This window comes from Xanthobacter agilis (assembly GCF_021730435.1).
Classification (GTDB): Bacteria; Pseudomonadota; Alphaproteobacteria; order Rhizobiales; family Xanthobacteraceae; genus Xanthobacter; species Xanthobacter agilis.
In genome coordinates this window covers 57,672-139,916 of record NZ_JABWGX010000012.1, presented here as the reverse complement: position 1 = coordinate 139,916, position 82,245 = coordinate 57,672, and the positions used below count along the sequence as shown (strand labels likewise).

72 protein-coding genes and 1 tRNA gene (1 of these 73 cut by a window edge) are annotated in these 82,245 nt (G+C 68.0%); 26 read left to right on the top strand and 47 right to left on the bottom strand.

Annotated elements, in window-relative coordinates:
* Positions 1–400 precede the first annotated feature (400 nt).
* From HUW53_RS10860 to HUW53_RS10830, 7 genes are all read right to left on the bottom strand, one after another.
* Positions 401–868 (bottom strand): arsenate-mycothiol transferase ArsC, encoded by a 468-nt coding sequence (locus HUW53_RS10860; RefSeq protein ID WP_370877835.1) that lies wholly within the window; start codon positions 866–868, stop codon positions 401–403.
* A 10-nt stretch (positions 869–878) separates the two neighbouring features.
* Entirely contained in the window at positions 879–1,361 is a 483-nt protein-coding gene (locus HUW53_RS10855; protein WP_237345776.1) for a UPF0262 family protein, read from the bottom strand.
* Between the two features lie 4 nt (positions 1,362–1,365).
* Positions 1,366–2,670, bottom strand: coding sequence for a histidinol dehydrogenase (gene hisD / locus HUW53_RS10850; RefSeq protein ID WP_237345775.1), 1,305 nt, complete (start codon positions 2,668–2,670; stop codon positions 1,366–1,368).
* 104 nt (positions 2,671–2,774) lie between these two features.
* Complete coding sequence (locus HUW53_RS10845) at positions 2,775–3,236, bottom strand: DUF2948 family protein (RefSeq protein WP_237345774.1); 462 nt, start codon at positions 3,234–3,236, stop codon at positions 2,775–2,777.
* A gap of 233 nt (positions 3,237–3,469) precedes the next feature.
* Positions 3,470–5,053, bottom strand: coding sequence for a putative bifunctional diguanylate cyclase/phosphodiesterase (locus HUW53_RS10840; protein WP_237345773.1), 1,584 nt, complete (start codon positions 5,051–5,053; stop codon positions 3,470–3,472).
* Between the two features lie 148 nt (positions 5,054–5,201).
* The gene (gene murA / locus HUW53_RS10835; RefSeq protein ID WP_237345772.1) at positions 5,202–6,491 is read right to left on the bottom strand and encodes a UDP-N-acetylglucosamine 1-carboxyvinyltransferase; all 1,290 of its coding nucleotides are present in this window, start codon (positions 6,489–6,491) and stop codon (positions 5,202–5,204) included.
* Positions 6,492–6,559: 68 nt separating this feature from the next.
* Positions 6,560–6,772 carry a hypothetical protein gene (locus tag HUW53_RS10830; protein WP_237345771.1) on the bottom strand — a complete coding sequence of 71 codons (213 nt, stop codon included), beginning with the start codon at positions 6,770–6,772 and terminating at the stop codon, positions 6,560–6,562.
* A 172-nt stretch (positions 6,773–6,944) separates the two neighbouring features.
* Here HUW53_RS10830 and HUW53_RS10825 point away from each other — a divergent pair, with 172 nt between their 5' ends.
* The 4 genes from HUW53_RS10825 to HUW53_RS10810 all read left to right on the top strand — a co-directional run bounded on the left by HUW53_RS10825 (position 6,945) and on the right by HUW53_RS10810 (position 9,903).
* On the top strand, positions 6,945–7,970 hold the full coding sequence (locus tag HUW53_RS10825; RefSeq protein WP_237345770.1) for a flagellar motor protein MotA: 1,026 nt from the start codon (positions 6,945–6,947) through the stop codon (positions 7,968–7,970).
* A 3-nt stretch (positions 7,971–7,973) separates the two neighbouring features.
* Complete coding sequence (locus HUW53_RS10820; protein WP_237345769.1) at positions 7,974–8,993, top strand: peptidoglycan -binding protein; 1,020 nt, start codon at positions 7,974–7,976, stop codon at positions 8,991–8,993.
* Between the two features lie 114 nt (positions 8,994–9,107).
* A complete protein-coding gene (locus tag HUW53_RS22075) occupies positions 9,108–9,452 on the top strand; it encodes a DUF2798 domain-containing protein (RefSeq protein WP_370877832.1) in 345 nt (114 codons plus the stop codon).
* A 175-nt stretch (positions 9,453–9,627) separates the two neighbouring features.
* Positions 9,628–9,903 carry a DUF2798 domain-containing protein gene (locus HUW53_RS10810; protein WP_237345768.1) on the top strand — a complete coding sequence of 92 codons (276 nt, stop codon included), beginning with the start codon at positions 9,628–9,630 and terminating at the stop codon, positions 9,901–9,903.
* A gap of 62 nt (positions 9,904–9,965) precedes the next feature.
* Here HUW53_RS10810 and rpoD read toward each other — a convergent pair whose 3' ends face one another.
* On the bottom strand, positions 9,966–11,966 hold the full coding sequence (gene rpoD, locus HUW53_RS10805; RefSeq protein WP_237345767.1) for an RNA polymerase sigma factor RpoD: 2,001 nt from the start codon (positions 11,964–11,966) through the stop codon (positions 9,966–9,968).
* A 297-nt stretch (positions 11,967–12,263) separates the two neighbouring features.
* Positions 12,264–14,261 (bottom strand): DNA primase, encoded by a 1,998-nt coding sequence (gene dnaG, locus HUW53_RS10800; protein ID WP_237345766.1) that lies wholly within the window; start codon positions 14,259–14,261, stop codon positions 12,264–12,266.
* 295 nt (positions 14,262–14,556) lie between these two features.
* On the opposite strand from dnaG, the gene HUW53_RS10795 reads away from it, so the two are divergent.
* Entirely contained in the window at positions 14,557–15,975 is a 1,419-nt protein-coding gene (locus HUW53_RS10795; RefSeq protein WP_237345765.1) for an alanine/glycine:cation symporter family protein, read from the top strand.
* 62 nt (positions 15,976–16,037) lie between these two features.
* Here the strand turns inward: HUW53_RS10795 and HUW53_RS10790 are convergent, their stop codons facing one another.
* Entirely contained in the window at positions 16,038–16,499 is a 462-nt protein-coding gene (locus HUW53_RS10790; RefSeq protein WP_237345764.1) for a GatB/YqeY domain-containing protein, read from the bottom strand.
* Between the two features lie 358 nt (positions 16,500–16,857).
* On the opposite strand from HUW53_RS10790, the gene carA reads away from it, so the two are divergent.
* Together carA and HUW53_RS10780 are read left to right on the top strand one after the other, a co-directional pair.
* Entirely contained in the window at positions 16,858–18,096 is a 1,239-nt protein-coding gene (carA, locus tag HUW53_RS10785; protein WP_237345763.1) for a glutamine-hydrolyzing carbamoyl-phosphate synthase small subunit, read from the top strand.
* A 341-nt stretch (positions 18,097–18,437) separates the two neighbouring features.
* Positions 18,438–18,908: a CBS domain-containing protein gene (locus HUW53_RS10780; RefSeq protein WP_237345762.1), complete on the top strand. Its 471-nt coding sequence runs from the start codon at positions 18,438–18,440 to the stop codon at positions 18,906–18,908.
* A gap of 33 nt (positions 18,909–18,941) precedes the next feature.
* Here the strand turns inward: HUW53_RS10780 and pgi are convergent, their stop codons facing one another.
* The 15 genes from pgi to ypfJ all read right to left on the bottom strand — a co-directional run bounded on the left by pgi (position 18,942) and on the right by ypfJ (position 34,593).
* The gene (gene pgi / locus HUW53_RS10775; RefSeq protein WP_237345761.1) at positions 18,942–20,570 is read right to left on the bottom strand and encodes a glucose-6-phosphate isomerase; all 1,629 of its coding nucleotides are present in this window, start codon (positions 20,568–20,570) and stop codon (positions 18,942–18,944) included.
* Between the two features lie 735 nt (positions 20,571–21,305).
* Positions 21,306–21,536, bottom strand: coding sequence for a 30S ribosomal protein S21 (gene rpsU / locus HUW53_RS10770; protein WP_237345760.1), 231 nt, complete (start codon positions 21,534–21,536; stop codon positions 21,306–21,308).
* Between the two features lie 208 nt (positions 21,537–21,744).
* Positions 21,745–22,119 carry a hypothetical protein gene (locus tag HUW53_RS10765; protein WP_237345759.1) on the bottom strand — a complete coding sequence of 125 codons (375 nt, stop codon included), beginning with the start codon at positions 22,117–22,119 and terminating at the stop codon, positions 21,745–21,747.
* Positions 22,120–22,196: 77 nt separating this feature from the next.
* Entirely contained in the window at positions 22,197–23,306 is a 1,110-nt protein-coding gene (locus HUW53_RS10760) for a 5-(carboxyamino)imidazole ribonucleotide synthase (protein WP_237345758.1), read from the bottom strand.
* A 4-nt stretch (positions 23,307–23,310) separates the two neighbouring features.
* Positions 23,311–23,793, bottom strand: a complete 483-nt coding sequence (gene purE, locus HUW53_RS10755; RefSeq protein ID WP_237345757.1) for a 5-(carboxyamino)imidazole ribonucleotide mutase — start codon at positions 23,791–23,793, stop codon at positions 23,311–23,313.
* A 124-nt stretch (positions 23,794–23,917) separates the two neighbouring features.
* A complete protein-coding gene (locus tag HUW53_RS10750; protein ID WP_237345782.1) occupies positions 23,918–24,865 on the bottom strand; it encodes a GGDEF domain-containing response regulator in 948 nt (315 codons plus the stop codon).
* A gap of 208 nt (positions 24,866–25,073) precedes the next feature.
* Positions 25,074–25,991: a lipid A biosynthesis lauroyl acyltransferase gene (locus tag HUW53_RS10745; protein WP_237345756.1), complete on the bottom strand. Its 918-nt coding sequence runs from the start codon at positions 25,989–25,991 to the stop codon at positions 25,074–25,076.
* A 149-nt stretch (positions 25,992–26,140) separates the two neighbouring features.
* A complete protein-coding gene (locus tag HUW53_RS10740) occupies positions 26,141–27,163 on the bottom strand; it encodes a zinc-binding dehydrogenase (protein WP_237345755.1) in 1,023 nt (340 codons plus the stop codon).
* A gap of 22 nt (positions 27,164–27,185) precedes the next feature.
* Positions 27,186–27,959, bottom strand: coding sequence for an SDR family oxidoreductase (locus tag HUW53_RS10735; protein ID WP_237345754.1), 774 nt, complete (start codon positions 27,957–27,959; stop codon positions 27,186–27,188).
* A 154-nt stretch (positions 27,960–28,113) separates the two neighbouring features.
* Positions 28,114–29,397: a beta-ketoacyl-ACP synthase gene (locus HUW53_RS10730; RefSeq protein WP_237345753.1), complete on the bottom strand. Its 1,284-nt coding sequence runs from the start codon at positions 29,395–29,397 to the stop codon at positions 28,114–28,116.
* 283 nt (positions 29,398–29,680) lie between these two features.
* Positions 29,681–30,868 carry a beta-ketoacyl-ACP synthase gene (locus tag HUW53_RS10725; RefSeq protein WP_237345752.1) on the bottom strand — a complete coding sequence of 396 codons (1,188 nt, stop codon included), beginning with the start codon at positions 30,866–30,868 and terminating at the stop codon, positions 29,681–29,683.
* A complete protein-coding gene (locus HUW53_RS10720; protein ID WP_237345751.1) occupies positions 30,861–31,334 on the bottom strand; it encodes a 3-hydroxyacyl-ACP dehydratase FabZ family protein in 474 nt (157 codons plus the stop codon). Before HUW53_RS10720 ends, HUW53_RS10725 begins: the two co-directional genes overlap by 8 nt.
* Positions 31,335–31,349: 15 nt before the next feature.
* Complete coding sequence (locus HUW53_RS10715) at positions 31,350–31,631, bottom strand: acyl carrier protein (protein ID WP_237345750.1); 282 nt, start codon at positions 31,629–31,631, stop codon at positions 31,350–31,352.
* 304 nt (positions 31,632–31,935) lie between these two features.
* Complete coding sequence (locus HUW53_RS10710; RefSeq protein ID WP_237345749.1) at positions 31,936–33,561, bottom strand: acyl-CoA dehydrogenase family protein; 1,626 nt, start codon at positions 33,559–33,561, stop codon at positions 31,936–31,938.
* 126 nt (positions 33,562–33,687) lie between these two features.
* Complete coding sequence (ypfJ, locus tag HUW53_RS10705; protein ID WP_237345748.1) at positions 33,688–34,593, bottom strand: KPN_02809 family neutral zinc metallopeptidase; 906 nt, start codon at positions 34,591–34,593, stop codon at positions 33,688–33,690.
* Between the two features lie 368 nt (positions 34,594–34,961).
* On the opposite strand from ypfJ, the gene HUW53_RS10700 reads away from it, so the two are divergent.
* Positions 34,962–35,555: a ribonuclease HII gene (locus tag HUW53_RS10700; RefSeq protein ID WP_370877834.1), complete on the top strand. Its 594-nt coding sequence runs from the start codon at positions 34,962–34,964 to the stop codon at positions 35,553–35,555.
* Positions 35,556–35,642: 87 nt separating this feature from the next.
* Complete coding sequence (locus HUW53_RS10695; RefSeq protein WP_237345746.1) at positions 35,643–36,407, top strand: aldolase/citrate lyase family protein; 765 nt, start codon at positions 35,643–35,645, stop codon at positions 36,405–36,407.
* Between the two features lie 17 nt (positions 36,408–36,424).
* Here the strand turns inward: HUW53_RS10695 and HUW53_RS10690 are convergent, their stop codons facing one another.
* The 3 genes from HUW53_RS10690 to HUW53_RS10680 all read right to left on the bottom strand — a co-directional run bounded on the left by HUW53_RS10690 (position 36,425) and on the right by HUW53_RS10680 (position 41,441).
* Positions 36,425–38,023: an AMP-binding protein gene (locus HUW53_RS10690; protein WP_237345745.1), complete on the bottom strand. Its 1,599-nt coding sequence runs from the start codon at positions 38,021–38,023 to the stop codon at positions 36,425–36,427.
* A gap of 120 nt (positions 38,024–38,143) precedes the next feature.
* Complete coding sequence (locus HUW53_RS10685; protein WP_307500524.1) at positions 38,144–38,689, bottom strand: CAP domain-containing protein; 546 nt, start codon at positions 38,687–38,689, stop codon at positions 38,144–38,146.
* A gap of 130 nt (positions 38,690–38,819) precedes the next feature.
* Complete coding sequence (locus HUW53_RS10680) at positions 38,820–41,441, bottom strand: DUF3772 domain-containing protein (protein ID WP_237345744.1); 2,622 nt, start codon at positions 41,439–41,441, stop codon at positions 38,820–38,822.
* A 262-nt stretch (positions 41,442–41,703) separates the two neighbouring features.
* Here HUW53_RS10680 and dapE point away from each other — a divergent pair, with 262 nt between their 5' ends.
* Positions 41,704–42,888 carry a succinyl-diaminopimelate desuccinylase gene (dapE, locus tag HUW53_RS10675; RefSeq protein WP_237345743.1) on the top strand — a complete coding sequence of 395 codons (1,185 nt, stop codon included), beginning with the start codon at positions 41,704–41,706 and terminating at the stop codon, positions 42,886–42,888.
* A 21-nt stretch (positions 42,889–42,909) separates the two neighbouring features.
* Positions 42,910–43,671 carry an alpha/beta hydrolase gene (locus tag HUW53_RS10670; protein ID WP_237345742.1) on the top strand — a complete coding sequence of 254 codons (762 nt, stop codon included), beginning with the start codon at positions 42,910–42,912 and terminating at the stop codon, positions 43,669–43,671.
* A 48-nt stretch (positions 43,672–43,719) separates the two neighbouring features.
* Here HUW53_RS10670 and HUW53_RS10665 read toward each other — a convergent pair whose 3' ends face one another.
* From HUW53_RS10665 to HUW53_RS10655, 3 genes are all read right to left on the bottom strand, one after another.
* A complete protein-coding gene (locus tag HUW53_RS10665) occupies positions 43,720–44,256 on the bottom strand; it encodes a queuosine precursor transporter (RefSeq protein ID WP_237345741.1) in 537 nt (178 codons plus the stop codon).
* Between the two features lie 62 nt (positions 44,257–44,318).
* A complete protein-coding gene (gene rpmB / locus HUW53_RS10660; protein WP_237345740.1) occupies positions 44,319–44,624 on the bottom strand; it encodes a 50S ribosomal protein L28 in 306 nt (101 codons plus the stop codon).
* Positions 44,625–45,003: 379 nt separating this feature from the next.
* Positions 45,004–47,442 carry a transglycosylase domain-containing protein gene (locus tag HUW53_RS10655; RefSeq protein ID WP_237345739.1) on the bottom strand — a complete coding sequence of 813 codons (2,439 nt, stop codon included), beginning with the start codon at positions 47,440–47,442 and terminating at the stop codon, positions 45,004–45,006.
* A gap of 375 nt (positions 47,443–47,817) precedes the next feature.
* On the opposite strand from HUW53_RS10655, the gene HUW53_RS10650 reads away from it, so the two are divergent.
* The 5 genes from HUW53_RS10650 (at position 47,818) to HUW53_RS10630 (ending at position 54,471) form a co-directional block, all read left to right on the top strand.
* Positions 47,818–48,978 carry a c-type cytochrome gene (locus HUW53_RS10650; RefSeq protein WP_237345738.1) on the top strand — a complete coding sequence of 387 codons (1,161 nt, stop codon included), beginning with the start codon at positions 47,818–47,820 and terminating at the stop codon, positions 48,976–48,978.
* A gap of 230 nt (positions 48,979–49,208) precedes the next feature.
* Complete coding sequence (locus HUW53_RS10645) at positions 49,209–52,016, top strand: [protein-PII] uridylyltransferase (RefSeq protein ID WP_237345737.1); 2,808 nt, start codon at positions 49,209–49,211, stop codon at positions 52,014–52,016.
* Positions 52,017–52,309: 293 nt separating this feature from the next.
* Complete coding sequence (gene mnmA / locus HUW53_RS10640) at positions 52,310–53,479, top strand: tRNA 2-thiouridine(34) synthase MnmA (RefSeq protein WP_237345736.1); 1,170 nt, start codon at positions 52,310–52,312, stop codon at positions 53,477–53,479.
* A gap of 181 nt (positions 53,480–53,660) precedes the next feature.
* Positions 53,661–54,308, top strand: coding sequence for a class I SAM-dependent methyltransferase (locus tag HUW53_RS10635; protein WP_237345735.1), 648 nt, complete (start codon positions 53,661–53,663; stop codon positions 54,306–54,308).
* A gap of 86 nt (positions 54,309–54,394) precedes the next feature.
* A tRNA-Met gene (locus HUW53_RS10630) sits at positions 54,395–54,471 on the top strand.
* Positions 54,472–55,356: 885 nt separating this feature from the next.
* Here the strand turns inward: HUW53_RS10630 and yihA are convergent.
* The 3 genes from yihA to HUW53_RS10615 all read right to left on the bottom strand — a co-directional run bounded on the left by yihA (position 55,357) and on the right by HUW53_RS10615 (position 58,737).
* A complete protein-coding gene (yihA, locus tag HUW53_RS10625) occupies positions 55,357–56,019 on the bottom strand; it encodes a ribosome biogenesis GTP-binding protein YihA/YsxC (RefSeq protein WP_237345734.1) in 663 nt (220 codons plus the stop codon).
* A gap of 150 nt (positions 56,020–56,169) precedes the next feature.
* Positions 56,170–57,357, bottom strand: coding sequence for a methyl-accepting chemotaxis protein (locus HUW53_RS10620; RefSeq protein ID WP_237345733.1), 1,188 nt, complete (start codon positions 57,355–57,357; stop codon positions 56,170–56,172).
* A gap of 465 nt (positions 57,358–57,822) precedes the next feature.
* Positions 57,823–58,737 (bottom strand): LysR family transcriptional regulator, encoded by a 915-nt coding sequence (locus HUW53_RS10615; RefSeq protein ID WP_237345732.1) that lies wholly within the window; start codon positions 58,735–58,737, stop codon positions 57,823–57,825.
* Between the two features lie 149 nt (positions 58,738–58,886).
* On the opposite strand from HUW53_RS10615, the gene HUW53_RS10610 reads away from it, so the two are divergent.
* The 3 genes from HUW53_RS10610 to mmsB all read left to right on the top strand — a co-directional run bounded on the left by HUW53_RS10610 (position 58,887) and on the right by mmsB (position 62,758).
* On the top strand, positions 58,887–60,383 hold the full coding sequence (locus HUW53_RS10610; protein WP_237345731.1) for a CoA-acylating methylmalonate-semialdehyde dehydrogenase: 1,497 nt from the start codon (positions 58,887–58,889) through the stop codon (positions 60,381–60,383).
* Between the two features lie 255 nt (positions 60,384–60,638).
* Positions 60,639–61,790, top strand: coding sequence for an acyl-CoA dehydrogenase family protein (locus HUW53_RS10605; RefSeq protein WP_237345730.1), 1,152 nt, complete (start codon positions 60,639–60,641; stop codon positions 61,788–61,790).
* A 71-nt stretch (positions 61,791–61,861) separates the two neighbouring features.
* Positions 61,862–62,758, top strand: coding sequence for a 3-hydroxyisobutyrate dehydrogenase (gene mmsB / locus HUW53_RS10600; RefSeq protein WP_237345729.1), 897 nt, complete (start codon positions 61,862–61,864; stop codon positions 62,756–62,758).
* Between the two features lie 121 nt (positions 62,759–62,879).
* Here mmsB and HUW53_RS10595 read toward each other — a convergent pair whose 3' ends face one another.
* From HUW53_RS10595 to HUW53_RS10565, 6 genes are all read right to left on the bottom strand, one after another.
* A complete protein-coding gene (locus tag HUW53_RS10595; RefSeq protein ID WP_237345728.1) occupies positions 62,880–63,329 on the bottom strand; it encodes a DUF805 domain-containing protein in 450 nt (149 codons plus the stop codon).
* A 137-nt stretch (positions 63,330–63,466) separates the two neighbouring features.
* The gene (locus HUW53_RS10590) at positions 63,467–63,631 is read right to left on the bottom strand and encodes a hypothetical protein (RefSeq protein WP_237345727.1); all 165 of its coding nucleotides are present in this window, start codon (positions 63,629–63,631) and stop codon (positions 63,467–63,469) included.
* A gap of 196 nt (positions 63,632–63,827) precedes the next feature.
* Complete coding sequence (locus tag HUW53_RS10585; protein WP_237345726.1) at positions 63,828–64,157, bottom strand: hypothetical protein; 330 nt, start codon at positions 64,155–64,157, stop codon at positions 63,828–63,830.
* A gap of 761 nt (positions 64,158–64,918) precedes the next feature.
* Entirely contained in the window at positions 64,919–65,110 is a 192-nt protein-coding gene (locus tag HUW53_RS10580; RefSeq protein ID WP_237345725.1) for a hypothetical protein, read from the bottom strand.
* A 437-nt stretch (positions 65,111–65,547) separates the two neighbouring features.
* Positions 65,548–66,219 (bottom strand): cold-shock protein, encoded by a 672-nt coding sequence (locus HUW53_RS21820; RefSeq protein WP_272904193.1) that lies wholly within the window; start codon positions 66,217–66,219, stop codon positions 65,548–65,550.
* A 609-nt stretch (positions 66,220–66,828) separates the two neighbouring features.
* On the bottom strand, positions 66,829–66,978 hold the full coding sequence (locus tag HUW53_RS10565; protein ID WP_237345724.1) for a hypothetical protein: 150 nt from the start codon (positions 66,976–66,978) through the stop codon (positions 66,829–66,831).
* Between the two features lie 12 nt (positions 66,979–66,990).
* Between HUW53_RS10565 and HUW53_RS10560 the strand changes: the two genes are divergently transcribed.
* A complete protein-coding gene (locus tag HUW53_RS10560) occupies positions 66,991–67,575 on the top strand; it encodes a nitroreductase family protein (RefSeq protein WP_237345723.1) in 585 nt (194 codons plus the stop codon).
* Positions 67,576–67,623: 48 nt separating this feature from the next.
* Here the strand turns inward: HUW53_RS10560 and HUW53_RS10555 are convergent, their stop codons facing one another.
* Positions 67,624–67,869, bottom strand: a complete 246-nt coding sequence (locus HUW53_RS10555; protein ID WP_237345722.1) for a hypothetical protein — start codon at positions 67,867–67,869, stop codon at positions 67,624–67,626.
* 180 nt (positions 67,870–68,049) lie between these two features.
* On the opposite strand from HUW53_RS10555, the gene HUW53_RS10550 reads away from it, so the two are divergent.
* The gene (locus HUW53_RS10550) at positions 68,050–69,660 is read left to right on the top strand and encodes a gamma-glutamyltransferase family protein (protein ID WP_237345721.1); all 1,611 of its coding nucleotides are present in this window, start codon (positions 68,050–68,052) and stop codon (positions 69,658–69,660) included.
* 235 nt (positions 69,661–69,895) lie between these two features.
* Here the strand turns inward: HUW53_RS10550 and HUW53_RS10545 are convergent, their stop codons facing one another.
* Together HUW53_RS10545 and HUW53_RS10540 are read right to left on the bottom strand one after the other, a co-directional pair.
* Positions 69,896–70,078, bottom strand: coding sequence for a hypothetical protein (locus tag HUW53_RS10545; RefSeq protein WP_237345720.1), 183 nt, complete (start codon positions 70,076–70,078; stop codon positions 69,896–69,898).
* Positions 70,079–70,223: 145 nt separating this feature from the next.
* Positions 70,224–70,811, bottom strand: coding sequence for a CarD family transcriptional regulator (locus HUW53_RS10540; protein ID WP_237345719.1), 588 nt, complete (start codon positions 70,809–70,811; stop codon positions 70,224–70,226).
* A 553-nt stretch (positions 70,812–71,364) separates the two neighbouring features.
* Here HUW53_RS10540 and ahcY point away from each other — a divergent pair.
* Positions 71,365–72,762 (top strand): adenosylhomocysteinase, encoded by a 1,398-nt coding sequence (gene ahcY / locus HUW53_RS10535; RefSeq protein ID WP_237345718.1) that lies wholly within the window; start codon positions 71,365–71,367, stop codon positions 72,760–72,762.
* Between the two features lie 69 nt (positions 72,763–72,831).
* On the opposite strand, the gene rimM is transcribed toward ahcY, so the two are convergent.
* On the bottom strand, positions 72,832–73,383 hold the full coding sequence (gene rimM, locus HUW53_RS10530) for a ribosome maturation factor RimM (RefSeq protein ID WP_237345717.1): 552 nt from the start codon (positions 73,381–73,383) through the stop codon (positions 72,832–72,834).
* Positions 73,384–73,563: 180 nt separating this feature from the next.
* Here rimM and HUW53_RS10525 point away from each other — a divergent pair, with 180 nt between their 5' ends.
* Together HUW53_RS10525 and HUW53_RS10520 are read left to right on the top strand one after the other, a co-directional pair.
* Positions 73,564–75,015, top strand: a complete 1,452-nt coding sequence (locus tag HUW53_RS10525) for an FAD-binding oxidoreductase (RefSeq protein ID WP_237345716.1) — start codon at positions 73,564–73,566, stop codon at positions 75,013–75,015.
* A 742-nt stretch (positions 75,016–75,757) separates the two neighbouring features.
* Positions 75,758–76,048 carry an acyltransferase gene (locus tag HUW53_RS10520; protein ID WP_237345715.1) on the top strand — a complete coding sequence of 97 codons (291 nt, stop codon included), beginning with the start codon at positions 75,758–75,760 and terminating at the stop codon, positions 76,046–76,048.
* A gap of 39 nt (positions 76,049–76,087) precedes the next feature.
* On the opposite strand, the gene HUW53_RS10515 is transcribed toward HUW53_RS10520, so the two are convergent.
* The 3 genes from HUW53_RS10515 to HUW53_RS10505 are packed head-to-tail and all read right to left on the bottom strand — an operon-like array spanning position 76,088 to position 79,708.
* The gene (locus tag HUW53_RS10515; RefSeq protein WP_237345714.1) at positions 76,088–78,145 is read right to left on the bottom strand and encodes a SpoIIE family protein phosphatase; all 2,058 of its coding nucleotides are present in this window, start codon (positions 78,143–78,145) and stop codon (positions 76,088–76,090) included.
* Positions 78,145–78,972, bottom strand: coding sequence for a hypothetical protein (locus tag HUW53_RS10510; protein WP_237345713.1), 828 nt, complete (start codon positions 78,970–78,972; stop codon positions 78,145–78,147). Before HUW53_RS10510 ends, HUW53_RS10515 begins: the two co-directional genes overlap by 1 nt.
* On the bottom strand, positions 78,962–79,708 hold the full coding sequence (locus HUW53_RS10505) for a hypothetical protein (protein WP_237345712.1): 747 nt from the start codon (positions 79,706–79,708) through the stop codon (positions 78,962–78,964). The genes HUW53_RS10510 and HUW53_RS10505 overlap by 11 nt, the downstream gene beginning before the upstream one ends.
* Positions 79,709–79,872: 164 nt before the next feature.
* Here HUW53_RS10505 and HUW53_RS10500 point away from each other — a divergent pair, with 164 nt between their 5' ends.
* Both HUW53_RS10500 and HUW53_RS10495 read left to right on the top strand, forming a co-directional pair.
* The gene (locus HUW53_RS10500) at positions 79,873–80,550 is read left to right on the top strand and encodes a hypothetical protein (RefSeq protein WP_237345711.1); all 678 of its coding nucleotides are present in this window, start codon (positions 79,873–79,875) and stop codon (positions 80,548–80,550) included.
* Positions 80,547–82,245 carry the 5' portion of an MFS transporter gene (locus HUW53_RS10495; protein WP_237345710.1) on the top strand. Its footprint extends 287 nt past the window's final position, so 1,699 of the gene's 1,986 nt are visible here — the first part of the coding sequence; it begins with the start codon at positions 80,547–80,549; its stop codon lies beyond the right edge, outside the window. The genes HUW53_RS10500 and HUW53_RS10495 overlap by 4 nt, the downstream gene beginning before the upstream one ends.

The window sequence follows — 82,245 nt, the reverse complement described above, 5'->3', positions numbered from 1 at the left end:
ACTCCGGTTCACCGAAAATGCTCTAGCTCCTTATTTTATCGCAATTTCAGACGCAAAACCGCTGCACGCTTTTGCTGAAATTGCTCTAGGCGGCACCCGGTGGCCGGGAATCGTCGCCTCGGCGATGACATGTCATCGCCATGTTAGCCGGCGAGGGCCTTTCGGTCTCCCGCCTCCCATCGCTCCCGTCTTTCGGGCAAGGCACCTTGGGCGAGGGTCTTCGGGCGCAGGCGTCTTCGGGTGCAAGCGTCTTCGGGTGCAAGCGTCTTTGGGTGCGGGCGTCTTCGTGTCGGAGGGCGGTCGCGGGGCCGGTTCGCGCATGGCCCGCGACAGACGCCGGAAAACCACCAGAAATGGCCCGATTTCGCGGCCGGGTCGGTGCCGGCGGCCGCCGGCACACTCAAGTATGCCGAAAGCGCGCGCGGATCCGCTGTTCCAGCTCGTCGCGGACCGCCCGGTAGGCATCAAGGCGCTGCTCGCGGCTGCCGCTTTCGCGGGTGGGGTCAGTGGTGGGCCAATATTCCACGTCGAGCGCGTTGGTGCGGGTCAGCTCCAGGGCGCGATGATGGGCGCCGGGCGACAGGGAGATCGCGAGATCGAACCCGAGACCTTCGTATTCCTCAAGTTCTTCCAGGCTCTTGGGGCGGTGCTTGTGCACGTCGAGCCCGATCTCGTCCATCACCGCGGTGACGAACGGGTCCGGCTCCCCGGCGATGACGCCGGCGGAGCCCACATAGATCGATTTGCCGTAGAGATGGCGCAGCAGAGCCGCCGCCATCACTGAGCGCACCACGTTCTGTCCGCAGATGAACAGAACCGACTGCGGCCGCGCCGACCGCGAACGGGCACCGCCGGGGTCCGCCACCATGGGCATCCGCTCAGCCCTTCCAGTGCAGCGCGCAAATGAGGGTGAACAGGCGGCGGGCGGTGTCGAAATCCACGTCGATCTTGCCCTTCAGCCGCTCCTGGAGCAGCTCGGACCCCTCGTTGTGAGTGCCGCGACGCCCCATGTCGATAGCTTCGATCTGGCTTGGGGAGGCGGTGCGGATGGCCGCGTAATAGCTCTCGCAGATCAGGAAATAGTCTTTCACCACCTTGCGGAAGGGGGTGAGGGAGAGGTGGTGCTGCACCACCTGTTCGTCGCTCTCACGCTTGATGTCGAACACCAGGCGGTTGTCCATGAGCGAGATGTGGAGCTTGTAGGGCCCCGCGCCGGGATCGCCGCAGGGATGAAAGCTGTTGTCCTCGATCAGGTCCCAGATGGCGGTCGCGCGCTCGTGATCGATCTCCGGGCCGGCATGGCCGATGGACGAATCGTCGAGCGTGACGGCGCAGAGGCGGGAGGGGGATTTCTCGCTCATGCCGTCACTGTCCTCCCCCGGCGTTGGTGCGGATGGACACCGACCGCCCGTGGGCCTGCAGCCGCTCCACCTCGGCCAGCCGCACCGCGGCGGTGCCCACCTTCCCGAGCGCATCGGCGTCGAGCTTCAGGATGGAGGTGCGCTTCATGAAGTCGAGCACGGACAGGCCCGAGGAGAAACGCGCCGAGCGGGCGGTGGGCAGCACATGGTTGGTGCCGCCCACATAATCGCCGATGGCTTCCGGCGTGTAGGCGCCGATGAAGATGGCGCCCGCATGGCGGATGCGGGCGGCCAGCCGGTCCGCGTTCTGGGCCTGGATCTCCAGGTGCTCGGGGGCGACGCGGTCCACCAGGGCCGGCGCCTCGTCGAGGTCGCGCACCTTGATGACGGCCCCGTGGTCGCGCCAGGAGGCGCGGGCGATCTCCGCGCGGGGCAGGGTGTCCAGCATGCTGTCCACCGCCGCCACCACGCGCGCGGCGAGGTCGTCGGAATCGGTGACCAGGATCGACTGGGCGGCGGTGTCGTGCTCGGCCTGGGCCAGCAGGTCGGCGGCGATCCAATCGGCATTGGCGGTGGCGTCGGCGAGGATCAGCACCTCGGACGGGCCGGCCACCATGTCGATACCCACCTGCCCGAACACCTGCCGCTTGGCCTGCGCCACATAAGCGTTGCCGGGGCCGACGATCTTGTCCACCGCCGGGATGGTGGCGGTGCCATAGGCCAGCGCCGCCACCGCCTGGGCGCCGCCCACCCGATAGACCTCGTTGACCCCGGCGAGCCGCGCCGCCGCCAGCACCAGCGGGGCGATCTGGCCGTCGGGGGCCGGCACCACCATGACGATGCGCGGCACGCCCGCCACCTGGGCCGGCACCGCGTTCATCAGCACCGAGGAGGGATAGGCGGCGGTGCCGCCGGGCACATAGAGGCCCACCGCGTCCACGCTGGTCCAGCGATGGCCCAGGGTGACGCCGGCGGCATCGGTATAGGTCTCGTCGGTGGGGCGCTGGCGGGCGTGGTGCGCCTCGATGCGGGCCTTGGCGAATTCCAGCGCCGCGCGGGTCTCGGCGGGGATCGAGGCGAGCGCGGCATCGAGTTCGGCGTCGGTGACCTTGATGCCGAGGGCGGCAAGGTCCACCCGGTCGAAGGTGCGCGACAGGTCGATCAGGGCCTCATCGCCGCGGGCCCGCACGTCGGCGATGATGGCGGACACCTGGTCCTGCACATCCACGGACGTTTCACGCTTGGAGCCGAGGAAGGTGGCGAAGCGGGCGGGAAAATCGGAGTGTTCGGTGTCGAGACGGATAGGCATGGGGCTTTGCTAGATCAGGACGGCGGCCGAGGGAAGCCCCGCCGTGGGGGCTGCGCGGTCACGGCGCGCCCGCCGGGTGCGCGGCGGCCTTGGGTGAAGGGGTCTCAGGCGGCGTCGGAGCCGGCGGTTCCGCCCGTGCCCGGCTCGTGGCGCGGGGCGTGGGCGCAGCCCCAGGCCGGGCCGAGATCCTTCAGGCCGGCCTCGATGCACTCCACCTCAAGCCGCACTTCCCCGCCGCCGGAAAAGGTGAGCAGCACATAGCCCGAGGGCAGGTCGGTGGGAATGAAGGTGACCGCCAGGAGGTTGAGCACGCCGTTGCGCTGCGCCATGTCGATGCCGCGGCACTTGGCATCGCGCACCCGCTCGAAATGCAGGCCGGACCGGCGGCGCACCGTTTCGTTCGCGATCGCCCGCGCATCCCAGTCGAATCGGTTGAGCAGCAGGGCGAAGCGCTGGACGCGCGGCAGGAAGCCCATGTCCTCCACCTTGACCAGCGCGTCCTGGAGGTGGGCGGAAACGACGGCGAGATCTTCCTCGTCGAGGGCGAGCAGCTTCAGATCGGTCATGGCGGGCGCCTTCCTGGCTTGGCCTTCCCTGGTGCCGGCGGTGTTGTCGTCTGGGCTCTGTACGCTGTGAGCCGGCGACACTGGACATAGAGAGCGTGACGCCCGGTTTCAATGTCGCCGGCGCGCATGGCAAGGATGTCGCCGCCGGCGGCGCGGACGCAGGGGACGACGGCGGGGGATGATGGCGAGGGGACGATGGCGAGGGGGCCGACGCCCGCGTCCGGTCGCCGCGCTCAGGCCCGGCAGAAGGGCGCGCCGCTGGCCGCGTCCTGCGCCACCTGCCGGGCCGCCGCGGCGGGCATGGGGCGCGCGAACAGGTAGCCCTGGCCGAGGGTGCAGCCGTGGCCGCGCAGCCATTCGGCTTCCGCCTGGCTTTCCACCCCCTCCGCCACCGTGGTGAGGCCGAGGGCCGCGGCAAGGCTCAGCATCGACGACACGATCTTGCGGCAATCGGCGTCGTCGGTCAGGCGCCGGGTGAAGGACTGGTCGATCTTGATCTTGTCGATGGGCAGTTCCTGAAGGTGGCGCAGGCTGGAAAAGCCGGTGCCGAAATCGTCCAGCGACATGCGCACGCCCGCTTCGCGCAGCGCCGACATGGTGCGCCGGGCGGTGTCGAAATCCTGGAGCAGGGCGGTTTCGGTGATTTCCAGCTCGATCCGGCTCGCGGCCACGCCCATGCGCGCGAGCAGGGACAGGAGGGTGTCCGTCAGGTCCGGGTCGAGCAATTGCGGCGGGGACAGATTGACCGCGACCGAGAGGTCGGCGGGCCAATCGCGGGAATCGGCGCAGACCCGCTCCAGCATGGCCGTGAGCAGGCGGCCCACCAGGCCCGCATCCTCGACGATAGGGATGAAGGCCGGCGCCCCGAGCAGGCCGCGGGTGGGGTGGTGCCAGCGGGCCAGCGCCTCGAAGCCGCGCGGGCGCAGGGTCTGGAGGTCCACCAGGGGCTGATAGAGGGCGACGATCTCGCCGCGTTCCAGCCCCTCGCGCAGCTCGACCTCGGTGTCCAGCCGCTCGCGGCGATGGGCATCGAGGGTGCTGTCGTACAGGGCGTAGCGGTCCTTGCCGGCGCTTTTCGCCTGGGTGAGCGCGGTTTCGGCCCGTCGCAGCAGATCGGCTTCGCAATCGCCGTCGCGCGGGTATTTGGCGATGCCGATGGAGGCCGAGACCTGGACCCGCCGGTTTGGCGCAGCGATTTCCTCGTGCGCCACCTTCAGGATGCGTTCGGCCAACCGAAACAGTTCGTCGGTGCTTTCGTCGACCAGCGGGGACAGGGCGACGAACTCGTCGGCGCCGAGCCGGGCCAACGTTTCCTCTTGCCGGAGCATGGCGCGGATACGCTTGGCGAGCGTCGTGAGGACGGCGTCGCCCGCGGCATGCCCGTGGACGTCGTTCACCTGCTGGAACGCATCCACGTCGATGACGAGGACGGCAAGGCGCGTTCCGCTCGCGCGCGCTCGGGCCAGGGCGCGCGCGAAATCCTCCTGGAACAGGGCGCGGTTGGAGATGCCGGTCAGCCCGTCATAGCGGGACGCCTCCCGCGCCAGGGCCTCCGCCTGGTCGCGCTGGGTGATCGCCATCCGGAGCTGCCATTCGTGCACCACCAGCACCGCGATCGCGGCGAGCGCCGCCGCAACGATCAGGGCGAAGAGGTCGTTCAGATGCCAGTCGGCATGGCTCAACGAGATCCGATAGACATATTCCAATGCGTCAAGGTACTTTAATACGGCAAAAACGAAGAGCGCACCAACGGCGATGATGAGGTAGAGCTTCCAATATCTCCCCCCGGCTTCAGGTGGGGCGCCGCGCGACGACATGTTTCGACTTCGCCCCTGACGTTCTTGCCTGTTACCGTCGAGCCGGAATCATACCATTTCGCCCAGGTTTGGACAGGCGAGGGGCCGGTGAAGCCGGCGTCCAGGGGCGGGGCTTTCGGCGTTGCGGCGCGGAGCCGCCCCGCCGGGGTCAGCCGCTGATGCGCTCGATCTCGGCGCCGCAGCGCGAGAGCTTGGCTTCCAGCTTCTCGAAGCCTCGGTCCAGGTGGTAGACGCGCTGCACCAGGGTTTCGCCCTCGGCGGCGAGGCCGGCGATGACGAGGGAGACGGAGGCGCGCAGGTCGGTGGCCATCACCGGCGCGCCGGTGAGGCGCTCCACGCCATCGATGGTGGCGGTGTCGCCGTCGAGCTGAATCCGGGCTCCGAGCCGCGCCAGCTCCTGCACATGCATGAAGCGGTTCTCGAAGATGGTCTCGGTGATGCGCGAGCGGCCCTTGGCCTTGGTCATCAGCGCCATGAGCTGGGCCTGCAGATCGGTGGGGAAGCCGGGATAGGGGGCGGTGCTCACCTCGATCGGCAGGATGCCGCTCCCGTTGCGGCGCACGCGGATGCCCTCGTTGGTGGCATCGATCTCGGCGCCGGCCGCGCGCAGGATGTCGAGGGCGCTTTCCAGCAGGTCCGGCCGGGCGCCGGCGAGCATCACGTCGCCCCCCGCCATGGCGGTGGCCATGGCATAGGTGCCGGTCTCGATGCGGTCGGGCAGCACCGCGTGGCGGGCGCCGGTGAGGCGCGGCACGCCCTCGACGCGGATGGTGGAGGTGCCGGCCCCGAAGATGCGGGCGCCCATCTTGATGAGGCAGTCGGCGAGGTCGGTCACTTCCGGCTCGCGGGCGGCGTTCTCGATCACGGTCTCGCCATCGGCCAGGGTCGCGGCCATGAGGGCGGTATGGGTGGCGCCCACCGACACCTTGGGGAACACGATGCGGGCGCCCTTCAGCCCCTTGGGGGCGCGGGCGCGCACATAGCCGCCGTCGATGTCGAGCTCGGCGCCCAGCGCCTTCAGGGCGTCCAGGTGGAAGTCCACCGGCCGGGTGCCGATGGCGCAGCCGCCGGGAAGGGACACCTTCGCCTCGCCCATGCGGGCCAGCAGCGGACCCAGCACCCAGAACGACGCCCGCATCCGTGACACGAGGTCGTAGGGGGCGGTGGTGTCGACGATCATGCGGGCGTCGATTTCCAGGGTCTGGCCGGCGTCGGGGTCATCGCCGTTGCGCTTGCCGTTGGTGGTGATGTCCACCCCGTGATTGCCCAGGATGCGCTGCAACAGCGCCACGTCGGCGAGGCGCGGCACGTTTTCCAGGATCAGCTTCTCTTCGCTGAGAAGGCTCGCGATCATCAGCGGAAGGGCTGCGTTCTTGGCGCCGGAGATGGGAATGGTGCCCTGAAGCGCGTTGCCGCCGACGATGCGAATCTTGTCCATGCTGGTCCTGTCTCCGGGGCCGTCCGGCTCGCGCCCGGCCCGCCCGCGACGCTTTCAAACCACGAGATCTAGCGCGCCTTCCCGTCCGGCACAATCGGGCTCTCGCCTGGCCCGCCAGAGATACCACCCTCGCGTGCAACGCCGGTGGCGTCGCGCACCGCGCCGTGGTCCGCGTCAGCGTCCGCCGCATCCCGGCGGGCGCGGCTCTGGGCCTTGCGCCGCGCCAGATTCGCCTTGAGGGCGGCGGCGAGGCGCGAGGTCTTGTCCTGAGGCTGAGACATGGGAAACGAGGTAGCGCTCCCGCGCGCCGGATGCAAGACTGGGACGCGCGGCGGCCGGTTCGAGCGGTTCCAGACTGCCGCCGGCGGTGCACGGCGTCGTGTTCTTTTCAGCCGGCTGTGCCATAGTCCCCGCCCGAACAGACATGCAGGACCAAGCCGACCGGGAGCCAGCATGACGCGCGCCGTCGATCCTTACCTGAAACTCTCGTCGCCGCGCATCTTCCTGGTGCGCATCGTGGTGTTCCTGGCCCTGTGCGCCGCCCTGGCGGCGGTGCTGCACCGGCAGATCTTCGCCGCCTTCCTCAACAATCCGGGGTTGAACGGGGTCATTTTCGGGGTGCTGGCGGTGGGCATCATCCTGGCCATCCGGCAGGTGGCGCGGCTGTTTCCCGAAGTCGAATGGGTCAATTCCTTCCGCCTCGCCGATCCGGGCCTTGCGGTGTCGCGCACGCCGACCCTGCTCGCGCCCATGGCCGCGCTGCTCGGCGACCGTATCGGCCGCATGGCCATCTCCCAGGCCACCATGCGCTCGATCCTCGATTCCATCGGCACCCGGCTCGACGAGAGCCGGGACATGGCGCGCTATCTCACCGGGCTGCTGGTGTTCCTGGGCCTGCTCGGCACCTTCTGGGGCCTTCTGGAGACGGTGTCTTCCATCGGCCAGGTCATCAGCGCGCTCCAGGTGGGGCCAGATTCCGGCTCGGTGTTCGAGGATATGAAGAGCGGGCTCGCCGCGCCGCTGGGCGGCATGGGCATCGCCTTTTCGTCGTCGCTGTTCGGCCTTGCCGGCTCGCTGGTGCTGGGCTTTCTCGACCTTCAGGCCGGGCAGGCGCAGAACCGCTTTTACACCGACCTCGAGGACTGGCTGTCCACCACCGTGCGCGACCTCGATCGCCTGCCGGGGGAGGGGAGCACCGCCGTCGGCGGCCTCCTGGCGCTGCCGGCCCCGCGGACCGAGGCGGAGGCCCTCATCGCCGCCATGACCCGGCTGGAGAAGACCATGTCGGAGGCGGGATCCCAGCGCGTGATCGCGGCCATGTCGCACCTCGCCGAGAGCCTGCAAGGGCTGGTGACGCATCTGCGCTCGGAGCAGGCGCTCATCAAGCAGCTCGTCGACACCCAGGGCCGCCAGCAGGAGGACCTGCGCCATCTGGTGGAGCGGTTGGAGCGGACCGCCGCCAGCCCCGAGCGGAGGTGAGCCATGGCCCTCGGCCGACGCGGGCGTGATCGCCAAATCGATTACTGGCCGGGCTTTGTCGATGCGCTCTCGACCCTGCTCCTGGTGTTCATCTTCCTTTTGTCCGTGTTCATGCTCACCCAATTTTTCCTGACCCAGGAGATGACGGGCAAGGACAATGTGCTGCAGCGCCTGCAGGCGCAGATCCGCCAGCTCACCGAGCTGTTGTCCCTGGAGCGGGCGAGCGGGCAGGGGGCCGAGACCGAGCTTGCGGCCGTGCGCGCCTCGCTGGAGGCGAGCGAGGCCGAGCGCGACCGCCTGCGCGGTCAGATCGCCGCCACCCCCGCCGCGCCCGATGCCGGCCGCGAGCAGGCCCTCGCCCGTGATCTCGATGCGCAAAAGGACGTGGCCGCCCGCGCCCTCTCCCAGATCGAGCTGCTGAACCAGCAGCTCGCCGCCCTGCGCCGCCAGATGGCGGCCCTGGAGGAGGCGCTGAACGCCTCCGAGCAAAAGGACAAGGAAAGCCAGTCCAGGATCGCTGATCTCGGTCGCAGGCTCAACGTGGCGCTGGCCCAGCGGGTGCAGGAACTGACCCGCTTCCGCTCCGAGTTTTTCGGGCGGCTCAGCCGGATCCTGGGCGATCGGCCGGACATCCGGGTGGTGGGCGACCGCTTCGTGTTCCAATCGGAAGTGTTCTTCGATCCCGGCTCGGCGAGCTTGAAGCCGGAGGCCTTGGCGGAGCTGGACAAGCTCGCCTCCGCCATCCTGGATCTGGAGAAGGAGATTCCGCCCGATCTCAACTGGGCGCTGCGCATCGACGGCCACACCGACAACCGGCCCATCGCCACCGCTCAATTCCCCTCTAACTGGGAGCTTTCGGCGGCGCGCGCCATCGCCGTGGTGCAATATCTCATAGCCAAGGGCGTGAGCCCGAACCACCTGATCGCCGCCGGCTTCGGCGAGTTCCAGCCCCTCGACCCCGGCGCCACCGACGAAGCCCACGCCCGCAACCGCCGTATCGAGCTGAAGCTGACGGAGCGGTAGGGGGCCGCAATGCGCCTGAGGCGCCCGGCGCCTTGACCGCGCCCTGTCACGGTGCCTTATGGCGGTATCGCCATAAGTGCCGGACGTCCCATGCCGCGATGGAAAAGCTTGCGATTGCGGAAGCTGCCCGCCCGCTTCGAGCGCTATGTGATGCCGCTGGTGCTGTCCGGCGTCATGACCTGCGTGGTGAGCCTGACCGATACGCTGCACAGCCTCGGCTTCAGCCCGAATTTCATCCGGACCTGGCCCGGCGTGTGGTTGCTCTCCTGGGCGGTGGCCTTCCCCACGGTGCTTCTCGCCTTGCCGCTCATCCGCCGCGCGGTCGCGCTGGTGGTGGAGGTGGAGGAGGCGGTGAAGGACGAGGTGGAAAATCTTGCGGCCGATGTGGTGGCGGACATGGCAGTCGAGGGAGCGCCAGCGGAGGGGGCGGGGGAAGTGGAAGGGCGCGCGCATCGGTAGTGGTGGCTCGCCCCCTTGACGGACGCTCCGTGTCCGTGGCGTATGACGACGCGCCCGGCTTCTGGCCGGCGCCGTAAGCGTCCGACGTCAGGCAACGCATCCAACCCGGTCCGGTGGCCGGCCGGATGCGATTGGCGTTCCGGACCCGACCGGACCATCCAGATGGGATGGCCCTATGCCCTCCAATTCCTCTTCTTCGATTCGTGCGCGTGGGCGCAAATTGCCGGCGCGTTATGCCGGCTTCATCATGCCGCTGGTGCTCTCGGTGCTGATGACGCTGGTGGTTTCCGCCATCGCCACCGCCCGCAGTCTCGGCTTCAGCGGCGATTTCCTCGCCACATGGCCCGCCGCCTGGGGACTCTCCTGGCTGGTGGCTTTTCCCACGCTGCTCCTGGTGCTGCCGCTGGTGCGGCGCATCGTGGCGCTGATGGTGGAGGCCCCCGGCCGGTGAGGCAAAGAAAAGGCGGCCGCAAGGCCGCCTTTGTCCGTCGTGCCGCCTCGCCTGCGGAAGGCTCAATTGTCCAGGAACGAGCGCAGCTTGCGCGAGCGGCTGGGGTGCTTGAGCTTGCGCAGGGCCTTGGCCTCGATCTGGCGGATGCGCTCGCGGGTCACCGAGAATTGCTGGCCCACTTCTTCCAGCGTGTGATCGGTGTTCATGCCGATGCCGAAACGCATGCGCAGCACGCGTTCCTCGCGCGGGGTGAGGGAGGCGAGAACCCGCGTCGTGGTCTCACGCAGGTTGGACTGGATCGCCGCGTCGATGGGCAGGATGGCGTTCTTGTCCTCGATGAAGTCCCCAAGGTGCGAATCTTCCTCGTCGCCGATGGGCGTTTCGAGGGAGATGGGTTCCTTGGCGATCTTCAGCACCTTGCGCACTTTTTCCAGCGGCATGCCGAGCTTCTCGGCCAGCTCCTCCGGGGTCGGCTCGCGGCCGATCTCGTGCAGCATCTGGCGCGAGGTGCGCACGATCTTGTTGATCGTCTCGATCATGTGCACCGGAATGCGGATGGTGCGGGCCTGGTCCGCGATGGAGCGGGTGATGGCCTGCCGGATCCACCAGGTGGCATAGGTGGAGAATTTGTAGCCGCGCCGGTACTCGAACTTGTCCACCGCCTTCATGAGCCCGATGTTGCCCTCCTGGATCAGGTCCAGGAACTGAAGGCCGCGGTTCGTGTACTTTTTGGCGATGGAGATGACGAGGCGAAGATTGGCCTCCACCATCTCCTTCTTGGCCTGGCGGGCTTCCTTCTCGCCCTTCTGCACCATCTGCACGATCTTGCGGAACTCGGCGATTTCGAGCCCCGTTTCGGTCGCCAGGGCGTGGATGTCGCCCCGCAGGTCCTTGATGCCGTCCTTCTCGTGGGCGACAAAGCCCTTCCAGCCCCGCGACCCGAGCTTGGAGACGCGCAGCACCCACTTCGGGTCGAGCTCCGAGCCCACATAGTTCTTCAGGAAGTCGTCGCGGGTGACGCCATAGCTTTCGGCGAGGCGCAGCAGCCGGCCTTCCAGCGACACGAGGCGCTTGTTGATCTCGTAAAGGTGCTCCACCAAAGCGTCGATGCGGGCCTGGTTGAGCGACAGGCTCTTCACGTCGAGAACGAGGTCTTCCTTGAGCTTCTTGGCCTTGCGCTCCTGCGCCGGCGACAGGCTCTCGTTCTTGAGCTTCGATTCGACGTTCTGGTCCTGCAGGCGCCGCAGCTTCACATAGGAACCGGCGATCCGGTCGAAGGTTTCCAGCACCTTCGGCTTGATCTCCGCCTCCATGGCCGCCAGCGACATGGAATTTTCCATGTCGTCGTCGTCGCCCTCGGGAATCGGGGGCTCGCTCAGAAGACCGTCCTCGCCCGCCTCGGGCGCAAGGGCGGCTTCCTCGCCCAGCGCCGCCGGCGGGTTCTTGCCCTCGGGGCCGGCATAGGTGGCCTCGAGGTCGATGATGTCGCGCAGGAGGACCTTGCCCTCCACCAGCTCGTCACGCCAGATGATGATCGCCTGGAAGGTGAGGGGGCTCTCGCACAGGCCGGCGATCATGGCCTCGCGGCCCGCCTCGATCCGCTTGGCGATGGCGATCTCGCCCTCGCGGGAGAGCAGCTCCACCGAGCCCATCTCGCGCAGGTACATGCGGACCGGATCGTCGGTGCGCTCGGCCGGCTCCGACTTGGCTTCGGACCGGGCCAGGGCGCGGGGAGCCGGCTCGGCGATTTCGCCGCCCTCGGCCTCCTCCGGCTCCTCGGGGCTTTCGGCCTCCTCGCTGCTCTCTTCGGCCTCGGCCTCCTCGGCCTCGATCACGTTGATGCCCATGTCGTTGAGCATGGCGAGGGTGTCCTCGATCTGCTCGGACGTGACCTCCTCGGAAGGCATCACCTCGTTGAGCTGCTCGTAGGTCACATAGCCCCGGCGCTTGGCGTTCTTGATCATCTTCCGGACGGCCGCGTCCGAGAGGTCGAGCAACGGCCCGTCGGGGGCGTCGGTCTCCTTCTCGGGCGCTTCGGTCGTCTCGGCAGATTGCTTCGCCATGGACATCTCCTGATGATCTCGCCGATCTTCAACGGCGAAACGGCGACGCAGCCTTCCGGCCCCGCCGCCTGTCGTATTCGGCTCCGGTCGCGCCCGTTCTGGACGCGTCCCCGTTAAGTCCGCCTGAACGGCGGTCCAATTGCGTCGCGCCGGACCCCGCATCGCCGGATCCGCCGGTGCGCGATCCCCTCTTGGGCGACCCTTGTTCGCGCCGTCGCCAGCGGTTCGGTCCCTGGGGACCGGCGGTGATCGTCATGGCGTTTTCCGCCTTTGCCGCGCGCCACATGTCGCCTTGCCCTAAACCTGCCGGACCGCCCTGCGGCCAGACAGCGCACCGAAGCCTTCCACCAGCGCCTCCATCCCCTCGATCGTCGAGAGGCGCTCGCGGACATCGCGCAGCCAGGCAAAATTTGCCTCGTTCGGGTCTTCCCCAAGGGACCTTTCAGCTTCCTTCAATTCCCTAGATAGCGCGTAAGCCTTGCGATGCAAGGCCGTCCGCTGCTGCCACCAGAGTCTTGCATCCTCTTTTGCGGTATTTGGATATGCGGGCCAGTCCATTTGCGGGTTGGCGAGGCCCTTGACCCTGCGGGAGAGGTCGTCGAGGTCCGTTGCCCCGAACTGTTGGGCGAGGGTATCCGCGGGCCCGTTTTCCGCGAGGGTCCCCTCCAGATGGGCGGCGACGAGGGCGTGTCGCAGCCGGTCCGCTTCCGGATTGGCGAACGGCAGCTCAGCCACATCTTCCGCCGCTTCGTCCAGCAGGAAGGGGTGGTTGATGAGGCAGAACAAGAGCAGGGCTTCGTTGCGTGGCAGCGCGGCCAGCGGCCCGCGCACCAGCGCGGTGCGGGCGATCTCCCCGCCCACCGAGCCGAAGCCGGTCTCCCGCCCCCGTGCGAAGCCCCGGTTGCCGTCGCGCCCACCGCGCTTACCGGAGCGCTCACCGCCGCCGGTCCCGCCGTGCCAGCCTCCGCCTTGCCAGCCGGATCCCGCGCCTTGCCAGCTTCCCCGGTTGCCGTCGCGCCCGCCGGCGGGGGCAAGCAGGGCGCGCAGGCGCTCGTTCATGTCCTGCCGGTAGTGCTTGCGCACGGTTTCGTCGGCGATGGCGCCCACCACATCGTTGAGGCGCGCCTCCAGGGCGGCCCGGCGCTCGGGGGTATCGATGGCGGCGGCCTCGCTCTCGCGCGCCCACAGCTCGGCGGCCAGGGGCCGGGCCCGCGCCAGCACCTCGGCCATGGCCTCCCGGCCGGAGCGGCGGATGAGGTCGTCCGGATCCTGGCCCTCGGGGAGGGTGGCGAAGGAGAGGCTGCGGCCCGCCTTGAGGTGGGGCAAAGCGATGTCGATGGCGCGGCGGGCGGCCCGCTGGCCCGCCTTGTCGCCATCGAACAGCAGCAACGGCTCGTCGGACATGCGCCAGAGAAGCTGGAGCTGGTCCTCGGTCAGTGCCGTGCCGAGCGGGGCGACGGTGGCGCCGAAACCCGCCTCCACCATGGCGATCACATCCACATAGCCTTCCACCGCGATCACTTGCGCGCCCTTGTGGGCATTCGCGCGGGCGTCGAAGCCGTTGTAGAGCAGGCTGCCCTTGTGGAAGAGGGCGGTTTCCGGGGAATTCAGATATTTGGCGGGAACATCCTTCTCCAGCGCCCGGCCGCCGAAGGCCACCACCCGGCCCTTGAGATCGGTGATGGGAAACATCACCCGGTCGCGGAAGCGATCGTAGGGGACCGGGATGTCCTCCCCCGAGATCAGCAGGCCGGTCTCGATCAGGGCCTCCACCGGCACGCCTTGCTTGCCCAGCGCCTCCTTCAGGTGGAAGCGCTCGCCGGCCGCGTAGCCCAGGTGGAAGCGCTGCTGGGTGGCGGGCCCGAGCTCGCGGTCCGCCAGATAGCCGCGGGCCTTGGCGCCGAGCCGCGATTGCAGGGTCTCCTCGAAATGGCGCGCCGCCAGCGCCATCACCTCATAGAGGGAGCGGCGGCGCTCTTCCTTGGCGGCGGCCTCGGGTGTGACCTCCGGCAGCGGCAGGCCGGCCATGGAGGCCAGCCGCTCCACCGCCTCGCCGAACGGCAGGCCTTCGGTCTCCATCAGGAAATCGAACACATCGCCATGCTTGCCGGACGAGAAGCAGTGATAGAAGCCCTTATGATCGTTCACGAAAAAGGATGGCGTCTTTTCCGCGTTGAAAGGCGAGAGGCCGGCGAACTCGCGCCCCTGCTTCTTCAGCTTGACGCGCCGGCCCACCACTTCCGACACTGGAAGGCGGGCGCGGATCTCGTCGAGGAACGCGGGGGGGAAACGCATTCGCGAATCAGTTCATCCGAAGGAATGATGGCGGGGGCTCCGGCCATCGTACCTTGACAGGAGCGCACACCACTTGGGCGTTCTGATGATTGGGCCGGCAGTCGCGGGGGGCGGGAGAACTGCGCCCGCAATCCTCGTTATCCACAAGGCTCCCCTGGAGGCGGATAATGCTTCCGGATCGGAAGCCGCCGCGAGCTTTGCCGTGGACCGCGATGGATGGCGGCGATAGCCTCGAGCCTGCAACCTGGGGCGAGCCGATGGATAAGGTTCGGGCGCGGGGCGGGGGCGCGGCGGCATGGACACCATTATCGATTTTCTGAACACCATTTTCTGGGGCTATGTGCTGATCTACGGCCTGCTGGCGGTGGGCATCTATTTCACGTTCAGGCTCAAGCTCATTCAGGTCATTCACTTTCCCGAGATGTTGCGTTCGTTGTTCCGGGCGAACGACACGGACAAGTCCGGCATCACTCCGTTCCAGGCCCTGTGCACCTCTCTGGCCTCGCGGGTGGGCACCGGCAACATCGCCGGGGTGGCGGTGGCGCTCTATCTCGGCGGGTCCGGCTCCATCTTCTGGATGTGGGTGGTGGCCACGCTGGGCATGGCGACCGCGTTCGCGGAAAGCACGCTGGCCCAGCTCTACAAGGTGAAGGACGACGAGGGGCGCTATCGCGGTGGCCCCGCTTTCTACATTTCCAAGGGGCTGAAGGCGCCGTGGGCGGGCGCGGTGTTCTCGGTCTGCCTGATCCTGTCGTTCGGCCTGGTGTTCAACGCGGTGCAGGCCAATTCCATCGCCGATGCCATGGAGGGGGCGTTCGGCCTGCCCAAGCTCGGCACCGGCGTGGTGGTGGCCGCGTGCGCCGGCGTCATCATCTTCGGCGGCATCGCCACCATCGCCCGCACGGCCGAACTGGTCGTGCCGTTCATGGCGGGCGCCTATGTGCTGTTCGCCCTCTACGCCGTGGTGACCAACATCACCGAGGTGCCGGCCATGCTCTACCACATCGTCGCCAGCGCGTTCGGCCTGGATGCGGCGGCCGGCGGGGTCGCCGGTTCGGTCATGCTGGCCATGATGAACGGGGTGAAGCGCGGCCTGTTTTCCAACGAGGCCGGCATGGGCAGCGCCCCCAATATCGCCGCTGTCGCCACCCCCGACCCGCACCATCCGGTCAGCCAGGGCTTCGTCCAGTCGCTGGGCGTGTTCGTGGACACCATTGTCATCTGCACCGCCACGGCCCTGGTGATTCTGCTGGCCGACGTGCTGGTGCCCGGCAACGGCGTCACTGGCACCCAGCTCACCCAGGCGGCGATGGAGGTGCATATCGGCTCGGCGGGGCGCTATTTCGTGGCGATCGCCATCTTCTTCTTCGCCTTCACCTCCATCATCGGCAATTATTCCTATGCCGAGAATGCCCTGGTGTTCCTGGGTCACGGCCATGTGGCCGGCATCGCGGTGCTGCGTGTCGCCTTGCTGGCCATGGTGATCTGGGGGGCGATGGAGAGTGTCGGCACCGTGTTCAACACGGCGGACGCGGCCATGGGGCTGATGGCCTCCATTAATCTCATCGCCATCGTGCTGCTGTCGGGGCTCGTGGTGCGGCTCACGCGCGACTATCTCGACCAGCGTCGCGCCGGCAAGGAGCCGGTGTTCCTGGCGAGCGCGATGCCGGACCTGAAGGACAGCATCGACACGGAGATCTGGAGCCGCCGCTGAGCCGTGGCGCGGGGGTGGGCGATGCTGGGCTTCCCCACCCTCCGGTCTGTGCGGCGCCGGCGTCAGCCGGCGACGGTCAGGGCGTCCTTCACCCATTGGGACGCCTTGCCGAAGTCGATGGCGCCGGCATGGCGTTCCTTCAACACGGCCATGGTGCGCCCCATGTCCTTGATGCCCTTGGCCTCGATCTCGCCGATGACGGCGGCGATGGCGGCGCGGGTGTCGGCCTCGCACAATTGCTGGGGCAGGAAGGCCTGGATGTAGCCGATCTCGTCGCGCTCCTGGGCGGCGAGCTCGGGGCGGCCCCCTTCATCATAGATCTTGGCGCTTTCCTCGCGCTGCTTCACCATCTTGGCGAGCAGGGCGCGCAGTTCGTCGTCGGTGAGCGGGTCCTTGCCATGGCCGCGCTGCTCGATGTCGCGGTCCTTCAGGGCGGCGTTGACGAGGCGGAGGGTGGACAGGCGGGGCTTGTCCTGAGCCTTCATCGCCTCTTTGAGGGCGGCATTGATATCGTCACGAAGCACGGGTCGATGTCCTTGAAGCTGAGCTGGCGAGGGGTCGGAGAAGTTTGCGGCGCCGGTCCGGATGGGCCTTGGGCGGGATGGCACCGCCCGCGTCTCGCCGTCGCGGTTCACCCGAAAGTGTTCACGCGAAACTGGTCTCGCGAAATTGCACACGCCTGGGCTCGAAGGGTCCAGCGTCGGTTCGCGCGTGCCGGGAAAAAGGTCGGCTGCGCTGGGCTCTTTCCCGATCCTCCCGGTTCGGGAGGGGAGAAGGACAGCCTGGCGGCCGGGCCGGACCTCGATCACCGAGCGACGGCGCACACGTTTTTCGCGCGCGGACGCTGGAAACGCGGCGCGTGACGCTCTATCTAGGCGATCCATGACGAACGAACAAGACCAGACCCCCACCGAACCGACATTCATCGGTTCCGGGCGCTCTCCTGCGGCCGACGGCTGGAGCGAGCCCGTCCCCACCGCCGTTCTCGTCCTCGCCGACGGTACGGTGCTCGAAGGATTCGGCATCGGCGCCGAAACCACACTGGCCGGCGAGGTGTGCTTCAACACCGCCATGACCGGCTACGAGGAAATCCTCACCGATCCGTCCTATTCGGGGCAGATCATCACCTTCACCTTTCCGCACATCGGTAATGTCGGCACCAACGAAGAGGACATCGAGACGGTGTCCATGGCGGCCGCGTCGGGAGTGCGGGGGGTGGTGCTGCGCACCGCCATCACCGCGCCGTCCAATTATCGCGCCACGCGCGGGCTGGACGCCTGGCTGAAGGCGCGCGGCATTCCCGGCATCTCCGGCATCGACACCCGCGCCCTGACCGCGCTGATCCGCGAAGCCGGCATGCCCAACGCCGTCATCGCCCATTCCGCCACCGGGACCTTCGACATTCCAGCGCTTCAGGCGCAGGCCCGGGCCTGGCCAGGGCTGGTGGGGATGGATCTTGTGCCCTCCGTCACCTCCGCTCAACGCTTCGAGTGGGACGAGACCCCCTGGGCGTGGGCCGAAGGCTACGGCCGCCAGGACGCGCCGCGCCACCATGTGGTGGCGGTGGACTACGGGGTGAAGCGCAACATCCTGCGGCTGCTGGCGGCGGCGGGCTGCGAGGTGACGGTGGTGCCGGCCACCACCTCGGCCGCCGACATCCTGGCGCTGAAGCCGGACGGTGTGTTCCTCTCCAACGGCCCCGGTGATCCGGCCGCGACCGGCGCCTACGCGGTGCCGGTGATCCGTGACGTGATCGCGGCGGGCGTGCCCACCTTCGGCATCTGCCTCGGCCATCAGATGATCGGCCTCGCGGTCGGCGCCAAGACGCTGAAGATGCACCAGGGCCACCACGGGGCGAACCATCCCGTGAAGGATCTCACCACCGGCAAGGTGGAGATCACGTCGATGAACCATGGCTTCGCCGTGGACCGGGAGAGCCTGCCCTCGAACGCGCTGGAGACCCATGTCTCCCTGTTCGACGGCTCCAATGCCGGCATCGCCTTGTCGGACCGGCCGGTGTTCTCGGTGCAGTACCATCCCGAGGCGAGCCCCGGACCACAGGACAGCCACTATCTGTTCGACCGCTTCGTCTCGCTGATCGAGAAGAACAAGGCGGCTTGAGCCGCCAAGCGCCCCTGCGCGCAGCCTCGGGCTGTGTGCAGGGGCCGCCATCTGGCGCCCCCCGACCTCACCTCCCGACCGGCACACGCCGGCGCGCGTAGCGTGCGGGCTGGGCATTCCTTCTCCGGCAATGCGCATCCGTTCGACCGGCGACCTGCGGTCGGTGCTGCCGCTTTCCATGCCCTTGCGGTATCCAGGGCACGGATTTCGCCGCGCTGAGCCAAAATGTCGCAGTTTTCGTTGACAGGATCATTTGTCGCACCCCAGCATGGGCCGCGCTGAAGGGCTCTGGTGCCGCGGTTGCGCCAGGGCGCATCGCTGACCGGCGAGGAGGGACCGTCATGATCACCGTGGACGATATCCTGCGCGAGAAGCGCGACACCCGAATCATTGCCGCCCGCCTCACCGACACCGTGGCCAAGGCCACCTTGCTCATGAAACGGGAAAACGTCTCCTCGGTCCTGGTGATGGACACCGGCGACACGGAGCACGGCACCGTCATGGGCCTCTTTTCGGAGCGCGACGTCACCCGTGCCGTGCTGGAGCATGGCGCCGCCACGCCGGGCATGGTGCTGGCCTCGTTCCTGGAGCGGGAGGTGATCTGCTGCGCGCCCTCCGATTCCATCGTCACCGTCTTGCGGCTCATGAACGAAAATCAGGTCCGGCATCTGCCGGTGATGGAAGATTTCAGCCTGATCGGCGTCATCAGCGCCACTGATCTTCTGCGCCATTTCCTGCAAGAGGCCGAGTTGCGCGGTGCGGCGGATGGCGTTCTGCGCAGCTCCACGCCGGAACTCACGGTCGTGAGCTGAAAGCCGCTTGGACGCGCCGTCTCCGCCCAGCGCTTACGCGGGGCGGGGCGCCAGATGGGCCAGCAGGCCACGGGTGGAGCCCGACGCGTCGGCCGGAACCGCCTCGCCCTGCACCGCGGGCAGAAAGGCCGTGGCCAGTTCCTTGCCGAGCTCGACGCCCCACTGGTCGAAGGCGTTGATGTTCCACACGGCGGCTTCCACGAACACGCGGTGCTCATAGAGGGCGATGAGGCGGCCGAGGGTGTAGGGGTCGAGCCGCCGATACGCCAGGGTCACCGAGGGCCGGTCGCCGGGGAACACGCGGTGCGGCGCCAAAGCGGCGACCTCCGCCTCGGGCAGTCCCTTGGCGCGGAGCTGCGCGGCCGCCTCCTCCAGCGTGCGGCCGCGCATGAGCGCTTCCGACTGGGCAAGGCAGCTGGCCACCAGCAGATCGTGATGGGCCTTCAGTTCCGGCTCGTGGCCCTCGGCGGCAATGAGAAATTCCACCGGCACGATCTCCGTGCCCTGGTGCAGCAATTGGAAGAAGGCGTGCTGGGCATTGGTGCCGGGCTCGCCCCACACGATGGGGCCGGTGGGCTGGGCCACCGGCAGGCCGTCGCGGGTGACGCCTTTGCCGTTGCTCTCCATGTCAAGCTGCTGGAGATAGGCCGGCAGGCGCGCCAAGCGCTGGTCGTAGGGCACCACCGCGCGGCTCGAGTAGTCGCACACGTCGCGGTGCCACAGGCCGATCAGCGCGAGCAGCACCGGCAGATTTTCGGAGAAGGGCGCGGTGCGAAAGTGCAGGTCCATGGCCTCGGCGCCGGCGAGAAGCTCGCGGAAACGCGCCGGTCCGATCGCCAGCATCACCGACAGGCCGATGGCGGACCACAGGGAATAGCGCCCGCCCACCCAGTCCCAAAATCCGAAGGCGCGCTCGGGCGTGATGCCGAACTCGCGGATTTTGTCGCGCGCCGTGGACACGGCCGCGAAATGGGCGCTCACCGCGTCCTCGCCCAGGGCGCGGGTGATCCAGGCTCGCGCGGTGTGGGCGTTGCACATGGTCTCGACCGTGGTGAAGGTCTTGGAGGCCACGATGACGAGGGTGGTCGCCGGATCGAGCGGCTTCAGCGTGTCGGAAATGTGAGCGCTGTCCACATTCGAGACGAAGTGGCAGCGCGGTCCGTCGTGATAGGGGGCGAGGGCGAGGGTGGCCATGGCCGGGCCGAGGTCGGACCCGCCGATGCCGATATTCACCACATCGGTGATGGCGCGTCCGGTGGCCCCCGTCAGATGGCCAGTTCGGATCGCGGTTGCGAAATCACTGAGCTGGGCGAGGGTGGTGCGGATCTCCGCCTTCACGTCCACCCCGTCGAGCATGAGCGGGGTGGCGCTGCGGTCGCGCAAGGCGACGTGCAGCACCGCGCGATTCTCGGTGACGTTGATGCGGTCGCCGGCAAACATGGCGTCGCGCAGCGTGCCGACCCCCGCCGCCTCCGCCACCCGCAGCAGCAGCGCCAGGGAATCAGCGCACAGCTCGGTCTTGGAGAAGTCGAGCAGGAGGTCGTCCTGCGCGCGGGAGAAGGCCGCAAAGCGATGCGGATCGGCGTTCAGGTCACGCAGCGAGCGGCGGCTGGCCGCGCGGACGGTGGAAAGCAGGTGCCAGAGAGGTTGCGTCGCGGTCATGGGCGAAGCGGTCCTTCGATCGTCCGGCGGCAGGGCGAACCCGTGCGTCTTGCCGGGGGACGATCTCACGGGAGTTGACGTACCGAAGGCATTGGTGCTCCCGGACGTTGGCCGCAGTACGTCGCTCATGTGCCGTGACTGCCCGATCATAGGCGATTACGTGATGGAGTGATGACCAAGTGGGGCAAGCCCGTCCCCCGTCGCGCCCACCAGGTGCCCGGCCCTCGCGGGCGGGACGCGCGGCCGGCGCTCCGGCTTCCGCTCCCCTATAGCACGCGGCGCCGCCCTTGCACCCCGGACGCCGGCGGCAAAATAAATTGCCTTGGGTTGAGTTTCCGCGTGCGCGAATGCCGCCGCGGCGGTGAGCGATGCTGAGGGCCCGCGCGGCAGACGGCGTGATGGATGGCGCGCCTGCCGGGGCGCAAGTCATGCCGGGAGCGGGTGGCGCCGAGGGCGAGCGCCGAGGGCTGGCGGAACTTCGGCTTTCGGTAGCAGGGTCCGCGACCCATGTGCGTTCTGCGTCTGGAGTGAGCGGGCGCCGCCCTTGGAAGCCCAGGCCGCACCGGCGCGGCGGATGCCGCCACGCTGGGATCGCTCCCAATGCACTTTGTGCGCCGGAGCGCCGTCAAACGCATCCGCTTTGACAGACACGTTCGAGTTTAGAACGTCGGAAGACTTGGGGCGAAGGCGCGAGACCGTCCTGTTGATGAAACAGGACGAGGCTCCGCGAAACCCTCAGCGGGTGGGGCGCGGCTTGGAGGGCAGCAGGCCTTCACGCTGGGCGCGCTTTCGGGCCAGCTTGCGGGCGCGGCGGATGGCCTCGGCCTGCTCGCGGGCGCGCTTCTCGGACGGCTTCTCGTAATGACCACGCAGCTTCATCTCGCGGAAGATCCCTTCGCGCTGCATCTTCTTCTTGAGCGCCTTCAGGGCCTGATCGACATTGTTGTCGCGGACGAGAACTTGCACGTGTTGCCTCTTCGAGCTGTTGCGCCGATCCGGTGCGAAAATGGTCTGAGACTCCGAACCCTGGGGCAATGCACCGTCCGGCGCCCTTGCAGCATGTCCGAAGGAAGCGCTCTCTTATCAGAGGTGAACGCGGTTGTCCACTCGCGCGCGACGGGCAGGGCGGCCCCGCGAAGCATTGCGCCGGCTGAGAATTTGCGCTTGGTCTCGGCTATGGCGCGCCGACGCCTGCCCGCCGAGGGGCCTGTTCGTCCGGGCCAAAGTCGGTGGTGGTGCCGGCGGCATTCTCGTCCAGAAACCGGATGACCTGCGGTCGCGGCAGGTCGCCCCCACGGAAGCGATATTGCGGCACCGGCAGCAAGGTCACCGGTACCGCGGGGTGGGGGCGGCGATGGCGCTGCGCCGCGCGACAGAGCAGGTCGACCTCGTCCCGCAGCGCCAGATCCTGGAATAGCGGGTCGGCGGCCTTGAGGCCTTGAACGAAACGCAGATCGATGTCGATCAGGCGCCAGCCGCAGAAGCGCCCGGATCGCGCCATCTGGAGCGCCTTCTGCCGGAGATTGGGCAAAGCTTCGCCGATGGCCATCCGGGGGTCCCCCGCTGCCGAAACGAATCACATGTTCTGATTCGCCAATGGTTGTATCACACCGCGACTCGGGGGTGTCAGCAGCTTTTGCTGGAACCGCGGGGACAGGCGGCGCCATCGGGCCAGATACGGTTCACATGGCCCATCTTGCGGCCGGCCCGCGCCTCCGCCTTGCCGTAGAGATGCAGATGGGCACCGGGCTCGGCGAGGATCTCGTGCCAATCGGCGACATCGTCGCCGATCAGGTTGGTCATCTCCACCTGGCCGATGCGTCCGGTCTCGCCCAGGGGCCAGCCGGCGACCGCGCGCACATGCTGCTCGAACTGGGAGGTGACGGAACCGTCCTGGGTCCAATGGCCGGAATTGTGCACACGAGGGGCGATCTCGTTCACGATCACCCGCTCGTCCGCCCCGTGACCGACCACGAACAGCTCGACCGCGAACACGCCCACATAGTCGAGCGCGCCGGCAATGGCGCAGGCGAAGGAGCGGGCCTGCCGCGCGGTGGCGGCGCCGACCTCGGCCGGGACCGTGGACGTGTGCAGGATGTGGTTGCGGTGAACGTTCTGCGTCACTTCATAGGCGGCGAAGGCATCATCGGCGCGGCGGGCGGCGATGATGGACACTTCGCGATCGAACGGCACGAACCCTTCCAGAATGGCGCTCTGGCGGCCGATGGCCTCCCAGGCGGCGGCCAGGTCATCGCCGGGCCGCACGGTGGCCTGTCCCTTGCCGTCATAGCCGAACCGGCGGGTTTTCAGCACCGCGGGCAGGCCGATGGCGGCTACGGCCCGGTGCAGCCCGTCCAGGTCGTCCACCGCCGCGAATGGCGCCGTTTCGATGCCGAGGCCGTTGATGAAGGTCTTTTCCTGAAGCCGGTCCTGGGTGATCGCCAGGGCGCGGGCGCCGGGCCGCAGCGGCACCCGCTGGGCCAGGAACTCGGCGGTGTCGAGGGGCACGTTCTCGAATTCGTAGGTCACGACCTGCACCTGGGCGGCGAAGCGCGCCAGGGCCTCCCAGTCGTCATAAGTGGCGCAGACATGGGCGTCGCTCACCTGGAAGGCGGGGCTTGCCGCCTCCGGGCAGAAGATGACGCTCTTGAGGCCGAGCTGGGCGGCCGCGAGCGCGGTCATGCGACCAAGCTGCCCTCCGCCGAGGATGCCGATGGTGTTTCCGGGCTGAAGCATGGGGTCAGACGGGACGCTCCGTCACGGCCGCGGTGCGCGCGGCGCGCCATTCGGCAAGGCGCCGGTCGAGGCCATCGTCGCTCAGGGCCAGCACGGCGGCGGCGAGCAGCGCCGCATTGGTCGCGCCGGCCTTGCCGATGGCCAGGGTCCCGACCGGCACCCCGGCCGGCATCTGGACGATGGAATAAAGACTATCGACGCCCGACATGGCCTTTGATTCCACCGGCACGCCGAAAACCGGCAAAGGGGTGAGCGCCGCCACCATGCCCGGCAGATGGGCCGCGCCGCCGGCACCGGCGATGATGACCTTGTACCCGGCCGCCTTTGCGCCCTTGGCGAAGTCGAACATGCGCTCCGGCGTGCGATGGGCGGAGACGATCAAGGCGTCATGAGGGATGTCGAGCGCCGCGAGCGTATCCACCGCGTGACGCATGGTCTCCCAATCGGACTGGCTGCCCATGATGACGGCCACCGGCCGCGAACCCATTTCGATCATCCTCAACAAAAGCAAAGGGCGCGTTTATCGGATCGGCGCAGCGTCGGCAAGGGCCCTGCGCCGCGGCTTGGCGATTCGCGGGCGCGGGCGACGCCGCGACGGACGCGCGCCGCCCTCAGCTCGGGTCAGGAAGGGCAAGGGAGATATGGCCGCCATCGAGGGGCGAGGGGTGAGACGCGGGGGCAGAAATGGACGCCACCACGGTGCGGTTGCGCCCGGCGGTCTTGGCCGCGTAGAGGGCGACGTCGGCGTGCTTGAGGAACAGGTCCACGGTTTCCCCGGTATGATAGTGCGCGACCCCAAGGGAAATGGTGGCGCTTACGGTGCCCCCCGACGGGATCGGGACCTGGAGGTCCGCGACCGCGTGGCGCAAGCGCTCGGCCGTTTCCCAGGCTTCGGCGATGGAGGCGCCGGGCAGCAGGATGACGAATTCCTCACCGCCGAGCCGCGCGGCGTGGCCGGGCTCGCGCCGCATCACGGCCGCGACCGCCTTCAGCACGCAGTCGCCAGCGTCATGCCCCTTGGTGTCGTTGATTTTCTTGAAGTGGTCGATGTCGAACATCACGATCGCAATCGGGCCGGCGTGGCCGTGGTTGCGGCACACCGCCTGCGCCCGCTCGAAGAAGGCGCGGCGGTTCAAAAGCTCGGTGAGGGGATCCACCGTGGCGAGGCGAATCAGCTCGCGGCGGGCCTGGTTCATCCGTTCGGCGGCGCGCAGGCGCGCATAGAGCTCGGCCGGCACCGGAGGCTTCGCCACAAAGTCGTCCGCCCCGGAATCAAGCGCTTCGACCAACTGCTGGCCATCCACGTTGGACGACATGGCGATCACATACAGCGGGTGCCCTTCATTCGAGACGAGGCGCGCTTCCCAGCACAATTCGAGGCCGGACACATGGGGCAGCTCGAAGCTGGTCATCAGCACGTCGATCGGGCGCCCCGCGCGCAGATAGTCGAGGGCCGCCGCGCCATCGGAGAATGGAATCACATCATGTCCGGCAAACTGAAGCATCTGGCTGATGAGCTTCAGGGAAACGCGACTGGAGTCCACCAGAACGATTTGCATCACCGCCGCCGTCTCTTTGTCGCCGGAGTCGCCGGACCGGTCGGCGCGAGACCCTCAGTCCGGCCGGTTCGATCCCCGATCCGCAAATCGATGTCACCGCATTCCCGATACCGATGGCGTTTTCCCTATGTTGCGGTGAAAGCCTTATGCGTCAAGGGTGTTCGTGTTCCCAACACCGCATGCCTGCACAGCGTGCCCGGCTCGGAGGTCAGCGCCACCGGCGGTGCAGCCAGAGCCATTGCTCTGGGTATTCGCGCACCCAGCCCTCGATGATGAATGTGACCGCCTGCATGGCGCCCACCACATCGATCTTGCCGTCCACGTCGCGCGGCAATTCCACTTCCTCGGTGATCTCCACCCTAAAGCGCGCATTCGGCAGGCGGATGACACGCATGCCATGCACCGGACAGTCGAATTGCCGGGCCAATCGGGCAAGGGTCGGATTGGTGGCGCAACGACGGCCGAAAAATACCACTTCGGGGCCGCCGGTCCAATATTGGTCGATCAGCATCCCCAGGTGCTGGCCGTCCGCCAGCATGCGCGCCATGAGGCGCCCGGCGTCGCGTCCGGCGCGGATGAGGCCGGGCATGGTTCCCGCGCGCATCTCCTCGATCAGCGCGGCGGCCTTCTTGTTGTTGGGTGCGCGGTAGAGCACCCCGCCCGGCACGCCGAATTGGGCGCCGGCGATGGCGCACAATTCCCAGTCGCCGGTGTGGGCCGTGAAGAACAGGGCGGGCCGGCCGTCATCGCGCAGGCGCGCGAAGATGTCCGCGCCCTTCACCTCGATACGGCCCGCGCCGGGATGGGCGGGATCGTAGTCCCACAGGCGGTCCTGTTGGGCGAAATCGGCCGTGAGGCGGCCCATGTTGCCCCAGACCCCGCGCACGATGCGTTCGATCTCGGCCGGGCTCTTCTCGGGGAAGGCCGCCTTCAGATTGCGCCGGGCGGTGTTGCTCACCGGGAAGAAGGGACCAAGCAGCCGCGCCCAGAACGCCATGCCCCCCGAGGACAGCCACAGCGGCCACAGCCTGAGCCACCAGATGGAGAAGCGCACATAGCCGCCCACGATCGCTTCCGCCACCGGCGCCAGGAAGGCGCGCAGATGGGTCGTGATGCGGCGGAGCATCTTCTTCGGCTTCTTCTTCGGCTTCGGCACGGCGGATCGGGGCTCGGAGGGTCGGGGGGCGGAGGGGTGGAAGGGCAAGCGGCCGGGCGGCGAACGGCGGAGCCGATGGGCATGGTCCGCGCCCGGCGCCGCCGGTGTGCCCCGCGAGGTCAGAACTTCACGACGATCTTGCCGAACACGCGCCGGCTCTCCAGGCGCTCCAGCCCCTCGTTGAAATTCTCCAGCGGCACCACGGTGTCGATCACCGGCTTGACGCCGCGCCCCATCTTCTCCAGGCCCTCGGATACGTTGCGGATGGTGGCGCCGAACGAGCCGAAAATCTTGTACTGGCGCTGGAACAACTGCATCAAATTCATCTGCACGCTCACACCCGAGGTGGAGCCGCAGGTGACGAGCCGCGCCCCCGGCTTCATGGAGAGCAGGGAGGCGTTCCAGGTGTCGGCGCCCACATGCTCGAACACCACGTCCACGCCCACCTTCTTGGTGATCTTGCGCACCTCGTGCTCGAAGCGATCCTTGCGGTAGTTGATGACGTGGTCGGCGCCCAGCGCCTTGGCCTTCTCGGCCTTCTCGTCGTCGCCCACGGTGGTGATGACCATGGCGCCCACATCCTTGGCCAGACGGATGGCGGCCGAGCCGATGCCCGAGCCGCCCGCGTGCACCAGCACGGTTTCGCCGCTCTCCAGCTTGGCATTGTCGAACAGCATGTGCTCGACGGTGGAGAAGGTGATGCCGGCGCAGGCCGCCTCCTCGAAGGCGATGCCGTCGGGTGCGGGGATCACCAGCCGCTCGGGCATGTTGATGATGTCGCGGGCGAAGCCGTCGATGTGGAAGCCGAGCACGCCGCCCACGTTCTCGCACAGGTTGTCGCGTCCCGCGAGACAGTTCTTGCAGTGGCCGCAGGTCATGGCGCCGTACATGGCGACCGTCTGGCCCACCTTCAGCCCGCGCACGTCGGCACCCAGGGCCACGATCTCGCCCGCCGCCTCGGCGCCCACCACCAGCGGCATCTTGCGCTTGGCGAAGGCCATGCCGCGCCAGCCCCACACGTCGATATGGTTGAGCGCCAGCGCCTTCACGCGGATCTGCACCTCGCCGGCGCCGGGCGCCTCGGGCTCGGGCAGGGTGACGAGTTCGAGCTTGCGGTCGGAGACGAGTTGGAGGCCACGCATTCTTGTTCTCTTATGTTTCAGGTCAGCGGTGGGCGGGCAGGGATGCGGTCAACCCGCCATCCACCGGCAGGACCGCGCCGGTCATATAGCCCGCGCCAGGGGAGAAGAGGAAGGCCACCACCTGCGCCACGTCATCGGGCGTCGCGAACCGGCCGGCGGGAATCTGCGCCTCCATCTTCGCGCGATAGTCCGCGTACTTCTCCAGCATGGCGGTATCGATGAAGCCGGGCGCGACATAATTCACCGTCACCCCGCGCCGGGCGGTCTCGATGGCGAGCCCACGCACATGGGCCAGCAGCGCGGCCTTGGAGGCGGCATAGGCGATGTTGCCGGGATTGGCCTGGAGCGCGGCCACCGAGCCGATGGCGACGATCCGCCCCTCCCGCGCCCGCGTCATCGGCCGCACCAAGGCCCGCGACAGGCGCGCGAAGGCGAAATGGTTCACCTGCATGACCGCTTCCGCCTTGTCCTGGTCCATCATCGCGGCGAGCGTGTCGTAGGAGGCCCCCGCATTGTGGCAGAAGCCATACCAAGTCTGGCCGGCCTCCAGCGCCTGGGCGAGGGTGTCCACCGCCGCGCGGTCCGAGAGGTCGAGGGCGTAGGCGGATAGCTGCGCCTCCGGGTGCGCGGCGCGGATCTCGGCCATCAGGGCTTCCGCTTCCGCCACCGCCGAGCGGTAGGTGAAAGTCACGGGATGGCCCGCCTCCACCAGCCGGCGCACGATGGCGGCTCCGAGCCCCCGGCCGCCGCCGGTGACGAGGATGGGCTTGGACGAAGCATGGGGCGAAGCCGTCATGGCGCGGGATCCTGCGCAGGGTGCAAATGGAAGCGGAAGTGGAGGCAGAGGTCATAGCCATCCGCCGGCCGGGGATCCACGGCCCGCCCGGTGCGTACCGTCGCAGGCCGACGCCGTGGCACGATCCCGATCGGATCGAGGCCGCGCCGCCGGCTCAGGCCGGCTCGCCGGCCAGCACCAGACACACGTTCTGGCCGCCGAACCCGAACGAATTGGAGATCACGCGCCGCACCGTCGCGTCGCGAGCCACATTGGGCACCACGTCCAGGGGAATGGCGGGGTCCGGGATATTGTAGTTGATGGTGGGCGGAATGCGGCCATTGGCGATGGTGAGCAGCGACACCGCCGCCTCGATCGCCCCAGCCGCCGTCAGGGTGTGGCCGATCATGGATTTGTTGGAGGAGATGGGGGTCCTGGCCAGCTTCTCCTCGCCGAACACGCCCTTCATCCCCACATATTCCATGCGGTCGTTCTCGGGGGTCGAGGTGCCGTGGGCGTTGATGTAGTCCACGTCGTCCGGCGTGATGCCCGCGTCGGCGAAGGCGTTGCGCATGCAGCCGATGATGGGGCGGCCATCCGGATTGGAGCGGGTGCGGTGGAAATTGTCCGCCATCTCGCCGCAGCCTTCCAGCACGCCCAGGATCTTGGCGCCGCGCGCCACCGCGTGGGCATAGCTTTCCAGCACCAAGGCCGCAGCGCCCTCGGCCATCACAAAGCCGTCGCGATTCTTGGCGAACGGGCGGGCGGCCTCTGCCGGCTTGTCATTGGCTGTGGTCAGGGCCGACAGCAGCGAGAAGCGGATGAGCGCTTCCGGATGCACCGAGCCGTCCGTGCCGAGCGAGAGCGCCACTTCGGTGTCGCCGCGGCGGATGGCCTCGACGCCGAGCTGGATGGCGGTGGCGCCGGAAGCGCAGGCGGTGGAGAGCGAGATGGGCTGCCCTCGCGTGCCAAAACGGTCGGCGAGCCGGTCGGCCACCGAGCCGAACAGGAAGCGCTCGTGCCAGGGGCGGAACTTGCCCGAATCGGCCGCCGCCAGCAGGTCATGATAGACGATGGGGTAATGACCCACCGCATCGGCGATCTGCCGACGCTCCGGCCATTCCAGCTCCACCGGCGGCACGGCCGCGAACAGGGGGCCGGGGAAATCGCCGGGCGTGCCGATGGAAGCCTCCGCGATGGCCTCCTCCGCCGCCAGGGTGGCGAGCTTCTCCGACAGGTCGGGCGCGGGAACGCGGCCCTCGAACAGGAAGTCCACCGTGCCGGCGATGGTGGTGCGCATGCCCGCGATGGGGAAGCGGGTGATGGTGTGGATGCCCGATTCGCCCGCCGTCAGGCGCCGCCAGTTGTCGTCCTTGCCCTGGCCGAGCGAGGTGACGATGCCGATGCCGGTGACGACGACGATGGGTCGTCCGAACTTGTCCAAATGCGCCTGCGTCATGTCGCGGCTCCCCCAATTCGAGGTGCGCCCGCCCCGAGGCGCCCGTGGATGGCGTGTTCGGCCCGGCGCGACCCGCATATCCGGCACGCGGCCGGCGGCCGATGTCGCCGGAAAATACGCCGAAGCCGCGCACAAGGTAAATGCACGGCCAATGAAGCTTCGCCCGCCGTGGAGCCGCATCTCCACCGGGGCGTTGAAACGCGAAAGCGCCCGGTGGGCGAGCGAAGGGCCTCGACCGGACCGGGCGTGTTTGGCGTGATGGCCCGGCCGGGGCCGGGCGTGCTCAGATCTTTTCCACCACGCCGGCGCCCTCGCCGCGCCAGTGGCCCACCGAGGTGACCACCACGCGAGAGACCCCCGCGCCCGCCGTCTCCAGCGGATCACCCGCCAGGGCCGGATAAAGCGCCCCCTTCGACACGCACAGCGCGCCGAGGGCGAGCCCGGCGATGAACTGGGCCTCGAAGCCGTGGCCCAGGCGGTTCGACACCGCGCGCACCGGTCGTCCGGTGGCGGCGAGGGCCTCCGCCTCGGGGGTCGTGGCATCCCGTGCGCCGGTGGCGCAGGAGATGATGGCGTTCGCCCCGTCGGCGCCGACGGTCGCGAGCAGCGCGCGCACCTTGTCGCCCAGCGCCCCTTCCACCTGGCGCCGCGCCCGTTCCGACCAGACGCCGGACAGCTTGGCGATGGGGGTCGCGCCGCGTGCCTTGGCGTGCTCGGGCGATTCGAGCACCAGGAAGGCGCCCATGGAGCCGGCGGCGATGCCGGGCTCGGGCTTGGAGAAGACCGGGCGGAATTCGCCCTTCAGGCAGAAATCGTCCAGGTCATTGAGGAGCAGCGTGTCTTCGCGCTCGGCATTGTAGGCGCCGCCCACGAGGCCGATCTCGCTCTGGTTCGAGGCGATGCGGGCATGGGCGATGCGCACCGCCTCCACCCCCGCGCTTTCCTCGCCCATGAAGGTGCGGGACGAGCCCGTGACCCCGTGCACGATGGAGATGTTGCCGGCCAGCAGGTTGGAGAGCTGCGCCAGCGACAGCGTGGGCCGCAGGTCCGACAGCAGGCGCTCGTTGAGCATGCGGCCGGGATCGTTGGAGGTGGACAGATCGTTGAGGATCGCGGCATCCACGGCGAAATCGCGTTCGCCGCCGCCGGCCGCCACGATCATGTCGGTCTTGGACAGGATTTCGGTGTTCTTGGCGATGCCAGCCGCTTCGAGCGCGAGGCCGGCCGCATAGGTGCCGATGCGCTGCCAGGGCTCCATCTGCCGCTGATCGCCCTTCTTGGGGATCTGCGAATCGAAGCTCACCTTGACCAGGGGATGCACCACGTAGGGCGCGAAGGTCGTCGCGTCGGTGATGGGAGCCTGACCGTTGGTCAGAGCTTCCCAATGGGCCTCAAGGCCCTCACCCAGGGAGGACACGAGGCCGATGCCCGTGATCCAGACCTCACGCCGTGCGGCGCGTGTATCAGGCATCGACAAATTCCGTCAGGGGAAAGGACACGTGCTCGGCCACCTTCATAACTACCGCCTTCATCTTGCCTTCCGGCCACGGCAGCACGCGGAAGGTGAGTTCGGCGGAGCAGATCAGCTTGCCGTCGATCGAACCCTGGGTGCGGGCCACGACAAATCCGGAACCCTCATGCAGGATCTCGGAATACAAATCGAGATTCTGGCCTGGAACCACGAAGGTGCGCAGCTTGCCCTCCTTCACGGTGGCGAGGAAGGGCATCTTCTCGAAGCGGTTGCGCGCCAGGATGAGCCATCCGGTGGATTGCGCCATCGCCTCGATGAGGAGCACGCCGGGCATGATGGGATGGCCCGGGAAATGCCCCTCGAAGATGGAGCTCTCCTGCGGCACCAGACCCTGGCAGTGGATTTTATTGAGCGAGGGGTCGATGGAGACGACCCGGTCGATCATCTTGAAGACTTCAGGACGCATCAGCTCCGTCCGGTCTCACGCGGCTTTGGCAGCGACCAACTCGTCGATGCGCGCGCACAGATTCTTGAGCACGAAATACTGCTCGGTCGTGGCCTTGCCGTCGTTCACTTCCTGGGTCCACTGCTCGAGCGGCAGCTTGATGCCGAACGCCTTGTCGATGGCGAAGGCGATATCGAGGAAGTCGAGGCTGTCGATCCCCAGATCGTCGATGGAGTGGCTGTCCGGCGTGATGGTGTCCCGCGGGATATCGCACGTTTCCGCGATGATGTTGGCCACCGTGTCGAACGTGGAAGACATGGACTGACGCCTCTCGTGTGCTGGCCGTTCCCCGCCGCACCCGCCGGGTGCGGGCGGCGTGCCGCAGACGGCCACGGCCGAAGTGCGGCCGGACGGCCTTAGGATAGTTGACGGCCCCTATAGCGAACGCGGGCGGAGGTTTCAATGGTCCCGCCCCGCAGGAGCCCGGGGACATGCCCATCGGACCCTACGTCACCTGATCCCAGCCGCATCGGGATGTCATCGCACGCCGCCACGGCGGCGGCAAGGGCATCTCCGCACGAGCCGGATGGGGGACGGCGCGCGGTGGGCATCCGCGCACACGTCAGGCGGCAAGGGCCCGCGAAATCAGCAGGTCCCGCACGTTGTAGACGTCGTTGGTGCCGTAGAGGCCGCGGGGCTGGGCGAGACGGGTGGCGGCGAAGGCTTCGGCAATGGCCGGCGGCGCGGTCCTGGCAAGTGCTGCTGTCGCCGCGAGGGTGGCGAGGGCCTGCGCCGCGCGCCGCGCATGGGTCTCGGGCCGGGTGTCTGCGCCGATGAGTCGGCTGAGCTCGTCGGCGGCCGCCACGACACCGGGCAGGCCGGCTGCGTCGGCCTTCAGATCGGCGATGAGGGTGTGCACCGCGTCGGGCTCATGGCCTGCGCCGCGCAGCAGGTCGAGGGCGACCACGTTGCCCGAGCCCTCCCAGATGGCGTTGACCGGCGCTTCCCGGTAGAGGCGCGGCATGATGCCCTCTTCCACATAGCCGTTGCCACCCAGGGCCTCCATGGCCTCGAAGATGAAGGCGGGGGCGGCCTTGCATAAGGCGAACTTGACCGCCGGGGTGAGCAGTCGGGCGTGCGCGGCCTCCTTGCCGAGGGGGCCGGCCTCCTCGAAGCGTGACGCAAGGCGCAGGGCGAGCGCGGTGGAGGCCTCCACCTCCAGCGCCAGATCGGCCAGCACCAGGGCCATGGCCGGTTGGTCCACGAGCCTCTTCTGGAAGGCCCGGCGGTGGCGGGTGTGGTGCAGCGCCAGGGTGAGGGCCATGCGCATCAGGCCGGCGGAGGAGACCGCGCAGTCGAGCCGCGTCAACTGGACCATCTGCAGGATGGTGCGCACGCCGCGCCCTTCCTCGCCCACGCGCCAGGCGAAGGCGCTTTCGAACTCCACCTCGGACGAGGCGTTGGAGCGGTTGCCGAGCTTGGGCTTCAGCCGGATCAGTTTCAGCCCGTTCAGCGTCCCCTCCGGCCGGAACCGCGGCATCAGGAAACAGGTGAGCCCGGCCGGCGCCTGGGCCAGCACCAGGAAGGCATCGCTCATGGGCGCGGAGAAGAACCATTTATGGCCGGCGATCTCGTATTCATCCGCTTGGATGCGGACGGCGCGGGTGGCATTGGCGCGCACGTCGCTGCCGCCCTGCTTCTCGGTCATGCCCATGCCGATGGTGACGCCGGCCTTTTCCCAGAACGGCAGGAAGCGCCCGTCGTACTGGCGCGAGCGGATGCGCGGCAGGAAGGTGCGCAGCAATTGGGGGTTCGCCGCCAGCGCCGCGGGCGCGGCGTGGGTCATGGTCAAGGGGCACACATGGCCCGCCTCGACCTGGGCGACGAGGTAGAGAAGCGCCGCGCGGCGACCGTGCTGGGGGCGATGCGTCACGTCCCATCCGGAGCAGTGGAGCCCGCCAGCGGCGCTCGCCGCCATCAGCGTGTGATAGGCGGGATGGAACTCCACCATGTCGCAGCGCCGGCCCTGCGGGTCGTGGCTGTGCAGCACCGGCGGGTTCTCATTGGCCAGGCGCCCCAACGCCAACCGGTCGATGCTGCCCCATTCGGCGCCGCTTGCGCAGACCGCCTCGGCATGGCCGGCCGCCGCATGGCTTTCCATCAGCGCCGTGTCGAGGGTGGCGAGGTTCACGTCGCCGAATGGCGGAGGTTGATTATACACCTCATCGGCGATCCGCGGCTGGTCCATGGCGTTTTCCCTGGCGCGTTCCTCGGCGCGCGGCTTCTTCAACCAGAGCGCGGAGGCAGCATGGGCGGGGCCGTATCCAGGTGCAATGGTTATTATTGTATTCTTCTAATTGTATCCGGGCGCGTCTCAGATCGGCCCCTGGAGCGTATTGCACTGCTGCATGGAGCCGCTCTTGAGCCCCCGTGTGAACCAGCCCACGCGCTGGCGCGAGGTGCCGTGGGTGAAGCTGTCGGGCACCGCATAGCCCTGGGACCGCTTCTGCAGGGTGTCGTCGCCGATGGAACTGGCGGCGTTGAGCGCCTCCTGCACGTCGCCTTCCTCCAGGATCCGGTAGCGGGCGTTGGCATGGTAAGCCCACACCCCGGCGAGGCAGTCGGCCATCAGCTCCACCCGGACCGACAGGGCGTTGGCCTCCGCCCGCGAGCTGGCCCGCGCCTGGGCCTGCTGCACCTTCGGCAGGATGCCGATGAGGTTCTGCACATGGTGGCCCACCTCATGGGCGATCACATAGGCGGCCGCGAAATCCCCGGGCGCGTTGAAGCGCTGCTTCATCTCCTGGAAGAAGGTGAGGTCAAGATACACCTTCTGGTCGAGCGGACAATAGAACGGCCCCATGGCCGATTGCGCCCCGCCGCAGGCGGAGCGGGTGGCGCCGGAGAACAGCACCAGCTTGGGGTCCTGATAGGTCTTGCCGTCGGTGCGGAAAATGTCGGTCCACACGTCCTCGGTCTGGGCCAGCACGGCGGCGGCGAAGCGGCCGAGCTGGTCCCTCGGCGCGCCCTGGCTGGCGCTCTGCGGCCCGCCCTGCCGCTGCGGGGCATATTGCTGCTGCGGGCCGCCGCCGGTGCCGTTGATGGCTTCGAGCCCGCCGATGAGCACCGCCGGGTTGATGCCCAGGGCCCAGCCGATCAGGCCGACGATGATGAGGGTGCCGATCCCGAGCCCGCCGCGTCCGCCAGGCATCTGGAAGCCGCCGCCGGCGCCGCGCCGGTCCTCCACATTGTCGCTGGAACGATAGTCCTCCCAACGCATCGGCCTGCCTCCTGCGCCTTGTTCCGGATCGCCCCCGGGTGCGGGCGCTGTCATCCGCCGCTCCCGGGCGTGGACGGGCATCCGCGTCGCATCGACCATTCGGCGTCTCGCCTGATGGTGTGTCGCTGCGGGGGAGCCGCTCTCCTGCCGGGCGTCTCGTCGCCATCTGTGTTACACCGCGCGCCGCGCGCCCACCACCCTGCGGCGCGGCGGCGCGGCGGCGCGGCGGCGTGGCGCGGACGCTGGGCGCGGAGGAGACAGGCATGGCCAGGGGGCGGCAGACCGCCGGATCGGCGGACGTAAATGGGCTGCGGGCCGCTGCAGCAGACGGCTTCGGGGCCCTCGATTTCAGCCGCGAGCGGGCGCTCATGGCGCGCGGCATCCTCCCGGTGGCCGGCGCGGACGAGGTGGGGCGCGGCCCGCTGGCCGGGCCGGTGGTGGCCGCCGCGGTGGTGCTCGATCCGGCCCATGTGCCCGCCGGCCTCAATGATTCGAAGAAGCTCACGGCCAAGCGGCGCGAGGCGCTCTATGCCGAGATCTGCGCCACCGCCGAGGTGGCGGTGAGCCTCGCCCCGCCCGCGCGCATCGATCGCGACAACATCCGCCAGGCGACCTTGTGGGCGCTGGCTCAGGCGGTGGCGGGCCTGCCCCGGCCGCCCGCCATGCTGCTGGTGGACGGCAACGACCCGCCCGAGGCGGCGTGCGCGGTGGAGGCCATCGTCGGCGGCGATGGTCTGGTCGCCTCCATCGCCGCCGCCTCCATCGTCGCCAAGGTGGTGCGCGACCGGCTGATGGTGCAGCTCGGCGCCGCCTTCCCGGTCTATGGCTTCGAGCGGCACATGGGCTATGGCACGGCGCTCCATGCGGCCGCCCTGCGCGCCCACGGCCCGTGCCGGCACCACCGGCAATCGTTCGCCCCGGTGCGCGCGCAGCAGATGAAGCTGTTCGGATCGCGGGACTGACCGGCCTGCGCCGCCGGAGCGATGGTGTTATGAGGAGACGGCGCGGAGCCGGCCGCGCCGGACCCGTGAACCCGGATGGAGACGCCCATGCGCCGTCCCGAAAACCCCTTCAAGCGCGCGCTGCATGCGGGGCGCCAGCAGATCGGCCTGTGGTGCTCCATTCCGAGCGCCCTGACCGCCGAGGCGGTAGCAGCCTCCGGCTTCGACTGGCTGTTGATCGACGGTGAGCATGCGCCCAGCGACGTGCCCGACATGATGGCCCAGCTCCAGGCCATGGCGCGCGGCACCGCCCATCCGGTGGTACGGGTGCCGTGGAACGATCCCGTCATCATCAAGCGCGTGCTCGACGTGGGCGCCGACACCATCCTCGTGCCCATGGTGCAGAGCGCCGAGGAAGCACGGGCGGCGGTGGCGGCCACGCGCTACCCGCCCCATGGCATCCGCGGTTTTGCCAGCAATGTGCGGGCCACCGCCTTTGGCCGCATGAGCGACTATTTCACCCGGCACGAGGAGGAAATGTGCGTGCTGGTGCAGGTGGAGACGGTGGAGGCCTTGGAGAAGGTGGAAGAAATCGCCGCCGTGGACGGGGTGGACGGGGTCTTCATCGGCCCCGGCGACCTGTCCGCCTCCATGGGCCTGCTGAACCAGACCCGACATCCCGACGTGGTGGCGGCGGTGGAGGACGGCATGCGCCGCATCCTTGCCGCCGGCAACCGGCCCGGCATCCTCGCCAACGACCCCGTGCTCGCGCGCCGCTACATGGCGGCGGGGGCGGTGTTCACGGCGGTGGGCATCGACGTGATGCTGCTGGTGCGCGCGGCCGATGACCTTGCCCGGCAGTTCCGGGAATAGGCGCGGGGCGGCCCCGTTCAGCCTCTCAGGGCGCGGCGGATGACCTTGCCGGTGGTGGTGAGGGGCAGCTCGTCCGCGAACACGATCTCGCGCGGATATTCATAGGCCGCGAGCCGGGTGCGTACGAAATCCTGGATGTCGGCGACGAGGGCGTCCGAGGGGCTGTGGCCCGGCGCCAGCACCAGCACCGCCTTGACGATCTCGGTGCGCAGCGGATCGGGCTTGCCCACCGCCGCCGCCAGCGCCACCGCCGGATGCCGCAGCAGCACGTCCTCGATCTCCGCCGGGCCGATGCGGTAGCCGGCGGAGGTGATGATGTCGTCGTCGCGGCCCAGGAAGTGGAAATAACCGTCCGCGTCCCGGCGGGCGAGGTCGCCGGTGAGGAACCAGCCGTCGCGCACTTTTTCCGCCGTGGCCTCCGGCCGGTTCCAATAGGACAGGAACATCACCGGATCGCCGGTGCGCACGGCGATTTGCCCCATCTCGCCGATCGCGGCGGGGGTGCCGGCCTCGGTCAGCACGCAGACCTCGTGGCCGGGGATGGCCCTGCCGGTGGCGCCCGCGCGCGACACTCCGAGCGCCGCATTGGAGCCGATCACATAATTGCACTCGGTCTGCCCGTAGAACTCGTTCACCTGTACCCCCAGCGCCTCCCGGCTCCAGGCGAAGGTTTCCGCCCCCAGCGCCTCGCCGGCCGAGCCCACCGTGCGCAGATCGAAGCCGTGGCGTGCTTTGGGGGTGGGCACGGCGCGCATCATCTTGAGCGCGGTGGGGGGAATGAAGGCGTTGCGCACCCCGGCCCGCGCCATGAGGGCGAAGGCGGCCTCCGGATCGAACCTGCCACGCGGCTGCACCACCACCGGCACCCCGAGCGCCAGCGCGGGCAATACCGTATTGAGCAGGCCCCCGGCCCAGGCCCAGTCGGACGGAGTCCACATGCGGTCCCCGGCGTGGGGCAGGAAATCGTGGGTGAAGCGCACGCCGCTGACATGGGGCTTCAGCACCCGGTGGCCGTGCAGGGCGCCCTTGGGCTGGCCGGTGGTGCCCGAGGTGTAGATCATCAGTGCCGGCGTGTCGGGACCGGTGGCAAGGCCGGTGGGGCGGTCGGCGCCCCGGGCAACGAGGTCGGTGAAGGCGAAGGCGCGGTCGCGCGCGCCGTCCACGTTCACCACCAGGTCGAGGGCTTCCGGGCGGTGCGCCACCTTGGCGAGGCCGGCGTCGTCGGTGATGAGGGCCCGCGCGCCGGAATCCTCCAACCGGTAGGCGATCGCCTCCACCCCGAACGCCCCCGCGAGCGGCACCGCGACGGCGCCGAGCTTGTAGACGGCGAAATGGCTGGCCAGCACTTCCACCGACTGGGGCAGCAGGATGGCCACCCGGTCACCCGCCGTCACCCCCTTGGCGGCCAGCGCATGGGCAAGCCGGTTGGAGAGCGCGGACAGCGCCCCATAGGAAAAGGGCGCAAAACCGTCGCCGACGGGCAGGAAGAGGGCGGGGCGGCCCGGTTCCCGTGCCGCCCATTGGTCGCAGGCGTGGGCGGCCATGTTGTAGCTGCCGGGCAGCGCCCAGCGAAAGGCGCGGATCAGTTCGTCGTAATCGTGAATATCCGGCAGCATCCGTCGCAATCCATGCCTTGCCCGTCGAAACGGGCGGGCACGCTAGCGGCTTGCCGGCACAAGGTCCACGATTGGTTTGCCGCGACGCAAAATGCCCTGCCGCGTTGCCGCAACGGCGCTTTAATCGGGCTGGGCGAGCACCAGGGCCCAATAGACCTTGTATTTGGAATTGGGGGCATTGGCCGTGGCGATGCCCATGCGGGTCACGCCCGGCGTCAGCATGTTCTTGTTGTGCGGGGGAGAATCGCGCCAGCCGGAGAAGGCTTCCGCAAGCGTGTGGTAGCCCGCCCCCACATTCTCGACCGCCTGCTTGGCGTCATAGCCCGACGCCTTCATGCGCTGCACGAAGGAGCGTCCACCCACCTCGTGGGAGAGCGTGTCGGCGCGCGCCATGGCGTTGGCCTGGCCCTGGGCGACCTGGCTGAGCACCGGGTCGATGGTCACCGGAGAGAGGCCGCGGGCGGTGCGGTAATCGGAGATCATGGAGGCGGCGGCTTCCGCATCCACCGGTTTCCCGGTCTTGGCGAGGTTGGTGTAGAAGGCCGGCTGCTCGGTGATGGTATCGGTGGTGCCGCAACCCGCGAGCATCAAGGCGACGGCGAGGCCGATTCCGGCGCGGCGGCAGCTCCCGCGAAACGGCGACGGAGCGGAGTTGAGGGCGCGCATGGCGGCTCCTGGTGACACGGCGAATGGCAGCACGGACGCGACGCCCCATGTCGCGGGGCGCCGGACCGGCCCGGGTGCTTGTGCGCTCGGGCCGGTATAGGGGGCGTTAATCCCCTTGGGAGAGCCGGCCTCAGGCGCCGTCGGGCAGGGCGCCGCCGGCGGATGGCTGCTGCGGTACCAGGGCGGTCGGCGCGCGGCCCAGGGAGGCCCAGGGCTGGGACACCAGCCCGATCTCGGCCGCGCGGAACTTCGCCAGGATCTGGAAGTGCAGGTCGCTCTTCACCGTCAGCGAATAATCCACATTCGCCACCACGCACCGGAGCTCGAACACCATGCCGGAGTCCAGGAACTTGGTGAGGAACACCCGCGGCGGCGGCGACTGCAGCACCTGGGGATGGGTGCAGGCACAGGACACCAGGATATCGCGCACCTGCTCCGCGTCCGCGTCATAGGCGACGTTGAGCGTGATGATGATGCGCCCGGTGGTGTTGGCGTGGGTCCAGTTCTTCACCATGCCGGTGATGAGGTCGGTGTTCGGCACGATCACCGAGGCCCGGTCGAAGGTCTCGATCTCGGTGGAGCGCACCGAGATCCGCCGCACATAGCCTTCCTCGCCCTTCACATTGATGGTGTCGCCCACCCGGATCGGCCGCTCCGCCAGGAGGATCAGTCCCGACACGAAGTTGGACACGATGGCCTGGAGGCCGAAGCCGATACCGACCGAGAGCGCGCCGGCCACCAGGGCGATGTTCTCCAGATTGAGCCCCAGCTCGCTCATGGACCCCATGATGGCGATGATGACGCCCACATAGCCCACGATGGTGGAGATGGACGATTGCAGCGACGGCTCCAGTCCCGTGCGCGGCAGCAGGGAGGCGGAGATCCAGCCTTGCAGGCCGCGCGCGATGACGATGCCCACCAGAAGATAGATCGCCGCGTAGAGCACGCTCGACAGTGAGATGGTGATGCTGCCCACATGGATGCCGAAGGACAGCCGCTCCATCGTATCCATGAGATCGGTGGACGAGGCGCCCCAGCTTCCCACGATGAGGAAGGCGGCGACCATGAACAGCAGCAGCTTCAGCAGCCCGGCGACGATGACGCCGATCAACTCCAGGTTGGCGGGCTTGAGGCCGAGCGTCTTGGAGAGGTGCCGCGCGCGGGGCGTGTCGGCGGCGAGCCCGGTGCTGAAGAATGCGTCGATCAGGCCGTAGAGCACGTAGAGGATGCCCAGGATGGCGCTCGCCACCACCACGCGGCTCGCCACGAAGGCGGCAAAGCTCACATAGCCGGTGACGAGGGCGCCGATGACCAGCGCCACCACCAGCCACACCAGGAACCGCACCCAGAGGCGTCCCTCGATGGGATGAGCCTGGGCGCGGCCCGTCTCCGCAGCTTGGGGGGCGTTCTGGGCGGCAGCCTCCTCGTCTTCCTCGGAGCTCGCGAGATGGAGCAGGAAGCGGGCGATGAAGGCGGCGATCAGCAGCGCCATGATGGCGCTCGTCACGACGGTGAGGCCCACCGGCACGAACAGCACCCGGTGCAGCGCATTGAGCACGGCCGCCACCACCAGGGCCCACACCGCCCAGGAGAAATAGCGGAAGGTGATCACGGCGGCGCGGTCGGAGATGGGCGGCATGCGCCGCCAGGGTTCGCCGGGGGCCAGCATGGCCCGCGCCGCGCCGGTGCCGATGGCCTTGATGATGATCGCGATGGCGATGCCGTGAACAAGATCGTCCGCCCGTGGCGGGATGATCTCGAACGCATCGATGATGCTGACGCACAGGACGGTGGCGACAGGCGCCACGGTGGCTTCGAGCACCAATACCTTGAGCGCTTCGCGGGCGGAGCGCAGCCGGGTGAAGGTTTCCCCACCGGGTGGCCGTGGGGTGCGCAGGCGCGCGCGCAGCCAGCGCCCCACGAACACCACCAGCGCAACCACCAGGAAGGTGCCTACCAGGATGCCGGTGAGGGCCAGCGGCTCATGGCGGCGGGCGGCATAGGTGCTCCAGTCGCTGATGAGCAGCTGGGTGGAATGCACCTCGGAGCCGGTGGCGGCGATGGCGGCCGCCCACAGGCCGGGGTCCAGGATGGAATCGCTGCGCTCGAAGAGCTGGCTCGTGAACAGGGCGCGCCGCCGCGCGCTGATGCGGTCGGTGGCCTGGGCGCCGCGGTCGGCGAGGGTGCGGATGGGCCCCAGCACGGCATCGAGGTCGCCGGTGGTCTTCTGCAGCCGATCGCGGTCGGCGGTCACGCCAGGATCTTCGGGCGGCGCGCCCTCGCCCGGCTTGGGTGGGATGGACTTCAGCCGCACCCGCGCGTCGGCGAGGCGGGGGCCGATATCGTCCGCCAGTTGCTGAAGATCGCGCCGGATGGGGTCGAGGCGCCCGCGCAGGTCGTCGAGATCGCTGGCGCGCAGGCCCTCCACCGACAATCCCGCCTCCAGGGCGTCGAGGGCCGCGCGATTGGCTTCGATCTTCTCGCGCGCGGCGGTGACCAGCGGGTCGGGCGGCAATGCCTTTGGCGGTGGGGGCGGCGCGGCCGGCGCTGCGGCTTCCGCCGCTTTGCCGGCCTCGGGCTGCGCGTCCGGCTTCTGGCCTTCCGGCTTTTTCGCCTCGGTGCCCGTGGCAGTGGGCTGCACGGCAGTCTGGGCGGCGGCGGGCGAGGGCTGCCCCCCGGCGTCGAAGTCCATTCCGAGCATGCCCGCCCACAGCACAAGGGCGGCGACCAGCAGCTTTTTCGGCAAACGCATTCCTCACCTCCGGCAGCGCGTTCCTGTCGCGAGAACGCGGCAGACTCAAGGCGGCGGCCGGCGCCACGCCGCAATTGGCCGGGTTTCGGCGGACCGCGCGGTGTGCCGGGCGCGGGATGCGGGAGATCGTCCCTCACCCAACCCGCGTTTCCGGCCTCCGTGGGGCCGCGCGATGAAATCGCTGGCATCACCGCGGCTGTTCCCGCTAATTCGGGAGCCGCCGGAGGATCTCGCTGTCCTCGTCCCTGAGAAGGTGTCCTTGATGACCTCGACCGATCCCGTCAAGCCCGTTGCGACGTCCGCCGAGGCGCTGGACCCGGTGGCGCTCGCCACCGCGCTCATCCGCGCCCCTTCGGTGACCCCGCAGGCACAGGCGGCCCTCGACATCGTGGCCGATCTTTTGGCGGATGCGGGCTATCGGGTGGAACGGCTCACATTCGACACCGGCGGCGTGCCGGTGGTCAATCTCTATGCGCGCATCGGCACCGATGGTCCCAACCTGTGCTTCGCCGGCCATGTGGACGTGGTGCCCGTGGGCGACGCCGCCCGCTGGAGCCATGGGCCCTTCTCGGGCGAGATCGCGGGCGGTCGCCTGTTCGGCCGTGGCGCGGTGGACATGAAGGGCGCGGTGGCCGCCTTCCTCGCCGCCGCCTTGCGCCACGGGCAGCCCCGGAAGGGTTCGCTCTCCTTCCTCATCACCGGTGACGAGGAGGGGCCGGCCCTCGACGGCACGGTGAAGGTGGTGGAATGGTTGAAGGCCAAGGGCGAGACCCTCGACCATTGCGTGCTCGGCGAGCCCACCAATCCGGCGGTGCTGGGGGAGGTCTTCAAGATCGGTCGGCGCGGCAGCCTTTCCGGCGTGGTCCGCGTGCAGGGGGTGCAGGGGCATGTGGCCTATCCCCACCTCGCCGACAATCCGGTGCCGCGGCTCGTGCGCCTGCTGTCGGGCCTGATCGCCGCGCCGCTCGACGCGGGGTCCGCATTCTTCCCGCCGTCGAATCTCGAACTGGTGTCGGTGGACGTGGGCAATACCGCCTTCAATGTCATTCCGGCGGAGGCCACGGGGCGTTTCAATGTGCGCTTCAACGACCACTTCTCCCTCGCCAGCCTGAAGGCGGACATCCGCCGTCGGCTGGATGCGGCCGGCGAACCCTATGACCTCACCTTTCCGCCCGGCGCGAGCGAGAGCTTCATCACCGCGCCGGGGCCGTTCGTGGACTTGGTCGCCGGGGCGGTGGAGGCGGTGACCGGGCGGCGGCCGGAGGCCTCCACCTCCGGTGGCACCTCCGACGCGCGTTTCATCAAGGACCTGTGCCCGGTGGTGGAGTTCGGCCTCGTCGGCCAGACCATGCACAAGGTGGACGAGGCGACCTCGGTGCGCGACCTTCAGGATCTTTCGACCATCTATGGCGAGATCATCACGCGCTATTTCGCGCATTTTTCCTGACCGATCGGGAGAGCGGATGCCATGAGCGCCACCGAAACCGCCTATCGCCTCGACGTGGAGGGCCGCGGCATCGCGGTGCGCGCGCTGGCGGGCGGCACGCCCGGCATATTCTGGCTGGGCGGCTTCAAGTCGGACATGACGGGCACCAAGGCGGAGCGCCTTGCCGTGCTCGCCGCCGCGCGCGGCAACGCGTTCGTGCGCTTCGATTATTCCGGCCATGGCGCCTCCGGCGGCGCGTTTGAGGAGGGCACCATCTCCCGCTGGCTCGAAGAGGCGCTGGCGGTGTTCGCGCAGGCGACCGAGGGGGAGCAGGTGGTGGTCGGCTCGTCCATGGGCGGATGGCTCGCCCTGTTGCTGGCGCGGACGCTGGCGGCGCGGGGCGAGACGCGGCTGAAGGCCCTGGTGCTGGTCGCGCCGGCACCGGATTTCACCGAGGCGCTGATGTGGGCGCGCTTCCCGGCGGAGGTGCAGAGCGAGATCACCGTCACCGGGCGTTTCCTGAAGCCGACGCCCTATGGCGACGCGCCCTATGTGATTACCCGCGCCCTTATCGAGGACGGGCGCGCGCATCTCATCCTGGGGGCGCCGTTCACGGTCGGGTGCCCGGTGCGGATCCTGCAAGGCGCGCAGGACGAGGACGTGCCGTGGGCGCACGCCATGCGCCTCGTGACCTGCCTGGCGGAGGATGACGTAGTGTTCTCGCTGGTCAAGGACGGCGATCACCGCCTGTCCCGGCCCGAGGACCTGGAGCGGCTGGCGCAGGTGGTGTCGGAATTCCTGTGAGCCCGGTTCCGGGAGAGGCGGCGGGCGCCGGTGGCGCCCGCGTGACGCTCAGGCCTCCGCGGGGGAGGTGGTCGTGTCGTCGGTCGGCGGGGTCCAGGCGGACATGCGGCCGATGAGATAGCGATAGGGCGCGAGGAACAGAGCCACCATGGCCATTTTCACCAGATAGTCCGCCACCGCCCAATTGGTCCACGGCAGATCGGTGCCGGAGAAGGCGAGGGTGAAGAACACCCAGGTGTCGAGGGCCGATGAGAGGCCTCCCGACAGCGCCGGCGGCATCCACCAGGCCTTCTGGCGCAGCGCGCTGAACACCGTGGCGTCCAGCAGCTGCGCGACGATGAAGGCGGTGCCCGAGGCGAGCGCGATGCGCGGCGACGCCAGGAGCGCCGACAGGGCCAGCGCCAGGCCGAACCCCACATAGATCACCTGCCGGGTGCGCACGAGCCCCAGCCGCCGGTTGGTGAGGTCGTTCACCAGGAAGGTGAACGGATAGGTGAAGGCGCCGTAGGTGAGGTAGTCCTCAAGGCCAAAGGGCGTGAACGGGATCTGCACCAGGATGTTGGCCGCAAGAACCGCCGCGCACATGGCAAAAACCGCGAGCGTGAACGCCCGCGGTTCGGACCACTCAAGACGTGGAGATGGACGCATCAGGCGGCGGGAGCCGCTTCCGGAGCGTTCATGGCCTTCACGACGAGGCGCTTCAGCTCAAGCGCGCGGGGCGACAGCTCTTCATCGTGCGCCTTCTTGAGGAAGGCGTCGAGGCCGCCGCGATGATCCACGCTCTTCAGCGCATTGGCCGAGATGCGCAGGCGCACGGAGCGGTTGAGAATCTCGCTCTGGAGCGTCACGTTGCACAGGTTCGGCAGGAACCGGCGCTTGGTCTTGCGGTTCGAATGGCTCACAAGGTGGCCGGTCAGCACCGCCTTACCGGTCAGATCACACCGCCGGGACATGGCAAAAGTCCTTCTTCGTCTTATCTGGGCGCAGGGAACGCCAGATGGGGCGGCTTGCCTCTGATTATCAGAGTGGCACCCCACGGCACTCACCCGCCGGATCGGGAAGCGGCTCGTATAAGGGGGCGGCGGCCCGCCGTCAAGGTCGGCGCCCGTAAACGGCGGGCGCGGGGTGCGGAGTTCCGGCCGAATGCCTCTGAACATGCGCCCTTGCGGGCCGATCCGGCGGGACCGGCTCCGTGCGCGGCGGGGTGCGGCCGCGGGCGCCACGAAGCGGGTGGCGGGGGAATCGCCCAGGTTGAGCGCCGCTCGGGCGACTCGGATGGCGCGCCATGTGCTCCACCGGGCGCTTCCGCTCCCGCCGCCGGCTGGCGTGGCCTCAGCGCCGGCCCTGGCCGAGGAAGGTCTCGGCGAACCAGCGCTCCAGGGTCATGGGCGGCTCGCCGCCCTGGGGCTCGCCCACGGAGCTTGGGGGCAGGCCGGGTTGGCCCGCCATCGCCGGCGGGCGGTCGTCGGGCAGGTTCTCGGGCGCGAGGGTGCCGCCCGGAGCGCCATAGCCGAAGCCGCCGAAGCCGGCGGTCCGGGTGCCGCCGGGCAGCTCGGCCACGGGAACGCCCTGGTGCGCCACCTTCATGTAGCGGCTCCAGATCTCTACCGGCAGGTTGGCGCCGGAGGCCTTCTTCGTGGGTGAGGAATCGTCGTTGCCGAGCCACACGGCGGTGACGAACCGGGCCGTGTAGCCCACGAACCAGGCGTCGCGGTAATCCTGCGAGGTGCCGGTCTTGCCGGCCGCCTCCCAGCCGGGCAGGTCGGCCCGCCGGGCGGTGCCGATCACCAGCGTCTGGGTCAGCATCTGGTTCATCTCGGCCGCATAGGCGGGGTCCATGACGCGACCGGGGCCGGAGCCGGCGCGCTGGAACAGCACCTTGCCATCGGCATCCTTCACCGTGTCGATGACATAGGGGATGATGCCGATGCCGCCATTGGCGAACGGCACATAGGCGCTGGCGAGCTCCAGCACCGACACTTCCGAGGTGCCGAGCGCGATGGAGGGGTTGGGATCGAGCGGGGAGGCGATGCCGAGCCGGTGGGCGGTCGCCACCACCGCCTTCGGCCCCATCTCCAGGGCGAGGCGCACCGACACCGTGTTCAGCGACAGGGCCAGGGCGGTGGTGAGCGTCACCGGGCCGCGATATTCGTGGCTGGCGTTCTCCGGCTTCCAGCCCTTGAGCTGGATCGGGGCGTCCTCGCGCACAGTGTCCGGGGTCAGGCCGGCTTCCAGGGCGGTGAGATAGACGAACGGCTTGAAGGCCGAACCGGGCTGCCGGCGCGCCGTCACCGCCCGATTGTACTGGCTTTCCTGATAGGAGCGCCCACCCACCAGCGCCTTCACCGCGCCGTCCGTGTCCAGCGAGACCACGGCGCCCTGTCCCACGCCGTATTTGGCGCCGGACTTGGCGAGGGTCTCCTCCAGCGCCTTCTCCGCCGTCTGCTGGAGATTGGGATCGATGGTGGTGCGCACGGTGACGTCGCCGGACAATTCGCCGACGTAGGAATCAAGCTGCTCCATCACCCAATCGGCCACATAGCCCATGGAATCGGGGGTCTTGGCGCGAGCCACCTGGGCCGGCTTGGCTTGCGCCCCGGCAGCCAGCTCGGGCGAGATCATGCCTTGCTGCCGCATGGCGGCGAGCACCAGGGCGGCGCGGGCCTGGGCGCCCTTCAGGTTGCGCGTGGGGGCAAGGCGCGAGGGCGAGTTCACAAGGCCCGCCAGCATGGCCGCCTCCGCCAGCGTCACCTGCCGCGCGGATTTGCCGAAATAGCGCTGGGCCGCCGCCTCCACCCCATAGGCGCCGGACCCGAAATAGACCCGGTTGAGGTACAGGTCGAGAATCTGGTCCTTGGTGAACTTGGTCTCCAGCCACAGCGCCAGCACCAGTTCCTGGATCTTGCGGGAGGCGGTGCGCTCCTGGGTCAGGAACAGGTTCTTGGCGAGCTGCTGGGTCAGCGTCGAGCCGCCCTGCCGCAGGCGCCGCGAGGTGAGGTTGGTCACCAGCGCCCGCAGCAGGCCTTCCGGGTCAAGCCCGAAATGGCTGTAGAAGCGCTGGTCCTCGATGGCGACGAAGGCCTTGGGCAGGTAGGCCGGCAGTTCCGCGATGGGGACCGCGACGCCCCCCATGTCGCCGCGCACCGCCAGCGTCTTGCCGTCGGCGGCAAGGATGGTGACCGTGGGCGGGCGCTTGGGGATCATCAGCGTCTGCATGGGCGGCAGCTTGGACGCCTCATAGGCGATGACGCCGATGATGGCGATCACGCCCCACACCGCGAGGATGAAGCCCCATTTCACGAGGGTCCAGACGAACGAGCGCCGCCGCCGGCCGGATCGGCCGCGCTCGGGGGCCGGCTTTTCTGGCTTGGTCCTGCCGCGCCTCTTGTCCTGCCCGCTCAGCTCGCGATCTCCTGTGCCACGGCGCGCCTCAGGTTCCGGCGCCAAGATGTGGGGCGCGCCGCCTCGCGCGGCGGCTCTCGGGGGCGGTGCCCCCGGTCCCGTGTCGTCCACTTCGCCCGCTGGAGGAGCGTTCCGGGCGGCGTCGCCGCCGCTGACCTTGGCGCCGGCGCGACCGGTGCTCAGCGGCGGCACGCGGTCGAAGCGGTCCACCGGCGGCGGGTCGTTTCGGACCGACCGCGCCTTGCCCCGTGGCGCCTTGGGCGCGGCGAGGGGGCGGTCTTCGGGCGAGAGGCGGATCTCGAAGCCCGTGTCCGCGCGTTCCATAGCCGGCTCGCGCGGCCCGCCCTCGCTGTACCCTCGCGTCGCCATCGGCCGTCCTGTCGCTCCGCCGTGTTCTACCTGTCCCCTTCCAGCACTCAATTGGGGCGAAAACGGCAGTTGCGCGGTCTCCCCTCGCATCTTTCCGTATCGCCCGCTCGGGGCGAAGTCTGCCGGGGCGGGGGTGAAGGGGCGGTTAAGCGGCGCATCGGGCTTTCCGCTCGCGCTCCCGCCCTTCCTTAAGGTTCACTTAAGGTTCGCCATTCAAAGGTCCGAAGGCATTTTTTGCCCGCGTTCGCGGTGTGGGGCGGGCAAAAGCTGTCGAGATTTCATGTCAGTATAACATTTGTATGGTCTTGTATTTTCGGCGTGGCGAAGGCTGTTTTTGGCATCTTCCAAGATCGAAAAAGCAAACCGGAGGGACAAGTGGACTATCCTCTTATCGGCGGCTATGTGGCGACGTTCTTGGTTGCCATCGGTTATTTTGCCTATAACGACAGCGCGCGACAGGTTCCCGCGACCGTGCCCCAGAAACAGGCCGCCGCCGCGTCGGCCGCGACCGCCATGTCGGTCCGGACTGTGGCGGCGGCGCCCGCCGGGGTCGCCAAGGATGGTGCCAAGGAGCCCGCCAAGGACGTAGCGAAGGCGCCGACCGGTGCCGCGCAGCCGGCGGAGGCGGGGGGCTGGACCGTTCCCGATGTGGATGGGCTGCCCGACAATGCCTTCGGCCGCATGGTGCGCAGGGGGCGCGAGCTGACCCAACGGACCTTCGCCCATCTGGGACCGGAGGTTGAGGATCCGGCGATGCGCTTCGCGGGCAACAACCTGGCCTGCCAGAGCTGCCATCTTGACGCGGGCACCAAGGAGTTCGGCTTGCCGTTCGTCGGCGTCTTTGGCGACTTTCCCCAATATCGCGGGCGTGAGGGGCGGGTGGCCACCATCGAGGACCGGGTCAACGGCTGCATGACGCGCAGCATGGACGGCAAGCCGCTGCCGTGGGATTCAGAGCCCATGGTGGCGTTCGTCACCTACATCAAATTCCTGTCCTCGAACCGGCCGGTGGGCAAGCCGACGCCGGGTCGCGGCACCCCCAAGATGGCCGAGCTGTCGCGGCCGGCGAGCCCCGAGAAGGGGGCGATCGTGTTCCAGGAACACTGTGCCTCCTGCCACGGCCCGGAGGGGCGCGGCAAGCGGGTCGGGGTCGCGGGCGACGGCAAGGGCTATGAATTCCCGCCCCTGGGCGGCACCGACACGTTCAACAACGGCGCCGGCATGGCGCGGCTCATCACCGCCGCCAGCTTCGTGCGGGCCAACATGCCGTTCGGAACCAGCCACGATGCGCCGGTCCTGACCGTGGAAGAGGCCTGGGACGTGACCGCCTATGTGGAATCCCTGGATCGGCCGCAGCGCGAAGGGATCGAGACGGATTATCCGAACCGGACCGAAAAGCCGGTCGATGCCGCCTATGGTCCCTTCCCCGACACGCTGCCGGCCGCGCAGCACAAATACGGCCCGTTCCAGCCGATCCGCGACGAGATCAAGAAGCTGAAGAACAAGGCCGCGGACGCGGCCAAGACGGCGCATTGACGGCAGGTCGTGGCCTCGGTCGCGGGGGCGTGGCGCGCCCCCGCCGACGCGACGACCACCGGTCCTGAGCCGCCCCTGCCGGCTCCTGGACCCGTGGGGCGCCATCTTGGCGGGGTTCTGGGGGGCGGAGAAAGGTCGGCGCGCGGGCTTGCGCGCCGACCCTCGCCGGGGCGCGATCTTTGCGCTATTCATAAGGTCTTGCTTCCCCATGCCAGATCCAGATCGATTAAATGCCCGTCATCCGCACCCCCAAAGCCCATCGCACCATTGGTGAACCGTTCGAGGGGCAAAGGCTCCGGACCGAGGTTCGAGAGATCGCCAAGGCGCATCAGGGCAAGGATCTGGAGCTGCGCAACGCGGTCGTGGCCTATCTCAAGGGCGCCATGCAGCAGGCGCGGGCCGAGGCCGAGCGCCTGCTGAAGGAGGACGGCTGCGGGCGCTGCTGCGCCATGCGCCTGTCCGCGTTCCAGGATGCCATGATCGCCAGCGCCTACGAGGTGGCGACCACCATCCTCTATCCGGCGGACAATCCCTCCCGCTCCGAGCGCATGGCCATCTCGGCGGTGGGCGGCTACGGCCGTGGCATGCTGGCGCCGGGCTCCGACACCGACATCCTGTTCGTGCTGCCCTACAAGCAGACCGCCTGGGGCGAGAGCGTGGCCGAGGCCATTCTCTATATCCTGTGGGATCTGGGCCTGAAGGTGGGACACGCCACCCGCTCGGTGGACGAATGCCTGCGCCAGGCGCGGGCCGATTTCACCATCCGCACCTCGATCTTGGAAGCGCGCTTCCTGGCCGGCGACAAGGCGCTGTTCCACGACCTGGAAGTGCGCTTCGACAAGGAAGTGGTGGAGGGCACCGCCGCCGAGTTCGTGGCCGCCAAGATGGCCGAGCGCGAGGAGCGGCTGCGCCGCGCCGGCCAGTCGCGCTACCTAGTGGAGCCCAATGTCAAGGACAGCAAGGGCGGGCTGCGCGACCTGCACACCCTGTTCTGGATCGCCAAATACGTCTACCGGGTGCAGACCACCAGCCAGCTTGTGGCCAAGGACGTCTTCACCCGCGAGGAGGCGCGCCTGTTCACCCGCTGCGAGGATTTCCTGTGGTCGGTGCGCTGCCACCTCCACTTCCTCACCGGCCGGGCCGAGGACCGCCTGTCGTTCGACGTGCAGCGGGAGATGGCCCAGCGCCTGGGCTACACGGAGCATCCCGGCCAGAAGGACGTGGAACGCTTCATGAAGCATTACTTCCTAGTGGCGAAGGACGTGGGCGACCTCACCGCGATCCTGTCCGCCGCCCTGGAGGAGCACCAGGCCAAGCCGGTGCCCGGCCTGCGGGGCATGGTGGAGCGGCTGCGTCCCGGCCACCACCGCAAGGCGCCGCTGAAGGACAGCCCGGATTTCATCCTCGACCACGACCGCCTCAACGTGGCCGACGCCGAGGCGTTCAAGCGCGACCCGGTCAATCTCATCCGCATCTTCCATGTGGCGGACAAGCGGAATCTGGCGCTGCACCCCGATGCCATGCGGTTGATGGCGCGCTCGCTCCCCCTCATCGACGCCAAGCTGCGCGACAGTCTCGAAGCCAACCGCCTGTTCCTGGAGGTGCTCGCCTCCAGGAACGCGCCGGAGACCGTGCTGCGGCGCATGAACGAGGCGGGCGTGCTGGGCCGCTTCCTTCCCGAGTTCGGGAAGATCGTGGCCATGATGCAGTTCAACATGTACCACCATTATACGGTGGACGAGCATCTGCTGCGCTGCATCGGCATTCTTTCGGAGATCGAGCACAAGAGCAATCCGGAGAACGGGCTCGCCAACGAGCTGATGGCCAGCGTCAAGAATCGCAACATGGTCTATGTGGCGATGCTGCTGCACGACATCGCCAAGGGCCGGCCCGAGGATCATTCCACCGCCGGTGCCCGCATCGCCCGCCGCCTGTGCCCGCGGCTCGGCATGACGCCGGTGGAGACCGAGACCGTGGCCTGGCTGGTGGAACAGCATCTGGTGATGTCCACCGTCGCCCAGTCGCGCGACCTATCGGACCGCAAGACCATCGAGAATTTCGCGGCCGTGGTGCAGAGCCTGGAGCGGTTGAAGCTGCTCACCATCATCACCACCGCCGATATCCGCGCGGTGGGGCCGGGCACCTGGAACAGCTGGAAGGCGCAATTGCTGCGCACCCTCTATTACGAGACCGAGCCGGTGCTCACCGGCGGCTTCTCGGAGGTGGACCGGGGCAAGCGCGTCATCGCCGCCCAGGGCCAATTGCGCCACGCCCTCACCGATTGGCCGGCGGAGAAGGTGGAGACCTACCTTGCCCGCCACTATCCTTCCTATTGGCTGCGCCTGGATCTTGAGGCCAAGCTGCGCCACGCCCGCTTCATCGACGCCACCGAGGCGGCCGGCGAGAGCATCGCCACCCAGATCACCATGGAGCCGGGCCGGGGCGTGACCGCGCTCACCGTGCTGGCGCCGGACCATCCCAAGCTTCTGTCCATCATCGCCGGGGCGTGCGCGGCGGCGGGCGCCAACATTATGGACGCCCATATTTCCACCACCACCGACGGACTTGCCCTCGACACCATCGCCATCCGCCGCGCCTTCGAGCGCGACGACGACGAGGAGCGCCGCGCCGGCCGTGTCCGCGAGGCGGTGGAGCAGGCCTTGAAGGGCGAGGTGCGCCTGCCGGAGGTGATGGCCCGGAAGCTGCCCAAGGGCCGCCGCACCTTCTCGCTGGAGCCCGAGGTGACGGTGAACAATTCGTGGTCCAACCGCCACACGGTGGTGGAGGTCTCGGGCCTCGACCGGCCCGGCCTCCTGTTCGCACTCACCAACACCTTGTCGCGGCTCAACCTCAACATCGCATCCGCCCATGTGGCCACCTTCGGCGAGCGGGCGGTGGACGTGTTCTATGTGACCGATCTCATGGGCGCGAAGATCACGGGCGCGGCCCGCCAGTCCGCGATCCGGCGGGCCTTGGTGGCCGTGTTCGAGGGTGCCATGGACGATGAGGACGCGCCGCGCCGCGCCGCGCGGGCCTGAGGCGCGGGCGCCCGCAGATCACGAAGCATGACCGACCTGCGCGGAAGTTCACGCCGCGCAGGTCCCGATCCGCGCGTAGTTGTGTCCTGTATCTATCTGGCGTGAAATGACTTTCATCGGTCCTGCGCGGCGTGCTGGGCCGCCTGGCCGCGCCGCGAGAGCGGCGATGGCCACTTTTTCGCCTTGCTCCGGTGGCCAGAAAGGTGCGAGCAAGTTGCAATCTGGCTGGAGGCCCCTGCGGGAGGCCTCGTATTCCGTGGCCCCTCGCTCCCGTGCGGCACCAAGACCTGAGCATGAGCACCGATCCGACCCTTCTCGACAGCGCCGGCGATCCGGCCGCCACCCGCGTGGTGGTGGCCATGTCGGGTGGCGTCGATTCGTCGGTGGTGGCGGCGCTGCTGGCGCGGGCGGGGTACGACGTGATCGGGGTCACGCTCCAGCTCTACGATCACGGGGAGGCGGCCCACCGCCGCGGCGCCTGCTGCGCCGGCCAGGACATCTATGACGCGAGCGAGGTCGCCCGCACCCTCGGCATCCCGCATTATGTGCTCGACTATGAAAGTCGGTTCCGCGAAGAGGTGATCGACCGATTCGCGGCGAGCTACGCCTCGGGCGTCACGCCCATTCCGTGCGTCGATTGCAACCGCACGGTCAAGTTCCGCGATCTCCTCGCCACCGCCGAGGAACTGGGCGCGCAGGTGCTCGCCACCGGCCATTATGTGTCGAGCCGTGGCCTGCCGGACGGGCGCCGCGCCCTCTTCCGGGCGGCGGAGGAGGCACGGGACCAGAGTTATTTCCTCTATGCGACGACGGCGGCGCAGCTTCAGCGCCTGCGCTTTCCCCTGGGTGACATGAGGAAGGGCGACGTGCGCGCGCTGGCTGCACAGTTCGGCCTGCCGGTGGCGGACAAGCCGGACAGTCAGGACATTTGCTTCGTGCCCGGTGGCAATTATGCCGAGGTGGTGGCGCGACTGCGCCCGGAGGCGGCGCAGCCGGGCGACATCGTGCATCTCGACGGGCGCTTGCTCGGCCGCCATCGCGGGGTGATGCATTACACCATCGGCCAGCGCAAGGGGCTCGGCATCGCCAGCCCCGAGCCGCTCTATGTGGTGGGCATCGACGCCGCGCGGGGCGAGGTGAGGGTCGGACCGCGGGAGGCCCTGATGGTGCGCACCGTGACCATGGGCGACGTGAACTGGCTGGGCGAGGGGGCGTTCGCGGAGGCCTGCGCCAAGGGGATCGAGGTGCAGGCGAAGGTGCGTTCCACCCGCCCGCCGGCGCCGGGCTATCTCGGGCTTGAGGACGGGGCGCCGGTGGTGCATCTCGCCGCGGGCGAAGAAGGCGTTGCGCCCGGACAGGCTTGCGTGCTCTACGATAGCGCCGGTTCCGTTGCGCGCCTGCTGGGCGGTGGCACCATCGTCAGGGCGGAGCGCGCCGCGCGCCCCATGGCGCAAGTGGCGTAGACGCCGGCCTGACGCGCTGAGGCGGGTCCCCGTCCGCGGGGGGCGCGGTGCGCGCGGCCGGAAGGCAAGAGACAGGGCCGCCCGGGCGTCTTTGGATGCCGCGGGGCGCGGCCCCGAGGGATGGATCGGCCGGGCAGGGCGTTGGTGGTCCCCGCAGGGACGAGGCTGGGAGAAGGCGAGGATGGCGGTTCAATACGATCTCGAGGGTCAGAAGCGCGCCTATGCCAAATGGGCACCCATCTACGACAAGGTTTATGTGAAGCTGCTGGCGGATGCGCAGCGCAAGGCGGCCACCACCGCCGCCGCCTGCGGGCCAGACATTCTGGAAGTGGGCGTCGGCACCGGACTGGTGCTGCCCTATTATCCGAGGAATGTGCGGGTGACGGGCATCGACCTGTCTTTCGACATGCTGCGGAAAGCGGTGGAAAAGAAGGTGGGACGTGGGCTGAAGCAGGTGGGCCTGCTGGCGGCCATGGACGCCTGCAACCTCGGCTTTGCCGACGAAACCTTCGATGCGGTCACGGTGCCGTTCGTCATCACCTTGGTGCCGGACCCGGAAGGCGCGCTCGACGAGATGTACCGGGTCCTGAAGCCCGGCGGCGAGATCGTGGTGGCCTCCAAGCTCGGCGCCGACGAGGGGCCGGTGATGCACATCGAGCAGGCGCTGGCGCCGCTGGTGAAGAAGGTGGGCTGGAGCATCGCCTTCAAGGCGTCGCGTCTGCGGAACTGGGCGGCGCGCTATCCCGACATGGAGGTGGTGGAGATTTCACCGGTGTTCCCGGTGGGCTTCTTCAAGCTGGTGCGCATCAAGAAGAAGAGGAAGGTGTAAGAGTCGGTTCCCTTCCTTGACAGGGGCGAACGCTCGCCCCTATAAGCCCGCTTCTAGCCGATGCGCAGCGTCGCGTCGGCGGGTGTGGCAGCGTAGCTCAGTTGGTGAGAGCGCCGGATTCATAACCCGGAGGTCGGCGGTTCAAATCCGCCCGCTGCTACCATTAAAATCAAGGACTTGGCGCCTGAAGCCAAATCGCCCGAAAATCGCAAGTCGCCCCAAAATCGTAGCCACCCAAGAAGCGCAAGTCGCCGGCGCCACTACGGTAGAGCTGGCGCCGAATAAGCCTTTCCATCCGCGCCCCAGGGGTTCCGACATCCGCAGGGGGGCCTCCCTTCGCTGGCTCAGTCGCGGGTCGATGGCGCGTTTATGGTTTGTTCCGAACGGCCCTTGCAATTTGCGTCTTGAGGGTGTCCCGCGGCGAGCAGCGATTTCGGTCCCGGCCTTGATCGTTTTCGAGGAGAACGCGGGGCAAGGTACCTCTCATGTCACCATCATGTCGGACGACCACACGGCGCTGTCGTGGAGGCCGGTGACGGCGGTGTTCGTAGGATGCGTCCGAGGGCCATGGCGGATGCCACCGGGACGTCGATTCGGTCCCCCGCCTTCACTGTCTCGAACGCGTCTCTGAAGGCGGTGCCGGCGCCCGCCCGGTTCGTCGCCGCGTGGAGATCGCCGGCCTCCGCATCCGACCACGCCGTTGAGCCTCTCGGCAAAGCTGGGATTGTAGGAGGGCTTGAACTGCCGTCCGGGATGCGGGGCGCGGCCATGGCGCCTCCAGTCTGTCGCGCCGAGAGGGGATGTGATCGCGCCGCGCATGCGCCAGACAAGCCCAGCTCCCCGCCCAGCGGGCTCCTCAGTCTCAGTCAATCCACGACAGCATTTTCGGATTGCAAAATCGCTTCACGCTCTTGCTGAAGCAGATCTCGCGCGGCGATAGGGCTTTGAGCGCGCCCCTTTTGTCAGAGGTTGGCGCCCACCCTTGAGCATTCGCATCTTCTTGCTTAACGACGCTCAAAAGAACTTTCTTGGAATAAACAAGATGGATCTAGAGCCGCTCCGACACCAGACGCGCGATCGCCGCGCGCAGCTCGGGAAAACCCTCGCCCGTATTGCTTGAGGTCGGAAATATTTCCGGATAAGCGGCCGCCCGCCTGCGAATCTTCTCCTGCGCCTCGGCCAGGACTTGAGGCTGTGCGGTGGGTTTCACCTGATCGATCTTGGTCAGCACGATGGCGTAGGACACTGCGGCCTTGTCGAGGAGATCCAGAATCTCTTCGTCCACCGGCTTGATGCCGTGGCGGGCATCGATGAGCACGAATACGCGCCCGAGGTTCACCCGCCCGCGCAGATACGCGCGGATAGTGCGCGTCCAGGCCTCCACCTTGTCTTTCGGCGCCTTGGCGAAACCATAGCCCGGCATATCCACCAGGGTCAGTTCCGGCTGCGCGCGAAAGAAGATGAGTTCTTGCGTCCGGCCGGGGGTCACCGACGTCCGCGCCAGCGCCTTTCGGCCGGTCAAGGCGTTGACGAGGGACGACTTGCCCACATTGGAACGCCCGGCCAAAGCCACCTCAACGCCCTGCATGGGCGGAAGCACCTCGATGGTGGGCGCCGCGGAAATGAACTGCCAGTCGGCGGCAAACATCAGCCGGCCCGTTTCGAGGAACGGGTCGGCATCGGGGGCAGTGTCGGGAGCGCGTTCGGTCATGATGCCTTATCCTAGAGCGCGCGCTCCGGCGCAAGGCATCCCGCTCAGACACGCGACATCGTCCCATTGCGGCCGGCCGCCATTTTGGGCCCAGCCCCGCTGCCGTCCCGCTCCCAACCGGGACCGGGACGGCATGCCCGCGCGCGGGTTTTAAGCGGCCTTCAGCTCGGCGATGAAGCTGCGCAGCTTGTTCTGGAGCGTGTTCGATTCGGTGCCGATGGTGGTGGACGAGGACAGCAGGCTTTGCGCCACCGTCTCGGTTTCCACCGCCGCCCGGGAGACGTGGGAAATGTTCTCCGTCACCACATGGGTACCGTCCGACACCTGGCTGATGGAGCGCACGATCTCGCGGGTGGCGCTGCCCTGCTCCTCCACCGCCGAGGCGATGGACGTGATCGCATCATTGACGCTGCCGATGGTTTTTAGAATGCCCTCGATGGCGGATGCCGCGCGATTGGTGGAATTCTGGATGGCGGCAACCTTGGTTGAAATCTCCGAGGTGGCCGACGCCGTCTGCGACGCCAGCTGCTTCACCTCGCTGGCGACCACCGCGAAACCCTTGCCGCTGTCGCCAGCGCGCGCGGCCTCGATGGTCGCGTTGAGGGCCAGAAGGTTGGTCTGGCCGGCAAGGCCGGAGATCAGGTCGACCACATTGCCGATACCGGCCGCAACCGCGCTCAGTTCGGCCATGATGCCGGCGGTCGCCTTGGCTTCGCCGACGGATCCCTTCGACAACTCGGCCGAAAGGTCGATCTGGCGGCCGATTTCATCCACCGATGCCCCCAACTCCTCCGAAGACGAGGCGACCGCCGAGATGTTCGCCGCGGCCTGCTCCACCGTGGTGACCACGACGGAGGTTTCATCGGAGGTCTTCCTCGCGGACCCGGCCAATTGCCGTGCCGCCGCCTGCAATTCCTGCGAGGTGCTTTGGAAGGTGCCGATCAGGCTGGAGACTTCCGCCTCGAACCGGGCGGTCAATTCCTCGACCCGCGCCACCCGCGCGTTGGCGGCCTGCTCCGCGAGGACGCTGTCATGGATGTCCACGAGGGATCCGCAGGCGCGAACCGCCTTGCCGGACGCATCATGAACCACGCCCCCCGTCGCCCGAAACCAACGGTAGCTGCCGTCTTTCATCTTCAGGCGGTAAGTAATATTGTAGATCGACTTCCCGCTGGTCTTCTTCAACGCTTTCGCGAATGCGGCAAACGTTCGGTCGGAATCTTCCGGATGCAGCTTTCCGGCCCATGAGCCGACCACATTCGGAAAATCGTGTTCGGCACTATAGCCGAGCAGGCGACGGAATTCATTGGTCCACGTCCATTTGCTCTGCGGATGCATGGCGTCCTCATTGATGAGGACAGCATCCCAGAGTCCAACTCCACAGTAATTGCCGAGAACCGAGATCAGTTCATCACTCTTTTTTCTTTGCCCCAACATGGTGCAGTTTCCCCCGTGCACAATCCATCGCAGCAGTCATCGTCCTGAAGGGACGAAGATCCTGGCCCTGTGTCGTTTCATGGGGGCGCGGCTTCCCCCGGACATGCGCGACGGCGCCCCCATCGGCAGGCAGTATATTCAGCTTCCATTTGAACGCGAGACGGATTTTCCGAAAATGCGTCGCTCCGCGGGCCGGTGCACCGGCGCGGTGTGTGAGCGAACGCATCCGGCCCGGTCGAAGGCCGTGTCGATGGCATAAGGTGCTGGACTACGGACGCGAATCGACCCCCAGCATCTGCCGGCGCGGCGCCAGCATGACGACGGGGTCGCTCTGTCCCCTGCGGCCTACGGCAGCTTTTCACAACACTAACTGTTCAGAAATACGCCGCGCCCCTTCTGGACTTCTTCGGCGATGAAATCGGCGGCCACGCGAATGCGAGCCAGGTCGCGCATGTCGGTGTGGGTGATGAGCCAGAACGTGCGGGTGATGCTTACTTCGTCCTTCAGCACCGGCACCAGCGCATCCTCGCCCTCGCCGCCGAAGAGGGCGCCCATGAAGCAGGGCAGCACGCATACGCCGGCGCCGCCCCGCGCCGCCGTGAGCTGGGCCACGAGGCTGGAGCTTTTCACCCGCACCCGCAGGTCCTTGGCCACCAGCGGCGCATAGTCGAGCTCCGGCGCATAGATCAGCTCGTCCACATAGCCGATGAAGGCATGGCGCTCCAGCGCCGCCCGGCTCTCGATGGCGCCGTGACGGGCGAGATAGCCCCGCGAGGCGTAAAGGTGCAGCCGGTAGTCGGTGAGCTTGCGGGCGTGCAGCCGCCCCTCCTTGGGCCGGCTTAGGGAGATGGCGAGGTCCGCCTCGCGCTTCGACAGGGAAAACAGCCGGGGCATGGCGAGCAATTGGATGTCGAGGTCGGGGTGGGTCTCGGCCAGTACCGCGATGCGCGGCGCCAGGAAGAAGGTGCCGAATCCGTCGGGCGCGCCGATGCGCACCGTGCCGGCGACGCCAAGATCGGCCCCGCCGATGGTGCCCTGGGCCGTCAGCGCGAGGCTTTCCATGCCTTCCGCCGCACTCATCAGCCGCTCACCCGCGGCGGTGAGGCCATAGCCATGGGGCCGACGGTCGAACAGCTTGGCGCCCAACGTCGCTTCCAGCGCCGCGATGCGCCGGCTCACCGTGGAATGCTCGACGCCAAGGCGCGCCGCCGCCACAGTAAGCCGCCCGGTCCGCGCCACCGCGAGGAAGAAGCGCAGGTCCGACCATTCGAAGTCCGCCATCCGCCTTTCCTTCTCGTTTATTTTCGCACATGGAGCGTGCGAAGATTGCCCTTTATGTGCACAAAAGGATAGGGCATCGTGCCCGCAACAAGGTCGCCGCAGCGGCCGCAAAAGTTCTGGAAACGCATCGACCGGGAAGGACACGCATCATGCGCGAGATCGGCCATTTTATCGGCGGCAAACATGTGGCCGGCACCTCGGGCCGCAAGGCCGACGTGTTCCAGCCCATGACGGGCGAGGTGATCGCTTCCGTCGCCCTGGCCAGCACGGCCGAGATGCGGGCCGCGGTGGAGAATGCCAAGGCCGCGCAGCCGGCCTGGGCCGCCACCAATCCCCAGCGCCGCGCCCGCGTGCTCATGAAGTTCCTGGAGCTGGTGCAGCGCGATTATGACGCCCTGGCCGAGCTGCTCGCCCGCGAGCATGGCAAGACCATTCCCGACGCCCGCGGCGACATCCAGCGCGGCCTGGAGGTGATCGAGTTCTCCTGCGGCATTCCCCACCTCATGAAGGGCGAATACACCGACGGCGCCGGCCCCGGCATCGACCTTTATTCCATGCGCCAGGCGCTTGGCGTGGTGGCGGGCATCACGCCGTTCAACTTCCCGGCCATGATCCCCATGTGGAAGTTCGGCCCCGCCATCGCCTGCGGCAACGCCTTCATCCTGAAGCCGTCGGAGCGTGATCCCGGCGTGCCCATGCACCTCGCCGAGCTGATGCTGGAGGCGGGCCTGCCGGCCGGCATCCTCAATGTGGTGAACGGTGACAAGGAGGCGGTGGACGCCATTCTGGACGATCCCGACATCCAGGCCATCGGCTTCGTGGGCTCGTCCGCCATCGCCCAGTACATTTATGCCCGCGGCACGGCCAACGGTAAGCGGGTGCAGGGCTTCGGCGGCGCCAAGAACCACATGATCATCATGCCCGACGCCGACCTCGACCAGGTGGTGGACGCCCTGGTGGGCGCCGGCTACGGCTCGGCGGGCGAACGCTGCATGGCGATTTCGGTGGCGGTTCCGGTGGGGGAAGCCACCGCCGACCGCCTCATTGAAAAGCTGGTGCCCCGCGTCGAGAGCCTGAAGATCGGCCCCTCCACCGACCCCTCCGCCGATCTCGGCCCGCTGGTGACCCGCGAGGCGGTGGCGCGGGTGAAGGGATATGTGGACACCGGCGTGGAGGAAGGCGCGAAACTGCTGGTGGACGGGCGCGACTTCACGCTCCAGGGCTATGAGAACGGCTTCTACATGGGCGGCTGCCTGTTCGATCATGTCACGCCCGACATGCGCATCTACAAGGAAGAGATCTTCGGGCCCGTCCTCTGCGTCGTGCGCGCGCCGGACTATAAGGAGGCCCTGCGCCTGCCCACCGAGCACGAATATGGCAACGGCGTCGCCATCTATACCCGCGACGGCGATGCGGCCCGCGATTTCGCGGCCAAGGTGAACGTGGGCATGGTCGGCATCAATGTGCCGATCCCAGTGCCGCTCGCCTACTACACCTTCGGCGGCTGGAAGCGCTCAGGCTTCGGCGACCTCAACCAGCACGGGCCGGATTCCATCCGTTTCTATACCAAGACCAAGACCGTCACCTCCCGCTGGCCTTCAGGGATTAAGGACGGCGCGGACTTCGTCATCCCGACCATGGGCTGAGGCCAGCCCCGTCCCCGACCGCGCCGTGCCGCCGCCCGAGGCCGCACGGCGCCCCTTTTCCGAACCGGGCCGGCCATGCTGATCTGCTGCCAATGCGATGGCCGGCTGATCCAGGACCCGCACGGGAGCCTTCGGCCCCCTCGCCCCCTTATAGCATTTCCGGTGAACTCCACTTCACCGGAAATGCTCTAAGTCTTTGTTTTGTAGCAATTCCAGGCGCAAAACCGCTACACACTTTTGCTGGAATTGCTCTAGATGAGTGGCGCGCCAGACATGTTCACCCTCTCCGACGACCAGATCGCCATCCGCGACATGGCCCGCGATTTCGCCACGGCGGAGATCGCCCCCAACGCCGTGGCCTGGGACGAGGCCAAGCATTTTCCGGTGGAGACCCTGCGCGCGGCCGCCGCCCTCGGCATGGGCGGCATCTATGTGCGCGAGGATGTGGGCGGCTCCGGCCTCTCGCGGCTCGATGCGGCCTTGATCTTCGAGGCGCTCGCCACCGGCTGCCCCGGCACCGCCGCCTATCTCTCCATCCACAACATGGCGACCTGGATGATCGACCGCTTCGGCAGCGACGACCAGCGCGCCCGATGGGTGCCGCAGCTCGCCACCATGGCTTGCCTTGCCTCCTACGGCCTCACCGAGCCGGGTGCCGGCTCGGATGCGGCGGCGCTCAAGACCCGTGCCGTGCGCGACGGCGACCATTACATCGTGGACGGGCAGAAGCAGTTCATTTCCGGCGCCGGCGCCTCCGACATTCATGTGGTGATGGTGCGCACCGGCGGTGGCGGGCCGAAGGGCATTTCCACCCTCGTCATCCCCGCCGATACCCCCGGTCTCTCTTTCGGCGCCAACGAGAAGAAGATGGGCTGGAACGTGCAGCCCACGCGCGCCGTCATCTTTGAAGGGGTCAGGGTGCCGGTGGCCAACCGCCTGGGCGCGGAGGGCGAAGGCTTCAAGATCGCCATGGCCGGGCTCGACGGCGGCCGGCTCAATATCGGCGCCTGCTCGCTCGGCGGCGCCCAGGCCGCCCTTGATAAGGCACTCGCCTACATGCGCGAGCGCAAGGCGTTCGGACAGCGGCTCGACGCCTTCCAGGCGCTGCAATTCCGCCTCGCCGACATGGCGACCGAACTGGAGGTGGCGCGCACCTTCCTGTGGCGGGCCGCCGCGGCCCTCGACGCCAAGGCTCCCGATGCCACGAAGCTTTGCGCCATGGCGAAGCGGGTCGCCACCGACACCGGCTTCACCGTCGCCAACGACGCGCTCCAGCTCCACGGCGGCTACGGCTACCTCGCCGATTACGGCATTGAAAAGATCGTGCGCGACCTGCGTGTGCACCAGATCCTGGAAGGTACCAACGAGATCATGCGCCTCATCGTCGCCCGCACCCTGATCGGGTGAACGGCGGGCGCCGGCGCCACAACCGGCGCGCCGAGCGCAGGCGAAGACAAAACCACACGGGGAGGAACCACATGGCCAGCATTGCATTCATCGGCCTCGGCAACATGGGCGGGCCCATGGCCGCGAACCTCGTCAAGGCCGGGCACACCATCACCGGCTTCGACCTGTCGCCGGCCGCCGTCGCGGCGGCGCAAGCGCGCGGCGTGAACGTCGCCGAAAGCGCTACGGCGGCCGTCGCCGCGGCCGAGGTGGTGGTCACCATGCTGCCCTCCGGCAAGCATGTGGTCGGTGCCGCCACCGGCGCCGAGGGCCTGTTCGCGGCGGCGAGGCCCGGCACGCTGTTCATCGATTCGTCGACCATCGACGTCGCCTCCGCCCGCGCCTTCCATGAGGCCGCGAAAGCCGCCGGCCATGCCAGCGTCGATGCCCCCGTGTCGGGCGGCGTCGGTGGGGCGGAGGCGGCCACCCTCACCTTCATGGTGGGCGGAACCGACGGCGCCTTTGCCGCGGCGCGGCCCTATCTGGAGGCCATGGGCCGCAAGATCGTCCATTGCGGCGGCGCGGGCGCGGGGCAGGCGGCGAAGATCTGCAACAATATGATCCTCGGCATCTCCATGATCGCGGTGTCGGAAGCCTTCGTGCTGGGCGAGAAGCTCGGCCTCTCCCATGAAGCGCTGTACGAGGTGGCGTCCACCTCCTCCGGCCAATGCTGGTCGCTCACCACCTATTGCCCGGTGCCGGGGCCGGTGCCCACCAGCCCCGCCAATCGCGGCTACCAGCCCGGCTTCGCCGCCGCCTTGATGCTGAAGGATCTGCGCCTGTCGCAGGACGCCGCCGACACGGCCGGCGCCGCCACCGCGCTGGGTGCGGCCGCGACCGCGCTCTACACCGCCTTCGCGGAAGCCGGGAACGACGGCAAGGATTTTTCCGGCATCGTGGAATGGATCCGCGATCGCGACGACACCTGAGACCAAAAATCTCCAGCCCACTCCGCGCTTGACCGAGGCCGGGGGTATCGGACCACGCACAAGACAAAGGGCCGGATGACACCCTGTCATCCGGCCCCTTTGCGTACACACACCCATCGCCTCAGGCCGCTGGCGGATAGGGGTAGGGCGAGGGGCCATAGGCGTTGTCGCGGGGGTCGGAGGGCTGCACGAACCAGAACAGCAGCACCAGGAAGCCGATGACCGGCAGGAACAAGATGAGCACCCACCAGCCGCTGTGCCCCACATCGTGCAGCCGCCGCACGGTCACCGCGAGCGTGGGCAGGAACAAGGCGAGCGACACGAGGTGCGGCAGAATGCCGACGCTGTGCACCCCCCACATCATGCCCCAGCCCTGTCCCATGGGCCCGTCATTCTCGGTCATGACCTCGGTCATCATCTGCCCCATGAACAGGGCGCTCAGGATGGCGATGACCAGGGGCACCAGCAGCAGGAACAGCTCGAACCACCAGAACTCGCTGCGCGAGGCTCGGCCCTGAAACACCGCATATTTCGACAGGCAGGTTTTGACCGCCGTCCCGAAATCCATCATCGCTCCATCCCCCATCTCTGCCGTGAAGGTAAAGAGTCCTGAGGTCCGCGGAAAGGGCGATTCGCCATCTCCCTCGCGCACCCGCCTCAGGCCGGGGGGGGGAAGGGGGAGGCCCCGCGCGTCTTCCGGGTTCCCGCCTAGCTCTCCCCCGGCAGTTCGAGCCACTGGGCGATGGGCTTCGGCAGAAGCGAACGATTCTCCCGGTCGAAGGCGACGAGAGCGGCCTTCGTGATGATCGTTACATTGTCGGGACATGGGTCGCCATAGTTCCCGCGCGCCGCGAAGAGAAACACCGTGTCCACCTGATCGTCGTCGGCATAGTCGGCGGCCGGCAGGATGCGCCAACCACGCGGCTTGACCTGGACGTCGGCGGTGCGCCCGTCGGCATTGACCAGCGTGCATTCATATCGCGGGGTGCTGTGGGCATGGCTGCTCAGAACTCCGCGCCATCCGTGCCCTGCAGGTCGAGCGTGGCCAGATCCTTACGTTCGTGAGAGATCAAGGCCGATATGATACATGGTGGGGCAGGTCGTTCCGCAGGCACTCCACGCTTAGTCTTGAACACCCTTTCAGTATAGGTCTCGACGGAGGGGGCGCAATCTTGCGGCTCGCGCGCCGCGCGGCGCCAAAGCTCGCCTTCACGGCGCCCGGCACCTCCATGTCCGCCATTGGAGCCTCGGTGTCACCGCCGATGATATGAGCCGGTACCAAATGGAACATGTCCTGAAACATGTCCTGCAACTCGATCCAGCGGTCCGCGTTGGCGTCTCCGAGCCCAGATGACGTCCCCGCCTGTACGTCCTTCATGATGAGATGAACGGCGCTCATGCGCCTCCCGGCATCCTCCTGATGGCGCGCGAGGTAATGGTCCACGGGCTCATTTACGATTTCAGGCAGATGGGTGCTGCGCCATCCGGGGCCGAGCACCTCATAGTGGAGGCGCCGTGCCACAACTTCCCGTGGGTCGAGATCTTCGGGGCGGTGGTGAAGGCGCCGTACGGTCCAAGGGTGCTCCACCGGGGGGGGGGGCCGTGCTTCGGAAAGCTCGAGCGCGTTGCGCTACGATGCGAGAAGATCCGACGTAGCTTCGCCGCAATCGCAGCGCTCGCCTGCAACGTCATTCGCGTCAAATCCGTTCACGCCGCCCCTGGATAGTTCAAGCGCGGTGGCTTCCGGTTCGCATGACGGAAATGCAAAAGCGCCGAGCGGATGGCGTGAGGCCGCGCGAACGGAATACGCCGAAGGGCCTCGTTGGGCGGGCGTCATGGGATGCTTAGGAGGCTCAAGCGCCCGTGGTGGAGGGCGCGCGAACCGGCTGCGCGTGAAGCACATCCGGTGGCGGAGGTCGGCCTTACGCCGTTGCCGCGCGTCATGTCGCTGTCCGCGCCGGGTGCCGTTGCGCTGGCCAAAGGTATCCCGCAGGGTCGCGGGTGGCCCACTTACCCGGCAAGGTGGTTGGGAGAAAGGCGACCTCAACGGGCACGCGCGCTTGAAGCCAAAGGACGCCGCCACGTTCCGTGTCGCGCAGCCGCTTCGCGAGGCAGGGGCTCCACATTCTTGCAGTGGGAGCTCCTGCCGCGTGAAGGGGCTCAATGGTGCTCGTGTTCTTCCTGGATGAGGGCTTCCGCGGCCGCGATCGCGCCTTCGAGCTCGGAGATCTTTCGCAGCATCCCGTCCGAGGGCAGAGTCTGGCCCTTGGCGGCGGTCAGTAGAAGCTCGCGCTGGGCGGCCTTGAGACGTTCGAGGAGGCTCGCAAGATCGGCCTCTGTCGGTTGCGCCATTTTCTTCTGGTACTCCAAAGAGCTGTGCGACAGGGCGAGATTTTATGCCTGCCACCGGTTGGGCTTAGCCGCGATATCGAGGCCGCCCTGAAAGCCTGTCGGATCCGCGCCTGCTGGTGTTCATATATGACTGTGCTGACACGCTGTGGCTCCGCCGCCGTGCTCATTCTTGCGGCCCTGACGCAAAGAATGGCCCTGGAGCCCAAAAGAGGCCCTGGCGACACAGTCGTCGGTCGTACCGATGTCGACCCGCTCCTCAGCCGTGCCGTCGGGAAAGGCTGGGGTTGCAATGCGTTGCGCCGCTCGTCATACGCTGCACATTTCGTCCACGACGAGATGCGATCCGGCATAAAACGGATGGAGCAAGCAACCAACGTCCTTTAACACGCCTGCGCGCACCATCGCTACCGATGGCGCGCGCAAAGCTGTGTTTCAGATCAGTCGGCCAGTTCGATGCCGCGGGCTTCCGGGCCCTTCGGACCCTGGCCCACCTGCACCACCACCCGCTGGCCTTCGGCCAGATCGGTGAGGCCGGAGCGGGAGATGACCGTGACATGGACGAACACGTCCTTGCCGCCGCCTTCCACCGCGATGAAGCCAAACCCCTTGTCGGGGTTATACCACTTCACGGTGCCCACGCGCTCCTCGGTGGGGCCGGTGGCGGCACGGGGGCCACCGCCACCCATGCGCGGACCCGCGCTCGGGCCGGCACCGGGGCCGGCACCGAAGCTGCGCCGGGGCGGCGCCGCTTCAGCGGTCGAGGTGTCGACTTCGAGCACCTCGGTCACCTGGCGGCCCTTCTGGCCCTGGCCCACGCGGACGGACAGCTTGGAGCCGGGAGGCACGCTTTCCTGGCCCGCCGCCTCAAGGGCACGGGCATGCAGGAACACGTCGCCCGATCCGTCGGACAGCTCCACGAAGCCAAACCCCTTTTCCGGGTTGAACCACTTCACGGTGGCGTCGATGGGCGGGCCGGACGGAGCGGGGGCGCTGAAGCTGCTCGGCGATGAAAACGGACGGTCCCCTCCGAAGCCGCGATCACGCGGCGGCGCAAAGTCGTCGTCAAAGCCACGGCGGCGCGGCTCTCGGAAGTCTCGGTTACGGCTCATGTGTATTTCCGTTGAGGTCAGTCGCCAATTTGGGCTTAGGGCCATCCACCACTGCTGAATTAAAACGCGTCTATTGTGCAGATTAACTTGCACGTCTTGGGCGATTTGACCTCCGCCTTCGCACGACGCTCAACCCAGCCACCCGCTTCTTGCCTCGTAGCCTAATGGACAAGGCCGGAAATTCGCACCCAAACAACTCTGTTGTGGACGTTCCTGCCGGCCAGTCGGGAGACTAACACACATTTGGTTCCATTTGGTACATGAATGTTGAAGTCCTGCACGGCTGATTGCAACTGCGCTGTGGCTCTTCCACGACCCATGGTTTTTGCGCCGGCAACGGACGTTTGTGCCCTCCATGGTCCCCCGACGGCGGGACCATGGAGGGTTCGGCCGTGACGCCGCATCCGAAAGGAGAAGCGCTGCAACGATAAGCGTTTAGTTTGCCGGAGCCGGATCGGCGTCCGGGCGCGCGCGCGGTTCTGTGCGCTCCACCTGTGGTGGAAGCAGGCGCGGCGAGGATCCGAATGGGGGGCGAAGGAGGGCGCGGGGCGCAGCGGTGACCGGCGTGGCGAGCGCCTAAATCCAGGCGGCGGGGCCGGCGCGGGGCCGTCAGTTCGTCGTCTTCACGAAAAGTTGATAGCGATCGGCAGCGGCTTCCGGCGAGATGTCTTGGCCGCGCGGCGCGCCCAGAATGGATGAGGCTTCGTTATGATCGAGGGGCAACAACCCCATGTTCACGGTGCCGGGAAGGCGCGCCATGACGGCACGCCCTTGCCCACCCGCCTGCAGCCGGAAGCGCTGGGATTGCTGGAGCACCGGCGTTCGCTGCCGCTGCGCGCGCTGGTGGAGCCCGGTCCGGACGCCGCGACGCTCGACCGCCTGCTGGCTATCGCCGCGCGGGTGCCCGATCACGGCAGGCTCGTGCCGTGGCGTTTCATCGTGCTGGAGGGGCCGGCGCGCGGCGTGGCGGGCGATCGGCTCGATGCGCTTTATGCCCGCCGGATGCCGGATCTGCCGGGGGAAAAGGCGCACATGTGGCGCGATTACCTGCTGCGCGCGCCGGTGACCGTGGTTCTGGTGAGTCGGCCCGACCCGGCGGCGAAGATCCCGGTGTTCAACCAGACTCTATCGGCGGGGGCAGTGGGCATGAATCTGATGCTGGCGGCCGAGGCGCTGGGCTTTTCCGCGCTGTGGCTGTTGAAATGGCCCGGCCGGGATTCGGAGGCTGCCGCCTTGATCGGCGTAGGCGAAGGGGAGGCCGTGGCCGGCTTTTTCCACATCGGTCGGCCGGCGGAGCGCGTTACGGATCGTCCGCGGCCCGCGCTTGACCAGATCGTCACGCGATTCGCCCCTTGATGCGATGGCGGCCGCTGCTGGCCGCCATGGTCGAGCCGGCGCTGAGACTCAGTGCCGGAGCGGCTCCGCCCGCGAGGCCATGCGGAGATAGGCGAAGGAGGCGTAGATGCCGACAAGGCTGAACAGGGCCATCAGACCGTATTCGCCCATGTCGCCCAGATTGAGCAGGCCGGCGAGCGCCCAGCCGGCGGCCACCGCGGTGGCGATGGCCTGGGTGGCGATGAGGACGGCGGCGCTCGCCACCGTCAGCACGTTGCTCCAGTTCACCGTGCCGGGAACCGCTGGCCGTGTCATCCGTCCTCTCCTCATCACCCCCGAAGCATCTGGGGCATCGCGTTCCGCGTCCAAATAGCGAAGACGTGTTCCCTTCGCCTGAAAACGCTCTATTTGGGGACGGACCTTGGCCCGCCCGCCGGGCAGGGTCAAGAGTGCCGTCGCCTTTGCGCGTGTCTGCCCCTGTCCGGAGTTGTCGCCATGCTGCCCGCCAGCGCCCATGAAAGTGTCCATGCCCGCCGCGGCATCGTCGCAGCGCCCCACGCCTTGGCGGTGGAGGCCGGTCAGCAGGTTTTGGCCGAAGGCGGCAATGCCATCGAGGCCGCCGTGGCGGCGGCGGCGACCGTCGCGGTGGTGTATCCGCACATGAACCATCTGGGCGGCGACGGCTTCTGGCTGGTGCGCGAGCCCTCCGGACGGGTCCGCTACCTGGAGGCGTGCGGCTTCGCGGGCCGCGATGCCTCCATTGCCCATTACCGCGATCTTGGGTGGGAAGAGGCCATTCCCGCGCGCGGTCCGCTGGCGGCGCTGACGGTGCCGGGGGCCGTGGGCGGCTGGCATCTGGCCCTGGATGCGGCGCGCGCCCATGGGGGGCGGATGGACCTGCCGCGCCTGCTGGAAGCGGCCATTCGTTATGCCCGCCAGGGAAGCGCCGTGACGGGCTCTCAGGCGCGTCTCACCGCCGAGAAGGCCGGCGAGCTGAAGGATGTGCCGGGCTTCGCGCAGGTCTTCCTGCCGGGCGGACGGCCGCCGTTGGAAGGGGCGTTACTGCGCCAAGAGCGTCTCGCGGATACCCTGGAGCATCTCGCCCGCGCCGGGCTCGATGATTTCTATCGCGGCGACGTGGGGCGCGAGATGGCGGCGGACCTGGAGCGCATCGGGAGTCCGGTGCGGCGGGCGGATCTCGTCGCCTTCACCGCGCGCGAGCGGGCGCCGTTGAAGGTGAGCCTGCCCCAGGGCGCGGTCTTCAATGCGCCGCCCCCCACTCAGGGCCTGGCCTCCCTGATGATTCTCGGCCTGTTCGCCCGTCTCAAATGCGAGGCGGCGGAGAGTTTCAGCCACATCCATGGCCTGGTGGAAGCCACTAAGCAGGCGTTCCTGGTGCGTGACAAGGTGGTGTGTGATCCCGAGCGGGTCACGACGGACCTTGAGCGGTTGCTGTCGGCCGGGGACCTTGATGCCCGCGCGGGTCGGATCAATCCCACCCGCGCGCTGCCCTGGCCGCAGCCGGCCCAGGCCGGGGACACCATCTGGCTGGGGGCGGCGGATGCCTCGGGGCTGGTGGTGTCCTACATCCAGTCCATTTTCTTCGAGTTTGGGTCCGGTTGCGTGCTGCCGTCCACGGGCGTGCTGATGCAGAACCGGGGATGCAGTTTCTCCCTCGATCCGAAGGCGCTCAATGCTCTCGCGCCGGGCCGGCGGCCGTTCCACACCCTCAATCCGGCCTTGGCGGTGCTGAGGGATGGGCGGGTGATGGGCTACGGCACCATGGGCGGGGAGGGCCAGCCCCAGACCCAGGCCGCGGTGTTCACGCGTCATGCGCTGTTCGGGGTTCCGCTCGGCGAGGCGATCGCCCGGCCGCGGTGGCTGCTGGGGCGCACCTGGGGGGCGACGGAAACGCGGCTGCGCCTCGAATCCCGGTTTGAAGAAGGCCTGGTGGAGCGTTTGGCGGGGGCGGGCCACGACCTGTGCGTGCTGCCCGAGGCGTATTCCGACACCATGGGCCATGCGGGGGCGGTGGTTCTGCACCCCCGTGGCGGGGTCGAGGGGGCCCATGATCCGCGTGCGGACGGCGGCGCGGCTGGGGTGTGAGCGCAATGCCGGTTGCGTTCGCCCCTTAATCCCTTCGCCCCTTAATCCTTCGGCCCCTGCCGCGCAGGCCACGGGCAACCCGCGCGGCATTGGGCGCCGTTTCTCGCTAGAGTTTCGAGAGGCGGGGCCAGACGAAAAGCCGCTATGCCGTATGTTTCCGGTGCCGCGTGGCCGGGTTGCGGGAGCGCGGGCGATGCGCCGGGCTGGGCCCGGCGCATCACCTCGTGGTGAGGGCTCAGCGCTGACCGTGGCGCGCGTCGTCCTTCGCGGGCGGAGTGTGCTGGCCCTCCTGCTGTGGCTGTCCGCCCTTCTGGCCGGGCATCTGGGCCTGCTGCTGCTGCCGCGAGGCGCCGGGCTTCGGCGCCTTCTGGTCGGGGGTGGCCGGCGCGGGACGCTGTTCCTGATCGCGCATGGTCATGGTCGGTTCTCCACCTTGCAGCCCCACACTCAAACGTTCCACCGCGGCGGCGGTTCCCGGAGCGCTGCCCGGTCACGCGGGCGAAAAGCAAAAGGCCCGGCGATGCCGGGCCTTGCAGATCGGGGTGGAAAGTGCCGGGAAGCGTTCAGGCGGCTTCTTCCGCGTCCAGCTCGGTGTCCAGCTCGGCTTCCTCGGCGGCCTTGGCGACGCCCCGGCGCGGACCCTTCAGCAGGTTCTGCTCGATGAGCTTCACCGACTCGGTCTCGGTGATGTTCTGCACCGCGGACAGCTCGCGGGCCATCCGGTCGAGGGCGGCCTCATAGAGCTGGCGCTCGGAATAGGATTGCTCGGGCTGGGTCTCGGAACGGTAGAGATCGCGGACCACCTCGGAAATGGCGACGAGATCCCCGGAATTGATCTTGGCTTCGTATTCCTGGGCGCGACGGCTCCACATGGTGCGCTTGATGCGGGCGCGGCCCTGGAGGGTCTCGAGCGACTTCTCGACGATGCAGGTCTCGGAGAGCTTGCGCATGCCGACGGCTGCGATCTTGGGTACGGGGACCCGCAGCGTCATCTTGTCTTTTTCGAAGGAGATAACGAACAATTCGAGCTTGAAACCGGCGACTTCCTGTTCCTCAATGGCCATGATCTGGCCGACGCCATGCGACGGGTAGACAATGTGCTCACCCGTCTTGAAGCCGAGACGGGTCTGCGCGTTCTTCTTGGTCGACATGCTCTTGACCACTCCCGATCCGGCCCGGAGGCCGAATCTGTTGGCGCGCGGTACGGCCCGGTCCGGTCACCGGGGCGTGGCGCACCTTGCGCTGTGGACATGGGTCGCGGCCGGACGCCCGACGACCCGCTCTGCCAGCCGAAGGCCATATCAAGCTGCCGCGTCACGCCATTTACTGGCTGACACGCTCATCTCACCTCGGTTCTCCAGAGGCTCTGTGATCCCGAAAGCCTGTGTGCCGAAAGGGGATGTCCCGAGACTGCGCGAAGGTATACGCGGCTGCAGCATTGGTGGAAGCAATCGACTGTAAAGTGCCTTATATCACAATTTTTGTAAGAATCAAAGCACGCCTGTCGCCATTCCGACCAGCCTGCGTTGTGCGGTGCTGCGTAAGAGAGGGGTCGCCGCCCTGGGATGTCAGTGATATAAACATTTCTTTATATCTTGATTGCTGCCGTTGCCTCTCCGTGCTAATGCCCGCCTGCCGAGCCTGATGCCGCGCCCTGTGCGGCGCGCCCCGTTCGGTGCGGCCGATTTCTCGCGGAGTTTAGTCATGAGCAACGATTACGTGGTGAAAGACATCAACCTTGCCGACTGGGGCCGCAAGGAACTGGACATCGCCGAAATCGAGATGCCAGGCCTCATGGCCACCCGCGCCGAATACGGTCCCTCGCAGCCCCTGAAGGGCGCGCGGATCGCCGGCTCGCTGCACATGACCATCCAGACCGGCGTCCTCATCGAGACGCTGAAGGCGCTGGGCGCGGATGTCCGTTGGGCGTCGTGCAATATCTATTCCACCCAGGACCATGCCGCCGCCGCCATTGCCGCCGCCGGCACCCCGGTGTTTGCCGTCAAGGGCGAGACCCTGGAAGAGTACTGGGAATACACCCACCGCATCTTCGAGTGGGGCGACGGCGGCACCCCCAACATGATCCTGGACGACGGCGGCGACGCTACCCTGCTCGTCCACCTCGGCAAGCGCGCGGAGGGGGGCGATACGGCCTTCCTCGACGGCGCCACCAATGAGGAAGAGGAAGTGCTGTTCGCGGCCATCAAGCGCCGCCTGAAGCACAAGCACGGCTGGTACACCCAGCTTGCCACCAACATCCGCGGCGTGACTGAAGAGACCACCACGGGCGTGCATCGTCTTTACGAGATGCAGAAGAAGGGCACCTTGCTGTGGCCCGCCATCAACGTGAACGACAGCGTCACCAAGTCCAAGTTCGACAATCTCTACGGCTGCCGTGAATCCCTGGTGGACGGCATTCGCCGCGGCACTGACGTGATGATGGCCGGCAAGGTGGCCATGGTTGCCGGCTTCGGCGACGTGGGCAAGGGCTCGGCGGCCTCGCTGCGCAATGCCGGCTGCCGCGTCATGGTGTCGGAAGTGGATCCCATCTGCGCGCTGCAGGCGGCCATGGAAGGCTATGAGGTCACCACCATGGAGGATGCCGCGCCGCGCGCCGACATCTTCGTGACCTGCACCGGCAATGTGGATGTCATCACGGTGGACCACATGCGCGCCATGAAGGATCGCGCCATCGTCTGCAACATCGGCCACTTCGACAGCGAAATCCAGGTGGCGGCGCTGAAGAACTTCAAGTGGCACAATGTGAAGCCGCAGGTGGACGAGGTGGAGTTCCCCACCGGCCGCCGCATCATCCTGCTCTCCGAGGGGCGGCTCGTGAACCTCGGCAACGCCACCGGCCACCCGAGCTTCGTGATGAGCGCCTCCTTCACCAACCAGACGCTGGCGCAGATCGAGCTGTTCACCAAGCCTGGCGCCTATGAGAAGAAGGTCTATACCCTGCCCAAGCACCTCGACGAGAAGGTGGCCTCGCTCCATCTGGAGAAGATCGGCGTGAAGCTGACCACGCTCTCCGACCAGCAGGCGGCCTATATCGGCGTGTCGCAGACCGGCCCCTTCAAGACCGAACAGTATCGCTACTGATCCGTTCGGAACCCAACGCATGCGAACGCCGGCCTTCAGGCCGGCGTTCTCGTTTCGGGCGCGTGCCTCTCAGCCGGCGGTGTCCTCGCCGGGCTCGGGCCGCTCGGTGCCGGCGTCGATGAAATCGGCGGCCAGCACCACCCGCCCGCCGGCCACGTCCACCACCGGCACGGCGATGCGGGTGAAGGGCACCATCAGCGTGCGCCCGCGCCCGTCCCCTTCGGGCGCATATTCCAGGACGTCGCCGGCGCCGAAATCGTGCAGGGCGGTCACGGTGCCGATGGCGGTTCCCGCCTCGTTCTCCACCCGCAGGCCCAGAAGGTCGGCCTGGTAGAAGGTGTCGTCGTCCCCGGTGTCCGGCAAGGCGTCGCGCGGCACATAGAGGTCGATGTTGGTGAGGGCCTCGGCCGCGGTGCGGTCGTCCACCCCGGCGAGGCGGGCCACGAAATGGTCCTTGCCCGGCCGCAGGGCGGTGATGGCGAAGCTGCGGCGACCATCGGCATCGGTCAGCGGAGTGTAATCGCGCACCGTTTCGGGGTCCTCGGCGAAGATGAACAGCCGCACCTCGCCCCTCACGCCATGGGGAGCGCCGATGCGGGCGACGAGGATGCGGTCGGTCACGGGGATCTCCGGGGATAATGAAGCCGGCGCCTGTTCTTCCCCAAGACGGTGGAAAATGAAAGGCCGAAGGCGCGGGCGCGATGGCCGGATGGGATCGTGCACGCGCCCTCGGCCGGCAGGTTGTTCGCCGCGTCATTCTCCGCCCTTGCGGAGCCGGAAGGGCTCGGGCACTTTGCGGCCATGTCTACCGCTGCCCCAGCTCCCCTTCTGTTCGATGCCGGCCGCCTGCAGGCCCTGCTCGAGCGCATCGCCGCGCGCATCGGCGCACGCAACGTGGTCACCGATCCGGCGGAGCTTGCGCCCCATCTGGAAGAAGGCCGCGGCCTCTACCATGGCGCGACCCCGGCTTTGCTGAAGCCGGCTGACACCGCCGAGGTCGCCTTCATCGTGGCCGAGTGCGCGGCCGCGGGGGTCGCGCTCGTGCCCCAGGGCGGCAATACCGGGCTGGTGGGCGGTCAGGTGCCGTTCGGCGCATTGCTGATCGGCCTCTCGCGCATGAACCGCATCCGTAGCCTCGACGCCACCGACCTCACCGTGGTGGCCGAGGGGGGCTGCACGCTGCATCAGGTGCAGCAGGCGGCGGCGGAGAAGGGGTGTCTGTTTCCCCTTTCCATCGCATCGGAGGGCACCTGCCAGATCGGCGGCAACCTCTCCACCAATGCCGGCGGCACCGCCGTGCTGCGCTACGGCAACATGCGCGAGCTGGCCCTTGGCCTGGAGGTGGTGCTGCCCGACGGGCGCATCTGGAACGGGTTGTCGCGCCTGCGCAAGGACAATACGGGCTATGACCTGAAGGACCTGTTCATTGGCGCCGAGGGCACGCTGGGCATCATCACGGCGGCATCACTGCGGCTGTTCCCGGCGCCGCGCCAGCGCACCACCACCTTCGTCGGGCTGGCCGATCCCCAAGCCGCCTTGGCCCTGCTCAACCGCCTGCGCAACGTGGCGGGCGACGCCCTGACCGGCTTTGAATTCCTGCCGGATTTCGGGCTGGAGACGGTGCTGAAGCATGTGCCCGGCACCACCCGCCCGTTCACCGGCGCCCACGCCTTCTATGTGCTGGCGGAACTCACATCCACCCGCCGCGACGACGATCTCGCCGCTTTGGCGGAAGGGGTTCTGGCCGAGGCATTCGAGGCGGGCGAGGTCGAGGATGCGGTGATCGCCTGCAGCGAGGCCCAGTCCCAGGCCCTGTGGAAGCTGCGCGAATCCCTGTCGGAAGCGCAGAAGTTCGAGGGTGGCTCCATCAAGCACGACGTCTCGGTGCCGGTGTCGCTGGTGCCGCGCTTCATCGAGGAGGCAAGCCGCCTGTGCGTGGCGCACATGCCGGGCCTGCGCCCTTGTCCGTTCGGCCACATGGGCGACGGCAACATCCATTTCAACCTCAGCCAGCCCTTGGGCATGGACAAGCAGGCCTATCTGGAGACCTGGGAAGAGTTCAACCGCATCGTCCACGACCTGGTCGCGACCATGGGCGGCTCCATCTCGGCCGAGCACGGCATCGGCATTCTGAAGCGGGACGAGCTGCCGCTCTACAAGGATCCGGTCGCCATCGCGCTGATGGCAACTCTGAAGAAGGCGCTGGACCCGGCCGACATCTTGAACCCGGGAAAGGTCGTGCCGCCGGTTTGAGGCGTCGGCGCGCCGGGTGCGGTCTTGCGGGTGGCCGTGAGGCGATGGCGTGTACGCTGTCGCCCACGGTGGAGGGGCGGCGTCATAATGGGCGTGAAATGGCGTCGCTGTCGGTCTCTATCCGCACGCGCGCGCGTGATCCGCTCCCCGTGCCAGCATCCACGCAACTTCTTGACGCGAGCCTGAATCCGCTTCGCTTGAAAATGCTCTAGCATGAAGGTGGACGGCATGCTCGTCGCATGGAGGCGGTCTCCCCTCCGGTGCGGGTGCTTGAAAGAACTTGGACTTCATCTGAAGGTGTGCCGCGCAATAGAGGGGCGATATGTCGATTGCTCAGACTTTACGTATCAACCGGCGGCGCGGCGAAGTGGCGCTGGATCTGCCGGAGTATATGAAGGAATATCGGGTTTCAGAGAGCTCTGTCGACCCCGTCTTGCTCTCTCAATTTAGATCCATGCAATGCTCTGGGGGCGAAACGAGAGTTGTTCTTGGGCGGAATGTTAATGCCAAAGGAGCAAATGTCAGCGTAAAGGGGTCGGATAATAACATTATTATAGGGTCAGATACGATAATTCGTGGTAAAATTACGATAGTAGGAAGCTATATAAATATAATAATTTGCGCTCACACGACATTCAATAACGTCGAAATTCTCTGTCGGGGAGTGAAGCATGGAGTTTATATCGGCAGGGACTGCATGTTTTCCACTCATATCGAGATTCGGACATCGGATTCCCATTCTTTGATCGATCTCGATACGATGAGGCGAACAAATCCACCTGACGGAGTTTATATCGGAGACCATGTCTGGGTGTCGAAGCACGCGGCGATCATGAAGGGGGCCGCCATCGGCGACGATAACGTGGTCGGCTACGGCGCGCTCGTGAACGGCAATATGGACATGTCGAATGCAATGCTCGTGGGCGCGCCGGCAAAGCCCATTCCGGGTCGCAGGGTGACATGGTCGCGCCTCAGCAATGTCAAGAAAGCCGATGACACCGTTTTCGAGTGGAAGAATTATCCGCAGTTGTAAGCGCAATGGCGCCGATGGGTGTTAGCGGCGGGCAGGTGCTCAGCCGATGCGCTTGGGGTTTTTGTCGCCGAAATAGCGGAGCGTCAGGCAGGTGATATCGTCGGCCTGCGGTGCGCCCCGCTCGAAGATGTGGACCGAGGCGAGGACCCGCTCGGACAGCTCCGGCACCGACCAATCGCTGGCGCCGGTGGCCAAGAGGGTTTCCAGGCGGCGCTCCCCATAGGCGTTCTCGTCCACGTCGAAGGCTTCGGTCACGCCGTCCGTGTACAGGAACAGCGTGTCGCCCGGCGTGAGGTCGAAGCTGCTTTCCATGTAGACGAAGCCCTCCATCACGGCGACCGCCATGCCCTTGGTGCTGGGCACCGTGCTCACCTCGCCGTCGCGGCGGATGCGGTAGGGCAGGTTGTGCCCGGCGTTCACATAGGTCACCCGTCCGGTGTCGAGGTCCAGCACGCCATAGACCAGGGTGACGAACAGCATCTGTTCGTTTTCCACCGCCAGCAGATCGTTGAGCCGCCGCACGCAGCCGGACGGAGACCGTTCGAACAAGGCGGTGGAGCGCAGCAGGGTGCGCGAGATGGCCATGAACAGGGCCGCCGGCACGCCCTTTCCCGAAACGTCGGCGACCACGAAGCCGAGCGTGCGCTCGTCCACCATGAAATAGTCGTAGAAGTCGCCGCCCACCTCGCGGGCGGGCGTCATCTGGCCGTGCACCGCCACGCGGGAATCGGGCGGGAATTCCTTGGGCAGGATGGCGAGCTGCACCTGCCGGGCGATCTCCAGCTCCTGCTGAAGGCCGGCGAGCTTGGTCTTGGTGACGAGGGCCTCGCGCAGCTCCACCACCATGGACGACAGGCGGGTGTGCTGCTCCACGATGCGCCGTGAGAGGTCATGCAGCACCCGCGCCACGCGCTTCAGCTCGTCGTCCTGTTCCAGGCGCGCGCTGTTGGCGAGCAGGGCGAGCACCTCCTCGCGGTCGGTGGGGTCGATGGAATCGGCCAGCGCCTTCAATTCACTGGAGATCACCACGCCTTGGCGGCGACGAATGCGCTCGCGCTGGCGCCGACTCTCGGCCAGGGCCTGCACGTTGCCACGCAGAGCCACCACGGCCGAGGCGATGCGTCCGATCTCGTCGGCGGCTCCGGTGTGTTCCACCGTCACCGAGGTGTCGCCGCGCGAGAGCGCCTGGAGCACGTCAATGGCCTCCTCCAGCGTGCGAAACGAGTACCAGAGGAACACATTGAGGCCGATCACGCCCAGCACCACGATGAGGATGGCACCGGCGATGGCGGCCTTGCGGATGAAGCTGGAGGCCTGGAGCGTCTCGGTGGTGTCGCTGAGACTGACCAGGGCACCGATGCTGCCGCCGCCGATACCTTCCACCGGAATGGAGGTGACGTTGTAGCTGTGGCCGTCGAGGGCGATCCGCGCGGCCTCGGCGCGGCGGGGGGTGATATCGAGCTTCGCCCGGTCCCACAGCCGCATGTCGGTGCTCGCCGCAACGCGCCCGCGCAAGGTGACGAGGGTGGTCGAGGCGCCGATGCCGCGGGCGAACCGGTCCAGGCCGATGCTGGCATCCCGCCCGAGCACGATGACCGCTGTGCCCTTGCCGGGCAGCACCACGGTGCGGGTGGCGAGCACGATGATGCGGTCCGCCGCGACCTGCCGCAGGCCGCTGATCGGCTCGCCCTTCAGCGCGTGGTCGAGGCTGCCGGCGTCGAGGATCGAGCGGTTGTGGCTGGTGCCGCCGGCGCTGAACACCAGCTCCCGGTCGGCGCCCACCACCTCGAACGCGGTGTCGGCGTCGTTGACGTCGACACCGGCTTCCTTGAGCGCGGCGGCGATGCCGGGTCGGTCGGAAAAGCCGAGCGCGATGCGGAAGGCGGTGGATCCGTCCACCCGTTCAAGGATCCGGGAGAGGTTCGAGGTCTGAAAGGCCACGATTTCCCGCCACAGCACGCTCTGGCCGGCGATGGCCACTTCCCCCTCGCGGGTGTCCGCCACGCGGTCGCGCAATGTGGTGGCGCCCCAGATGCCGAGCATCAGGACGATGAAACCAAGAGCAACGATGAGGGTGATGCGGGTGCGCAGCAGCATCAGGCGCCCCGTGCCGTGTGAGGGGGCTCATGCGGATCCTGTGGGCGGCCGAGCACCTCCCGGCGCAGCCGCTCCACATCGGGCCGCACGCTGCCGTCGAAGTCCACCTCCAGCAACTCCTCCGCATAGGCGTCGAACACCGCGCGCCGCTCGCGAACATGCCGGTTGCCGTGGGCGAGCGCGCGAAAGGCCCGTCCCACCGCGCCATGGGCCCGGCCCGCGCGTCCGTTGCCGGCGTCCGGCTCGAAATCGCCATCGGCGGTCCGACGCAGCGCGGCGGTGAGGCGCGCCGTGCTGCGATCCAGGGCGAGGCCGACGGTCAGCCCCGCAGCCAGCGCGGCGAAGGCGGCGAAGATGACCACCGCCACCGCCGCCTTCACGCCCACCGCCGCGAATGCGCTGGACAATGCCGCCGGGTTGGTGGCGACCTCCACGGAGGCCACGGTGATGCCGTTCACCACCACGGCCGCGCTGGCGGAATCGATGCCCGGACCGTCCCCGGTCGCGCTGCGGATTTCCCGCCCATCCGGTCCGCGCAGGATGATCTGGGCGATGCCGGGGGTTCCGGCGAGGGTTGCGGTCAGGTGGGCCTCGACCCCCGGCAGGAGCTTCAGGGGAATGCCGAAGCGCCCCGCCTTCTCGAACTGCTGCGCAAGCATCTGCGCCACCGAGGTGCCGATCACTAGGGCGTCGCGGCGGGCGCCGTCCTCGACCCGGGCGCGGTAGCTGGTGGACAGGACCGCAGCACTGATCCCGCCCACCAGGAGGCTGACCACGAAGGCCGCGAGGCCGGTGACGAGGCGCCCCCGCCCGGGATCAGTTCGCATCGTCGAGCGCTCCGAGCTGGCTGAGGCCGCGATCCACCCGCGCCTCCGCTTCGATCCAGCTATGCCGCGCCTCCTGGGCGATCTGCGGCAGGGGGCCCTCGGCCGCGGGGCCGAGCGCTTCGGCCGACAGGACGCGGGCGACCTGATCGAAGGGGCGTGACATCAAATAGGCGAAGGCGCTGGCCGCAAGGCCCGCGGTCACGCCGCCGCCGGCGATGAGGGCGAGGGCGATGCCCAGAAGATTCAGTCCGAGTGATTCGGCGCGGGCGACGCGGGCCCGGTCGGATGTGGTCACCGAAATGCCGCCGGCGAGGCCGAGGTCGTTCTCGAAATGGGTGCCGAACACCGTGTCGCCCCGCTCGGTCATCTGCCAGATGCCGGCATTGGCCGAGCGTTCGACCCACACGGAGGGAACGGCTTCGCCGATCAGGCTGCGATCGGTGGAATAGATGGTGCGGCCGGTGGCGTTGAAGATGTCGATGGCGAGCACGGCGGAATCCCCGGCCTTCTCACGCTCGATTCGCTCCTGGAGTGGCGAGATCTGATCGAGCGTGAGGCCGATGGAGAGATTAGCCTCAGTGGCGGTGCGCAGCGTGTTGAGTAGATTGGCCACCCGCGCCCGCTCGATCTCGACGTTGACGCGCTCGCTTGCGGTGAAGCAGATCAAGGCGACCGCCACCATCGTAGCGATCACCGCAGAGATCACGACCAATGCCAGCCGGCTCACGAACGTCATGGATTATACTTTGCTCGATCGACGGCCGGGACGTTAAACGTCCGGGCGCGGTCAAACCAGAAAAAAACCGCGCACGCTTCAAAAAAACCTGCAATCTCAGGATGCTTTTCATCTTCATGCGAGCCTGACATGGTTCCGCGCGCTCCCGTTGGAGGACCTCCCGCATGACGCGCACAGCGCTGTGGCTTATCGGCGTGTTCGCGTTGATCGCGGCCGCGTGCGTCGCCTTCGGGGCCTATTTCTCCTCGGTTACGCTGGTGAATGCATATCGCTCCGCGGTGGAATCGCGATTCGCCGTCACCGCCGAGCGGCTGGCCGGCGTGGTGGAGCGCGCGGCCTCTCTCGGCATCGCCCTGCCGGCCCAGGCTACCCTTGCGGGCGTGCTGGAGCGGGAGGCACGCATCGAGCCCTCGCTGCGGTCCATCGATCTCGTCGACGAGCGCGGGGTGGTGGTGTTTTCGAGTGATGCCGGCCGCATCGGCGCGTCGTTCGAGCGGGCGCCCGCCAGCACCGTGCGTCGCACCGCGCGCAACGACCTCGACGCGCCCATCGGACAGGTGGTGATGCGGTATGATCCGCAGGTGCTCGACGCCGGCGGCGCGGCGCTGCGCGCGGATCTGTGGCAGGTCACCTGGCCGGCGCTTATCGGGGCCTGCTGCGCCACCATCGTGGTGGGCCTTCTGCTTGCCATGTCGCTGCGGCGGGCGGCGCGGCGGGCCGCCGATCCCGCCCATTGGCCGGTCGCCGCGCGTTCGGCGCTGGCGGAAGCGGACGCCGCCCACGCTTTTCTCGACGATGGTACGACGGACGGCGGCGGCACCGCGCGGAAGGACGGGCGATGATCGGGCTCAGGGCAGGCATCACCGTCGCCATCGCGCTCATCCTGTGCGCGGCGCTCGCGCTCATCGCCTGGGGCGCGCACCGGGCGGCGGAGCGCACCATCGTGCCGGCGATTCTCGAGAAGGCTGAGAGCGTGGGCCGTTCCGCCGCGGCCCTGGTGGAGCGGGCGGATGCGGCCGGCATCCCGCTCGACCGTCTGGTGGGGGTGCGGAGCTATTTCGACGAACTGCGGGCGGCCAACGCCGAATTTGCCCAGATCGACCTGACGCTTGCCGGTGGCGGCGGGGTCCGGTCGGGTATCGCGGCGGACGATGACGCGCCGACCGTGGTGCGGGTGCCGGTGATGCGGGACGGCCGCGGGTTGGGCGAGATCGCGATCACCATCGATCCTTCGGTGGTGTGGGCCCAGGTGGCGGCGGTTCTGGTGGATGTGGCCTTCATCGGCGTGGTGGCCCTGCTGGTGGCTCTGGAGCTGGTGGCGCTGGTGGTGGGCACGCGGGGCATCGCGGCGATGACTGCGGTGGAACAGCGCGTGCGCGGCCTGGCGCGCGGCCTCCTTTCCCAATGGAGCAGTTGCACGGGCACCGGCGCGGAGCGGTTGCTCGCGCCGGTCGATGCGCAGGTGGCGCGGTTGGGCGCCCGCCACGCGGCGGCGTGCGCCGCGGCTCGCGCTCGGGGCGACCATGCGCTGGTGACGCGTCTTGAGATGCTGGCCGCGCGCACCGGCATCGGCGATGTCACGCCCGGCGAGAGCGCGCTCGCGGGGGCGATCCGTCCGGCGCTGTTCCTGTTCATGCTGGCCGAGGAATTGACGCGCCCGTTTCTGCCGCGCCTGGCCCAATCGCTGGCGCCGGCGGGCGGGGGGATCGGTCCCGACACGGCGGCGAGCCTGCCCATCGTCGCCTTCATGGCGGTGGTGGCCCTGTGCCAGATTCCGTTCGCGGGGCTCTCGGAGCGCCTCGGGCGGCGGCACGGCTTCGTGCTCGGCGCGCTGCTGGCGGCGGCGGGCTATGCTTTGTCGGCGCTGAGCCAGCATTATCTTTTGTTCCTGGGCGCCCGCGTGGTGTCGGGCATCGGCTATGCGCTGGTGTTCGTCTCGGCTCAGGGCCATGTGGTGGACCACTCGCACGGTGGCGGACGCAGCGCGGCCCTGGCGGTGTTCGTCCGGGCGATCATGGTGGCCTGCCTGTGCGGGCCGCCCATCGGCGGTGTCATCGCCGATCGGCTGGGGCCGTCGGCGGCGCTCGGGGCGTCGGCGGTGCTGGCAGTGGTGTCGCTCGGGGTGGCGCTGATGGTGGTGCCGCGGGCGCCGCGTCGCGCGGCCCATGTCGCGGTGGGGGTGGGGGACCTGCTCCAGGCGACGCGGGCGCCGCGCCTGATGGCGTTGCTGCTGGGCTGCGCCTTTCCGGCCAAGCTGCTGTTCGCGGCGCTCTGCCTGCTGCTGGTGCCGCTGGAGCTGCAGCACCAGGGCTATTCGGCCGCGGCTATCGGCCGTTTCCAGATGATCTATCCGCTGCTGATGGTGCTGGCGGTGCCCCTGTTCGCGGCGCTGGCGGACCGCCTGCAGGCCCGCGCGGCGTTTGTGGTGGCGGGCGGGCTGGTCTGCGGTCTCGGCGCGCTGGCGGTGCCGCTCTATCCGTCGGTGGCGCTGATCGTGTTCGCCCTGGCGATGCTGGGCCTCGGGCAGGCACTGTCGA

Coding starts and splice junctions, on each gene's coding strand:
- HUW53_RS10685 (WP_307500524.1), bottom strand. CDS start 38,689: ATGCGCGCCCTCAACTCCGCTCCGTCGCCGTTTCGCGGGAGCTGCCGC.
- HUW53_RS10615 (WP_237345732.1), bottom strand. CDS start 58,737: ATGGCGGACTTCGAATGGTCGGACCTGCGCTTCTTCCTCGCGGTGGCG.
- HUW53_RS10740 (WP_237345755.1), bottom strand. CDS start 27,163: ATGCGTGGCCTCCAACTCGTCTCCGACCGCAAGCTCGAACTCGTCACC.
- pgi (WP_237345761.1), bottom strand. CDS start 20,570: ATGACCGCGACGCAACCTCTCTGGCACCTGCTTTCCACCGTCCGCGCG.
- HUW53_RS10760 (WP_237345758.1), bottom strand. CDS start 23,306: ATGCTTCAGCCCGGAAACACCATCGGCATCCTCGGCGGAGGGCAGCTT.
- HUW53_RS10695 (WP_237345746.1), top strand. CDS start 35,643: ATGCGCCGTCCCGAAAACCCCTTCAAGCGCGCGCTGCATGCGGGGCGC.
- HUW53_RS10825 (WP_237345770.1), top strand. CDS start 6,945: ATGACGCGCGCCGTCGATCCTTACCTGAAACTCTCGTCGCCGCGCATC.
- HUW53_RS10855 (WP_237345776.1), bottom strand. CDS start 1,361: ATGAGCGAGAAATCCCCCTCCCGCCTCTGCGCCGTCACGCTCGACGAT.
- rpmB (WP_237345740.1), bottom strand. CDS start 44,624: ATGTCCCGGCGGTGTGATCTGACCGGTAAGGCGGTGCTGACCGGCCAC.
- HUW53_RS10500 (WP_237345711.1), top strand. CDS start 79,873: ATGACGCGCACAGCGCTGTGGCTTATCGGCGTGTTCGCGTTGATCGCG.
- HUW53_RS10715 (WP_237345750.1), bottom strand. CDS start 31,631: ATGTCTTCCACGTTCGACACGGTGGCCAACATCATCGCGGAAACGTGC.
- HUW53_RS10655 (WP_237345739.1), bottom strand. CDS start 47,442: ATGGCGACGCGAGGGTACAGCGAGGGCGGGCCGCGCGAGCCGGCTATG.
- HUW53_RS10635 (WP_237345735.1), top strand. CDS start 53,661: ATGGCGGTTCAATACGATCTCGAGGGTCAGAAGCGCGCCTATGCCAAA.
- dnaG (WP_237345766.1), bottom strand. CDS start 14,261: ATGCGTTTCCCCCCCGCGTTCCTCGACGAGATCCGCGCCCGCCTTCCA.
- ypfJ (WP_237345748.1), bottom strand. CDS start 34,593: ATGCGTTGGGAGGACTATCGTTCCAGCGACAATGTGGAGGACCGGCGC.
- HUW53_RS10830 (WP_237345771.1), bottom strand. CDS start 6,772: ATGTCTCAGCCTCAGGACAAGACCTCGCGCCTCGCCGCCGCCCTCAAG.
- HUW53_RS10840 (WP_237345773.1), bottom strand. CDS start 5,053: ATGTCGTCGCGCGGCGCCCCACCTGAAGCCGGGGGGAGATATTGGAAG.
- HUW53_RS10795 (WP_237345765.1), top strand. CDS start 14,557: ATGGACACCATTATCGATTTTCTGAACACCATTTTCTGGGGCTATGTG.
- HUW53_RS10645 (WP_237345737.1), top strand. CDS start 49,209: ATGCCCGTCATCCGCACCCCCAAAGCCCATCGCACCATTGGTGAACCG.
- HUW53_RS10620 (WP_237345733.1), bottom strand. CDS start 57,357: ATGCATCCGCAGAGCAAATGGACGTGGACCAATGAATTCCGTCGCCTG.
- HUW53_RS10545 (WP_237345720.1), bottom strand. CDS start 70,078: ATGACCATGCGCGATCAGGAACAGCGTCCCGCGCCGGCCACCCCCGAC.
- HUW53_RS10555 (WP_237345722.1), bottom strand. CDS start 67,869: ATGACACGGCCAGCGGTTCCCGGCACGGTGAACTGGAGCAACGTGCTG.
- HUW53_RS10665 (WP_237345741.1), bottom strand. CDS start 44,256: ATGTGCGCGGCGGTTCTTGCGGCCAACATCCTGGTGCAGATCCCGTTC.
- mmsB (WP_237345729.1), top strand. CDS start 61,862: ATGGCCAGCATTGCATTCATCGGCCTCGGCAACATGGGCGGGCCCATG.
- HUW53_RS10565 (WP_237345724.1), bottom strand. CDS start 66,978: ATGGCGCGCCTTCCCGGCACCGTGAACATGGGGTTGTTGCCCCTCGAT.
- ahcY (WP_237345718.1), top strand. CDS start 71,365: ATGAGCAACGATTACGTGGTGAAAGACATCAACCTTGCCGACTGGGGC.
- HUW53_RS10580 (WP_237345725.1), bottom strand. CDS start 65,110: ATGGCGCAACCGACAGAGGCCGATCTTGCGAGCCTCCTCGAACGTCTC.
- HUW53_RS10690 (WP_237345745.1), bottom strand. CDS start 38,023: ATGCTGCCGGATATTCACGATTACGACGAACTGATCCGCGCCTTTCGC.
- purE (WP_237345757.1), bottom strand. CDS start 23,793: ATGGGTTCGCGGCCGGTGGCCGTCATCATGGGCAGCCAGTCCGATTGG.
- HUW53_RS10595 (WP_237345728.1), bottom strand. CDS start 63,329: ATGATGGATTTCGGGACGGCGGTCAAAACCTGCCTGTCGAAATATGCG.
- HUW53_RS10845 (WP_237345774.1), bottom strand. CDS start 3,236: ATGACCGATCTGAAGCTGCTCGCCCTCGACGAGGAAGATCTCGCCGTC.
- hisD (WP_237345775.1), bottom strand. CDS start 2,670: ATGCCTATCCGTCTCGACACCGAACACTCCGATTTTCCCGCCCGCTTC.
- HUW53_RS10610 (WP_237345731.1), top strand. CDS start 58,887: ATGCGCGAGATCGGCCATTTTATCGGCGGCAAACATGTGGCCGGCACC.
- HUW53_RS21820 (WP_272904193.1), bottom strand. CDS start 66,219: ATGAGCCGTAACCGAGACTTCCGAGAGCCGCGCCGCCGTGGCTTTGAC.
- HUW53_RS10540 (WP_237345719.1), bottom strand. CDS start 70,811: ATGTCGACCAAGAAGAACGCGCAGACCCGTCTCGGCTTCAAGACGGGT.
- HUW53_RS10765 (WP_237345759.1), bottom strand. CDS start 22,119: ATGGCCATCGGCGAAGCTTTGCCCAATCTCCGGCAGAAGGCGCTCCAG.
- HUW53_RS10745 (WP_237345756.1), bottom strand. CDS start 25,991: ATGCTCCGCCGCATCACGACCCATCTGCGCGCCTTCCTGGCGCCGGTG.
- HUW53_RS10525 (WP_237345716.1), top strand. CDS start 73,564: ATGTCTACCGCTGCCCCAGCTCCCCTTCTGTTCGATGCCGGCCGCCTG.
- HUW53_RS10680 (WP_237345744.1), bottom strand. CDS start 41,441: ATGCGTTTGCCGAAAAAGCTGCTGGTCGCCGCCCTTGTGCTGTGGGCG.
- yihA (WP_237345734.1), bottom strand. CDS start 56,019: ATGACCGAACGCGCTCCCGACACTGCCCCCGATGCCGACCCGTTCCTC.
- HUW53_RS10820 (WP_237345769.1), top strand. CDS start 7,974: ATGGCCCTCGGCCGACGCGGGCGTGATCGCCAAATCGATTACTGGCCG.
- HUW53_RS10700 (WP_370877834.1), top strand. CDS start 34,962: ATGGCGCGCGGCATCCTCCCGGTGGCCGGCGCGGACGAGGTGGGGCGC.
- HUW53_RS10550 (WP_237345721.1), top strand. CDS start 68,050: ATGCTGCCCGCCAGCGCCCATGAAAGTGTCCATGCCCGCCGCGGCATC.
- HUW53_RS10605 (WP_237345730.1), top strand. CDS start 60,639: ATGAGTGGCGCGCCAGACATGTTCACCCTCTCCGACGACCAGATCGCC.
- HUW53_RS10510 (WP_237345713.1), bottom strand. CDS start 78,972: ATGCGAACTGATCCCGGGCGGGGGCGCCTCGTCACCGGCCTCGCGGCC.
- HUW53_RS10860 (WP_370877835.1), bottom strand. CDS start 868: ATGGTGGCGGACCCCGGCGGTGCCCGTTCGCGGTCGGCGCGGCCGCAG.
- HUW53_RS10730 (WP_237345753.1), bottom strand. CDS start 29,397: ATGACGCAGGCGCATTTGGACAAGTTCGGACGACCCATCGTCGTCGTC.
- HUW53_RS10505 (WP_237345712.1), bottom strand. CDS start 79,708: ATGACGTTCGTGAGCCGGCTGGCATTGGTCGTGATCTCTGCGGTGATC.
- dapE (WP_237345743.1), top strand. CDS start 41,704: ATGACCTCGACCGATCCCGTCAAGCCCGTTGCGACGTCCGCCGAGGCG.
- murA (WP_237345772.1), bottom strand. CDS start 6,491: ATGGACAAGATTCGCATCGTCGGCGGCAACGCGCTTCAGGGCACCATT.
- HUW53_RS10670 (WP_237345742.1), top strand. CDS start 42,910: ATGAGCGCCACCGAAACCGCCTATCGCCTCGACGTGGAGGGCCGCGGC.
- HUW53_RS10780 (WP_237345762.1), top strand. CDS start 18,438: ATGATCACCGTGGACGATATCCTGCGCGAGAAGCGCGACACCCGAATC.
- HUW53_RS10710 (WP_237345749.1), bottom strand. CDS start 33,561: ATGGACCAGCCGCGGATCGCCGATGAGGTGTATAATCAACCTCCGCCA.
- HUW53_RS10585 (WP_237345726.1), bottom strand. CDS start 64,157: ATGAGCGCCGTTCATCTCATCATGAAGGACGTACAGGCGGGGACGTCA.
- carA (WP_237345763.1), top strand. CDS start 16,858: ATGACGAACGAACAAGACCAGACCCCCACCGAACCGACATTCATCGGT.
- rpoD (WP_237345767.1), bottom strand. CDS start 11,966: ATGGCGAAGCAATCTGCCGAGACGACCGAAGCGCCCGAGAAGGAGACC.
- HUW53_RS10750 (WP_237345782.1), bottom strand. CDS start 24,865: ATGCAAATCGTTCTGGTGGACTCCAGTCGCGTTTCCCTGAAGCTCATC.
- HUW53_RS10515 (WP_237345714.1), bottom strand. CDS start 78,145: ATGCTGCTGCGCACCCGCATCACCCTCATCGTTGCTCTTGGTTTCATC.
- mnmA (WP_237345736.1), top strand. CDS start 52,310: ATGAGCACCGATCCGACCCTTCTCGACAGCGCCGGCGATCCGGCCGCC.
- HUW53_RS10720 (WP_237345751.1), bottom strand. CDS start 31,334: ATGCGTCCTGAAGTCTTCAAGATGATCGACCGGGTCGTCTCCATCGAC.
- HUW53_RS10735 (WP_237345754.1), bottom strand. CDS start 27,959: ATGACGGCTTCGCCCCATGCTTCGTCCAAGCCCATCCTCGTCACCGGC.
- HUW53_RS10810 (WP_237345768.1), top strand. CDS start 9,628: ATGCCCTCCAATTCCTCTTCTTCGATTCGTGCGCGTGGGCGCAAATTG.
- HUW53_RS10725 (WP_237345752.1), bottom strand. CDS start 30,868: ATGCCTGATACACGCGCCGCACGGCGTGAGGTCTGGATCACGGGCATC.